The following is a 114,000-nucleotide window of genomic DNA, read 5'->3' as shown; positions in this document are numbered from 1 at the left end:
TTGAATTTCATACGTGGCTTACTTCGCCAAGCCCAAAGACTTCATCACAACGCCCATGTCGGCATCGCCCTTGGCCATGAACTGCTCAAAGCCTTTGCTGTCGGCATAAATCGTTCCGAAGCCGCGTTGTTGCATGAAGCCTTGAAACTCTTGGCCGTCATAAATTTTCTTGAGGGCCGCGCCCAATTTGGCTTGAATGTCTGCGGGTATGCCTTTAGGTGCCGCCAATCCGCGCCAAGCACCAATCGCCCAGTTGCTGCCAGCGGCAGATTTCAAAATTGGCACGTTGGGATACAGGGCCGATGGTTGCGCGGCCATCAAGGCTAGAGGTCGTGCTTTGCCTGCATCGATCAGGGCCCGCGCTTCAGGCAGTGAGCAGGTCACAAACTCAATGCCGCCCGCTGCCAAATCGTTCATGGCCGGTGCTGCTCCGTTGGAGGGCACCCAAGGCACGGCTGTGGTGGGGATTTTCATGTCGTTGAGCATGCCTGCTAAGGCCAAGTGCCAAATGCCGCCTTGACCCGTGCCCGAGGCTTTGAACTTGCCTGGGTTGGCCTTGATGGCGGTGACCAAGTCGCCCAAATTTTTGTAAGGCGCATCAGCGCGCACGGTGACGCCTGCGGGATCGATGTTCATCAAGGCGAGGGGGGTGTAGTCCGCCGGTGAGAGCTGCGTCAGGCCAGCCCAGTGCATCATCGAAATTTCGACGGTGATCATGCCGATGGTGTAGCCATCGGCGGGCGCTGTGGCGATCGCGGAATGTCCCACCACGCCGTTGCCGCCGGTGCGGTTGACCACGTTCACCGGTTGTCCCATTTCTTTTTCAAGCAGCGCAGCCACGATGCGTGCCGTGGCGTCGGTGCCACCGCCTGCGCCCCAAGGCACGATCATGGTCAAAGGGCGGCTTGGATAGCTTTGTGCGATGGCAGTACCGCACAAGGACAGGGCGGCTGCAGCGCAGGCCAATGACGTCATCAGGGTTCGGCGAATCATCATGCATGTCTCCTTGGATTGTTCGAGGGGTGAGAGGCTGCTGCAAAGGGAGCAGCACCTGATGGCATTTAAATTCGGCCGTGGCCGAAACGTTGGTAATGCGTGCGACATTTGCGAATCGGGAATACCCGTGGCGCCTATTGACAGCTGAAAAATTACGAGGTTTGTTCCAGTGCCTGCAGCACTTCCGCGCGGCTGGGGCAGCCCAAGCGACCGCCGAAGCGTGTGCATTTCAACGATGCAGCGGTGCAGGCGAAGCGGGCTGCCGAGGCCGTGTCTTGCCCTTCCAGCATGGCCAATGCGAAGGCACCATGAAACACATCGCCAGCAGCCAAGGTGTCCACCACGTCAACGCGCGGCGCTGGCACATGCGCGATTTGACCGTTTTCGACCCAGTAATACCCGTCTTCTCCGCAGCTCGCACCGACGTGACGGCTGTGTTGTTGTGCCACGGTGAGTAAGGCCTCTTGGACGTTGTGAAGGCCGGTATAAGCCAACAGGCCGGCATCTGAGAACACGGCGTAATCTGCCAGCGGCATCAAACGTTGCAGCACCGCTTGCGGTGCGACATCGCCGTCCACCATGGTGAGCACACCTTTTTCATGTGCGGCGCTTAGCGCGGTTTCGGCACCTTCGGGCCAGCGTACATCGCAATGCAAAAGGTCGACGTTCGACAAATCTTGTAACGGCAGCCAATTTGGCGACGTGTCCACTTGTGGGTCATGAAAGGGCACCACCAAGCGCTGTCCTTGTGCGTCCACGATCACGCTGGCGTGCGATGACTGCGTGCCTTTGACCGTGAACAGTCCGCTTGGATCAATACCTTCGGCGGCGAGGGCGCGTCGCATGGCGTGTGCGTCTGGGTCATCGCCCACGCGCGCCCACACCTGCGCTTGTCCGCCTAGTTTTTGAAAGGCACAGGCGGCAGAGATGGCCATGCCATCGACCACGGTGCAACGCTGTGTGGCCAAAACTTTGGCAGGCGGGCGTGGAATCTCCGGTACCCGAAAAATCGCCGTGGTGCAGATGGCACCCAGAGCCAGCATGCGTTTGGGGGGCGCCATGTTGCGTATGCCTCAGTGTGTTTGAAAACGACTGGCAAGTTGCGCCAAAGCCGTGATGCCCGCCCAGTCGCGGTCATTCAACAAATCGCTGGGCACGATCCAAGAGCCACCGACTGTGCAACAGTTGGGCAAGGCCAAATAATCGGGAATGTGGGGCGGACGTATGCCGCCAGTGGGGCAAAACAGCACGTCCGGAAACACTTGACTCATGTCCTTTAACCAAGCAGCACCCACGGGGCCTTGTGCCGGGAAGTACTTGAGTTCTTTCAACCCAAAGGCGCGTGCTTGCATGACTTCGCTGGCCGTCGCCACACCCGGTAAGAACGCCATGCGGTGCGCTTGAATGGCTTGCGCGAGCTCGTGGGTGAGTCCCGGCGAGACCCCAAATTGAGCGCCCGCTTGATGCGCGCGAACCACGTCTTCGGGTGTCATCAAGGTGCCCATGCCGATGTCTGCTTCCGGCGTCGCTTCCCGCATGGCTTGCACGGCGGCCACAGCTTGCGGTGTTCGCATCACGACTTCAAACACATGGATGCCGCCTTTGACCAAGGCTTGTGCCAAGTCTCCCGCCGTGCTGGCGTCATGGAGGGTCAAGATCGGCATCACCGGTGTGCGTGCCAAGATGGCGCGCATCGTGCGTGGGGATGTGGGCATGAGAACTCCTAAATTTCGGCGCTGATGGCGTCGTAGTTGAAGATCCAGTCGTAGCGGTTGCCAATCGCGGTTTGTTGCCACTCGCGTTCAATGAAGGCCACGCCTTGTACGGCATCGGCGAGGGCGGGGTTGTGAAAGCGTGGGGTGTTGTCGCTGGCGCCACGCACCATGCGGTAAGCGCGTGCCATGCGTGCCGCCTCAAAGCGTTGGAAGGCATGCGGCAAGTCGTGCGCGTCTTGGCGGATGCAGCGTTGCAAGACGACGGCGTCTTCCAAGGTGAAGACCGCGCCTTGTGCCAAAAACGGCAAGGTGGGATGGCAGGCGTCGCCCATCAAGGTGACGCGTCCTTGCGACCAGTGTTCTAAAAAAGGGCGTCCACACAAAGCCCATTTCAAAAATGAAGGGGCATGGCGAATCATGGTTTGGATGTCCTCGTGCCAGCCTTCAAAAGCGGCCAAGGCGGCATCCACGCTGTCGGGACTGTTCCAAGGTGGGCCAGACCATGTGTTGCCTTCGAGCGTGCCCACAAAGTTCATGACCTTGCCTGCATGCAGCGGGTAATGCACCACATGGCCACCGGGGCCTACCCAATTGGTGGCGACGGGCCGCGCCAAGTGCTCGGGCAGCACATCCATGGGAATCAAGGCGCGCCAAGACACCATGCCCGAGAAGTCAGGCGGCGCTGCGCCAAACATGGCTGCACGAACTTTGGAGTGCAAGCCATCTGCGCCAATCAAGGCATCGCCGCTGACCGAGGGGGCGTCTTCAAAGTGCAGGCTGACGCCCGCATCAGATTGCGTAAACCCTTTGCAGCGCGCGTTTAAGTGAATGGCATCGGGTTTGAGGGCTTGCACCGCATCGGCCAACACCTGCAGCAGGTGCGGGCGAAATGCCGTCATGTAGGGGTAGCCGTATTTGTCGATGGCTGCTTTGCCAAGGTCAAACAGGGGCCAGGTTTGACCTGTGTTCCAGAGCCGAATTTCTTTGCCTTGGGTGGGGCTGGAGAGGGCCTTTAAAGATTCAAACACGCCCGTGTGATCCAACACCCGGTTGCCGTTCGGGCTGATTTGGATGCCTGCACCCACTTCACGTAATTCGCTGGCTTGTTCGTAAACGTCGACGTCGATGTTGTTTTGCAGCAAGGTCAACGCCGTCGCCAAGCCGCCAATGCCGCCGCCTGCGATCAAGATTTTGGGGTGTGTCATGCAGACGTGTTTCAAATCAAGCGGGTTGGCCACACACGCGATCAACCCAAGCCACAGGATCAGCGGGCAATGTACGGCCTCGCCACGCCACATGTTGGTCTGGCCGAGACAGCACCAGAGCCTCCTTATAAATCATCTTGGCCTCGTTGCCTGCAATGTCGATCACGCGCATCGGCATGCCACGTTGATGGGCGGCGTGAACCAATGGGCGGACGTCAACGCTTGGGTCGGTACGCAAAAGTGCGTAGTCGTCGCCGAGTGCGTCGTACAACGACGTGCCATCGGAAAGATATACGTGGGGTGTTCGGCACCCGGGTACGGTGGATGGTGTGAATTGGTGCATGGTGTAGTTTGGTGCGGCCTCGTCGTCGTAGGCAATGATGGGCGAGGTGTCGTAAAAATAGCCAAAGTTCAAGCCCGCGCAACAGTATTGCTGCACGTTCAAGTCGTACAGCTTTTGCCCTGTTTTTAGTCGCAGCGCATCGCCTTCTGGGCCCATGGCTTCAAGTCCTTCGGGAATAGCGCTGCGTTCTTTTTGCAGCGCCAATGCATGGTTCATGGCGAAATGTGAGACTTGTTGTGTGATCGGCTTTCGTTCTGCTTCGTAGGCATTCAAGATGTTCGAGTGGCCCCAACCTTGGAGGTGCGCAGCCAAGAGCCACGATAGGTTCATAGCGTCTGCAATGCCCGCGTTCATGCCGTAACCCGCCATGGGAATCCAGAGGTGAGAGGCGTCACCGCAGATAAATACACGTCGATCGCGAAATTTGTCGGCGACCAAACGACGACCAACCCAGTCTTCGTGGCTCAATATGTCGTATTGAAAATCTTGCCCAACGCCCAAAATTTGGCGAATGGCCCAGTCTCTGTCAATGGCGTGAAAGTCAAGTTCGTCGTCTTTGAGGTAGTTGTGAATCAGCCATTTTTCTTTGCCATCGATGGCATACACATTGCCGCAGCGTCGAGTGTTGAGCGAGAAGGTGGCCCAAGCCGGTGCGACTTTGAGGTGTTTTAGCAAGTCTGGCGCATGGATGTAGGTGGATTGCACGCGGCCCACGACATCGGTGCCTTCTAGCTTTGCACCAATTTTCTTTCGCGTGTTCGAATGGCCACCGTCGCAGCCGACCAAATATTGACAACGGATATGGAGCAGCTGGCCACTGTCTAAATCGTGGCCTAGGGCTGTCACGCCGTCTTCGTCTTGCGAAAAATCGTCAATGGATGTGCGATTGAGCAGCGTCACTTGGGGCATTGCCAGCACATGTTCAAACAAGATCGGCTCTAAATAAATTTGATTGATTCGGTGGGGTGGCTCAGGCGTAGGCCAGTGGCCGTCAGGACCTGATGTGACGGTCCAGCGATCTCGACGGCAGGGAATCGGAATGCGAGACAGTTCTGTACCGGTGAATGTTGTACGGTAGGCCACATCATGCGGGTAGTCCTCGGGTAAGCCGCTTTGACGAACCGCATGGGCGACACCTAAGCGTCGAAAAATTTCCATCGTGCGTGCCGACACATGGTTGCATTTGACGTTGGGCGGTTCGCCGCGATGACGCGTTTCTGCGATCACGACCTCAATGCCCCGTTGCGCTAAGTCCATGGCCAAGGTCAGGCCGACCGGACCAGCGCCAATGATCAAGACAGGGCAATTCAGGGGGGGCGTCATTCGTCTTTCCTTCATTGAATCAGATGGCGATATTGAAACGATTGTGTGGGACGGGTGCGCTTGCCCGTCTAGGGAATCCCCTAGCTGACGAGAGGTGTCAATGATTGCTAGCATGCTAACGAATACACAGCGAGCTTGTTTCTTATGCCCCCTCACACCCATCCCACAACCTCTCATTATTTTTGGAAGGGGTTGACAGATTTGGGGGTGGATCATGTGTTCTCTAACTTAGGGACAGACCACGTTTCTTTGATCGAAGAGCTGGCGCGTTGGGACCGTGAGGGTTTGGCGCATCCCAATTTGGTGCTGTGTCCGCATGAAAACGTGGCCATGCACATGGCCGCAGGTTATGCCGCCGTGACAGGCAAAGGGCAAGCGGTGATGGTGCATGTGGATGCGGGCACCGCCAATGCCGCCATGGGCATGCACAATATGTTCAGGGCACGGTTGCCCGTGATGCTGATTGCCGGTAAGGCCCCTTACACCTTGCGCGGCGAATTGCCGGGGTCGCGTGACAACTATGTGCATTTTGTGCAAGACCCGTTTGACATCGCCAGCTTGGTGCGCCCGTATGTGAAATGGGAATACAACTTACCCAGCGGCGTGATCACCCAAGAGGTGTTGCGCCGTGGTCATTCGGTGATGCAAAGTGACCCACCGGGCCCGGTTTATCTCACGCTGCCTCGCGAGGTGTTGGCCGAGACGTGGGCACCAGACCAAGCCCCCTCTTTCAGTGCGGCGCGTTACGGCCCCGTGTTGGCCGGTGGTGTTGAGCCCTCGTGTGCGCGTCGCTTGGCTGAGCAACTGATGGCTGCTGATCGGCCCATCGTCGTCACGTCATATCTGGGGCGTAAAGCCGAAGCGGTGCAGGCCCTGGAAGAGTTGGCCGATTTGTGTGGCATTCGAGTGTTTGAGTTCAGCCCCAGCTACTTGTGTATCTCGCGTGCATCGCCTTGCTTTGCGGGGTTCGATCCAGGGGTGTCTATGTCTAGCACTGACGTGGGGTGGCTGCTCGATGTGGACGTGCCATGGTTGCCTAAATTTCTGCAAGACAACCCGCACACGCACTGGACGCAAGTGGATGTGGATGCCATCAAGAAAGATTTCCCCATGTGGGGCTTTGCCACCGATGTGCGCATGCAGGCCGATTGCGCCACGGTGTTGCGACAAGTCACGGCCGAAGTGCGCGTGCTGGCGGATGCGGCGTTCCATGCGCGTGTCGAACAGCGCATGGCGCTGATGCAGGTGGAGCACCAACAGCGTCAAGCCAACATTGAAAAATTAGCCCACCAGCCTGGCACGCAAGGCGCCATCAGTCCGGCCTACTTGTGTGCCCAACTCGGGCAAGCGTTGGCCCCAGACGATGTGGTGATCAACGAGGCCATCCGCAACACACCTGCGGTGCTCCATCAAATTTCGCGCACAGAACCCCTGACCTTGTTGGGCGGTGCAGGGGGTGGTTTGGGTTACAGCGGCGGCATGGCGCTGGGGGTGAAGTTGGCCAAGCCAGACGTGCGGGTGGTGCACATCGTGGGCGATGGTGGTTTTCATTTCTCAACGCCCACCTCGGTGTATGCCACGGCCCAGCGTTACAACTTGCCCATCTTCACGGTGGTGTTGGACAACGGTGGCTGGCAGGCGGTCAAAGAAGCGGTGTTGCGCGTTTACCCAGACGGCGAAGCGGCCCAAGCCAATGAATTTCAGGCTCGTCTGCAAGGTCCTGAACGGCATTTCGAGCAAGTGGCCCAAGCCTTTGGCGCCTACGGCGAATGCGTGAGCGACCCCGCAGATGTCCCCGACGCGATCGCCCGTTGTTTGCAAGCCTTGCATGATGGGCGCGCTGCTGTGTTGAATGTGCAGATCGGCCTTCAGTGATGCCAGTTTTCAAGGAGCCTTTGACCATGTCCATGTTTTCTCATAAGCATTTTCTCTTGGCGACGCTGGCCGGTTTGGGCGCTTTGGTGGCGCCAATTCTCAGCGGCGCTGCTGACTTTCCGACGCGTCCAATCACCATCGTGGTGGGTTACTCACCCGGGGGTGCCAACGATGTGTTGGCGCGCATCGTGGCCGAAAAATTAACCACCAATTTGGGCCAGCCGGTGATTGTCGAAAACCGCCCGGGCATTGCCTCCATCGTCGGGGCGAGTTATGTGGCCAAAGCCAAGCCCGATGGTTACACCTTGTTGATGGGGGCCAGTGGCCCCATCGTTTTTAACCATGTGCTGTACGCCAAGTTGCCCTACACACCGCAAGACTTCGCCCCCATTTCCTTGGTCGGCACTTTTCCGTTGGTGATGCTCACGCATGCCAATAACCCTGCCAAGTCGGTCACGGAGATGGTGAGCTTTGCCAAGCAAAACCCAGACAAGGTCAATTACAGCGCGCCTTCTGCCTCGTTTCAGTTGATTGCCGAGTTGTTCAATGGCAAAACCGGCACACGCTTTCAGCACATTCCGTACAAAGGAAGCGCTGACGCGATCACGGCCGTCATGACCCAAGATGTGACGATGACTTTGATCGACACCGGTCCGGCCATCACCGCTTTGCAAGGCGGTCGCGTCAAGGCGATGGCGGTGACTTCTGGGGAGCGTTTGAAAGACTTGCCCAATGTGCCCACCATGACAGAGCTGGGCGTTGACATCAACGTGTCGTTTTGGAGTGGTCTACTTGCACCCGCTGGTACACCGCCTGCGATTGTGAAAAGAATTCAAGAGGAAGTGGCGCGTGTGTTGGAATTGCCTGATGTTAAAAAACGCATCACGGGCTTGGCCATCACGCCGGTCAGCAACACCCCTGAGCAGTTTGACAAAATGATCACGCAAGAGATCAACGCTTGGCGTCAAGTGGCGACAGAGAAAAACATCAAAGCCAACTGATCGTGTGTCAGTGGCTTGAACTTCACGGAGATTGAACTTGGTTAATCCCACAAAATTCGGCAGCGGACAAGCTGTTCAGCGTTTGGAAGACACGCAGTTGCTCAAGGGCGCTGGCGTCTACGCCAACGACATCACGCCAGACGGTCAAACCCGTTTGTGCTTTGTGCGCTCGCCTTACGCGCATGCACGCATCGTGTCCATCGACACCTCTGCCGCCGAGGCCATGCCCGGCGTACGCTTGGTGGTCACGGGCGCACAGCTCAAAGCGGCAGGCATGAAGCCAATGCCCAGGCCTGTGAACTTCACCCGTGCAGATGGCACACCCGCCGCATCGCCCGACCGTCGTATTTTGGCGGCTGACCGTGTGCGCTACGTGGGTGAGGCTGTGGCCGCCGTGGTGGCTGACACGGAAGAGCAGGCGCGCAATGCTGCCGAGGCCGTGATGGTGGAGTTTGAAGAGTTGCCTTGCGCGGTGACCTTCGATGACGCACTCAAGCTGGATGCGCCTTTGTTGTGTGATGCGCCCGATAACCGCGTGGCCGAAACGCGCTATGGCGATGCTGCTGCGACAGCCCAAGCCTTTTCGCAAGCCGCGCATGTGGTTCAACTCGACATCACCAACCAACGCTTGGTGGCCTTGACCATCGAGCCCCGCAGCGTATTGGCGTACCCCGAACAAGGTCGCTTGGTGGTGCGCATGAGCACGCAAATGCCGACGGGCGTGCGAACGCTGGTGTGCGATTTGCTCGGCCTGCCTACCTCGCAAGTGCGCGTGGTGGTGGGCGATGTGGGTGGTGGTTTTGGCATGAAAACCGGTGCTTATCCGGAGGACTTGGTGGTGGCCTATGCCGCCCATACCTTGCAGCGTCCCGTCAAATGGATTGCCGATCGCAGCGAAGACTTTTTGAGCAGTGCCCATGGCCGCGATGTGTCCGTCAAAGCAGGCTTGGCTTTGGATGCGCAGGGCAAAATTTTGGCTTTGCGCATTGACACCCTTGCCAACGTGGGTGCTTACCCATCGATGACGGGTGTGGCCATTCAACTGCTGATTGGCCCCTGGGTGCAAAGCAGCGTGTATGACATTCAGCTGATTGATTTCCACTTTGTCGGCGTGTTGAGCAATACGTCGCCAACAGGGGCTTATCGCGGTGCGGGGCGTCCAGAAGCGATTTACAACATGGAGCGTTTGATGGACGAGGCCGCGCGCAAGTCTGGCATCGACCGTATTGAACTGCGCCGTCGCAACATGATTGCGCCTTCGCAAATGCCTTACAAAAACCCCATGGGTCAAACCTATGACACGGGCAACTTTGCGTCCATCATGGACCAAGGTTTGGCGCAAGCTCAGTGGGACAGTTTTGCCCAACGCGCTCAAAAATCAGCCCAACGCGGACTCTGGCGCGGCTTGGGTGTGGCCACGTTCTTGGAGTGGACGGGTGGCAACGCCTTGGAAGAAAACGTGCATGTGCAGGTGCTCCCAGACGGTGTGATTGAAGTGTTCACCGCCGTCAACGCGATGGGGCAGGGTATTGCCACTTCTTTGGCTCAATTGGTCGTGGATGTGTTTGGTGTGCCGCTGTCGCAAGTGCGCATCGTCATGGGTGACACCGATCGCGGCAATGGTTTTGGCAGTGCGGGCTCGCGCTCCTTGTTCACCGGTGGATCGGCTGTGAGCGTGGGCGCCAAGCAAACTTTAGACAAAGCGCAAGATTTGGCTGCACAAGCTTTGGAAGCCTCGTCGCAAGACCTGCGTTATGAGCAAGGGGCCTTCCATGTGGTGGGCACAGACTTGAAAATTGGTTTGGCCGAATTGGCCGCGCGTCAGCCTGAGCAACGCATTGAGCTCAACTCCACCACTGCAGCCACTGGCCCGACTTGGCCCAATGGTTGCCATGTGTGCGAAGTCGAGTTAGATCCGCAAACCGGTGAAGTGCAGGTGGTGTCTTACACCTCCATGAACGACGTGGGGCGTGTGGTCAACCCGATCATTGTGCGAGGCCAACTCGATGGTGGTGCCGTGCAAGGCATTGGCCAAGCCTTGTTGGAGGACGTGGTGTACGACCCCGAAACGGGCCAACTCTTGACCGGCAGTTTGATGGACTATGCCGTGCCGCACGCAGACATCATGCCGGGCTTGTTTGACACCCACACGGACGAAAGCATTCCGTGCAAAAACAACGTGTTGGGCGTGAAAGGCGTGGGCGAACTTGGCACCATTGGGGCCACGCCCGCCGTGGTCAATGCCGTGGCCGATGCCTTGGCACGCCACGGCCGCGCTGACTTATCTCCTCAGCTGCAAATGCCGCTGACCCCTTATCGCCTTTGGCGCTTGATGCAACAGGGCTAAACAATGAATACTTTGATGCCAGTTACTTTGACCGTGAACGGCCAAGCCGTCACCTTACATGCCGCGCCCAACACCTTGCTGGTGCAAGCCTTGCGCGAACATCTCAAACTCACCGGCACCCATGTGGGTTGCGACACAGCCCAGTGTGGTGCTTGCACGGTGTTGATGAATGGCAACGCCATCAAGTCGTGCAACGTGCTGCTCGCGCAAGCGCAGGGCGCAGAAATCACCACCATTGAAGGTTTAGCCAGTGCCGATGGCACGCTGCACCCGATGCAACAAGCGTTCAAAGCGTGTCACGGCTTGCAGTGCGGTTTTTGCACACCAGGCATGGTGATGACAGCGGTGGGCTTTTGCGCAAAGAATGCAGCCGTCGATGCGCAAGATGTGCGTCACGCGTTGGAAGGCAATCTGTGCCGCTGCACCGGTTATCAAAACATTGTGTTGGCTGTGCAGCAAGGCGCTGCGGCCATGAAGGCTTAAGGAGTCCGCGTTATGTATGCATTCACGTACGAGCGTCCAGCGTCTTTAGGCCAAGCCTTGTCGTTGTTGGCTGCGGGTGGTCAAGCTTTTGCGGGCGGACAAACCTTGTTGGCTTCCATGAAGCAGCGATTGTTGAGCCCTGAGCAGTTGGTTGATTTGTCTGCCTTGAGCGAGCTGCAAGGCATTCGCCAAAGTGGCGACGCTTGGGTGGTGGGCGCATTCACGCGCCATCAAGAGCTGGCCGAGCATGCGGGCTTGCGCGCTGCCTTGCCGGGCTTGGCTGCGTTGGCTGGCGGCATTGGCGATCGCCAAGTGCGTGCCATGGGCACCTTAGGCGGTTCTGTGGCCAACAACGATCCCGCGGCTTGTTACCCGAGTGCGGTGCTCGCCTTGGGCGCCACGGTGCACACCGACCGTCGACAGATCGCAGCGGATGATTTTTTCCAAGGCATGTACACCACGGCCTTGGAGCCGAGTGAGGTGATCACCGCGATTGCGTTTCCAGCCGTCTCGCGCTCTGCCTATGCCAAGTTCAAACAACCGGCCTCTCGCTTTGCCTTGGTGGGGGTGTTTGTCGCTCAAACTGCAGCGGGTGTTCGGGTGGCCGTGACGGGCGCAGGCAATGGGGTGTTTCGTCATGCAGGTTTAGAAGCTGCGTTGAGTCAGCGTTTTACGCCAGAGGCTGTGGCCGATGTGGTGATTGACGCCAGCGAGCTCAATGCCGATTTGCATGCCTCTGCCGACTACCGCGCCCATTTGATCAAAGTGCAAACCCAACGCGCGGTGCAGCAGGCCTTGGCATGAGTCCAGCGGGGGCGCTGGCATCGATCGATGCCTTGGTGGCCGCATTGGCCCAAGAAGGGTATTTGGCTGAGCGGCGATTGGCCACGGCTGTTTTTCTGGCACTTCGCTTGGAGCGACCGTTGCTGCTGGAAGGTGCGCCCGGTGTGGGCAAGACCGAGTTGGCCAAAGCCTTGGCGCGTGTGATGCAACGTCAAATGTTGCGCTTGCAATGCTATGACGGCATGGAGCAACGCGAAGCGCTGTACGAATGGAACCATGCGGCGCAGCTGCTCCATTTGCGGGCTATGCCAAGCCCAACTGAGAACGCCACGGACACCGCCGCTGCAACCCCTAATCTGGAGCAAGCGGTGTACCAAGACCGGTTTTTGATTCGCCGTCCGTTGTTGCAAGCCTTGGACATGCCAGCCCCAGGCGCGGTGCTGCTGATCGATGAGGTGGACCGCGCTGACGAACCTTTTGAAGCGTTTCTTTTGGAGTACTTGGGCGAGTACCAAATCAGCATTCCAGAGTGGGGCACCGTCAAAGCGACGGTGACGCCCATCACCATTTTGACCAGCAACCGGACCCGCGATTTGCACGATGCGGTGAAACGGCGCTGTTTGTTTCATTGGATGGATTACCCAGACCAAGCCCGCGAATTGGCCATTGTGCGTGCGCAAGTGCCGCAGGCCAGTGAAGCCTTGGCCCTTCAAGTGGCCGAGTTTGTGGCGAAGGTTCGCAGTGCGGCGTTTGCATCGCACTTTGAGCGTTTGCCAGGCATCGCTGAAAGTGTGGAATGGGCGCGGGCTTTGGTGATGCTGCAAGCGCAAAACCTAGACGCACCGTGTGTGGTGGACACCGCGGGTGTTTTATTCAAGCAACAAGACGATGTGTTGACCTTGCAAAGCCACCTAGACGCTTTGCTGGCTTAGGCGGAGACGGCATGCTGACCGAGCAATTGGTGATGTTGGGCCGTCACTTGCGCAACGCAGGGCTGCCTATGGACAGTGCGCGCATGGCCTTGGCTGTGTCAGCTTTAGACCTCGTGACCGTGGATCGGTGTGATGACGTGCGTGATGCGTTAGAGGCCGTGTTCGTGAGCCGTGAAGAAGATCGCGATGTGTTTCTTCAGGTGTTTGAAGCGCACTGGCGACGATGGGGCCAAACAGGCTCAGCCCAGTCGATACCCCTGACCATGGGCAGCAACGAGAGCCCAAAGCATCGGCGTGCTCAAGTTGCACAAACCGATGCTTTGCTGGCACCCGATGACGAGCCTTGCGCTTCTCCCGCACTCAGCGCCAGTGACTTACAGCGTCTGCGACAGGCCGACTTTTTGAGCTTGAGCGCGGATGAGTTTTTGCAATTGCAACACCACGCGAAAGCCATGCGCTTGGATATTCCGCAAGTTAAAAGCCGGCGTTGGTGTCGCAGTGAGCGAGGTTCGCGTGTGGATTGGTCGCGTCTCATGCGCAGTGCTGCGCGTCATGGCGGTGAAGTGCTGCATGTGCCGCGTCAGCGCAGGCGCAAACAGGTGCTGCCTTTGCTGGTGCTGTTGGATGTCTCGGGATCGATGGCGCCTTATGCGCGCATGTTGTTGGCCTTCTTGCACCAACGCACCTCGCAAGGCCCGCGAGCGGTCTTTACATTTGGCACGGCGTTGACAGATCTGCGTTCAGCGTTTGCACTGCACGATCCTGATGCCATGCTGCAATCCGTCAACCAAGCGGTGTCTGACTTTGGTGGCGGCACGCGTTTGGGTGCCTCACTGGCAACGCTGCGTCAGCGTTATCCCAGTACATTGACGGCGCGACGTTCGGTGGTGTTGCTCATCACGGACGGCTTAGATACCGGTGAGCCCGATGTGTTGAGGTCTGAGATGCAGTGGCTCAAACGCCATGCCCGACGTGTGTTGTGGCTCAACCCCTTGTTGCGTTTTGAGGGCTATGCGCCTTTGGCGCGTGGCCCCAAGGTCTTGTCCGAATGCTGCGACGCGCAAGTGGCGATTCATAATTTGGACCGTTTGTCATCATTTGCCCAAGGGCTTCAACAGCTTTTAAAAACTTGACCCCGTGTCAATTCAAGGAGATCAATCGATATGGAAATGCAAGGCACACGGCAACTGCCGGTCAGTCGCGAACAAGCGTGGGATGCGCTCAATAACCCCGAAGTCCTGAAGCGCTGTATCCCAGGTTGTGACAAGTTTGAACTGGTGGGTGAGCACCGTTACGCCGTAGGTGTCGCCATCAAAATCGGGCCCGTCTCGGCCAAGTTTTCGGGCACGGTCACCTTGCAAGACATCGATCCGCCCAATGGCTACGCCTTGGTCTTTGATGCACAAGGTGGCGTGGCAGGGTTTGGCAAAGGTGAGTCGAATGTCAGCTTGATGCCCAACGACCAAGGCTGTGAATTGCGCTACACCGTTCAGTCACGCATTGGTGGCAAATTGGCGCAATTGGGGCAGCGATTGGTGGATGGCGCGGCCAAGTCGTTGGCCGAAGATTTTTTCAAACGCTTTGAGGCCACGTTTGATGCGCCTGCGGTTACGGACGCTGATTTGGCTGGTTCTGCGACAGGCAAGGGCGTTGCATCTAGCGCGGTGGAGGGTCAACCGGTGCCGATTTGGGCATGGGGCTTGGCGACGTTTGTGTTTACTTTGGCGGTCATCTTCATCGTCTAATTTTCTGAATTTTGGTTGCATGCACAACCATTAGGGTTTCTACTTGGTTGCGCGCGCAACCAATTAGCGCAAAATTCATGCTTCTAAAAAACACAGATGTGTTCAGGGAGAAGACGATGAATAAGTTCACAGGAAAACTCAAGGCTTCGTTGGTCGTGGCCTTGCTGGCGCTTGGTGCCGCGAGTGCTTTGGCCCAAAAATATCCCAACAAAGTGATTGAGTGGGTGGTGCCTTACCCACCTGGCGGCGGTACCGACACGGTGGCGCGTACGTTGGCGCAGGTCATGGGGGAGTCACTGGGCCAGCCCATGGTCATCAACAACAAGCCTGGTGCTGCCACCAACATCGGTGCGGAGTACGTGGCGCGCGCCAAGAACGATGGCTACGTCATCATGTCGGCCGACACGGCCACACTCGCCGCCAATCCGTTCATTTACAGCAAGTTACCTTTCCATGTGGAGAAAGACTTTGCGGCGATCGGTTTGACTGTTCGATTCCCCATGATTTTGGTGGTCAATCCGGCAGTTCCTGCCAGCAACCTCAAAGAGCTGTTGCAGTGGATGAAGACGCAAGACGGCTCCGTCAGTTACGCCACACCCGGCGCTGGCAGTCCGCACCATTTGGCGTCCGAGTTGTTCCGTGAAGTGAGCGGCACCAAGCTGACCCACATTCCCTACAAAGGTGCGGCACCGGCTTTGCAAGATGTGGTCGGCGGACAAGTGCCCATGATGTTTGTGGACACGGCCAGTGGTTACCAATTCATCACGTCAGGTAAGCTGCGTCCGATTGGTATCGCCAGCGCCAAGCGTGTCAAGAATTTTGAAAATATCCCGACCTTGGCCGAGCAGGGTTTGAAAAACTTTGAAGCCTACGCTTGGCAAGGGTTGCTGGCACCTGCAGGCACGCCTGAAGAAGTCATTCAAACCTTGAACAAAGCGCTGATGAATGCCATGAACAACACGCAAGTCAAGGCGAAGTTGCAGGTGTTGGGGTTGGAGGCCACGCCAAGTACACCACAGGCCATGGCGGATTACGCCGCCAAAGAGCGCGCCAAGTGGGGCCCCATCATCAAGGCCACTGGCATCAAAGCAGATTAATTTAAAGCGTAAAGGCATCACACCGTGGTTCTCAAACTCGACCGTTCGTTCACTTACCGATTGCACCTCTTGAACAAAGAGTCTGACTCGGAAAGTCATAAGTCCTATGTGGACAAACTGGGTTTGTCCGTGAGCGAGGCACGGTGCTTGGCCACGGTGGGTTCTTTTGAGCCCATGTCGGTGATGGACTTGTCGTTCAAAGCCAATGTGAACAAAGGACAAGCCAGCCGAGCCGCCCAAATCTTGGTCGACCGAGGGTTCATTCGTAAGGCTGAAAACCCCAACGATGGCCGCGGTGTTGAGTTGACGTTGACAGCCGAGGGGCAAGAACTTTGGGCGAAAACCATGAAGCTGATTGAAGCCCGCAACCAAGAAATATTTGGCTGCCTCAACAAAGAAGAGTTGGCTCAGTTGAGTGGATTTTTAGACCGCTTGGTGGCGCACAACGTCAAAACCTGATTCGATATTTTGAGAGTAAAAAATGCATAACCCGACCACAGAGGCGCGCCCCTCGATTTACTACAACTACCAAGTGAACAAGCCTTGGTTGCCTTCGCAACATGGCCCGCAGGCGCGCCAAAAAGTGGTCATCGCAGGCGCTGGTCCTGCAGGCATGGTGGTCGCCTTGGAGTTGGCGCGTCATGGCGTTGCCAGTGTGATCGTGACGTCTGAGTTGCAAGTCTCTCAAGGCAGTCGGGCGATTGTGTTCACGCGTCGCTCCATGGAAATTTTGCAGCAAGTTGGTGTGGCCGATCGCATGACCGACAACGGCTTGCCTTGGCGGTTTGGCAACTCGTATTACCGAGGCGAGCGCGTGTTTCGCTTAGAAGCGCCGCACGATGCGGACGATCGATTTTTCCCGATGCTCAACATCCAGCAGCAATACATGGAGGAGTACCTGCTGGATGCCTGCAACGCCAGTGATTTGATCGATTTCCGTTGGGGCAATCTCGTGACCCAGGTTGAGCAAATGGATGGTTTTGCCAAGGTGACCTTGGACACGCCTGAAGGCCCCTACACCTTGGAAACCGATTGGTTGGTCGCCGCAGATGGTGGGCGCTCTGGCATTCGCACCGCCATGAATTTGCAAATGGAAGGCGCTTCTTACGAAGGCTTTTTCGTCATTGCGGACATCAAGATTGATCTGCCCTTGCCGACCGAGCGCTTGGCGTATTTCGACCCCGATTGGAACCGTGGCAACACCATCCTCATGCACCGTGAGCCGCATGGCATTTGGCGTGTGGACTACCAGTTGCCCGAAGGGGAGACGCCAGAAGAGGCGTTAAAGCCCGAGTCGTTGAAAGCCCGCATCGATGCACAGCTGGCCATGATCGGCCATGCGGGCGCGACATGGGAGATGGACTGGAACTCGGTCTACTCCGCCCGCACATTGACCTTGCCCGACTATGTGCACGGCAATGTGATCTTCACCGGCGATGCCGCGCATTTGCTGCCTATTTTTGGCGTGCGTGGCGCGAACACTGCGTTTCAAGATGCGCAGTCTTTGGGATGGCAATTGGCGTTTGTGGTCAAAGGCCTGACCAGTCCCCAACTGTTGGCCAACCACAGTGCGGAACGTGTGGGGGCGGCCCGAGAAATCATTCAAGAGGCGGGCAAGAGCACGCGTTTCATGGCACCTCCGAAAGGCGGTTTTCAGTTGCTGCGTGATGCGGTGCTGTCGCTGTCGTTGACGCAGGCGTTTGTGCGCCCGCTGTACCACTGGCGCACCTCGCGTCCGCATGCGTACACGCATTCCATGCTCAACAGCCGTGGTGATGACAACGCCTTGTTCACCGCTGGCCCTGAGCACGGCGCACCGCCACAAAACATTCGTTTGGCACCCGATGACTTTTTGTTAGACCATTTGGGGGGTGGCTTTGACTTGCTGTATTTCACCGAGGCAGAGGCTGTTCCTGCGGCCTTGCTTGATCTGGTGGCAAAGGTGCAAGCCAAGGGGGTGCCGATGCGCGTGATTGCTGTGGGCTCGTGCCCCAAGGTGGCCGGGGCCGATGTGACATTGGCCGATACCCAAGGTCATTTCCGCCGTCGCTACGGGGTACAAGCCAGTGGTGCAGCCTATCTGTTGCGCCCCGATCAACATGTTTGCGCACGCTGGCTCACGTTAGACGCCACACGTTTGCAAGACGCCTTGGCAGCTGCACTGCCGCAATAAAGAGAGCACGTTCATGACACCTCATCCCACTTTGAGCCTGACGGGTTTAGAAACCGTTTATGACGCACTGGCCATGGCAATTGACCAAGCCGGTTCAGACAAAAAAGAACTCTTCCTGGTCAAGTTGGCTTTGCTCAATGCCCAGGCATTGGGCGACGCTGAACTGTTCCAGCAACAGCTGCACATCGCGTTGCAAGATTTGTGAAACGCCAAGGAGCACACCCCATGAAAATAGACCGTATTCACCACGTTGCTTACCGCTGCAAAGACGCCAAAGAAACCGTCGAGTGGTACGTCAAGCACCTGAACATGAACTTCGTGCTCGCCATTGCCGAAGACTTGGTGCCCAGCACCAAAGCGCCAGACCCGTACATGCATGTGTTCTTAGATGCAGGCCATGGCAACGTGCTGGCATTTTTTGAGCTGCCCACCGCACCCGCAATGGGGCGCGACATCAACACGCCAGCTTGGGTGCAGCACATTGCCTTCAAGGTCAACAGCATGACCGAGCTCGAAGCGGCCAAAGCGCAGTTGGAGGCGGGCGGTGTGGAGGTGTTGGGCATCACGGACCACGCCATCTTCAAATCGATTTACTTCTTTGACCCCAACGGCCACCGCTTAGAGCTGGCCTGCGATGTGGGCACGCCCGAGATGTACCAACAACTCGACGACGTGAAGTGGGCGATGCTCGAAGAGTGGAGCCAAACCAAACAAGCGCCCAAGCATGCCGCTTGGATGCACGATCAAGAATTCAAAGCTTTGGACTGAGGTAGCGCCATGACCACACTGAACGAAACCCACGACCCACATTTGCGCAGTTGGGTCGAGACGGCCAACGTCGCTGGCTGCGATTTCCCGATTCAAAACTTGCCGTTCGCCGTCTTTCGCCGCCAAGGCACCGATGAGGCGTACCGATGCGGTGTGGCCATTGGTGATCAGGTGTTAGACCTTGCTGCCTTGGCACAACGCTCGCCGTTCAGTGGCTTGGCATACGACGCCTTGCAGGCCGCTGCGCAAGACAAGCTCAATGCCTTGATGGCCTTGGGTGAGCCTGCATGGGCCGCATTGCGCTTGGCGTTGTCTCGCGCTTTGCGCGCAGGCGCTGCGGCGCAAGCCAGTCTTGCCGCATGTTTGGTGCCAGTGTCGGATGTGGTGTTTGATGTGCCCGCACGCATCGGTGACTACACCGATTTCTACACCTCGGTCCACCACGCCACCAACATTGGCAAGCAATTTCGCCCAGACAACCCGTTGTTGCCTAACTACAAATGGGTGCCCATCGGCTACCACGGTCGCACATCCAGCATTGGCGTGTCAGGGCAGACGTTTGCACGTCCGAAAGGGCAAATCAAAGCACCCGATGCAGAAGTGCCTGTGCTGGCCGCTAGCAAACGCGTGGACATTGAGCTGGAGCTGGGAATTTTCATTGGCTCTGGCAATGACTCTGGTGATGCGATTGCCATCGCCCAAGCCGAGCAGCATGTGTTTGGCATCTGCTTGTTGAACGATTGGTCTGCGCGTGATATCCAAGCTTGGGAATACCAGCCCTTGGGGCCGTTTTTAGCCAAAAATTTTGCCACCACCATTTCTCCTTGGGTGGTCACGATGGAGGCGCTGGCGCCGTACCGCGTGCCCTTTGTCAGACCTTCGGCTGATCCGCAACCTTTGCCATATTTAGACAGCACAGCCAATCGCCAAGCGGGTGCTTTGGACATCCAGCTGCAAGTGGGTTTGCAAACGCCGCGTATGCGCCAAGAAGGCGAAACGGATGCCTCCATTTGCCGCACCAGCTATCGCCACGCTTATTGGACGATTGCTCAAATGGTGACCCATCACACAGTCAACGGTTGCAATCTGCAACCGGGTGATTTGTTGGGCAGTGGCACGCTCTCTGGCCCCACGCTGGATCAAGCAGGCGCCTTGATTGAGTTAACCACAGGTGGTAAGCATCCTTTGACCTTACCCAATGGCGAACGTCGCGTCTTTTTAGAAGATGGCGATGCGGTGGTCATCCGTGGTTGGTGCGAGAAACCGGGTGCGGCACGCATTGGCTTTGGCGCATGCTGGGGCACGGTGCTGCCTGCGAAAACTTGATACACGCGAGCTTCGGGTCTACCCGATAGCTGGCAGAGGCGCAGGCCATTTATATTCATGTGATGAATTCACTGACCTGCTTTTCTCTGTCCATCCACGATCACGTGGCGCATTTGGTGCTCAACCGCCCCGAGGCGCTCAACACCATGCACCCCACGTTTTGGCGTGAATTGGATGGCGTGCTCGACCAACTTCATCGCGACACACAAGCGCGTGTTTTGGTGATCTCCAGCACGGGCAAACATTTCAGCGCAGGCATGGCCTTGGATGCCTTTGGTGGCGAGTTGACCATGCAAGACCAAACGCCAGAAGGGCGCGCCGCTGTGTTTGACCAGTTGATGGATTTGCAGTCCACGTTCACGCGCTTAGAAACGCTGCGCATTCCCGTGGTTGTGGCATTGCACGGCTGCTGCATTGGCGGCGCGGTGGACTTGGTGACCGCTGCATGCATTCGCTATGCGAGTGCGGACACGTTCTTTTGCATTCAAGAAATCAACATTGGCTTGGTAGCCGATGTGGGTACTTTGCAGCGCTTGCCTAAATTGATGCCCATGGCCTTGGTGAAAGAGTTGGCTTACACCGGCCGACGCTTGGGGGCCGAGCAAGCCAAAGTGCATGGTTTGGTGAATGAGGTGTTTGCTGATGCCTCCGCAACTTTAGCCGCCGCCATGCAATGCGCCAATGAGATTGCAGCCAAGCCGCCCGTGGCGATTTGGGGCACCAAACAAGCGCTGAACTATGCGCGAGATCACAGCGTCGAAGATGCCCTCAAACAAATGGGCTGGCTACAAGGCGCCATTTGGAGCAATGCGCATGTGGGTGAGGCGATCGCGGCATTCCAAACCAAGCGCGCTGCAAGCTTTCCGGATTTGCAAGCGTTGAAATCTTTTCGCGATCTGGGTTGAGTCAGGTTCATGCCCGCGATGGGCGGGTGATGGCGTAGCGGTAGAACAGCTGTTTGCCCACTTGAACAATGCACAAATAGGCAACCACCATGACGGCCAAAATGCCGTAAAAGCTGGCGGGTGGCGCGACAAAACCGAAGTACAAACCGAAAGGCGTCAAGGGCAAGACGATGGCGGTCACCACAATGGCGATGGAAGTCAAAGCGAGCAAGGGATGGGGTTTGCTTTTGAATGGATTGCCGCGCGTTCGTATGATAAAAATCACCAACACTTGTGTGCACAGGGATTCGACAAACCAGCCCGTTTGAAAAAGTTTTTCTTCAGCCTTCAAAATTTCGATCAAGACATAAAACGTCAAGAAGTCGAACAGCGAGCTGATGGGGCCAATCACCAGCATGAAGTTACGAATAAAACCCAAGTCCAGCACGCGAGGTTGCGCGGTTTCTTGGGCATCGACCTCGTCGAGTGGAATCGGAATTTCTGAGATGTCGTACAAGATGTTGTTCAGCAAAATTTGCGTGGGCAACATCGGCAAGAAGGGCAAAAACAGCGCAGCGCCTGCCATGCTGAACATATTGCCAAAGTTCGAGCTGGTGCCCATCATGATGTATTTCATGATGTTGCCAAAGGTGCGGCGTCCTTCGAGCACGCCCGCGTGCAACACGTTCAAATCTTGTTTCAGCAAGATGATGTCTGCCGCGGCTTTGGCCACGTCCACCGCGGAGTCCACCGACAAACCCACATCAGCGGCGTGCAGCGAGGGCGCATCGTTGATGCCGTCGCCCATATAACCCACCACATGCTGATTGGCTTTGAGCGCCAAAATCACGCGTTGCTTTTGGCCTGGATTGACGCGACAAAATAAATTCGCCGTTTCAACGCGGCGTTGCAAGCTTTGGTCGTCCAACAGTGCAATTTCTTTGCCTGTTAGAACACCTTGCACCTCAATGTTGAGTTGTTGGCAGACGTGGCGGGTGACCAAATCGCTGTCCCCTGTGACCACTTTGATGGCGACGCCAATTTTTTGAAGTTCAGCCAAGGCCGATGCCGCACTCGCCTTGGGTGGATCAAGAAACGCAGCGAAGCCCGATAGCACCAACCCCGACTCGTCGTTCACCAAAGCCACCGCATGGTCTTGTGGGACCTCTCGCCAAGCGATGCCTAAGACACGCAGGCCATCGTTTTCTAAGGCGTGATAGCGCGCATGAATTGTGGCGTCAGCGGTGTCGTCGAGGTCGGCTTGTGTCACCGATCCTTCGGCTTCAACTTCGTAGTGGGTGCACAAGCGCAGCATGTCTTCGGCAGCGCCTTTCACCACCAACCAACGCTGCGTGCCGTTGTCAACCAACACAGAGACGCAGCGTCGTTCAAAGTCGAAGGGGATTTCGTCGATCTTTTTCCAAGCGCTGACATCGACCGTGTCATGGTTGAGGATGGCATCGTCGAGCGGACTTTTTAAACCTGTTTCAAAAAAACTGTTGAGATAAGCCAACTCTAAAACGCGCAGGCTGGATTGGCCTTGCACATTCACATGGCGCTCTAATCGAATTTTTGCTTCAGTCAGCGTGCCAGTTTTGTCGGTGCAAAAGACATCCATCGATCCCAAGTCTTGGATGGACGTTTGACGTTTGACGATCATTTGCAACTTCGCCAAGCGAATAGCGCCACGCGACAAGGTGACCGACACCACCATCGGCAGCAATTCGGGCGTCAACCCAACGGCCAAGGCCACTGCAAATAAAAATGACTCCAACCAAGGTTTATGAAACCAAGCGTTGACGAGTAGGACAAATAAAACGAGCACCACGGTGAGCCACATGATGAGCATGCCAAAGCGGCGTGTGCCCAACTCGAACGAGCTGGCTTGTGTGGGCTTTTCAATGCTGTCAGCAATTTCGCCGATCGCGGTTTGCATGCCCGTTCTCATCACCAAAATCCGGGCGCTGCCACTGATGACCGAGGTGCCCATGAACACCGCATTGTTGGCTTCTTGCATCTCAGTCGCGTTAGCCAGAAGGGCGCCTGGACGCTTCTCGACAGGAAACGCTTCGCCCGTGAGCAGCGACTGGTTCACGAAAAAATCTTTGGCTTCGAGAATCAACGCATCGGCGGGAATCAAGTCGCCGGCACTGAGTAGGCAGACATCGCCTGGGACGACCTCACTGACCGCGATGTCTTGGGGTTTGCCATCGCGCACAACAGTGGCGCGGACGGAGACAGATTGCCTTAACTTCTCGGCCGCAGCGTTGGCGCGATATTCTTGAACAAAATCGAGTGTCACACTGAGCAAGACGATGCAGCTGATGATGGCGAAGTTGACCACCTCACCGGTCAGCGCTGACACCGAACTCGCGATCAGCAGAACGACCACGAGCGGGTTTTTGAAACGCGATAAAAATTGCCAAATAAGCGCGTTGGCACGCTTGGGGTGCAGCGTGTTGGGCCCGTTGTCTGCCCACAACTTTTGCGCCGCTTCGGTCGATAAACCGGTGAGGCTTTGTTGTGCCGATGTGGTGGTGTCGTCACTGAGCCACCAAGCTTGCAATTTGCGTTGTATCAAGAGATCCCTTTTTAGCCGAGGCCATGGCCAATATAGCGCGCCGCCACGCAGACTTGGGTCGTTGCTGCGGCGTATCATGATTTCATCATGCCTATGCTCATCACTTTGCGCCTCTTTGTCCAACGTTATATGGGTTGGTTGCTGTTAACCGCTGCTGTTTTGGTTGGTGTGTTTTTAGGCGTGCGATACGGATTGCAAGGGCCCGCAACGCCTGTGCTTGCCGTGGTGCAGCGTGATTTTGTGCAAACCGTTGTGGCGAGTGGGCATGTGGAAAGTCCGCATCGCGTTGAGCTGGGTGCTCAAGTGACGGGCACCGTGCTGCGTATTCCTGTGGCCGAAGGGCAAACCGTCACGGCGGGGCAAACCTTGATTGAGCTCGAAAGCACCGAGCTTCAAGCCGCATTGCATCAAGCGCAATTGGCCGTGGCGCAAGCCCAAGCCAAATTGCGTCAAGTTCATGAAGTGCAAGCGCCTGTTGCCGAGCAGGCCGAGCGTCAAGCGCAAGCGAATCAAGACGCTGCCACGCAGGCATTGCAGCGGGCACAAAGTTTGTTCAATCAGGGCTTCATCGGGCAGGCCGCCTTGGATGAGTCCAAGCGTTCCGAGTCTGTCGCGCGTGCGCAGCTGCGCAGTACACAACAACAATTGCGCAGTGCCAGTTCAGGGGGGAGTGATTTGGCTGTCGCTGAGTCGGCGTTGTCCCAAGCGCAAGCCGGTGCTGATGTGGCGCGCGCACGCTTGCGTTATGCCCAAATTCAAGCCCCCGTTGCAGGCACGTTGATTGCACGCAATGTCGAGCCTGGAGATGTGGTGCAACCCGGCAAAGTGCTCATGGTGTTGTCGCCTGCAGGTGAAACGCAGCTGGTGGTGCAAATGGATGAAAAGCATTTGAACCTCTTGAAGTTGGGGCAAGTGGCGCAGGCTTCGGCCGATGCGTATGCCGGGCAACGATTTTCAGCATCGCTGGTATTCATCAATCCGGGGGTCGATGCGCAGCGAGGATCGGTCTTGGTCAAGCTGCAGGTGCCCCAACCGCCTGCGTACTTGACGCAAGACATGACGGTATCGGTCGATATCGAGGTGGGGCATCGTCGCCAAGCGGTGCTGTTGCCCACCGAGGCTGTGCACGACTTAGACGGCGCCTCGCCGTGGGTGCTGCGCGTGGTGGATGGCCGTGCGGTGCACACACCTGTTCAATTGGGTTTGCGTACGCCAACACTGTGTGAGGTGTTGGGTGGTTTGAAGGCGGGTGACTGGGTGGTCCCCATCACCGCAGCTTTGGTGTTAGACAACGCCCGCGTGCGTGCGATGCCTCCGTCTGTGACGAAATGAGCGCCACGTCACGCCCCACTGAACATGCGCACGCGATACCGCGGTGGATGCCCTTTGAGTGGTTGGTCGCATTTCGTTTTCTGCGAGAGGGCCGTGTTCAAACCGGTTTCATCATTGGTGGCGTCGCGATTGGTGTGGGCGTCATCGTGTTCATGTCCGCATTGCTCAGTGGCTTGCAAGCCAATTTCGTCAAGCGTGTTTTGACGGGGCAGGCGCACATTCAGCTGTTGCCGCCTAAAGAGGTCGTGCGTCCGCTTTATCAAAATCAAAAAGACGAAGTGCACGCACACATCGTGCAAGCCCCTTTGCAACGGCTCAAAAGCATTGATCAATGGCAAAGTGTGATGGGGCAGATCCGTGCGTTGCCTGATGTGGCTGTCGTGTCGCCGGCTGTGAGCGGTTCTGCATTTGTGTTGCGAGGGGCGACGAGTCGAGCGATCACCGTGTTGGGGGTTGAACCTGATCTGTACTTTCGCATTGTTCCCATGCCTGAAAAAATAGTGCACGGACATGCTCGCGTGACGGTGAGTGACATCTTGATTGGCACCGAGTTGGCCAGTGATTTGGGCGTAGGCGTCGGCGACAAATTGCGTATTTCTGCGGCCAGTGGCAATTCAAACACGCTGGTGATCAGCGGTATTTTTGATTTAGGCAACAAGGCCGCGAACGCACGCACCACCATCGTTGCATTGCGGTCTGCCCAAAGCTTGCTGGGTTTGGTGGGCGGTGTGTCTGCGCTGGATGTCACTGTGCACGATGTTTACAGCGCTGAATCTGTGGCGCGGCACATCACCGCCTTGACGGGGGTTGAGGCGGACAGTTGGATCAAAACCAACGAGCAATTCTTCACGGCCATCAGCGCTCAAACCACGGCTAACACGGCCATTCGCATCTTTGTCGGCTTGTCGGTGGCCTTTGGTATTGCCAGTGTGTTGGTGGTCTCCGTGGTTCAAAAATCGCGTGAGATTGGCATCTTGCGCGCGATGGGCATCACGCGTGGGCAAATTTTGCGCATCTTTTTATTGCAAGGTGGTTTGCTGGGTTTGGGGGGCGCATTGGCCGGTGCGGTTCTCGGCTTTGGTGGGTTGCTCATTTGGCAGCAAGCTGAAAGAAATGCCGATGGCTCCGTCATGTTCGCCATGCGCTTTGAGCCCAGTTTGTTTGTGATGGCCTTGGTGCTGGCCACAGTGACCGGTTTGTTGGCCTCGTTCGCACCTGCGCTGCGAGCCGCGCGTCTTGACCCTGTGGTGGCTATTCGTGGATAAAGTGAACGCCCTCAAAAACGATGCGCAAGTGGTGGCGCTGCGCGGGGTTTGCAAGTCTTTCAATGTGGGCAAGCCCAATGAGATTGAAATTCTGCACAGCATTGACTTGACCTTGAATCGTGGCGAGTTTTGCGCCGTCATGGGGCCCTCAGGTTCAGGCAAAAGTACCTTGTTGAATTTGATTGGTTTGTTAGATCGGCCCACGCAAGGCCAGTTGGCCATTCGCGGCGAGGAGACCACGCAGTTGAATGACCAAGCACTCACACGTTTGCGTGGACATGCCATTGGCTTCGTGTTTCAGCATCACCATTTGCTGGGTGCGTTCACGGCATTGGAAAACGTGATGATGCCCATGTTGGGGGCGGCTGGTTTTTCTAACGCCGAGATCACGGCAAAAGCGATGGCTTTGCTCGACAGCGTTGGCCTCAGTGCTTTTCGTCACCAAGCGTCGGGCAGTTTGTCGGGCGGGCAGCAGCAACGCGTGGCCGTGGCGCGGGCCTTAGCCATGAGTCCTGCGCTGCTATTGGCCGATGAACCCACCGGAAATTTGGATAGCAAAAGTGCGGATGCCGTGTTTGATCTGCTCCACCGTGTCAGTCGCGACCAAGGCACCACGGTGCTGTTTGTGACCCATAACCCAGAGTTAGCCGCGCGCTGCGAAAAAACGATTCAGGTGGTGGATGGGCGTGTGGTGGGATAAGTGGACCGATCAGAGCGGCAGCGTATCAAAGGTTTCGTAGGTCTTTTTGAGCCAGTTTTTAACGCGCTGGCGTTCGAGCAGGCCCAACCCGTCTGTGCCACTGTGGTGGTTCAGCGCGGCCCAAAAGCTGGCGTTTTGACGGTCAATTTTGCGCATGCTGGTTTCTTGCAGTTGGCCAAGTGTGACCACGCGAGCACCATATTGCATGGCTTTCTTTAAGGCGTCGGATGCCTCCAGTTGCGAGAAATCTGTGCCGCGCCCTTGGTTTTTGACCACCACGTAGTTGGTGTCGTGGCCAAAAGTGTCGATCAAGGTGTCGAGCAAATCAACCGAGTCTTTGCCCGCATCTGCGATGTGCCAAAAATTCACGGTCACGCCCAGGTCCGCCATCACGTTGAACAAGTCGGAATCTTTGATCCAGCGCGTCAGCGGCGCGGCAGTTTGTGCCGCCAGATCGACGATCACACTGGGTGGTGCGCCGTCCACCGTGTCTTCAAAGGCGGCACCAATGGCATCCAGGCCTTCGTAGTTGTCCACGATGATGGGCGATGCGAAATCGGCATAAAAGCGCGTGAAGGAGGTGTGAGAGCGGTCGGTGTCAAAACCTGTGAAGGGCAATCGTTTGTCGATGAAGTATTGGGCCAAAACCCGCGACACCACAGATTTGCCTACGCCGCCTTTTTCGCCGCCGATGAAATTGAGAGAGCTCATGTTTTTATAAAGGTAAGGTTGATTTTTTCGACAACCCGATGGGTTGTGCATCAAGACTTACGCAAGAAACATGCGCGCCCATGGGAACGGGATATGCACAGTGGATGCGTCATTGGAGTGCACCTCGCCCCTCAGTGGTGCATGGCTAAGCGGTGTTCACCTCAGCTTACTTTCCAACTCGGTGTGCGTTTGTCAATGAAGGCTTGCACACCTTCTAAGGCTGCGTCATCCATCATGTTGCATGCCATGGCATTTTCGGCATTGGCATACGCGGCTTGTAGCGGTTGTTCGAGTTGTTCGTAAAACAGTTTTTTGCCAATGGCCACGGCGGTGCGAGGTTTGGCCAAGATGCTGTTGACGTAACGCTCGGTTTCATGGTCCAGCTGATCGGGGCTGACCACTGCGTTGACCAGGCCTTTGGACAGTGCTTGCTCGGCGGTGATGAAGTCGCCAGTGATCAGCATTTCAAATGCCGCTTTGCGTGCCACGTTGCGAGACAAGGCCACACTCGGTGTGGCGCAAAACAAACCCAAGTTGATGCCACTGACGGCGAATTTTGAGGTTGTTGAGCTGACCGCCAAATCGCACATGGCCACCAATTGACAGCCTGCAGCGGTGGCAATGCCGTTGACGACCGCGATGACGGGAACGGGCAAGCGCTGCAAGCGCATCATCATTTCGCTGCACTGATGGAACAAGGCTTGGTAGTACGCCAACGAGGGGCTGGCACGCATTTCACGCAAATCATGTCCTGCACAAAATGCCTTACCTTGCGCGCTCAGCACCACGACACGCGCTTGTGGGTTTTGCGCCACTTGGTCTAAGTGGTTTTGCAGCGCTTGCATCACTTGGCTGGAGAGCGCATTGAACGCATCGGGACGATTGAGCACCAAGCTCACCACACCCCGTTCATCGGCGTGGCAGGTCACGGAATCTGGAGTGGTGGCGGTCATTCGGTTTCCTTAATGGGGCGTGTTGGCACGTTCACGCAGTTGGAATTTTTGAATTTTTCCTGTGGACGTTTTAGGAATCTCTTCAAAGCGAATTTCTTTGGGCGTTTTGTAGCTCGCCAAGAGCGACTTGCAATGTGCGATCAACTCTTGTGCCGTGGTGGTGCTGCCGGGTTTGAGCTCAACGTAGGCCCAAGGTGTTTCGCCCCATTTTTCATCGAGCTTGGCCACGACAGCGCATGCAACGACCGCAGGGTGACGGTAAAGCGCATCTTCCACTTCTAAGGAGCTGATGTTTTCGCCACCCGAGATGATGATGTCTTTGCTGCGGTCTTTGATTTTCACGTAGCGGTCGGGTTCTAAAACAGCCAAATCGCCAGTGTGGAACCAGCCGCCTTTGAAGGCTTCGGCGGTTGCCGCTGGGTTTTTCAAATAGCCTTTCATGACCACGTTGCCGCGGAACATGATTTCACCCATGGTTTCGCCATCGGCGGGGAGGTCGGCCAAGGTGCTGGCGTCTTTCAGTGTCATGCCTTCTTGCATGGGGTAGCGCACACCTTGTCTGCCATTGAGTCGGGTTTGTTCCGACAAGTTTTCCTGTTGCCACGAACTGCGTTTAACAGCCACAGAGGAGGGGCCGTAGACCTCGGTCAGTCCGTAAACGTGGGTGATGTCAAACCCCAATTTCGCCATGCCCTCAATCATCGAGGCCGGTGGTGCTGCACCGGCCACCATGCCTTTGACGGGATGGGTGATTTTTTCACGCAAGGACTCGGGCGCAGCGATCAACAAGTTGTGCACGATGGGGGCTGCGCAGTAGTGGTCAGCCTTGTGTTCGGAGATGGCTTGCAAAATGTGCACGGCGTCCACACGGCGTAAGCAGACGTGCACGCCACCCAACATGGCGACGGTCCAAGGGAAGCACCAGCCATTGCAGTGGAACATGGGCAAGGTCCACAGGTAACGCGGGAAGTTGGGCATGTTCCAAGTGACGGCGTTGCTGACGGAATTCAAATATGCACCGCGGTGGTGGGTGACCACACCTTTGGGGTCGCCCGTGGTGCCCGAGGTGTAGCTGACGGCAATGGCATCCCATTCGTCGGCAGGACCTTCGAGTTGGGCCAGTGGTGCGTGTTGTCCGATCCAAGCTTCGTATTCGTGTGCGCCTAAGCGTTCGCCCGGGCCGTCATATTCCGAATCACACACATCGATCACCAAAAGCTCACGCTGAAACTCGTCCTTCAAAATTTGAAGTGCTTGCCGCGTGGTCGCTGAAAACTCGCGATCGGTGATGAGCACGCTGGCTTCGCAGTGGTTCATTTGCCATGCCAACAAGGAGGCATCGAGGCGGGTGTTCAAGGTGTTGAGTACGGCGTTCAATGCGGGCACGGCATAGTGCGCTTCGACCATCTCGGGTGTGTTGGACAGTATGACGCTGACGGTGGCGCCGCGTTGAACGCCTGCTGCCTGCAGCGCTGCGGCAAGTCGCGCAGATCTGTCGCGCACTTGAGCCCAGTTGTAGCGCCGTTGGCCATGAACGACCGCCATCAAATCGCCAAAAACTTCGGCGCTTCGCTCGACAAAACTGGTCGGTGATAAGGCGACAAAGTTGGCTGGATTCTTTTCCAGATGTTGGTCAAAGATGGCGCTCATGAATGGGTCCTTCTGTGGGTCATTTTGAAAAGTTTAAACCAAGGATTTCGCACCGATGGCGGCGCATTTTGCGCAAATACAGGCGCGGTTTTGGGCAGCTTGGGGCAAGCTGGCTAGCAATTCAGGCGTGAAGGTGGCGTTGACACACCAACACGGTTCTTGCGTTTGGCCTGTCAGTCGCTCAATTTCCATGGCACATTGGTTGGCAGCTCCGCAAAGCGGGCAACGTGTTGGATCAAGGGGTGGTGCGGTGTTCATCTTTGTACCGATCGGCTCAGTGCTTTGACCAAGTCTGTTTGTGTCAGGATGCCGATCAACTTTTTTTCTGTATCGATGACCGGTAGGTGATGGTGCCCAACGGCCGAAAAGAGTGGCAGCAAATCAACGGCGTGTCCTTGGGCGCTGGCAACGCGGACTTTGCGCGTCATGATTTGGCCAACGACTTCGGGTCTCTCTGAATGGCTCAGGCCTGACGGGCGAAGCAGGGTTTGCATACGCTTTGTCAAATCATGGGGCGTCTGAATACCCGCGTGTTTCAAAAAGTCTGTCACCGTCACAATGCCCACCACATGTTTCGCTTGGTCAACGATGGGGAGCGCTTTGATGTGGAACTGACGCATCAGCGCCCATGCCTCTTGCAGCGACGTGCCAAATTGAACGGCAATCGGATCGGTGGTCATGATGTCTTGGCATCGCAGTTCGCCAAGCGTGCGCTGATAAGCGGCAGCTTCGGTGTGTCGCAATAACCCAATCAAATCGTCAGGGTTCACGTCTAGCACTTCGTTGTAGTGGGCGAGTGCAGTGTCTAGATCAGCTTTTGTGAAGCGGCTTGAATCAGCCCATTCATCGCGACCTTGATCGCTCAGGGCGTGGTGAGCGTAAGGATGCCCTGTCGCGCTGTTGTAGAGCATGCCAAAAATGGCCAGCAAAACCGAGTTGGTGAAGACCGGAAAGGCGACAAACGACAAGGTCGTTTCATGCGTGAGGACAAGCAGCAGCGCCATGGCACCACCGGGTGGGTGGATGCACCGAAAAACGAGCATGGTGGCCATCGCGAGGGCGACCGCCAATGCGCCAGCCAGCGGCACTGGCGTCACGTACGTTGCGCAGGCGATGCCGACGAGCGCCGACAAGGTGTTGCCGCCCACAACTGCCCAAGGCTGTGCCAATGGGCTGGACGGGGTGGTGAAGACCAGCACCGCGCTGGCGCCTATGGGCGCGACGAACCAAGGGCTCAGGTGGTGCCCCATGTGTTGAGAAATCAATGCCGTCACGAACAGCCCAATCGCTGCGCCCAGCACGGCGCGCAGCTGTTCTTTGGGGCTCGTCTTGATGGTGTTGGGGACAAGCCGCAAGCACCACTGTTGAGCGCTCAGGCCAAGTGTGTGAACGCGACGCATCAAATCTCGGGGGTGGCATCCAGCATGCGGATGCGGGCTTTTTCAACGTGACTGCGCATGGCGCGACGGGCACCTTCGGCGTCTTGTTGCTTGATCAACTCATAAATCGCGCGGTGCTCATCAATGGCGTCTTGGGTTCTTCGCCAAGGTTTGAGTTGGGCCATGTGGCGCCACAAATTGATGGCGTGGCTGACATCGTGCTCCAACGATTTCAAGATCTGAGTCATGCGCGGGTTAGCCGTGGCTTGGCCAATGGCTTCGTGAAAACCGAAATCAAAGTGGTGAGCCACGTCGCCGTTGGCAGCCGCGTTTTCAAACCCCGTCAGCATTTCTTCCATGCGGGCGAGGTCGGCCGATGTACGGCGCAGCGCTGCGAGGTAGGCGCACTCAGGCTCGATGACGAGGCGCAACTCAAGGCCATGAATCAAGTCGCTCATGTTTGTGCCTACACGCGTGTTCGACACGGCCACGGGTGCATGCTCAGACGCGCGTACGTAGGTGCCCGAACCGCGGATCGATTCAATCAGCTGATCTTGGCGCAACCGATCCAGCGCCTGCCGAACGACAGGGCGAGAGACTTGAAAAAACGAGGCCAGCTGCACTTCGGAGGGCATGCGTGTGTCAGTGGCCAGCTTGCCGGTTTTGATGGCGTGAAACAGACTTTCATACACCCGCTCCGCAAATCGCTCATGGCGCACGGGCTCCAGTCCCAGTTCTAGGGGGGAGTTGAGACTCGCCATGTCTTCGCCTATGTCGGGGAGGGGATGCATGTCTTTTTCCATGGCTGGATTATCGGCAGAGTTGTTTTTGGTCAAAGGTCATAAAAGTAAATTAAGTGAACAAATATTCACTGCATATGGTGAATTTCAGCGAAATAAATGAATTAAAGTAAATGTTGTTTACAACTTATGTGCGTTTTCTTCAAAATTCACGCACTTTCGCTCTGATCTTTACCTTTATGAAACAACACTTTATCAACAACGCTTGGGTCGCCTCCACTTCGGGTGCGTACATCGACGTGCTCGACCCTTCAGATGGCCAAGTTTTTGACAAACTGGCGCGCGGCAACGCACACGACATGGATGTGGCGGTGCGTGCCGCTCGTGCTGCATTTGACGGAGCGTGGGGGCGTTTGACAGCAACGGAGCGTGGTCGTTTGCTGCAAAAACTGTCTCAAAAAATGCTCGATCACATCGATGAGTTGACGCAGCTGGAATCGCGAGACTGCGGCAAGCCGCTCAAGCAAGCACGCGCTGACGTCACGGCCATTGCGCGTTACTTTGAGTTTTATGCGGGGGCTGCAGACAAGTTGATGGGGGAGACCATTCCTTATCAGAACGGCTACACCGTCCTCACCATTCGCGAGCCGCAGGGTGTGACCGGTCACATCATTCCGTGGAATTACCCCTTGCAAATTTTTGGGCGCAGCGTGGGCGGTTCACTGGCGGCAGGTAATGCCTGTGTGGTCAAGCCCGCGGAGGACGCCTGCTTGTCGATTTTGCGGGTCGCGGAATTGGCGGCCGAGGTGGGGTTTCCTGCGGGGGCCATCAACGTGGTCACGGGTTATGGCCATGAAGCGGGTGATGCCTTGGTGCGCCACCCGGGCATCGATCACATCTCGTTCACGGGCTCGCCCAACATTGGCAAGTTGGTGGTGCAAACCGCAGCCGAGCATCACACACCGGTGACCTTGGAGCTGGGCGGCAAATCGCCCCAAGTGGTGTTTGCCGACGCTGATTTGGATGCGATGGTGCCAGTGGTCGTGAACGCCATCGTGCAAAACGCGGGGCAGACGTGTTCGGCGGGCAGCCGCGTGCTGGTCGAACGCAGCGTGTACGAAGCGGTCATTGCGCGACTGGCATTGGCTTTCAATGCCTTGCGCGTGGGGCCTGCTGCGATGGATTTGGATTGCGGCCCGCTGATTCGCCAAACCCAGTTGCAACGCGTGACCGCCTTTTTGGACGAAGCCAAGCGCGATGGGTTGACGGTTGCGGGCGCTGGTCAAGTGGTGGCCGGTGCACCGGAGGGCGGCTTTTACCAAGTGCCCACATTGATTCGTGATGTGCCGCCTAGGCACCGATTGGCGCAAGAAGAAGTGTTTGGCCCCGTCATTGCCATCATGCCTTTTGACGACGAAGCCCATGCCGTTAAGTTGGCCAACGGCACAGACTTTGGTTTGGTCGCCAGCGTTTGGACGCGTGATGGCGCACGCCAAATGCGTTTGGCGCGGCAGATGCGTGCGGGGCAAGTGTTCATCAACAACTACGGCGCGGGCGGGGGCATTGAGTTGCCGTTTGGTGGCGTCAAGGCCAGTGGCCATGGTCGTGAAAAAGGCTTTGAAGCCTTGTACAGCTTCACCGTTTTAAAGACGATTTCTATCAAACACGATTGAGCCACTGCGGCGCATTCGGTTCACACACAACACACAGGATTCGGAGCAAACATGAAAAAAATCGGAATGATCGGCATTGGCATGATGGGCCACGGCATTGCCAGCAACTTACTCAAACATGGTCAAAACCTGTCGGTGCTTGAGCACGCCGGCAACCAGCCGCTGGACGCCTTGGTGGCGGCTGGCGCAGGGACCTTCAAAACGCCCAAAGCCTTAGCGAGTCATTGCGATGTGATCATCTTGTGCGTCACGGGAACGCCGCAAGTCGAGGCTGTGCTTTTGGGCGATGACGGCGTTTTGCAGGGCATGCGCCCAGGCACCATCGTCATCGATTGTTCGACCGCAGTGCCCACGTCGACCGAAAAAGTGTCGCAACTGGTGATGGCGCAGGGTGGGTTCTTTTTAGATTCACCCATGACCCGCACCCCCAAAGAAGCCGCTGAAGGGCGACTGAATTTGCTGGTTGGCGGCGACGCCAAGTTGTTTGAAGAATGCAAGCCCATCTTGTCGTGCTTTGCTGAAAACATCGTGCATGCGGGGCCTGTGGGCGCGGGGCATCGCATGAAACTGCTGCATAACTATGTGTCGCTTGGCACCGTCACCTTGCTGGCCGAAGCTGCGGCTTGTGCGCAATTGTCTGGCGTGAACGCGCAAACCTTTGTGGATGTGTTGGCGATGGGCGGCGGCTGGGGCGCTGCGTTGGAGCGCTTGAAACCTTTCTTGGCCAATGGCGACCCTTCGGGCTTGCGCTTCAGCATGGCCAATGCCTTGAAAGATTTGAGCTATTACAACGAGATGGCGAAAGACACGCACGCGGATCGCACGGTGGCCGAGGCCATCCAGCGTACGCTGGCAACCGCGTGCCAAGACGGCAACCCCCAAGCCTTGCTGCCAGAGATCATTCCGATGATCGCGCAACGTCAATCCCACTGATTTTTGAGAGGTGCGCGCTATGAACTATGACATCGTGACGATAGATGGTGACGGCATCGGCCCAGAGGTGTGCCAGTCCGCCATTCAAGTGCTGCGCGAGGCGTGTGGTGCTGGGGTCTTGAATTTTTTACCCTTCGACGGCGGCGCAGGGCATTACCAGCGCACAGGGCATGTGTTGCCCGACGACACCTATGCGGCTTGCCGCAAGGCGCATGCCATCCTTCATGGCGCGGCTGGCTTGCCCGGTGTGACCTATGCCGATGGCACCGAAGTGGGCAACGACTTGCATTTGCAACTTCGCTTCAAGTTGGATTTGTTTGCCAACGTTCGCCCCATTCGTTTGTACGCCGGTGTGAAGTCGCCCTTGGCCGATTGGTCTGCAGGACAGATTGACTACGTCATCGTGCGTGAAAACACCGAAGGCTTGTACGCCAGCCGCGGTGCGGGTGTGAACCTGCGCGGCGAAGTGGTGACCGACACCTTGGTCATGACCCGCTTAGGCGTCGAGCGTGTGGCCAAGTTTGCGTTTGATTTGTCACGCCGTCGTCAAGGCGCACCGCGCGATCAGCAGCGCCGCGTGACGGTCTGTGACAAGGCCAATATTTTGAAAAGCTATGCCTTCTTCAGAGCGGTGTGTGATGAGGTGGCGCAGTCTTACAGCGATGTTGCGATTGACTATGCCTACGCCGATGCCATCACCGTGCACATGCTCAAGAAGCCAGATTTTTATGACGTCATCGTGGCCGAAAACATGTTTGGCGACATCATTTCTGACTTAGGTGCTGCCACGGTGGGTGGGCTGGGCATGGCCCCTTCCGCCGAGTTGGGACTTCACCATGGCTTGTTTCAAGGCGCCCATGGCTCAGCACCAGACATTGCGGGGCAAGACGTGGCAAGCCCGCTCGCCACCATTTTGTCGGGCGCGCTGATGTTGCGCTGGTTGGCCGATCGACATGGCGATGCCCACTTGCACCAAGCTGCAGATCGGGTTGAAAAAGCCGTGGAAGACGTGTTGTCGCATGGCGATGCCATTCCGCACGACCAAGGTGGCCACGCACGTTGTACCGAAGTGACTCAGGCCGTTTGCCGCCGATTGCGTTGATGGCTGCATGCATTGACTAGGTAGATGTCCTAGTTTTGTAACTGGTGAACTCGTCATACCATCACGCCACTATATGAGTGGAGGCTGTGGATGACAAAATCAATTGCATTGTTTGGGGCTGGCGGAAAGATGGGCGCACGCTTGTCGAAAAACTTGGTGGGCTCGCCTTACCAAGTTCGCCATGTGGAAGTCGGTGAAGTGGGGCGCAAGCGCCTGCAAGACGAGTTGGGCATTGCCTGTTGCTCGGTCGAAGACGCCTTGAAAGATGTGGATGTGGTCATCTTGGCCGTGCCCGACACCTTGATTGGCAAGCTCGCTGCCGAGATTGCCCCCCAACTCAAAGCTGGCACCATGGTGATGACCTTGGATGCGGCAGCGCCCTTTGCGGGCCATTTGCCTAAGCGCCCTGATTTGACGTATTTCGTGGCGCACCCTTGCCACCCCAGCATCTTCAGTTCAGAAGTGCACACCCCGGGATCGCCCGACTACTTTGGCGGTGTCACTGCTGCGCAATCGATCGTGAGTGCCTTGATGCAAGGGCCAGAAGACGCTTTTGACTTGGGCGAGGACATTGCCAAAACCATTTACCAGCCCATCTTGCGCTCTTACCGCGTGACCGTTGAGCAGATGGCGTTGTTGGAGCCCGGTTTGTCTGAAACTGTCTGCGCCACTTTGCTCGATGTGATGCGTGAAGCCATGGACGAAGTGGTCTCGCGCGGCGTGCCTGCCGATGCGGCTCGCGATTTCTTGCTGGGTCACATGACGATTTTGGCGGCCGTGATCTTTAAGCAAATCCCAGGACAGTTCTCGGATGCCTGCAACAAAGCCATCACCTTTGGCAAGCCACGCCTGATGCGCGATGACTGGAAGCAAATTTTTGATCACCAAGAAATTGCCGACAGCATCGAGCGCATCACCTGATTTCTGTGCACCTTTCGCCCTTCCAACGTAGAACCCAAGGAGACCTCATGACATTTCAAAAGACAGTGCGTTTCGCTTCGATTGCCGCCGCCTCGTTGCTGGCGCTGAGCTCGGTCAGTGCCCAAACCATTTTGAAAATTGGCTACACGCCCGCGGCCACCTCGCATTACGGCGTGGGCTCGACGGTGTTGTGTGACGAAATTGAAAAAGGCACGCAAGGCCGCTACAAATGTCAGCAATTCCCCAGCGGTGCGTTGGGTGGAGAGCGCGAAATGATCGAAGCGGTGCAATTGGGCACGCTCGACATTGTGAACACCTCCACAGGGCCCGTCGGCAACTTTGTGCCTGAAGTGAAGATCGTGGACATTCCGTTTTTGTTCCGCGACTACGACCATGCGCGCAAATACTTTGACGGTCCTCAAGGCCAAGAGATGCTCAGCAAATTCCCAGCCAAAGGCTTGGTCGCTTTGGCGTGGACCGAAAACGGTTTTCGCCACATGACCAACAGCAAACGCGCCATCGTGAAGCCCGAAGATGCCGCTGGTTTGAAGATGCGCACCATGGAAAACAAAGTGCACATGGACGGCTACCGCGCGTTTGGCATTCAACCCACGCCCATGGCTTTCCCTGAGGTGTTTGGCGCTTTGCAACAAGGCACGGTGGATGGTCAAGAAAACCCGATTCCTGTGATCTTGGCTTCTAAGTTTTCGCAAGTCCAAAAGCATTTGTCGTTGACGGGCCATGTGTATTCACCCGCTTTATTTTTGACCTCACCACGCGTGATGAACAAGCTCAGCGAGGCAGACAAAAAAGTGTTTTTTGAAGCCGCCAAAAAAGCCAACGTCGCGCAGCGTCAAAAGGTGAATGAAGACGAAGCCAACGGCATTGCCCAACTTGAGAAGGAAGGCATGACCGTGATTCGCAAGGTGGACGGTGTGGCGTTCCGTGATGCATTGCGCACAACCTACGCCAATTACTCGAAAGAGTTTGGTGCTGAGAATATTCGCAAAATTCAAGAATACAAATAAAACGATGCAACTCTGAAAGACGGCCCTCACACCCCTGAGGCCGTCTTTTTTTATGCAAGAAAGTGTGGAGATGAGCGAACGAATTTATGCCCGATATTGGCTAGAAACAGGGGACGACCCGCTGCGTGCCGCCGAGGTGATCGCAGGCGAACAGTCCAGCGGCACGTTTTTAAAGCTCGCCACGGAAACCCCTGCTTTGAAAGAGCGCTCTGGCGCACGGGTGGAGTCTTTGCAGGTCTTAGAAACGGTGGCAGAGCCCAGCTTGCCGGGTGGCATGAAGTCCAACACCTACACGCGCTGTTTGCTGGAACTGTCGTGGCCCTTGGAAAACATGGGGCCTTGTTTGCCCACCTTGATGGCCACGGTGGCTGGCAATTTGTTTGAGTTGGCACAAGTCTCTGGCCTGCGCTTGTTAGATTTAACTTTGCCACCCGCGTTTGCCAAAGCCTATCCAGGTCCAGCCTTTGGCATGGCGGGCACACGACGTTTGAGCGGCGTGGCCAAGGGCCCGCTGATTGGCACCATCATCAAACCCAGCGTGGGCTTGAGCGTGTCTGAAACGGCCCAGCAAGTGCAGCTCTTGGTCGATGGCGGGATTGACTTCATCAAAGACGATGAACTGCAAGCCGATGGCAGCTACTGTCCGTTCGACCAACGCGTAGAAGCCGTGATGCGCGTGGTGAATGACGCTACGCAAAAGATGGGGCGCCAAGTGATGGTGGCCTTCAACATCACCGGCGACCTCGACCAAATGAAGCGTCGCCACGATTGGGTGTTGAAGCACCAAGGCTCGTGTGTGATGGTCTGTTTGAACTCTGTGGGCCTGACCGGCCTGAGCGCCTTCAGGCAGCACAGCACCTTGCCCATCCATGCGCATCGCGCGGGTTGGGGTTATTTGAGCCGCAGTCCGTATGTGGGCTGGGACTTCGCCGCGTGGCAACAAATTTGGCGTTTGGCGGGCGTGGACCATTTGCATGTGAATGGCTTGCGCAACAAATTCAGCGAACCCGACGAGGTGGTCATTGCCGCTGCACGCTCGGTGATCACCCCCATGTTTGAACATGCACCCATGCAAGCCGTGCCCGTGTTCAGTTCGGCCCAAACGGGTCTGCAAGCGCACGACACCTATGCCGCCTTGGGCAATGCTGATTTGATTTGCACCGCAGGCGGCGGTATTTTTGGTCATCCCGATGGCGTGGCGTGTGGCGTGACGGCGTTGCGTCAAGCTTGGGAGGCGGCTGAAGCCGGTGTGGATTTGGCCAGCTACGCCAAAGACCGCCCCGCTTTGCAACGCGCCTTGACTTTTTGGTGACCGCCATGTCTGCCCAAAAATCTGTGTGGCCCGACGGGCTTTTGCTCACCTATTACGGGGACGACTTCACCGGCTCCACCGATGTGATGGAGGCTTTCACTGCAGCGGGCGTGCCCACTGTTTTGTTTTTAGATTTGCCGCGTCTTGAAGACTTGGCGCGTTTCGGGCACATGCGTTGCGTGGGTTTGGCTGGGCAGTCGCGCGGTCAAAGTCCTGAGTGGATGCGGCGTGAACTCCCTGCTGTGTTTGAACGCTTGCATGCGATGGGCGCCCCTGTTTTGCAATACAAGGTGTGCTCCACCTTTGACTCATCGGCCCGAGTGGGCTCGATTGGCCAGGCGATTGATTTGGGGGTGACCACCTCGGCCTCGACGTGGTCGCCCATGGTGGTCGGCGCACCAAGGCTCAAGCGCTACCAAGTGTTTGGGCATTTGTTTGCGGCAGCCAATGGCGCGGTGCATCGCATTGACCGCCACCCCACCATGTCGCGCCATCCCGTCACGCCCATGCAGGAGAGCGATTTGCGCGTGCATTTGGCTCAACAAACGCCTCGACGCATTGAACTGATTGACTTGGTTGAACTCGCCGAAGGCGTGGGTCAAGAACGTTGCGCTGCTTTGCAAGGCAACGATCAACCCGTGGTGATGATTGACGTGGCTGACACCGCCAGTCAAATTGAAGCGGGGCGTTTGGTGTGGGAGAACCGCGGCCAAGGTGTGTTCAGCGCTTCGTCATCGGGGTTGCAATATGCGTTAGCGGCCTATTGGCGTCAGCAGGGGCTGATTCCTGCGACACCAAGCTTGCCTGTGGCCCAAGAGGTGGCATGCATTGCGGTGGTGAGCGGCAGTTGTTCGCCCATGAGTGCGTTACAAATTCAATGGGCGCGTGCAAACGGTTTTGCCACCGAACGCTTGGACATCGCCAAATGTTTGAACCCGCAGCAAGTCGATGCAGAAATCGCACGCTTGGTGAGTGGGGCGCTGGCCGCCATTGCGCAAAACATTTCCTCGCTTGTGTTTTCTGCCGAAGGTCCTGATGACCCGTCTGTACTGAACTTTGACGCCACCGCTGCGGCGGCTCAGATGCGTAAAAGTGATGCAGCCGCGCGCGTGGGGCAGGTGTTGGCCGAAATCATGCGGCAGGTGCTTGACGCTTCGCCCATTCGCCGCATCGTGGTGGCGGGCGGTGACAGTTCGGGGGCGGTGGGCAGTCATTTGGGGATTCGAGCCTTGACCGTGGCGGCGGGCATGGCGCCTGGGGTGCCTTTGTGCCGCGCTTGGTCGGATGACCCCAAACGCGATGGGCTCGAAGTGGCCTTGAAAGGTGGGCAATTGGGTTTGCCCCATTTTTACGGACAAGTGAGGTCTGGCCAATTCGTGTGATGGTAGATTCATGCCATGACTGTTGAACCCATCCAAAGACGAAAGCTCTATCAAGAAGTTCTTGATCGACTCATGCAACGCATTGAATCGGGCGAGATTGGCCCCGGTGACCAACTGCCTTCAGAGCGCGAGTTGATGGAGGTGTATGGCGTGGGCCGCGTGGCTGTGCGCGAAGCGCTGCAAGAGTTGGCGCGTTCGGGCATTGTGGAAATCTCTCATGGCGAGCGGGCGAGGGTGGTGGTGCCTACCGCGCATTTGCTGATCGATCAAATTGCAGGCGGTGCCCGCCATTTGCTGCGCATGCAACCCGAAACGCTGGATCACCTCAAAGAAGCGAGGCTGTTTTTAGAAACCGGCATGGTCAAGCTTGCGGCAGAAAAAGCCACACCCGATGACGTGTTGCGGTTGCAGGCGCGACAAGCGGACCACCGCGCCTCCATGGTCAACTTGGATCAGTTCATGAAACAAGACATGGCCTTTCACCGCGAGATTGCACGAATCAGCGGTAACCCGATTTACCCGGCCATCGTCGAGGCCTTGTTTGGCTGGGCCAGTGCGTATTACCAGTCGATTGTTCGTGCGCCCGGCGCGGAAGAGTTGACCTTGGCGGAGCACCAAAAAATCATCGATGCCATTGCGGCCCATGATGCGCCAGGTGCTGTCAAAGCGATGAGCGATCACCTGACCCGCGCCAGCGATCTGTACCGGCAGGCCGATCTTTAAGTTGGGCTTGCGCCTTCAAGGCGCTTGATCACTCGGCCTTCACATCGGCCGCTTTGATCACCTTGCCCCAGCGCTCGTATTCCGATTTGATGTAGTCCGAAAACTCAGCGGGCGATTTGCTGGAATGCACCGAAGCACCAATGGCTGCAAACTTGTCTTGCACCTCTTTGGTGTTCAAACCCTTGGCAATGGCGGCATGCATTTTTTGAAGAATGTCTGCAGGCACGCCAGCCGGTGCGCCCAAGCCAAACCACGGTGACACCACCAAGCCAGGGTAGCCCGACTCTTTGGCCGTGGCCACGCCGTGTGTGCCATAGGCCAGCTTCTCGGGGTTGGTTTTGGCATACGTGGTCAGCTCTGACAAGTTGTTGAACGGGGCGTTGTTGTTGGCCACGATGATGGGCGTCATCGATACCATGTTGCTGATGGGCGCAAAGTCTTTGAAGGTGTCAAACGGTGCATTGCCCAAGTGCGGCGCAATCGATACCGTGATCACCAGCAAGCCAATGGTGTAGCCATCGGCCGGCGATTTGGCCAACACGCTGTGGCCCAGCACACCGTTGCCGTCCGGGCAGTTTTCGACGATCACCGGTTGCTTGAGTTCTTCGCGCAAGATGTTGGCGGCTTCACGGCCTACGAGCTCGGTCGGGCCGCCTGCTGGAAACGGCACGATCAGCTTGATGGGCTACTCTTGCGCTTGGGAGACTAGTGGGGTAGAGCAAAGGCCAACGATCAGGCTGAGCTGTAGATTTTTCATGGCGTTGGGTTTCTCAAAAAAGAGTTCAAAGCAGATGTCTCGATGGTATGGAATGCCATTCAAATCTCTGTCGTATCTGTGACCATTGAGCCTGCGGTGATCGTGTCCACGTACTTAGCTGCTTATTCAGTAGGGCGTGCGCTTCAGTGCGAAGGGCTGAACAGTTTGTAGATCACTTGCCGAAGCCAAACGTGGGCTTGGTCTTTTTGAAAACGTTGGTGCCAAAACAAATGCACATCAATGACGGGTGACTTCATGGGCGTGTCTACATAGCGCACCTTGCCGTGTTTGACAAAGAAGTCGGCCAAGTCTTTGGGCACGGTGGCGATCAGGTTCGATGTTTCCACAATGGGCAGCAAGCTCATGAAGTGCGACAACTCCACCACCACACGCCGCTCAATGCCTTTGCTTTGTAAAAACTGCTCAAACACATGCTCGCGACCATCGGGTTTGACCACCGCGTGCAGCGACTGGTTGAACTGCGCGAGCGAGAGTTTGTGACCGATCTCGGGATGGTCTTTGCGAACCAAACACACATGCGCACTCGAGATCAGCTTTTGCTGAAAGAAGCCCGCCTTGTGCAAATCAGGGAAATAGCCAATCGCCATTTCTGCCACCCCCGACTCCAAGGCTTGCGCCGCCGCTTGCCTGGGCATGGCCAAGGTTTTGAGGTTGATGTGCGGCGCTTGTTGTGCCAACTCTGTCAACAAGCGGGGAAGAAAGTTGACCTCGGCAATGTCGGGCGTGACCAGGGTGAACGTGCGGTTGCTGCTGGCGGGGTCAAAGCTGGTGGGACGCAAGATGTCGATCTCAATCGTGCGCACCACTTGCCGAATGCTGGGGCTGAGCATTTGCGCCTTGGGTGTGGGCACCATCGCCGCGCCAGATCGCACAAACAACGGGTCGTCAAACAAGCTGCGCAGCCGAGACACCGCAGCGCTCATCGCCGGTTGACTTAAGCGCAAAGCTTCGCCCGCCTTGGTGACGTTGCGGTGTTCCAGCATGGCGTTGAACACCACAAGCAGGTTTAAATCGACTGATCGTATATCCATGGTGTGAATATTATGTATCCATGGAATTGACTAGATGAAGGGGTGGGTGATCCTTAGACTCCTTGACTTAGATCAAATCGCCATGCACCCAGACATGGCAACCACAAAAGGGAGACATTCACATGCAAGCTGCCCAGTCCTGCAGTTGCGGCATTGATGTGCATGCGCATGTCATTCCCGGCGAGTTCCCGAAATACTTGGGCCATGTGGTGCCCTCAGGCTGGCCGTCGATGGCCCCAGCGCATGAGTGCCACCGTCACGTCATGATCGACGGCAAGAACTACCGCACCGTGTCTGACAAGTGTTGGACCACCTCACGGCGTTTGGCTGATTTCCCGGACATGGGCTTGAGCTTGCAAGCTATTTCGCCTATGCCCGAGTTGCTCTCGTATTGGATGCAACCCGCCGACGGCGCACAGCTGGTACGTTTTCTGAACGAACAAATCGCGACCATGGTGCATGAGTCTGGCGGTCAGTTGGTGGGCATGGGGGCGGTGCCCTTGCAAGACGTGGCTTTGGCCATTGACGAGCTGCATTACATGAAGAGCGCTTTGGGGCTGCAGGGTGTGGAGATTGGCAGCAACATCAATGGTGTGGTGATGGGAGACCCGAAATTCGATCCCTTCTTTGAAGCCTGCGTGGCTTTGGACATGCCGGTGTTTGTGCATGCCTTGCGTCCCACCGGTATGGACCGTTTGCTGGGGCCTGCGCCTTTGCAGCAGGTCTTGGCCTATCCCACTGATGTGGGCTTGGCCGCAGCCTCGGTGTTGACGGGCAACTTGTTGACGCGTTACCCCACACTGCGTTTGGCGTTCAGCCACGGAGGCGGCACCTTGGCCATGTTGCTGCCACGTTTGCAACAAGCCATGTCGGTGTTTCCTGCGCTCAAAGACAGCGTGCTGCGCCCGCCCACCGAACAAGCGCGTGAACTCTATTACGACACCTTGGTGTTTGACGCCCCGACGCTTCGCCACTTGGTGCAAACCTTTGGCGCCTCGCAGCTGATGATGGGCACCGACTATCCCTTTAACTTCCACGACCACCAACCCGTCGCGCGTATTCAAGACGCCGGGTTTGACGCCGCCGTGGTGGACCAACTCACTCACGCCAATGCCCGTCGTTTTTTTGGCTTGGCCGCTTAAATTTTTGGAGAACCCATGACCCATGCATCTTCTCGTGTGAGCGCGCTGCGCAGTGTGGCGTTGAATGTGCCAGACCTAGCGACTGCAGAAAGTTTTTACACCACCACATGGCACCTGGATGTGGTTGCTCGCACAGCCGACGCCATTTACCTGCGTGGCACAGGTGCCGATCACCATTTGCTGGCCTTGCACCAAGCGGCGGGCGATGCACAAATTCGGCATGTCACCTTGCGTGCCCGTGATGCCTCGGCGCTTGACGCCGTTGCACAAGCCGCCGTGCAAGCGGGTGGCCAAGTGTTGCAAGCCAAAGCACCTGTGACCGAGCCTGGCGGCGGCGTGGCCGTGACCGTGGCCGATCCGGATGGTCGAATTTTTCAGCTGGTATATGGTGACGCTTTGCATGCCGATGCACATGAGGCCAAAGACAAGCCCATACGTTTGGCGCATGCGGTGCTCAACAGCCACCACGTTGAGGACACGCGTGGTTTCATGGAAGCGGTGTTTGACTTCTCGTTGTCAGACCGCACCCGCATCATGGCGTTCATGCGTTGCAACAGCGACCACCACAGCGTGGCGCTGGGCGACACCGACAACGACGCGCTCAACCACATTGCCTTTTTGATGTCCGATTTGGATTCAGTCATGCGCGGTGCAGGGCGCATGAAAGACGCGGGCTTCGCCACCGAGTGGGGCCCCGGCCGTCATGGCCCAGGCGACAACGCGTTCAACTATTTCGTGGGCCCCTTTGACGTGGTGATTGAGTACACGGCCGAGGTGGAGCAAATCGACGACAGCTACCAAGCGGGTCAACCCACGGACTGGACGTGGCCCCCCGGACGCGTGGACCAATGGGGCATTTCTGCGCCCCCGAGTGCGCGTCTCAAAGAGGCTCAGAAAGCCATTGTGTTTGTTTCTTCTCTCTAACTTTTCAGGATATCCACATGCGTTTCACAACATTCCATCAAGGCGGTCAAGATCGTTTGGGCTTGATCGATGGCGATCAGGTGATTGACTTGAACAAAGCGCAACCGCAGGTCAATGCCGATTTGCGCTTGGCCTTGAAGTCGGGCGTCGATTTGGCGGCTGCCGCCAAAGCTGCGTTGGCTTCTACCGCTGTACGTTTGCCCATGGCCAGCTTGCAGCTCGCGCCCATCATGCCCGAGCCAGGCAAGATCATTTGCTTGGGGTTGAACTACTTTGACCACGCCAAAGAAGGTGGACGCGACAAGCCTGAATACCCATGGTTCTTCTTGCGCTCTGCATCGTCTTTGTTGGCACCCAACGCGCAGGCCATTCGTCCCCAAGTGTCTGAGCGCTTCGACTACGAAGCCGAGTTGGCTGTGGTGATTGGCAAAACCGTCAAGCACGCCACCATGGACAGCGCCTTGGACGCAGTGTTTGGCTACAGCTGTTTCAACGACATCTCGGTGCGCGACTACCAAAAGAAAACACCGCAGTGGACGATTGGCAAAAACTTCGACCAAACCGGTGGCTTTGGCCCCGTGTTGGTCAGCGCCGATGAGCTGCCCCCCGGCGCCACCGACTTGCGCATTCAATCGCGCTTGAACGGCCACATCATGCAAGACGCCAACACCCGCGACATGATTTGGGGCGTGGCAGAAACCATCACCTTGCTCACTGAATGCCTGACCTTAGAGCCCGGTGACTTGATCATCATGGGCACCCCCGCAGGTGTGGGCCAAGCACGCACTCCGCCCGTCTGGATGAAGCATGGCGACACCATCGAGATTGAAATTGAACAGATCGGTCTTTTGCACAACACCATTCAGGATGAGGCGGCTTGACCATGGTCCAGACGGTAGATTCCGACATGTACGACGTGGCCATCGTGGGCTTTGGCCCCACGGGGGCCGTGGCTGCAGGCTTGTTGGGCGCGAAGGGCATTCGTACCTTTGTGTGCGACAAGTCGCACGATGTGTATGACAAGCCACGCGCCATTGCCTTAGACCACGAGATGTCCAGACTGTTTCAACAGATGGGCATTGGCAAAAAAATCAAACCGTACCTAGAGCCGTTCACCGATTCGGTTTACTACGGTGTGGATGGGCAAGTCATCAAACGCATGTCCACCGTGGCTGCGCCTTATCCGCTGAGCCACACGCCCTCGGTGGTGTTCACGCAACCGCCTGTGGAAGGCATTCTGCGCGCGTACGCCGCGTCGCACGACGCCGTGACGATTCAACTCGGGCTCACCCTGACCGCCTTGACGCAAGACAGCACACACGCCACCCTGAGCTTGCAGGCTGAGGATGGCAGCACGTCCCAAGTCAAGGCGCGCTATGTGATGGGCTGTGATGGCGCGAGCAGCACCGTGCGTGAGCAAGCCGGCATCACACTTGATGACTTGGGCTTTGATGAACCTTGGTTGGTGATCGATGTGATGGTCAACGCACAAGGCTTGGCTAAGCTGCCCACCACCAGCGTGCAGTACTGCAACCCCGAGCGTCCATCGACTTACGTCATTGGGCCCGGCATGCACAGACGCTGGGAGATCTCGATCAACGCAGGCGAAGACCCCAAAGCTTTAGCCACACCCGAAGGCGCTTGGCGCTTGCTGGCCCCGTGGTTAACGCCTGCCGATGGCACCTTGTGGCGTCAAGCGAGCTATCGCTTTCATGCCTTGGTGGCCAATACCTGGCGCAATGGCCGCGTCTTTGTGGCGGGCGACTCTGCGCATCAACAGCCGCCGTTCTTGGGGCAGGGTATGTGTCAGGGCGTGCGCGATGCGGTCAACCTGTGCTGGAAACTCGAAGCCGTGTTGCGTCACGGCGGCGCAGATACCTTGCTCGACTCTTATGGTGCCGAGCGCAAAGCCCATGTGACGGACTTGACGACACGCATCAAACACATCGGGCAAATCATCACCGAGCGTGACGTGGCCAAAGCGCGCGCGCGCGATGCGCAGTTGTTGACCGATTGCGGTGGTGTGGTCAAACCCACGCCGCGTCAAGATGTGCAGCCTGCTTTGTCGACCGGTTTGTTGGCCAGCACGCCACACGCAGCGAGAGGCACCATCTTTCCTCAGCCCTTGCTCAACATGGCCAACGGGCAGCAAGCGCGCATGGACGATGTGTTGGGTGCCGGATGGCGCATCATCTTGTCGGCCGATGCGGGGGGCGACTTTGTGCAAGCTACGCACCACCACCATTTGCCCGCCTTGACCACCGCCCAAGTTGGCACGCCCGACTTCAACGAGGCCGAAGGTGTGCTGGCGAATTGGTTTCAAAAATATGGCGTCAAAGCCGCCATCGTTCGCCCCGACCACTACATCTACGGCGTGAGCGCCTCCGCATACGACTTGGCCAGCCAATTGAATGGCTTGACCTTGGCCTGAACAACGACAGCAAACAACATTCACTAGGAGACAACCATGGAACGCAGACAATTTTTACAAGCAGGCCTTGTTTCGGCAGCATCAGGCATGAGCGGTGCAGCATTGGCCCAAGCTTGGCCAGGCCGCCCCATCAAATGGATCTTGTCGCAGCCCGCAGGATCGGGCCCCGACATCTTGGCGCGTTTTGTGGCGGACAACGTCAGCCGCCGAATCGGCCAACCCATCGTGGTAGACAACCGCCCCGGTGGCCAAAACGTCATCGGTGCGCAAGCCGCCATGCGTTCACCTGCAGATGGTTACACGTTTTATTACGCCACCACCGCAGCCATGGTGACCAATGTGTTCACCTTCAAAGCCTTACCCTATGACCCAGAAAAAGACTTTACACCTGTGCGCTTGATTGGCCGCAGCCCCTTTGTCATTGCTGCAGGTTCGTCCTTTGGTGGCGCAAGCTTGGCAGACGCGATTGCCGCAGCCAAGTCGCAGCCCGAAAAATTGGCGATCGCCACAGAGGGCCCCAAAACTTTCTCGGGCATGTTGGCCGATTCATTTGCGGCCATGGCGGGCATCAAGTTCACCCACGTGCCCTACAACAAAGCACCGGATGCGATTCAAGATGTGATCGGTGGCCGCGTGGACTTCATCTGCTTGCCCGAAGCTGCCTTGTTGAGCTACATCCGCTCGGGACAAATCAAAGCCTTGGCGGTGAGCACGGCGCAACGCACAGCCAACTTGCCGTCGGTGCCCACCTTGTCGGAAACTTTTTCGGGTTTTGAATACAGCGGCTGGAATGGTTTGTTTGCCCCCGCAGGCACACCCAAAGACATCGTGGACCACATGAGCCGCGAGCTCGAGGTGGTGCTCAAGCAGCCCGATGTGGTGCAGCGTTTGCAAACCCTGGGCTCGTTGGCCGAGACCAAGATGAGCGTGGCTGAATTTGAAGTCTTCATGCGCAGTGAACGCACACGTTGGGCGGGCATTGTCAAAGCGATTGGCATCAAACCCGAGTGATGGGTTACGCTACTCGCATCAATTCACAAAGAGGACATTGCATTGAATAAGTGGCAATCTGTTGCAATGACGAGTTGTGTTGTTTCAGCGCTGGCTTGGGCCGATGCGGAGGACTACAAAATCAAAGTCGATGTGACGCAACAAGGCAATGTGTTTTACACGCAAGCCAGCTTTCATCTGCCTTGAGTTTGTGTCAGTCGTATCGGTATTTGACCGACTACGACGCGGCCAAAAGCATTCCGGGTGTGGTGGCTTCCTCCTCCACACGTTTGGATGGCGGCAAAGCGCGTGTGCAGCCTTTGCTGCAAGAGCGCATTTTGTTTTTCCCCATCAATATGCGCATGGTGCAGTAAATGACCGAGCAGCCCAACAAGGATACAGACTTTGTGCAAATCAGCGGTGAGGCCAAGTCCTATAAAGGCTCGTGGCGTCTGGAGGAAGAAGGCAATGGCACGGTGTTCAAATACCGCGCCGAGTCAGAGCCCGATTCCGTGTTCCCCAAAGCCATGATTGAGTACTTCATCAAAAACCGCTTGAACAGCAGCTTCGAAGCCATGGCCAACGCGGGGGCGGAGCGCCGTCAGTTCGCTTGCGCGGTGAATTGATTCAAACGCACGCGGTATTTCTGAATCATGTGGCTGGGGTTGTAAGAACGTTTGGTTTGCCGAAAATTTGGCAAACCCAAATCTTGCTCAAAGTTCAGCCATTGCAACGCAGGGCGGTTCACGCAAAAGTTATGGAACATGAACTGGTACACCCCTGTGAAGGCGTCCACCCCTTTGGCAAACCGCATCACAGCCAAGCTGGGGTTGATGGCTTGCGCCAACAAAAAACCAATCGGCTGTTCATCCAGGTAGTACACCGCGCCTTCTAGCTTCAGGTCTTGCATGAGGTGCAAGGCTTCGCGGCAGGCTTGTGCGTCGGCTTGGTCCTCGGTTTTGTGTTTGTCGCACAACCATTGCGCCAACACGGCGTGTGCATGGTCTACACACTCGCCGTTCAAGGGTCGAGACGATACAGGGCCGCGTGCCAGCAGTTGCTGCATTTGGTTTTTCTTTTTGTGCAGCTGTTGGCCACGGTAGTGGCGAAAGTGATCGGCAGGGTAAAGGTAGTCGGCATCGGCCTCGTGGGCCGTGATGTCAAAGGCACGTGCATCCAACTGCGCCACCACCGCGGCGCTGACCGGATAAAAAAAACCGTGTTCAGCGAGCATGTCTTGCAGCTCGGCGAGGCTGGTCTGGTTCAGGTCAAACAACGGCAACACATGACGTTGCCCGTCATAAGTGAGGCCTGAGATGCGAGGCTTGTCACCCGGCCAAAAACGGTAGTCGTGGACGCTGCGAAATAAATACAGGTTGGAGAAAAAGAAATCAGACAAACAGTCCTTGCCCAATTCCGCGCGCCAGGCTTGCAGCGCCGCTTCAATGGTCTGCGCGTGGTGCAACGATAAGGGCAAGCTGTCCATGGGCGCTTGGTTCACTCACAACTTGCGCACACCGGGCGCAGGGCCATCAGACGGTGGGCCCGCAAAGCACTGCGCGCGTGTGAGCCACGCGGTGGCCGTGCCCCTGTGTGTTAGCTGCGTGTCTGACACGTGTCGGCGTTGTGTGACCACCAAACACAAGGCTGTCGCCGTGCCTTGTACGCAGTCGGTAGACGAGGGGTCGTTCCACGTCCATGTGGCACCCTCGGCACCGCTGAGTACCACATGCGGTGCAGGTGTGGGCACTGGCAGGCCGCGGTTTTGAAATGTCCATCCGAAGGTGGTGACGCCTAGATGCGCAATGTGTTGCAAGCGTGGAGTCACAGGCCGCGTCACACGCAGCGCGTCGTACACATCTTGTCCATGTGCCCAGGTTTCCATCAAACGTGCGGTGGCAAACGAGCGTGCGCTCATGCTGGGGCCAAACCAGGGCAAGCGGTCTTTGGGCCCCAAGCGCGCCAGTGCATCGACCAAGCGTGTGTACACCGGCGTCCAATGTTGAATCAGTTGAGGACCGTCCAAGTGTTGGTAGGTCGCGCGTGCAATGGCGCTGATTTCTTCGCCCGCTGCACGGCGTTGGCGCAGCAAGGCGGCTTGTTGTGCAAACGCCGCTGCATCGGTGACGGCCAAGGCGCCCACTTCGTCGATCAAACAGATGTGCGCAATTTCGTCCCAAGCGCTCCAGCCATGAAAGGCGGTGGGCATACGCCATTCCGTGGGTGTGAGCGATTGGCCCAATACGGCCAGCGCCGCATATTCGGCTTGTAGATCGGCACAGAGTTGCATCATCGCTTTGTCATCCCTGGTGCATCAACGCACAGCACCGCTGGCATAGAGGGCGTCCACCTGTTCGGTGCTGCGCCCCAGCTCTTGCAAGATGGTGCGCGTGTGTTCGCCCAAATGACCCGCCAATGGCGCTGGCGTTTCTTGAACCGCAGGAAAAACGGCGGCTGCGCGTGGTGAGCGCACTCTACCGACATCGGGGTAGACGGTGTCGGTCAGGGTGTGGTTGTGCTGAATTTGCGGGTCCATCGCCAGATCTTTTTTCTCATTCACCTTGCCCACTGGCACGCCTGCGGCACCCAGTCGCGCCACCACATCGTGTACCGATTCTTTGAGCACTAGGGGGTCCAAGATGTCGCGCAGCGCGTGGTGATGATCGCGGCGCAGCAAGATGGTTGCAAAGCGCGGATCGTCTTTGAGCTCGGGCTTGCCCAACACGCGGCACATGGCCATGAACTCATCGTCTTGTGGCGTGATCATGGCGAACCACCCATCGTGGCATTGCCACAGGCGCTGGCTGGCTCCGAACTCGGGCACGACAGGCGGCTTGGCATCCAAGAAGCTGTGGTTGTACAGCGCTTCAGGCCACAGAAACGAGACGGCAGCATCGAGCATGGATAGCTCAATCTTTTGTCCTTGTCCGGTGGTGGCACGCGCATGCAGCGCGGCGCAAATGGCCTGTGAGGCGGTGAGGGCGGTGATCTTGTCGCACAGCAAGGTTTGCAGCAGTTTGGGCTCGCCCGTGGCCACATCGGGATGGGCATCGGCAAAGCCAGACACGGCTTGAATCACCGGGTCATACACGCGGTAATTGGCAAAGGGGCCGGATTGGCCAAAGCCCGAAATTGAGAGGTACACCAAGCGTGGGTTGTAGGCGGCCACTGCTTCATAGGAAAAGCCCAAACGAGCCAACGCCCCGGGGCGAAAGTTCTCGACCAACACATCGGCGCTGGCAATCAAGTCCCGCAACACGCGTGCGCCTTCAGCTTGTTTCAAATCCAGCACGATGCAGCGTTTGCCGCGATTGATAGAAATGAACAGCGCGGTTAAGTCGCCCACTGTGGGGCCAATCACGCGGGTCAGGTCGCCGCCTTGGGTTTCAACTTTGATGACGTCGGCACCTTGGTCGGCCAAGATGCCTGCGGCCATGGGGCCGGATACGACCGCCGACAGGTCAACGACCTTGATGCCTTTGAGGGGTGCTTGCATGGAAGTCTCCGTGTGCATCGCGTGGTTACAAGCCGCGCGCGATGATTTCTTTCATGATTTCGTTGCTGCCACCGTAGATGCGGGCAATGCGCGCATCGACCCACGCGCTGCCCACGCCGCTCTCGACCATATAGCCTTGGCCGCCGTGCATTTGTAAAAACTCATCCAGCAGTTTGTTTTGCATTTCCGAAGCATTGAGCTTGGCCATGGCAGCCCGCTCGGCGTTGAGTTGGCCTTGCAGGTGCAATTTCAAACAGTTGTCGACAAACACGCGCAGCATGGTCGACTGCGCTTTGGCTTCGGCCAATCGGAAGCGGGTGTTTTGGTAGGCGAATACGCTTTGACCAAAGGCTTTGCGCTCGCGGGTATAGGCCAGCGTGCGTTCCAAAAACGCCTCAATCGACGCGGCGGCGCGAATGGCAATGATCAAACGCTCTTGCGCCAGTTGATGCATCAAGTAGCCAAAGCCTTTGTTCTCTTCGCCCAACCGGTTCGTGAGGGGCACCCGAACGTCTTGAAAAAACAACTCTGCTGTGTCTTGGCCCTTGAGGCCAATCTTGCGCATGGGCTTGCCCCGCGTGAAGCCGGGCATGCCGTCTTCTACGCACAGCAGCGACATGCCTTTGGCTGCCAGCTCTGGATCGGTTTTTGCGACCACGATCACCAAGCCCGCATTGATGCCGTTGGAGATATAAGTTTTTTGGCCGTTGAGCACGTAATGATCGCCTTCAACGCGTGCGTGGGTGCGCACCGCTTTGACATCGCTGCCGGCATCGGGCTCGGTCATGGCGATGGCGCCAATCAGCTCGCCGCTGGCCATGCGTGGCAGCCAGCGTTGCTTTTGTTCTTCGCTGCCGTAGGCCAAGAGGTAGGGCGCCACAACGTCAGAGTGCAAGCTAAAGCCTACGCCTGTGGCGTTGACTCGGGCCAGCTCTTCAATCACCACTGCCGAGTGGCCAAAGTCGCCACCACCGCCGTAGGGCGGGGGCAGGGTGCAGCACAGCAAGCCCGCCTCACCGGCTTTGAGCCAAACCGAGCGCGGCACTAAACCTTCTTCTTCCCATTGCAGATGAAAGGGCGCGATTTCGCGCTCTACAAAACGGCGAACCTGAATCCGAAATTGTTCGTGGTCTTCACGCAAAACAGTGCGGTGCGTGGCTTGCATCAGTTTTGATCCACCTTGATATTGGAGGCTTTGATGGCGCGGTCAAAAATATCGCCATCGATCTTGATGCCTGCGGCCAGCTCTTCAGGCGTGCTGCCCACGGGTTCTTGGCCAAACTCGGTCATGCGTGTTTTCAAGTCATCCGATTGCAGCGCTCTGGCAATGCCTGCCGAGAGCTTGCGTGTGATCTCTTTGGGTGTATTGGCAGGGGCCAGCACTTGAAAGAAGCCCACGGGCTCAAACCCTTTGTAGCCTTGCTCGGCAAAGGTGGGCACGCTTGGCAATGCGGCCACGCGCTGTGTGCCACTCATGGCGATGAGTTTGATCTTGCCTGCGAGCACCAGCGGGCGCACGGTGCCGGTGTCTAAAAACGCTGCGGTGAGTTGCCCGCCCAACAAATCTGTGACGATGGGCGCTGCACCTTTGAAAGGCACGTGAACCACATCGAGTTTGGCCGTCATGTTCAGCGTTTCACCAAAGATGTGGGCCGAGGTGCCTTGCCCGAACGAGCCATAGCTGCATTTGCCCGGGTTCTTGCGCACGTACTGAATGAACTCCTGCAAGTTGTTAGCCGGAAATTGCGCTGGCACCGTTAGGGCAATGGCCGAGCGCGAAATGATGGACACCGGCTCGAAGTCTGTGGCGATGTCAAACGGCAGTTTGTTGTAGAGCGACTTGGCGTAAATGATGGACGAGATCGTCAAGCCAATCGTGTAGCCATCGGGGGGCGACTTGGCCATGCCGGTGATGCCAATCCAGCCAGCCGCGCCGGGTCGGTTGTCGACCACCACGGGTTGTCCCCAGTACTCGGCCAGTTTTTGTCCGATGCTGCGCGCCAATATATCGGTGGTGCCACCGGGCGTGAAGGGCACGATGATTTTGATCGGCCGATTCGGAAAGTTGTGTTCGGTTTGCGCCCAGGTGTTGGGTGTTGCTAAGGCCATGGCCATCAGGCTCAGGGCTTGGCGGCGTCCCACGCTTGCTTGGGGTTCTTGCATGAATGTCTCCTTGTGCATACTCACTCGGTTGTTTTTCACGGGCGGTGTCTTGCATGCACCCTTCACCGCATGGTGCGGGCAAGGGCACATGCTCACAATGGCAAGAAACTTCATTTTGATTGGCAAAAAAAAGTGGCGTGCCGCATTAGGGAATTCCATAGGGCGTAACGAAATTGCCAACGTTTTTGATGATTTCAGCCATTGAGCAAGGCATGTCTTATTTCTAAGCTGAGGGCTCATCATGTAATTGGGATGCCACTGCTGTGTACTTGACTCAAGGATTGCATCGCGCCGTACAGCGCCAAGCGCAAGAGATTGCGTTGGTTCATCTCGACGATCAGGGAGAGCGTCGTTGGACTTTTGCCCAATTGATGGACGAGGTCGCGCGTCAAGCCGCTGCCTTGCAAGCGCGAGGCGTGCGCGCAGGCGATCGTATGGTCTTGCTGTCGGGTAACTCGGACGTGTTGATCATGGCCATCTTGGCGTGCCCCCCATGGGTTTGGTGACCCCTAAAAACTTAGACCCTAAAATTGCAGCGCGCCTGAGCGCGGCGTTTCAAAAGGCCTCCAACGATCCGGCTTACCTCAACCAACTGCAGCTCTTTGACATGCAACCCAACTGGACCAGTGGCGAGGCTTATGCCGCCTATGCGCGCGCCCAGTACGCCCGCGAAGCGGCCATGTTGACCGAAATTGGTTTTAAACCTGAATAATAGGCAGCTCACAACGTCAATCGATGCCATGACCGACACCACACCGCCGCGAGACCGGCTCGAAAAGCCCACGCTCATCTATCCGTTTGAAAAACTTCCGGAAGTGGGGCAGGTGGTCGAGGTTGCGCCTGGCGTGGTGTGGATGCGCATGCCTCTGCCCATCATGCTCAACCACATCAACGTGTGGGGCATTGAAGACGACACCGGCTGGGCCATCGTGGACACGGGCATGCAGACCGAGGCAAACCTGAGCGCTTGGCGTGAGATCTTTGCCAACGCCACAGAGCAACGTCCGTTGACGCGTATTTTTGTGACCCACATGCACCCCGACCATGTGGGCATTGCGGGGTGGTTGACGCGCAAATTCAAATGCCGTTTGTGGATGACGCGTTTGGAGTATTTGAATTGCCGCGTGCTCACTGCTGATTCTGGACGTCAAGCGCCCGAGGATGCGTTGGCGTTTTATCGGCGCGCGGGTTGGTCGGATGGCGCGATTGAAAACTACCAAGCGCGTTTCGGGAATTTTGGCAAATACATCCATGCCTTGCCTGAAAGTTACCGTCGCATCAAAGACGGCGAGCACATTCAAATTGGGCAACACACCTGGCGTGTGATTGTGGGGACTGGGCATTCGCCCGAGCACGCGTGTTTGTATTGCGAAGATCTCAAGCTCTTGATTTCTGGCGATCAAGTGCTGCCACGCATTTCGTCCAACGTGTCGGTGCATCCCACCGAACCTGATGCCAATCCCATGCAAGAGTGGCTCGAATCGTTGGCCAAGCTCAAGCGGGAAGTGCCCGATGATGTGTTGGTGCTGCCTTCGCACAACGAATGCTTTCGCGGTTTGCATGCGCGACTCGATTACTTGGCCTTGGCCCAAGTACGCACGCTGGAGCGCTTGCGTCAAAGTTTGAAACAGCCCAAACGTGTGGTCGATGTTTTTACCACCTTGTTTGGCCGCAGCATTGATGAGTCCGATGCAGGCTTGCTCAACTTGGCCACGGGCGAGAGTTTGGCTTGCATCAACTACCTGTTGCAGCGCGGTGCGGTGACGCGCACTTTCAATGACGCAGGTGTAGCGATTTATCAAGCGGTTTGAGTGCTTAGTTCATCCTCTATTTTCTCGACAAGGTCATCCATGAATCACGTTCAATCTCAGCTTCCTGTGTATGACTTTCAGCACAAAGTCGCCTTGGTTACAGGTGGGCTCAGCGGTATTGGTGCGGTCATCGCTGCCAGGTTGCAGCAATGCGGTGCACAGGTTGTGGTGTGGGATTTGAATGCGCCTGCCAGCAACCCTGGCCACGCACACACGATGAAGGTCGATGTGACGAGCGAGGCCTCGGTTGCGCAAGCGTTGGCCGATACGGTGTCGCACTTTGGCCGGGTGGATTTCTTGATCAACAGTGCGGGCTGGGCCGGGCCCACCATGCCCTTGGATGAGTTTGCGCTCGAGGTGTGGAACCGTGTGTTGAACGTCAACCTCAACGGTGTGTTCTTGAGCTGTCGTGCGGTGACACCTGTGATGCGCAGCCAAGGCTTTGGCCGCATCGTCAACATCGCTTCGTTGGCAGGCAAAGAGGGTACGCCCAATGCCTCGGCCTACAGTGCCGCGAAAGCGGGGGTGTTGGCCTTGACGAAGTCCTTGGGAAAAGAACTGGCCACGCACGGTGTGCGTGTGAACGCGATCGCACCTGCCGCGATTGACACGCCGCTTCTAGCCCAAATGTCACCCGAGCATGTGCAGATCATGGTCAACAAAAGCCCGCAGCAGCGTTTGGGCACGGTGTCTGAGGTGAGCGAAATGACGATGTGGTTGTGCAGCGATGCCTGCAGCTTTAACTCTGGCGCCGTGTTTGATTTGTCTGGCGGGCGCGCCACGTATTGAGCGTTGGATACCGTCGATGCGTTTTAATTTTTCTGTGAAAGATTTGTATGACCCAACAAACTCGCCGCGTCTTGGTGACGGGGGCCACCAGTGGCATTGGCTACGCCATTGCACATGCTTTTGCGTTAGACGGCGCCACTGTCACCGCCACGGGAGCTACGGCAGCTGAAGTAGCTCGCGCCCGAGAGTCGTCGAAGGCTGCGACGCTTGACTTTCAGTTGCTCGATGTACGTGACGATGTTGGCGTGAAGCAGTTGGTGGCGGCCATGGGGCCGTTGGATGTGGTGGTCAATTGCGCGGGCATTATTCAACGCCAAGTGGAGTTGGAGCCCGAAGCCTTTGCCCGTACCATCGACATCAACCTCAACGGCACCATGCGCGTATGTGCGGCGGCCCGTGAAGGTTTGAAGGCAAGAGGCGGTTGCATTGTGAACACCGCTTCTATGCTGAGCTTTTTCGGCGGCGGCTTGGTGCCCGGCTACAGCGCTAGCAAAGGCGGCGTGGCACAGCTCACCAAATCACTGGCGATTGCTTATGCCGACGATGGCATTCGCGTCAACGCTGTGGCTCCTGGTTGGATTGCCACACCATTGACGCAAGCGCTGCAAGACGACCCGGCCCGTGCCGCGCCCATCTTGGCACGCACCCCCATGAAACGCTGGGGCACGCCAGAAGACATTGCGGGGCCTGTGTTGTTTTTGGCCAGCGCACAAGCCCGCTTCGTGACAGGGATTATCTTGCCTGTTGATGGTGGTTATTTGATTGCCTGATCACGAGTACATATAGCGTTTACGGGCGTGATGCCTTTTTGTGCTTGGCAATATCCCGCAAACATGTCATCAACGTTTGCGTGGTAAGCGATGCTTTTTGACCACGCATCGTGATCATGCCGACTGGGGGTAAATCCATCTTCAGTGCAACGGGTAGAACTTTGAGTAAGCCTTCTTTTTGAAAATGCAGACCCACACCTCGCGCTACGAAACCTACCGCATGGTGGTCATTTACTGCGCACAAAATGGCTAGAAATGAAGCGCTTTCAATCAAATCGCTAGGGAGGCCTAACCCATTTTTGTGGAATATTTGCTCCAGTTTGAGGCGTGACGATGCCCATGGTGGCGGCACTACCCAAGCCTGTCGTGCCAATTGGTCCCAAGTGATTTTCTTTTGTTGTGTGAGTGGGTGGGCTGTGCTGACAACCAAGCACATGGGGTCTTGGTACAGCGGTTCTGTGCTCAGGTCGGGCGCTGCGTAACCGGGCTCTAAGCGACCCACCAACACATCAAGCTCACCTCTTCTAAGGCGTGGCAGCAAGCGCGTGAGGTCGCCTTCTTCCACCATCACGCGCATTTGTGCGGATTTCTTTTTGACTCGTTCAATGGCCGGACTGAGCAAAGTCGGTAGAGCCACCACCATGGCTCCAACGTTGGTTCGACCGGAGGCGCCAGTGGATGCAGAGGCAATGTCTTCTTTTGTGCGTTCAAACTCGCTGAGCACGCTGCGCGCAAAACGCACCACGCTTTCGCCCTGCGGTGTGGGCTCTGTACCGCGTGTGGAGCGTGTGAACAACGTGAGGTCAAACAAGCGCTCTATCTCGGCCAATGTTTTAGACACGGCGGGTTGTGTGATCGCCAAAAATTCCGCAGTTTTACCTAAGTGCCTCAATTGATCCAAGGCGACCAAGAGTTGCAAATGCTTGAGCTTGAGGTTGGAGCGCAGAACGCGGTCAATGCTGTTCATTGGAAATTTTCTTAGATGTCAATTAGGTTATGAACAAAGTCATATTTTTCATTGGAATGTAATGTATCAAATGGTAAAAATGGCGGCATATCTACAGGAGACATTTGTATGCACCACACCCGACGTCAATTCAGCAAGACCATTTTTGGCGTAGCCGCCAGTCCGTTGGTTTTTGCGTTGCCCGGCCAAGCCGCGGCGTACCCTGAAAAGCCCATCACCTTCATTTGTCCATGGCCAGCAGGCGGCACTGCGGACCAAACCATGCGTGCATTGTGTTCCGCTGCTGGCAAAGACTTAGGGCAAGCCGTGGTGGTGGAAAACAAAGTAGGAGCATCGGGCATGATTGGTTTGAAGGCGATGGCAAACGCCAAGCCAGATGGCTACACCATTGGGCAAATCCCTATCTCTGTCACACGCTTCTCTCAGTTGGGTTCGGTAGCGATCGATCCGCTGAAAGATTTGACTTACCTGGCGCGCACGTCAGGTCAAACCTTTGGCATGGCCACTTTGGCGAACGGTCGTTGGAAAACGTTGCAAGAGCTGGTGGCTGAAGCGCGTGCCAACCCTGGAAAAATCACTTATGCCCATGCGGGCGTGGGCGGTGCCACGCATGTGGGCATGGAAGAGTTCGCCATGGCCGCTGGCATCAAGTTCAACCACATTCCCTTCAAAGGTGGTGCAGACGCGCTTCAGGCCGTATTGGGTGGGCATGTCGATGTGTTGGTCGACTCGTCATCTTGGGCGCCGCACGTAGAGGCTGGAAAAATGCGTTTGTTGGCCACTTGGGGTGAGCAGCGCGTCGGTCGATTCAAAGAAGTTCCTACTTTGAAAGATGCGGGCTTCAATGTGGTGGTCGATGCGCCCAACGGTATTGGTGCACCCAAGGGTTTAGATCCCGCTGTGGCCATGCGGTTGCGACAAGCGTTTCGTGTTGCCGTGGCCAGCGATGAATTTAAACAAGCGTGCGACAAAATTGATGCACCCGTGCTGTATTTAGATGGCCCTGATTACGAGAGCTATGTGGCACAGGTCTACAAAAAGGAGACTGTGTTGATTGATAAATTGAAACTCAAAGAACTGGTGAAAAACTAAGTTATGCCATTGATCCGTCTTCACGCCAACGACAGTGTCTTGATTGCCAAACGACCGCTCAGCTTGGGCGAGCACGTCGAGGCGTGGGGCGTCAAAGTCAAAGCGCAAGTGCCAGCGGGCCACAAGATTGCCTTACGTGCCATTGCTGCGGGCGAGCGCATTCTCAAATACAACATCGAAATCGGTGTGGCTACCCGCGACATCGCGGCGGGTGAGCATGTGCATGGACACAACTTGGCCTTGGCTGATTTCTATCACGATCCCGCCTTCGGCGTGGATGTGAAGCCGGTGGCGATGTTGCCTGTGTCAGAGCAAGCGCGTTTCATGGGGTATGTGCGCCCAGATGGTCGTGTGGGCACGCGTAATTTCATTGGCATTTTTTCATCCGTCAATTGCTCTGCCACGGTGATTCACAAAATTGCGGCCTACTTCACGCCCGAGCGCTTGAAGCCGTATCCCAACATTGATGGTGTGGTCGCGTTTGCGCAAACCACAGGTTGCGGCATGGCCTCGCCGAGCCCGCACTTTGATTTGTTGCGCCGCACGATTGCGGGCTATGTGCGCCACCCTAACTTGGCCGGCGCGTTGATTGTGGGCTTGGGGTGTGAGCGCAATCAGGTCGCTGATTTGGTGGCCTCGCAAGCGCTTCGCTCCAGTGTGTTGATGCAAACCTTGGTTATGCAAGAGGTTGGGGGCACACGCGCCACCATTGAAGCAGGCATTGCCGCCGTTGAACGCATGTTGTCGTCGGCCAATGATGTGAAGCGTGAATCTGTCTCTGCCAGCCATTTGTCCATTGGTTTGGAGTGCGGTGGCTCAGATGGTTTCTCGGGCATCACGTGCAACCCTGCATTGGGCGCGGCGATGGACATTTTGGTGCGCCACGGTGGCACCGCTATTTTGTCGGAGACGCCTGAAATTCATGGGGTCGAACACATGCTCACGCGGCGTGCAGTGACGCCCGAGGTTGGCCAAAAACTGTTGGACAAATTGGCTTGGTGGACGGCGTACACCCGAGGCACGAATGTGCAATTTAACGGTGTGGTGGGGCATGGAAACCAGCAGGGCGGTTTGGCCAATATTTTTGAAAAATCTTTGGGCTCAGCCATGAAAGCTGGGTCAACGCCGTTGCAGGCGTTTTACGAATACGCCGAGCCCATCACGCACAAGGGCTTTGTTTTCATGGACTCTCCGGGCTACGACCCTGTGGCAGTCACGGGTCAAATTGCCAGCGGTGCGAATTTGATTTGTTTCACCACAGGACGCGGCTCAATGTTTGGCTCACGTCCTGCGCCCACCATCAAACTTGCCAGCAACACGGAGATGTTTACCCGTCTTGAAGAAGACATGGACATCAACTGCGGTCGTATCTTGGATGGCGAAGCATCGGTGCAGGAAATGGGACAGCTTATTTTTGAAGACCTCCTCAAACACGCATCAGGCGAACCGACCAAGAGCGAACTTTTAGATTTGGGTGATCACGAGTTTGTGCCTTGGCATTTGGGGGTGGTGAGCTGATTTACCAAGTGAGAGCGTGTCAGACAACGAGGCTGCGTCAGTCCGCATACCCTGGGTTGACGCGGTCTAGCACGCGCATCATGGCCTCGAAGTACAGGCGTTCGCGTTCTGATCGAGAGTGACGATCGTCCTTGCTGGGGGTGCGCACATTGTCAATGACGTGCTCTTCCAAGATGTTGATGGGGCGTCCAGTGCTCATGGCTAGAACTTGGGTTTTACATGCCTTTTCAAGTTTGTAGAGCAGGCGATAAGCTTGGGCCACCGTATCGCCAACGGTGATGACCCCGTGGTTTTTCAAAAACATCACCGACTTATTTTGCAGAAGTGATGCCAATCGTTCACCTTCATTGAGCGATGCGGCGAGGCCTGTGTAGGTGTCGTCGTAGGCAATGCGCTCATGAAAAAAAGCTGCTGTTTGCGTGGCTGCGAGCAAGCGGTTGTCTTTCAGCATATTGAGTGCGAGAGCCCAGGGTTGATGGGTGTGCAAGACCACCTTCGCCCCTGTGATTCTGTGCAGCGGCGCATGAATGCTTCGCGCTGAAAGTTCGACCACGCCATCGCCTTCGAGGGTCTCGCCTGCTTCATTGAAAACCATGAGGTTACTGACGCATGCTTCCGACCAATGCAAGCCAAATGGCAACACCATGTACTGGTCTTCTTGTCCGGGCACGCTCACGGTGAAGTGGTTGTCGATGCCTTCATCAAAGCCATCATGCACGGCAAGTCGCAACGCAGCAGCCAAATGTATTTTGGTTTGTTGGATGAGATCTGTGTTGGACGGGGTGTGCAGCGCGTGAACGGTCATGATTTACCTTTCGACAGAGACGACATTACTGTTTTTGGAGGTTAGCGGAAAACGCTTGATGTTCCTTTGCTTTCATGGGATACAGGGTCACCGGCAAGACACATGCGTTCTTGATGCCAAGCACTTGTCCAGCATGGACTTGGTGTTTTCTTGTCGTAGGAAGGAACGCCTTGTCGATTGATGCGCGCAACGTGCGTGTCAAACCCATGGACGCCCGTTTTTTCAAGCTTCAGACGCAGTACCCATCCCACACGTTGTGCGTCGTTGTCGGTTTCTTTCATGATGAAATTTCCAACGCTGTAGATGATGGGCTTGCTTTTGTAAAACTCAAGGTCTTGTGTGACGTGGGGGTGCCCACCGATGACGGCGTCAGCGCCTGCGTCAATCATCTTCTTGGCCAGTTGTCGTTGTCTCAGATTGGCCTTGGGCTCGTTTTCCCAACCCCAATGCATGAACGGTAAGACGATGTCTGCTTGGTACAGGTGACGGGCACGGCGGATGTCATCGACCACTTGCTCATCTTCACTCCATGCCACGCCTGGTGTTTGACTGCCCGCTTCATAGCTTCTGGGCATGAATTCGTTGTAGCTCAAAATTGCGATTCGAATGCCGTTGCGTTCGACGATCCAAGGGGTATGCGCTTCGCCCAAGTTCATGCCGCCACCTGCTTGAGCGATGTTATTTCTGGCGAGCAATGCCAGCATCTCTGAAAACGCCTGACGCCCGTAATCACCGGAATGGTTGTTGGCCAACGTGACACCGTCAACGTGGCGCCGCAGCGTGTGCAAAACCCGTGGTGCAGCTCGGAAGGTGTAGTGTTTGGGGACGGCTTGTCCCGTCGTGGCGACCACGCATTCCAAATTGAGAAGCCGAACATCGGCTGCGGCAAAGAGTGGGCTGAAGCTTTTAAACGGGTCAAGGCCACGTTTGATCAAAGTACCTGGCGTGCTGTCTAGGGTCGTGTCGCCAGCAAAAATAAGCGTCGTTTGGTTTGGCCGGATTTCAGACGTTTGTGCAAAAGCTGCACCTGTGGCGAGCGCAAACATCAAGCCTGTTGACCAGAACGTCATGGCACATTCTTTCCCGCGACGCAGCGATAAATCAGTTCCCTTTCTAATGGGCCCGCATACAAGTGCTGTTCACCCATCAAGTCAATCAGCTCACCCTCTTTGGGGCTTGGAAAGGGTGGACGAATCTGGACATGTTGTATCAAGAGGGACTGTTGCTTGTCTTCAAAATAGACATAGATCCCAATGCGTGGGCTTAAGTTTTCGTCTTTGACATGCACGGCTTTGAACCGGAATCGGTGCCCGATGTTGACGCTTTCATGCCCGTAGGGCTGATGTGTGGGGCAGATGGCAAGGGTCTGTGTTTCTCCTGCATAGGTCACATGACAGGTGAGCGCCATGTCCTGCGCAAAAGTGGAGGGGCAGGACAGGGCGTTGGCTGAAGCCAAGATCAACACGCTTGCTAAAAAAAAACCGCGAAAGAAAGGTCGTCGCATGTTGCCGAGGGTAACGTAAAAATACGGGTTCAAAGCACGGCTTTGATGCAGAGGCCAAGCGCTTTAGATGAGCTGGCGTGTCTTGATTGGCGCTAAGACTTTGAGCCATTTGGTGGCGGGTAAGGGCCAGCGTGCTTGAATTGTTTTTGCCTGTAATTTCAATGTGTGCCTGTCACAAGTGCGAGGGCGACGAAAGGCCAGTACCACGGCATTACCCGCTTGCGTTGGTTTGAATGCCCATACCGCGTCTTCTCCAAAAACAGTGGTGATCTTCTTCAAGCTATCGTCATATCGCGACGCATGGCCAAATAAGTTGACGGTCATGCAGCCATCGGTTGTAAGCATGTTGCGGCAATCATGGTAAAAATCTTCGGTGTCGAGTACAGGACAAGCGGCATCTTGGTCATACAAGTCCACCTGCAGTGTGTCAATTTTTCCTAGCCATCGCTCATCTTGTGCAGTCTCGGCAGCGTCGCCCAACAGCACTTGTAACGTCTTGCTGTCCGCTGGTAAATTGAACCAACGTCTGCAGGTAGCGATGACCTGGGGGTTCAATTCAACGGCGGTGGTTTGCATGCCTAAATGGTGGTGACAAAACTTGGTCAGAGACGCCGCGCCTAATCCCAATTGCATCGCGTGCAAATGGGGCAGTTGATTTAAATCTGTAAACAGCAACCAGCCCATCATGCGTTGCACGTAGTCGAGGTGAATCTCAAACGGCTTGCTGATCTTCATGGACCCTTGTACCGACGGCGTGCCCAGGTGTAAAAATCGCATGTCGCCGTAATCAAAAAAATTCACTGCGGGCAAGATCCCTATGCTTGGCGTGTCTACGTCAACGCCGCCTGACCCTTGACCGCTGAATGTACGCGCTTGTTTTCTGGCCAGTAAAACGCCTATTGATATCGCCAAGACACAGACGATCAAACCATAGACCAAGTCAATGGGCGCAAGGGCGGCCCCAAACTCTGAAGCTAAATTATGAAGCCACATGCATGCGTGCCTGGTGCAGTTTTTTATAGCTGTCGATCAGGCGATGGTGCCGGTCGAGGCCCTCCAGTTTCAGGCTCGTGGGTGTGAGCCCAAAGAAGCGCACGGTGCCATCCACAGAACCGATTGCTGCATCCATCCGCGCCTGGCCAAACATCCGGCGGAAATTGACTTCGTAGTCTTGCAGTTCCAGCTCAGGATCGAGCAACACTTCCAGCACCACATTCAGCGCTTGGTAAAACAATCTGCGCTCGACCGTGTTGTCGTTGTATTGCAGGAACGCTCCGACGAGCTCGTGCGCTTCTTCAAGTTGCTGCAAAGCCAGGTGAATCAGGAGCTTCAACTCCAGCACGGTCAGTTGACCCCAGACCGTGTTCTCGTCAAATTCAATGCCGATCAGGGTGGCGATGTCCAAGTATTCGTCCAGCTCGTTGTTGTCCAGGCGATCCAGCAGTGCCGACAAGCTGGCATCGTCCAGGCGGTGCAAGTTCAAAATATCGGAGCGGAACAACAGCGCCTTGTTGGTGTTGTCCCAAATCAAATCCTCGACAGGGTAAACCTCTGAATAACCCGGCACCAGAATCCGGCAGGCGATGGCACCCAATTGGTCATGGACGGCGGTGTAGACCTCCTTGCCCATGCCTTCAAGAATGCCCAATAAGGTGGCCGCTTCTTCGGCATTGGCGTTGTCACCTTGACCCGAAAAATCCCATTCCACAAAGTCGAAATCGGCTTTGGCGCTGAAAAAGCGCCATGACACGATGCCGCTGGAGTCGATGAAGTGCTCCACAAAGTTGTTCGGCTCGGTGACCGCGTTGCTCTCGAATGTGGGCTGAGGCAAATCGTTCAGGCCTTCAAAACTGCGGCCTTGCAGCAGTTCTGTGAGGCTGCGCTCCAGTGCCACTTCCAGACTGGGGTGCGCGCCGAAAGAGGCAAACACACCGCCTGTTCGCGGGTTCATCAAGGTCACGCACATCACGGGGTAAGTGCCGCCCAGGGACGCGTCTTTCACCAGGACCGGAAAGCCCTGTTCTTCCAGACCTTGAATGCCAGCCAGGATGCCGGGGTATTGGGCCAACACGTCTTGCGGCACATCCGGCAAGCAGATCTCACCTTCGAGGATTTCGCGCTTGACGGCGCGTTCGAAAATTTCAGACAGACACTGCACTTGCGCTTCTGCCAGTGTGTTGCCCGCGCTCATGCCATTGCTGACGAACAGGTTTTCGACCAGGTTGGACGGGAAGTACACCACCTCGCCGTCTGATTGCCGCACAAACGGCAGCGAGCAGATACCGCGCTCTGCATGGCCCGAGTTGGTGTCGATCAGGTGCGAGCCACGCAGCTCGCCATCGGGGTTGTAGATGCTCAGGCAGTGCGCGTCCAGAATTTCTTTGGGCAGCGCGTCTTTTTTGCCGGGCTTGAACCAGCGCTCGTCGGGGTAGTGCACAAACGCCGCGTTGGCCAGGTCTTCGCCCCAAAACGCACCCGCGTAAAAATGGTTGTTGTTCAACCGCTCGATGTATTCGCCCAAGGCCGAGGCCAAAGCGCTTTCCTTGGTCGAACCCTTGCCATTGGTGAAACACATCGGTGAATGCGCATCGCGGATGTGCAGGGACCACACATTCGGGATGATGTTGCGCCACGAGGCGATTTCAATCTTGATGCCCAAGCCCGCCAGGATGCCCGACATGTTGGCGATGGTTTGTTCCAGCGGCAGGTCTTTGCCCTTGATGGTGGTGCGGCTGTCCGCGCTGGGCTTCAGCGTAAGCAAAGACTGCGCATCGGCATCCAAATTAGCGACTTCTTCGATGACAAATTCGGGGCCTGCTTGCACCACTTTTTTGACGGTGCAGCGCTCGATCGAGTTCAGAATGCCACGGCGGTCGACCTCTTGGATGTCTGGTGGCAACTCCACCTGGATTTTGAAAATCTGCTGGTAACGGTTCTCCGGATCAACGATGTTGTTTTGTGAGAGGCGGATGTTGTCGGTCGGGATGTTGCGCGTGTTGCAGTACAGCTTCACGAAGTAGGCCGCGCACAAGGCCGATGAGGCCAAAAAATAATCAAAGGGGCCAGGGGCTGAGCCATCGCCCTTGTAGCGGATGGGCTGGTCGGCGACCACAGTGAAGTCATCGAACTTGGCTTCCAGGCGCAGCTTGTCGAGAAAGTTGACTTTGATTTCCATGGGCGATACTTTTAAAAATTGCTCAAAATGTAAAAGAAAAAGCCCCTGCACGTGAGTGCAGGGGCTTTACTTTTTTTGGCTCCTCGACCTGGGCTCGAACCAGGGACCTACGGATTAACAGGCCAATCACGGACACCACCGAGCGCAAATATACACCAAAACACGCCACTAACTGAGCAAAAAAAGCCGCATCGAAATGCGGCCAAAGTCACCATTCACCGATATTTATTCTGGAATCAATTCACAAAACGGAGCACATGCAGAGGCAAATTCCGAAGGTGATGCGGCCTCAAGTTGTGCCTGGTGCCAATCAAACACTTCTACGACCGCTTGAATCTGCTCCATGGTTGCCTCACCTTTTGCAAATTGAATCGCTCGGATGGCCTTTTGAGCCGCTTCGCAGGCCTCAATCACCTCTGGACCGATACCCATCTTGGCAAGTCTCATGGCCGTTCCGACCAGACCGATCAAAACTTGGAGACTCACCAGAGAAATTTGGCCTGTCTTCAGCTCCTGCAAAGCCGAGTAACTTTCAATCGAAATGATTGTCTTGCTCCCGGTAAACCTCTGTGCAAATACGGCGCTTCGCACGGGGTTAAAAGCTGGGTTCCAGACCTTACGTTTGGGGCCGCGCTTTTTCATTTGCGTATCAAGCCGCCAGCAGGTCTTTGTATGCCGCAAATGCGCCGATTCGCCGTGCCTGAATGCCTACATCTGCATGCGCGACGATCTTGATTTTGTTGTCCTTGCGCAGGGTGTAATCGTCAACAATGAAATCAACGGCAGCGGGCCCCCAGAATCCAATAACGACTTCAGAGAGATCGCCAAACAGCAGTGCTGAACATGCTTCGCCCGATGTGCCTTTGACAAGGTTGTCGGGCATGTTGGCGGCTGTGCGGACCTGATAGCCCAGCAGGTCTCGCCCCTCCATGATGAATTTGTCACCACCGGAAACACGTGCGGTGCCGCGCAGCTTCTTGGTGAGCTTAGGGCTCATGACAAATGTGGGGGAAAGGCTGTCGCCACCGCTGCGAGTAAGCACGTTGTGCTCCAGCTCCAGCAAATGCTGATATGCAGGTGCCGCTCCATTGGCTCCAGCGGAGATGATGTCCAAGTCTGGATGGCGCAAGATGCCAAGCGGCTGATCGTTGCCAGTGCCATTCACGGCGGCTGCATCAATGGCGTAAGAGAAACGAGACACCAATTCGCGGCGCACCAGTGCATCAACATCAACGGATGTACTGTGCAACAGTTTGCGGGAAATCGTGACAGAGACTGTCAGGCGATGGGGGGTCAACACGGAGTTTTTAAACTGAGGTTCAACAGCTGGTGCAGGTGCGCCCTCTGGGACCCATCCGTTAGAAACATCAAGGTTGGGATCGACAACGCTCAAGCCATAGGTCTGGCCACTGAGGCCCGAAATCAGCATTGCACCGCCATTGACCACCGCCGAGTGGGGCAAGAGGCTATTTGTCGGGCTCTTTGATAATTTTCCCGCGACCATTCCAGCACCATTAGACAGGTTCAAATCACGCGACAGCACAGACAGCGGCATCCAGTTGCCCATTGGGATTTGGCCGGATCGCTGGCGACAGCTTTCAGAAACTTCTTGGAACGCATTCAGGACCTTTTCGTCAAGATGACGTGACGGAAATTCAGTCTTGCTCAGAATGAAGTCGCGCAGATGCAGGTGACGTTCAATCTTGGAGGTGTGGCGAGTAATGGCGGACACCTCATCTGCGGTGCGGCGCTGCAAAGTTGAAAACGGGGTTTGGGTGTTGTTCATGTGTTGTCCTTTCGGGTTTTGACAACTTGATCTTTATCCCTCCCCCCTGAAGTGCCAGCAGGAGAACGCTTCAACCTCCATTCAAAATTTGCGCCATGCGTCTGGCGGTTCCAGGCAGCTTGCCGCCACCAGCTTTCATGGCGAGCCAAAGTCGGGCCTCTAGCCTTGTCGCATGGTCTGGGGGGCGCTCCATGTCTATCCAGCAATGCCACCGATGGCCTGCAAATCGCTGAGCTTCGCGGTGCAACGCAAAGGCCAGCCGCCATGGGTGATTTCCGGTTTCTTGCGCCAGTTCAGCAGCGGCCAGTTTGAGCATGGCGTCACGCAGCGCGATTCGGGCTCGCTCTGGATTCGCTGGTAATCCAAGACAGGCATTCAGCGTTGGCCCGTACTGTCGCTTGAGTTGGGGGCTTGTCTTGCTGTCTGCCTTGTGCCCACTCAGGACCCACCGGCGCAGGCCATCAAACATTCTTCGGGTTGCCTCATGGTCCGGTTCACCCCTGAAGATGGCCTCAATGATTTCCATGAGTGACCTCCCCAGCATGCCTGCAATAGACCAGGATGGGTGTGCCCCCCTTCAGCATTCCGCGGGCTCTGTGCAGGAGCTGCATGAGGCTTTCACCGGGAAGTCTGTCAACGCTGGGGAGCCGGTTCGCAACGCCGTGCAGACCGATGATTTCATTGTCCGGTCTCGGGCTTGGAATCAGGATCAATCGGATTGGCTCGCTCATGCCTCGTCCCCCTCTGACTGCCTTGCCATTTGGTCAAACCGGCGCGAGACCTCCGACAGCACCGACTCAACCTCACGGTCTATGGTCAGCTTCACCGTCCTCTCGTCCGTCATTGGGGCCAGCACTGGCGCAAGTCTTGAGCCGATCTGCTCTAGGCTGGTCCGCAGCGTTGTACCTGCATCCCGCATCATCCAAAGCACCTGCTCTGTCTGCATCAATTTGCCGGTTTCTTTTTCCAGAGCGATTCGCGTCAGCTCTGCCTGGTAGTGCTCACGCCTGTCGCGTGATCGCTTGAAGACCTCGATTTCCTGCTCGTCATCGTCCAGTCCGTCAAACAGCTCTGGGTCTGTGTCATCGAATGCTTGCTCGGTGCTTGCGTCCGAGACCGTGGGGGAGGTTGGCAGCGTTTCACGCCTGACACCCTTCATGCGACCGCGCTGGAGGTGCTTCCTGCGCCATCTGTTGGCCCTCTCAACGCTGTCCGTTGGCATACCTCGCTTCGCAAGCTGAGACACTGCCGATGGCGTGATTCCCAAGGCCTCAGCCAGTTCTTTGCCTGTCATTTAATTTACCTATTGATATTTATTAAGCGATTTAAGTAAACATTCAGCTATTGTTTAGCCTGACTGTCTACACACTCATCGAGCAGCGAATGACCCTCCTTGCAACTGCATGGGAAGGACCCAAACCAGGGGGTGTGGCTTCCACCGCTTCTGCGGCTTCTTCTGCTTCCGCATGTTTTTCCACCTCGGTAATTCACAATCTGGCGCACCCATCCTGTCTTTTCATTCCTCTTTAATAAATGTGAGGAAGCAGAGGAAGCGGTGGAAGCTGAGAGGGATACGCAGCTTTTCTGCATCGGAAGCGAAAGGGGAGCGGGGCGGAAGCCATGGAAGCCGCTCATGGCGAAACCTCGCTGAAGGTTTGCCCAAAGCGTGACAGTGGTCCCTCGAACGCTGCAACGGCTTCGGTTGCAAACTCGAAATTGGTTACGCCATTGAGCGGTCCAGTGCCCTCAGGAAGCCAAAGCGTGACTGGCGCACCCGGATTGCCCTTGGATGGCGAGCATTTGAGTTTTGAGAGCTGGTCCCGCGCAAACTTAGAAACCGTGGCCGTAAAACCGTTTTGGTTGACGATGGTTCGCTCGCCCTGTTGCCGGGACCATCGCTGAAACGCCTTGTAAAGCTGTCCGGTGCTGCATGCCCACAAGGGCAGCTCCAGTTGCCTCGCAAGCCAATCTCGGGCAAACCGTTCGGCCGGTTTAAGACCCAGCTCCATAAGGTCTTGCTTGGCGCTCGTCATGGGCGGTAGCGTGTAGGCGTTGAACCCATCCAGATCGCGTTTGAGCAGGAAGTCGTAAAACGCCTCCAGTGCGCCATATTTGATGGAGTGGGCCACTCTGTTGTATAGCCCGTCCGTGCGCTTGGGTGCCACCCAGAACACCGCATGCCGCCTGTCGTCATGCTCAATGGCGAGAGGCCGTGCTTCGTTTGACAGGAAGACCAGATTGCAGCAATTGCGCTCCTTGCGCACCGCCTGAAACTTGCTCTCAATCAGCAGATGCTCGGCGGTCACAAGCGACTTGAGCATGTTCTTGTAATGAATCAGCTCGCCGGTTGCGACTACTTCCTCCATGACAGCAAACAAGGTGCGACTGATCCAGTCGTTGTATTTGCTCTCCAGTTGCTGCTGACCACCGACCTTGCCGTATTCGCCATAAATCTTGAGCACGATTTCCCAGAACATAGATTTGCCCGAGCCTTGTGGACCGTGCATGACAATAGCCGTTGACAGTTTGGTGCCGGGCTTTTGGAATGGCAAAGCAATCCAGTTCAGGGCCCATTCAATGTTGGCTTCTACTTCGTCTTCGTGTTTCGAGGACGCGCTCAACAAGTGCCGCAGCAGCTCAAGAATTTGCGTGCAGTCACCGGCCTTCGCCCTGATCCTGAGCCCCTGATAGAGGTTCACGCAGTGACCCGCGCATTCCTGAGACGGATCGAACACCACATCTTCAGGACGGATGACCGTTTTCAGTGGGTGATTCATGAACTCTTTATGCAACGCCTTGTCAATGACGTTGCGCAGGTCGGCGGGTCGCATTGGTATGCGGTGCAGGCGGTCCCATATCGTTGTACTGGTGCCGTAGACGATGGCGTAACGCTCCAGCATTTCCTCAATCGTGGTGGGCAGATTCAAGCCATTTGAGTCGGCGTCCATTGGGTCATCGTCAAACGGGTCTTGGGCGGCTGCGCTGCGCTTGCCCCGAGTCTTTTTTTCTTTATTCATGACGCTTGCCAAGGCACTCCTGAATGAATGCCTGGACAGCAGATCGCGGATAAAGGGCGGTCCTGCCAAGCATGACAAATGCTGGCCCTTTGCCTTGGTTACGCCATGCGGCCAGGGTGCTGGTTGATAGGTCGGTCAGGACCTCCAGATCGGTAATGGAGTAGCAATCCAACTCACGGATCAACTCATCGCGGCGGTAGGCGCGCTCTTGCTCCAGCAAGTTCATTTTTCACCACCGGCGAGGATGAGAGTTGGCGCATCCAATTCGTCAGCACTCAGCTTTTGCGCAGTGGATTTCAGGTGAGATGGCTGACCATCTAGGCCAGAAAATGCACGATTAAGCCCCTCTGCTGCGGCGCTAAAAACCCGGCGTTTCGCTGAATCGTGCTCATCCTGTACCGACCGCGCAAATTGCTGGACTGCTGTCTTTTCAGCAACGGCGGCAAAGCGTTGGGGGTGAACCATAAGCCGATTGCGGTGCATCGCAACGGCGCTGGCCTCGGCCAATTCGATGCGCATTTTCCGAATGGCCCAGCGAGCGGCAAACTCGCTTGGATAGGGGGCCGCAGGACCGTCCCAGAGGCTTTTGAGCGGAAGAAAATCCGCCATGAATGGGACCGACTGGCCCCCTTTGATTTTGATGCTCGACATGTTCACTCCTTGATTTGCCAGCGTCACGTGGTGTTTAGTCACGGTTCCCAGACGCTGGTTTGTGCGCACACCGTGATTGGTGCGCAGGAGTGAATGTCTAGATTTTGTTGATTTGCGTGGAGGGCGCAAATCCTATTTGTTTGCGTCCCCAGAAGCTGCCGCTCGTTTGCCAGCGGTTCTTATCGCCCGCTCTGTGACCGACGGGGGGGGCGTTTGGCTTGACTCTATTTGATCCTGAAAGTCAAGCAGCGCCTTGGTAAACCGACTGTTTTCTGAAAATCCTGGCTCAAGTTTTAAGACTGCACGCCAACTGGCTGCGCAACATTCAATCCAAGCCTGAACAGCTTCGTCTGCCTCCATGCCTCGACCTCTTGCATGCAGTCTTGCGCTCGCCTCCATTGGCTCCAAAAAATCGCCCAAATTCACAATGGTTTTGAACAGATCAACCTGTGACTTGGTAACGCTCTGCTGAAGTTGCATGAGAAATTGAGAGGTGGAAAATTTGCGGGGCAATTCTTCCCCCTCAAATCCAAGCCCCCTCAGTGCCGCTCGCATAGTCTTGGCAGACTGAGCCAGATCGTTGAAATTTTTCCGGTCTACTTGCTCATGAAAATACGCATCGTCTCCATACACTTCTTGGAGCCAGTTCCATTTGATGCACGCCCGATCAAGAGCCGTCTTCTCATCGGCTGTGAGGTGAAATCCGCTACTTTCAGCCATGGCTCGCCCCCAGCCTGAATTGGGCCTGAATCGGTCTGCACCGAGAGCTAAATTCGTTTCTCATTCGAAAGACTCCTCAGCAAATTTTCGGCGCACTCAGCCCAGTCCGGGCTGACTGGATGCGCCCTCAAAAACTCTGCCATCGCATCCTCACCGCCGGTCTGCAAACATTGCAACATGGATGCCACCCAGCCGTAAAAAGGATCATCCCCAGACTGAGTGGGAGCCTTTGCGCTTGCCCTTGGAAACTGGATAACGGCGCTCATTGAATGCCTCCAAGTGCCATGGCCATGGCGTTGGCCTTGGTTTGTGTGGTCAGGTGGGCATAGCGGCGCGTCATGTCCAGTTTGCGATGCCCCAGTACCTCAGCGACCACGTTTAGGGGAACGCCAGCCTGGGCCATGTAGGAGGCACAACAGTGGCGCAGATCGTGGAATTTGAAATTACGCACCTGGGCGCGTGTCACCGCATCGCGCCATGCCGAATCAATCTGCGCTGGGGTCTGGTATTTGGTGCGGACACTGCCAAAGACATAGCGTGTGGCGTCACTCGATTTGAAGGGCTTCAGGGCCTCGATCACGTCAGGCAGCAGCACCAGAGTGCGGCGGTCTCCGTTTTTCGTTTTCCCGAGATAGGCAAGCCCTGCATCGAGGTCAACATCCTTCCATGTCAGGCTCAGCAGCTCGCCTCGTCTGGCGCCTGTTTTCATGGCGGTGAGGGCCATGGCATAAAGGCGGGGATATTTGGACTCTCGGCATGCCTCAAAAAGGCGGGTGCGCTCATCGGCGCTCAGGTATCGCACCCGTCCATCGGTCTCCTGAAGCCGCTTGATGCCCCTGCAAGGATGCGCAAAGCCCTTGGGGGTCAGGCGTTGCTCCATGGCCCATGTGAAGACCGCTGCAATGGCTTGCGTGTAGCGGTTCAGCGTGGCCCCTGTCTTTTGACGGGCGCGGCCTTTGACCTTGAAGATTTGTCGGCCCTGATGGTCCAGACCGACAAACACAATTGGGGGTTTGGTCGCCAGCTCACTGCGGCCAGCATGGATCAGATCGGCATCGACCTGAGACAGCTCAAAGTCCCCGATCATCTCCAGCCATGCGGACAGGCGCTGCGAGCGACTGCCATCGTTTCCTGCGTATTGGGCCATGTAACGCTCGATCAGCTCACGCACGGTGAGGGATGCTGGGCGTTGGGCGAGGGACCTCAGGCGCAGCGCGATGCCTGCGGGGTCAACTTGAGAGCTTGCGCTGGGAATCGCTTGCTCATCTTTGGCGTCAAATGCTGTCATTCGTTTCTCCTTAAGTGCCGAAAACCGGCGGACTGGTGGAGTCTGGAAAGACGCTGACAAATCAAGAAATACGAAGTGCCACAAACGAGAACCGGATCAACAACTTAGCGTTAACTTTGTCATTGACCCGGTGCGTTTTTGGCTCCTCGACCTGGGCTCGAACCAGGGACCTACGGATTAACAGTCCGGCGCTCTACCGACTGAGCTATCGAGGAATAGAAAAATTATAGCGCATTTTTTGCGACATTTTCAGAGGTGCCATTGAACACTTGCACGAAATGTTCTGGGCGCCCCTGGGTTGAGAAAATATTGACCATATTGTTTGGGTGATTCACGCCAGTAGTGCTTGTTGCCAACGTTCTGAATGCCCCATGTCCATGTAGCCCGATGCAGGGCGATGTGGCTGTCGAAGTGGGTGGTCAAATCTAAGGTAGTCCACGCGGGAAGCACGATTTCGCCGTGTTCGGTCACATGGCGTTTGCCCTCGCGCGATAGGCGAAGGCCGGTGCGCAATCCGGTGATGCTGGCAAAGCGGTATTCGGCCAAGCCGCGCACGATGTAGCTGGGCACGTTGATGGGGCGTTGCCCATTCAAGCTGGGGTCGCTGGTGGCATTTTCTCGGCGAGCCTGCAACCAAGTGGCTGAGCCATCCCATGTCCAGCCTCGTTGCGTGGTCCGTGCGTTGAGTTCAAGCCCGCGGTGATGCGCTAGGCCGTCCATTTGACGGGTGCATGCTCCGCCGTTGCTGCAACCCCATGAATCACCAGACACGGGGCGGGTGATGTCAAACCAAGTGGCCTGCCAGCGCGTCAGAGACGAGGTGCTCTTGATGCCCATTTCGTGTTGATGGCTGCGCAGGGTTGGCAATGCTTGGCCTGCATTGCTGTAACGCGTGGTGTCGTTGGGCGCGACTTCAGACTCAATGCCTTGCCCCGCGCTTGCAAACACCATGGGCCCCGCATCGAGTGCATGGCTCACGGCCAGCCAAGGCGTCATGAAGTTGCGCTGGTCTTGCGTGGCGCCAGAGCCGTCGGTCATCGCGCTTTGGCGGTTGAGTTGCGTGTAGCGCAAGCCCAGCCAAGCGGTGGTGCGGTCCTTGAGTTTGACGCGGTCCTTCACGGCCCATTCGGTGGAGGCATCGCGGGTGTTGCTCATCAAGCCGTTGCGGTCTGACGCTTGGTTGGGCGGCGTGAGTCCACCCGTGATGCTGTTGGTGGTGCCCAGCAGTGGACTGGTTTGCATGTGCGGCATGTCGTCGACCAAACGTTGGCGCATGATGCTGACGGTGAGCCCATGTTCCAGCCCACCTAGGTATGTTTGACCGCTCAAGCTGGTTTGTGCCACCTCGTTGTTGCGCCGTTCGTTGTTGGTGTTGTAGTCGTAAATCTGAAAATCACCATTGGCACAAAAACGGTCTTGCACGGTCGCGTTACAACCCGAGGCGTACACCAAACGATCATCCGCACGCAGTCGCTGCACGCCGTAGTGCGTGGTCCATAACCAGTTCTGGTCGAGCTGGTGCTTGAAGCGCACACTGCCTGTGAGCCCATCAAACACACCCGGGCGCGAGTTGGGCTGGCGTGTGATGTTGCGCGTGCCGTCCACGGGGGCGGGCAGGGCGTTGGGGCCGCTGCCCATCAGGCTGTAAAAGTTCACGCCAATTTGTTCGACGTGACTTTGCTCAAACTCCCATTCCAAACGGTTGCGTGCATCCAAGCGCCAGTCCATGGCCAAGGCCACCAAGTCGCGCTGACCTTGTGTGTCGCGAATGTAAGGATTCAGTTCCGTGTGCGCCACATTCAAGCGGTAGCCCCACGCCGCGTGTTCGCCGAATCGGTTGCCCAAATCGAGCGCGACTGAACGGGTGTCGCTGGGGCCGTAACTCAGCGTCACGTTGCGAATGCTTTGGTCGTCACGCATAGGCGGACGTTTGACCACGTAATTCACCAAGCCCCCCGGCGCGCTGGTACCCGCCTGCATGCCGCTGGTGCCCTTGAGCAGTTCTAAGCGTTCTTTGTTTTCCAGTCCGATGATGGTTTGTGCCGAGATCGGAAGGCCATCGCGGCGGAAGTTGTAGCGGTTGTCCAGCGCGAATCCGCGCACGCTTAAGTGATCCCAATAGGCGGGCAAGTTGTAGCTCTCGCTGACAGAGGCATCCAACAGCAATACATCGCTGATGCGCTGAGCCCCCACGTCGCGCAAGTCCGCTTGCGAGAAGGTGCTCACACTCAGCGGCAGTGCATGGATGGGAACATCGTCAAATCCAGAAATTCCCAAAGGCGGTTGGGCCGTGACGGTGACTTCGTCCAAGGCCGTCTGCGCACGAGCCAAGCCAGACCCCAAGCCTGTGCTCAAAAGCAGGGCCACCGCCACGGCTTTCGCGCTGTGAACGTGGTGGAGGGCGTGGTGTTGTGCGCGGGGGGTCATCGCATCAAGTCTTGCAAAGTGTGTGCAGCGGCTTCTGGGTGGTCTGCACCCGTGATGGCACGTACCACCGCAATCGAGCCCACGCCGCTTTGTAGCACCACAGGAATGCGCGCTTCATCAATGCCGCCGATGGCCACCAAGGGGCTGTGTTGCATGAGTTTGGCGTAGGCATACAAGCGGCCCGTGCCTTGCGGCGCGGTTTGCATGCGTTTGAGGGTGGTGGGGAACACGGCACCCAAAGCGATGTAGCTAGGGCTGACCGCATCGGCGCGCAGCATTTCGGCGTAGCCGTGGGTACTCAGGCCCAAGCGCAAACCGGCGGCGCGAATCTTCTCGATGGGTGCCTCGTCCATGTCTTCTTGGCCAAGGTGCACGCCGTAGGCCCCTTCGTCGATGGCGATTTGCCAGTGGTCGTTGATGAACAGCAGCGCACCTGTGCCTTGCACGGCTTGCACCGCGGCGCGCACTTCTTGGCGAATGGCCGTTGCATCGTCTGACTTGAAACGCAGCTGCACGGTCGGTACTCCGGCACGGGCCATGCGGCCCACCCATTGGGCATCGGGCAGCACGGCGTACAAGCCCAGCGCGTGAGGGCAGGTGGGAAATGCGTTGGCACGGGGCGCGGGTGCAATGCCGAAATCTTGCGGTGTGCAAGGCCAGTCATTCACCGAGAACTGCCTTGTGCGCAGCGTTTGTAGGCCCCAAGCTTGCGCGACGCACTGCGCGTCATGCTCTAAAAAACCGAGCATGCGGCAGCCTTGCAACACGCCAGCGGCCTCTTTGCTGAGCGTGGCATCGTTGGTGTGCACGGCTTGCGCGTAGGGCAAGGCATCGCCCGCCAGCATGGCCGCGTGTCGCGTGGCCAGTGCTTGGGCAACGTCTTGTGGTGTTTTTAAACCGAGGCTCATGCTTGGTGCCAAAAAGGTGTACCGAGCACGGGCGTGCTGGGCTGTGCGCTGTCTTGCGCTTGCATGGCGCCCGAGCGGTAGGCGGCGCGCCCTGCGTTGACCGCATCGGCAAAAGCGCCCGCCATGCTGACGGGGTCTTGCGCCAAGGCCACGGCGGTGTTGAGCAGCACGGCGTCAAAGCCCCATTCCATCACTTGGCAAGCGTGCGAGGGCAGACCCAAACCTGCGTCCACGATCATGGGCACATCCAAGCGGTCACGCAGGGTGCGCAAGGCGTGTGGGTTGATGGGGCCCTTGCCCGTACCGATGGGTGCGGCCCATGGCATCACGGCTTGGCAGCCCACATCGACCAAGCGCTGGCACAGCACCAAATCGTCGGTGGTGTAGGGCAGCACTTTGAAGCCCGCTTGGATCAAGCGGCTGGCCGCCTCGGGCAAGTTCAGCGTGTCGGGTTGCAAGGTGTAGTCGTCGCCAATGAGTTCGAGCTTGATCCAATCGGTCTCAAACACCTCACGCGCCATCTCGGCCGTGGTGATGGCTTCTTGCACGCTGTGGCAACCGGCGGTGTTGGGCAGCACGGGCACCTTGGCTTGGCGCAGCAGGTTCCAAAAGCTTTGCGAGGCTTCACCGCCGCTGCCGGTTTGACGGCGCAGCGAGGCGGTCAGCATGGCGGGTTGCGAGCGTTCGATGGCTTGCAACAGCACGCTGGGCGAGGGATAGCGCGAGGTGCCCAGCATCAAACGGCTTTGAAATTTTTCACCGTACAGCGTGAGCGGATCGGCGTGAAGTGTGTGTGTGGTCATGGTGTGCTCATGGGTTGATCGTGTGCTGATCAGCCGCCGGTGATGGGCGAAATCAGTTCGATTTTGTCGTGGTCGGCCAACGCGTGCCCTGCGTATTGGCCGCGTGGCACAAACTGCAAATTCACAGCGGCCGCAAAGGGGGGCTGAATGCCCGAGGCTGCCACGGCATCGGCCAAGGTGGCGCCTTGCGGCAGGGAGTGGGGTGCTTGGTTGATCAGCACTTGAAGGGGCGTGTCAGACATGTTCAAACTTCAGTTGGAATTGTGTTGCCAAGTGGGTGGTGTGGTGTTGCACCCATTCCACCACCACGTCGAGCATGGCGGGCGAGATCAAAAAGCCGTGGCGGTACAGGCCGTTGATCTGCAAAGTGCGGTCGCCCAAACAACGGATGGCAGGCAAATTGTCGGTCAAAGTGGGGCGGGCCTGGGTGGTGACCTCCAAGATGCGCGCTTCGGCAAAGCCGCTGTGCACCGTGTAGGCCGCGCTGAGCAACTCCAGCGTCGAGCGCACGCTGGCGGGCGAGAGGTCTTCGGTCTCAATCTCGGTCGCGCCGATGACGAACACATGGTCTTCTTTGGGCGCGATGTAAATCGGGTAGCGCGGGTGGATCAAGCGGGTGGGCCGCTGCAGCGTGACTTCGGGGGCATGCAGGCGAATCACCTCGCCGCGCACACCGCGCAGTTGCGGCCACTCGGTGCGCGCGCCCAAGCCGCGGCAGTCGAATACCCAATCAGGTTGGCCGGTTTTGCCTGGCTGAAAGTCTTCTGGCGCGCGCGGGCTGTGCCAGTGCAGGGCGACGTTTTGTTGTTCTAGGCTTTTGAGCAACGCAGCCAGCAATTGACGGTTGTCGAGCTGGCCTTCACCGGGCAAGTACAGGGCTTGGGCAAAGCGGTTTTCCAGCGCGGGCTCGTGTTGCAGCAAACCTTCTGCGTTCAGGGTTTGTGCCGCAGGCAAGCTGGGCAATTGTTGTTGTGTGCGGTGCATCAGCTGCTCAAAGCGTTTGGCCTCGGCCGCATCTTGGCGGTGCCACAGCACCAGCGTGCCGTTTTGCTGAAAGAACACCGGTTCAGACAAAGGGGCGATCAACTCGGGCCAACGCTTGAGCGCGTGCTGGCCCATCTGCACCACGGGCAGTTCGGTGATGGCCGATTCGGCCAGCGGTGCCAACATGGCCGCCGCCACACGCGCCGCTGCACCTTGAGCGTCAGGGCCTTGGGCTTCGTACACCGTCACGTGGTGGCCGAGTTGCGCCAAGGTGTGGGCCAGCAAACGGCCCATCAGGCCCGCGCCTAGCACCACGCTTGAAAGTTGTGCGCTCATTGAATGAGGTCCTTTGTGATTTGCGGATAATGCCGCCCATGAACAATTCTTACCGCTACGCACGCGTGCTCACCATTGCTGGCTCTGACAGTGGCGGTGGTGCCGGCATTCAAGCCGACTTGAAAACTTTTGCGGCCTTGGGCTGCTACGGCATGAGCGCCATCACCGCCTTGACTGCGCAAAACACCGTCGGCGTGCAAGGCATTCACGCCGTGCCCGCCGAGTTTTTGAAAGCGCAAATTCAGGCCGTGGTGGAAGACATTGGTGTCGACGCCATCAAGATCGGCATGCTGCATGCGCCCGGTATTGTGGAGGTGGTGGCATGGGCCATCGACCATTACCAGCTGAAGAATGTCGTGCTCGACCCCGTGATGGTGGCCACCAGCGGTGACCGCTTGATTGCCAACGAAACCGTGCAGGTGTTGGTGCGCGAGTTGTTCCCGCGTGTCAGCGTGATCACGCCGAACTTGGACGAAGCTGCCTTGCTCTTGGGCCGCGACATTCCCAATGCCCAAGCCTTGGACACCGCCGCGCAAGATTTGCTCGCCATGGGCGCCAAAGCCGTGTTGCTCAAAGGCGGGCACTTGGCGGGCGATGAGGTGGTCGATTTGTTGGTGCAGGCCAACGGCCCTTCGCAACGCTTGGCGTCCACGCGCATTGCCAGCCGCAATGTGCACGGCACAGGCTGCACCTTGTCGTCGGCCATCGCGGCGCACTTGGCTTTGGGGCATGGCTTGAGCGATGCCGTGCGCTTGGCGCGCACCTTCATCTTGGGCGCGATTGCGCAAGGCGCAGACGTGACCACGGGCCACGGTCATGGTCCGTTGAATCATGGTTTCGCGCCCGTGCCGCTTCATCGCATCACCAACCCGCCGTCGACCGTCAACACCTGACCGGTCATAAAGCGGCTCCAGTCAGAAGCCAAAAACAGCACTGGCCCTGCCACATCGTCGGGTGTGGCCAAGCGGCCCAGCGGGGTTTGAGCGATGAGTGCGTCTTTCACCGATTCTTTGGTGGCGCGGCTGGAGTCGGTGGGGCTCACCAAGCCCGGTGCTACGCAATTCACACGAATGCCCAAGGGCCCTAACTCAGCGGCCAGGTTGCGGCTGAACCCCACGAGTGCGGCCTTGGCCGTTGTGTAGTCGTGGTAGGCGATGCTGGGTCGGTCCACCAAGTCGCTGGTCAGATTGATGATGCTGCCTTGCCCGCGTTGTTTGAAGTGCGGCAGCACGGCTTGGCACACGTTGTAGGCCGCATGCACCGCGCCATCAAACTGCGTTTGGTAAGCCTGCCAAGACACATCGCCAAAACGTTGGCGGTGGTCGGGGTCGAAGGTGTAGGGGCTGAAGGCGTTGTTCACCACCGCATCGATGCGGCCTGTTTCGCGCAAGGCCTGCGCCACCATGTCGTTCACCGCTTCGGGCGAACGCACATCGGCTGACAGTGCCCACGCATCGCCGCCGAGTTGCTGGCATTGGGCCACCACGTCTTGGGCGGCGGCGTGGCTGCTGAGGTAGTTCACGAGCACCATCGCGCCTTCGCGTGCAAACGCTTTGGCAATAGCCGCGCCAATGCCGCGGCTGGCGCCTGTGACCAAGATCACTTGGCCTGCGAAGTTGCGGGGTGTGGCGTTCATTGCTGGTTGGCCGATTTGGCGCTGGGTTGAGACGTGACTTTGGGTTTTGCGGCTTTGTTCGCGCTGGCCGCCACAGGTTGGGTGTGGCTCGGCAACAAGTCTTGACTGACCACATCGCTCACTTGGATGTCGCGCTGAATCACGCCAAAGGCTTTGTAGGCCTTCGCGCCTTTTTGCAGGCCAGCCATGTCGAAAGCGCCCAAGCCGCGTTGGTCGGTGATGGCCGACACGCTGGACTCGTTGCGCAGCCGAATGATGTCCAAGTTCATGCTGGCGTTTTGGCCGTCGATGGCGTACTTCACGGCGAGCTTGGCCGCTTCTTCGGGGGACTGCATCATCCACTTAGCGCTGTCTTGGTAGGCATGCAAGAAGCGCTTGAGCACGTCTTTTTTCTGCTGGTACGTATCTTCACGCACCACGAAGAAGTCGCTGGAAATATTGAGGTGGTTTTTGACTTCCATCACGTTCACACCACCCAAGCCCTTTTGGCGGCCCACCAAAAGGCCCGTGTCCGTGGCGGCTGTGGCGTCCACTTGGCCTTGCATCAGCGGCGCAAAATTCAATAAGCCCGTGACGACCACGGTCACATCGGCCTCCGTCAAACCGGCTTGGTTCAACAGCACTTGCAAGTTTTGGCGGGTGCCGCTGGACAGGCTGTACACGCCAATGCGCTTGCCTTTGAGGTCGGCGGGTTTGAGGATGTTTTGCGATTTCAGTGACACCACGTTGAAGACGTTTTGCGGGTAGATGTCGTAGATGGCGCGCAGCTTCTCGCCCTTGTCCAAGGCGGTGAAGAACGAGCCGGGGTCGGTGAAGGCTACGTCGGCCTGACCGCTGAGCAAGTTGCGCAGAGCGTCGCCACCGCCCGCACCCGGCACGTAGCCCAGTTCAATGCCGCGGGCTTTGAAAAAGCCTTTGTCTTCTTCCACCAGCAAGTTGGTGATTTCGGTGATCGGTTTGCTCCAGCCGGCCACCACCACTTTGTCGAGTTTGGGGGCGGCTTGAGCCCAGCCAGCGGTGGGTGTGGCCACAGACAAAGCCAAGGCGCAAGTGACGCCCAGGGCGCGTGCTTGGGAGCTTAAATGGGCGCTGAGTTGGGTGCTTACGCAGGCCGTGAGGCGACGCAGCCAACGGCTAGAAGTGCGCGAGGTTGTGTGACAAGTCATGACGAGGTCCTTGTGGAAAGTTCTGAAGCGGTACCGAGCAAACGGCGTTCCAGCCATTCACATATTTTGTAAAACGTGAGCCCGAGCACCGTGATGACGGTGAGCACCGCAAACATCAGCGGCGTGTCCATCGAGCCTTGCGCGGCAATGATCAAGGCACCCAGCCCACGGCTGGCACCAATGAATTCGCCCACCACCGCACCGACCCAAGCCAGCACCACGGCCACGCGCAAGCCCGCCATGATGTTGGGCAAACCGGCGGGCAGCTTCAAGCGCCACAAGGTTTGCCACGGGCTGGCGCGCAGCATGCGAAACAGCTCCAGCTTGTTCGCATCGACTTGCTGCATGCAGGTGGCGGTGTTTTCTAAAAGCGGAAAAAAACAAATCAAAGCGGTCATCACCACCGTGGGCAAGGTGCCAAACCCAAACCACACGATGAACAGCGGGGCCAGCGCGAGCTTGGGCACCACTTGGCTGATCACCACGTAAGGCATGAGCACGCCACGCAAACGCGCCGACTCGCCCAACACCACGCCGCCCACAAAACCCATGGAGGCACCCAGCAACAGGCCCAACACCACCTCGGTCAGCGTGTGTGCGATGTGCGGCCACAAGTAGCCGCTGTTCAGTCCTTGCCACAGCGATTGCGCCACCACCGAGGGGGCGGGCAGCACCAAGGGCGAGGTGTGGCCCACGCGCACAGCTGCTTCCCATGCGGCCAAGCAAGCCAAGCCCAGGAGTGTGGAGAGGAGGGCGTCGCGTTTCATCACAGCGTGGCGTCCATGGCGTGTCGCAGCTGTTCGCACAGCGTGTTGAAGGCGGGGGTGTAGCGCATGGCAATTTGGCGCGGGCGCGGCAAGTCGATCTGCAAGGGCGTTTGCATGCGGCCTTGGTGCATGAGGCTGACGCGATCGGCCAAGTACACCGCCTCGCTGATGTCGTGCGTGACAAACAGCACGGCGGTGCCGTGCGCTTGGCACAGCGCCAAAAAGTCACGCTGCAAGTCTTCGCGCGTGATGGCGTCGAGCGCAGCAAATGGCTCGTCCATGAACAAGACCGACGGGCGGGTGATCAAGGCGCGGGCAATCGCCACGCGGCTTTGTTGACCGCCCGAGAGTTGATGGGGTTTGTCATCGCGCAGCGCGGTCAGGCCCATTTGCGCCAGCAGTTGTTCGCCGTGGACGCGGTGGTCGTTCGTGACGGTGCCGTGCAAGCTGATCGGCAGCAACACGTTGTCGAGCACGCTGAGCCAATGGAGCAGCGTGGGGGACTGAAACACAAAGCCCATGTCTGACGTGGGCTGCTGCACGGTCTGGCCTTTGAGCTGGACCTGGCCTTGTTGGGGCGTGAGCAAACCCGCCGCGAGTTTGAGCACCGTGGTTTTGCCGCAGCCGCTGCGGCCAATCAGGCAATGAATCTCGCCAGGCGCGAGTTGCAAGCACACGTCACGCACCACCTCGCCCCGTTCGGGGTAGGCAAAGTGCAGGGCGTTGAGTTGCAAAAAGGGCATGGGTGAAGTGGTCATCGCTAAAAAGTTCACTGCGTTAAACCTCGTAGGACGTGAAGCGCTCGGCCTCACGTTCGGTAGAGGCCTCGATGTCCACCATGCGCACCAAGTCGAGCAAGCTGAAACGCCCATCGTGATGCCAGCCAGCTTCGGGAGAGGTCATGGCGCCTAAGGCGCAAATGCGTGTCACACCCGCTTGGCCCAAGATGCTGCCCAGATGCAGCAACTCTTCGGGGGCAGCGACCAAGCCCACGGTTTGCAAGTAGTCGCGTTGCGGGGCGATCAAGGGCAGCACGTCATCTAACGTGTCCACGGCGACCACCAACACATGTCGATTCAGCGGGCCTGCGGTGAGCGGCAGAGGGCGGTCGCTGAACACCACGGTGCTGTGGCCCGTGCTGCTACCCAGCACGGTATGCAGGGGCGTGTGCTGTGCGCTGTCGTTCAATGGTGTGTCGCTGAAGTCGGTGCTGCTGTTTTCAGTGCCGCGTTGCGCGTCGTCCTGCAGTGACGCGAACTCATGGGCCTCACGCCAAGCGCCCACTTGCGCAGCTTCTTCGAGCGAGAGCGCACGACGCGGCAGCTTGTGTTGCAGACCAGCCAGCGCGTTGGCCAGGTGTTGGGCAAAGTCTTGCGGGCTGACTGGCGCACCGCGTTGCACGTAAAACACATGGGGCGAATAGCAGCCTTGTTGGTCGTAGCGCGCCACATCCAACGCCGCTTGACGCGCCACGCTTGGGGCCTTGTGCACCGACAGCGCGGCAGCCGACACCATGCCAAAACTCAGCTTGTGGCCATGTGGCAAAAAGCGGGTGGTCACGGGGACGTGGGCTTGCATGGCGCTCAAGGCTTCGTTGCCGCCATAGGCCAGCACGACGTCGGCCAAGGCGAAAGTTGTTTGATCGGAGGCGAATTCTTCGGCGTTTAGGCCTGTGTTTTCCGCGTTGCTGTGGGCTTGACGGAGGGGGTTGTTTTGGTCGTGTCCGGCGGCACTGCTGGGCCACCACACCACCGCAAAACAATCTGCCCAGCGCGGTTCGACTTCGGCCAGCAGGCGGGCGAACAGCGTGGCAAACACCGGCTCAGCACTGGCCACTTTGCCAATGGAACCCGCCTTGACCAAGAGACCCGAGACAAAGCTCCACATGGGTAAGGCCGGCACATTGCCGGCCCACACATGCACCAACAACTCCGGCCCAAAGGCACGGGTCCAGCCGCCTTGGGTGCGGGGTTGAAACTCGTCCAGCACTTTAGGGTTGGCGAAGTCTTCGGCCACAAAACGTTGCAACTGCAAGCCGCGGAAGGTTTGCAAATAGGCGTTCAAATTCAAGCGCACCATCTCGGCGTCAAAGCCCGTGGCTTGAGGCAACAGGTGTTCGAGTTGTTGTCGATAGACATCGCGTGGGTCAAGCAAGCGGGCCGTGGCCATGTCCAGCACGCGCACGATGTCAGAGACGTGCATGGTTTTCAAATGCGTGCGGCTGGCGTGTTGCACGCGCTGCGCCAGGGCCGTCATTTGCGCGATGGTGAGTTGGGGCACATCGACTTGCCATGGCGCTTGCTGTGGACCCAAGTTGATGTCTAGGCTTGTGCCCGTGCCCGTGCGCGCAGGGATGCCCGTGCCCATGCTCAAGCGATGCCACGTCACGTCGGCATCGTTCAAGCCTGGCAGGTAACCCGCTTTGAAAACCGAGGCGCTCATGCTTGCGCCGCTTTCAAAAAGTTGTCCACGGCCATTGAGCAGCCTTTGGCTTGTGCGCCTTGGGCGCGGCCCAGCAACACAAAGCCATCGGCAGTGGCTTGGCCCACGTCTTCCGTCAAGATGGTGACCACCGAATTGAAGTTAGCCAAATCGGTGTGCGCCAAGATGCCGCGCTCACTGGCCGCCACGTCTAGGCCTGTCAACGGGTCGACCAAGCGCGAGCGAATCCAGTGCGGGCCGCGTTTGACCGAAGGCACTTGCCGGTTGCCCGCGTCGTAAAACTGGGTGCTCAACTCGGTCATGCCGTACATGTTGAGGCACTGGTCACGGCTCACGCCAAAGGTCGCGCTGAGTTGCTCGTAAAACGCATCCATCGGCACTTCGCGCGATTGGCCTTTGAAGCCGCCGGTGTCGAGCAAGCGGCTGCCTGCGGGCAGTTGAAACGTTTGCCCACGCGCTTGCAGGGCGTCCATCAGGTGCACAAAGCTGTAGCTGGCGCCTAGCAGTGCAAAGGGCTCGCCCGAGTCTTGGGCGTGTTGCAGTGCCTCGCACAGGGCGTCGGTGCGCAGACCGTTTTCGTCCAAGTAATACGCGCTGTCTGGCGTGCCAAAGTGGGCTATGGCCAGCGCCAAGTAATGGGCCAGCGAGGAGTTGGGCATCAGCACCTCGTTGGGAAACAAAATGCCCATGCGCAGTTTGGCGTCGCTTGGCATGACGTGTTGCGCAAAGTTACGCAGCATGGAGGCGTCGTACACCGCCATGGTGGGGTGAAAGTGTCGGCCTTTCACATCGCCGCGTGTGGTGCCGCTGGTCATGAAGGTGCGTGCACAGATCTCGGGCGGCACGCAGCTGAGCGTCAAGTCTTTGAATGCATTGATCGGCACGGCCGGAATGTCTTGCCAGCGTTTCACCACGCGCGGGGTTTTGCCGCGGCGTTGGCAAAATTTTTGAAACGGGCGGTTGTGTTCAAACTGGTGGGCGAAGAGTTTCAGCGCGAGCGCGTTGAAGTCGTCGTCGCTCACCGTGGGGCGTGCGATGAATTCAAGCAATTCTGAGACGAGGGCGTTCATGTTGAAACCTTGGGTGCGTGTTTGAGTGCAGCGGTCACTGGCTTGCGCCACGCGTCGTGGCCCCATGCGTGGCGTTGTGGGTGAGGCGAGCGAGGGTGAAGGTCAGCAAGAGGCTGGGCAAGGCCGAGCCGTATTGCGGTGCCCAAGTGGCGGCGGCATGAAACACCGCCACGCCCAGCAGCCACAGCGCGGCAGCGATCAGGTCAACTTTGGGGGGGAGCGCATCGTCCGGCGTGCGCATGACCGTGGCCCAACGGCCCAAGATCACGCCATACAGCGGCACAAACACCGAACTGAGCATCAGCAAGAAAGGCTCCAAGCTGTGCATGGGCAGCACCAAGGCCAGTGCCGTGCACAACACCGCCAAGGCCAAGCCCCAGCGGCGAGTCGACCAAGTGGGTTTGAGGCTGTTGGCGGACACCGCGCCCGAGTACACATCGCCATAAGCGTTGTCGAGTTCATCAAGCAAGATCAAACCGAGGGCGAGCAAACCGCCTTGTGCGAGCAACAAGGCCATCACCAAATCGGTGCCGGGTTCGGACACGCTGGCCACCAAAAAGCCCAAGGCGTAACACCACGCATTGGCGATGGCATAGCCCACCCATGTGCCCGCGAGTGTGCTGCGCCCGCTGCGGCCATGACGGGCGTAGTCGGCCACCAATGGCAACCACGACACAGGCATGGCCATGACCAAATCGATGGCCGAGAGCATGCCCATGCTGCCGTCGCTGGGGCGTGCCATGAAGGCGGTCAAACCTTGTGCGCTCGCCACGCCGATGAAGTGCCAACTCAACCAAAGGAGTGAGCCGATGACCAGAGGCAAGCCAATGCGGCTGACAAACTGGCGCACCAGAGTGAGCATGGAGCCCGTCATCAACAGGGTGAGCACGCCGCCCCACAGCAAGGTGGGCCAAACGATGTGGAATTGGGCACCCAATGCCCGTTGACCAATGGCTGCCGTGCCATCGCGCATGACCACCAGTTCAAAGGTGGTCCAACCGATCAATTGCACGATGTTGAGCAGCACAGGCAGGCGGGCAAAGGCGCTGCCGTACACGCGGTGCATCAGCCCTGCGCTGGACAGGCCGCTGTCGCAACCCAGCTTGGCCGTGGACGCCAACAAGGCCGAGCCCACGATGGAGCCGATCACGATGGCGATGAGCGCATCGCGCGTGCCCATGGCGGGCACCAAATACGCACCCACTTGCATGACCAGCAGGCCAACCCCAAGGCTGAACCACAGCGAGGCGTGAGAAAACCCAGTGAAGACGCGCGCGTCTTCACCCACGGGGGTGAGTGATGTGTTGTGTGTATTTGCCATTGCTTGTCTCAAGTAAATGGCAGTTCGGCGAGGCCTGGGGCAACCCATTCAAAGTGGTTGCTCTGTGAAGGCTAGCTTCCCTGCGCGAGGATTACCTCAATCAGGTTCAAAGGGACTTTCTCAGTCGAAGTCGGTGACGGCTTCAACACCCCTAGCGAATGCGCCATTGCTGACGCGGTGCGAATTTTAAGCGATACCCAACAAACGGTGAAGTTCTGTAGAGGTGGTGGTGTATTGCAGCAAGGTTTTGCGGGTTGGGTGCACGATGGCTGCCGCGCCAAAGGCGGCAAGGGTGGCTTCGTGAAAGCCACACAAGATGAGTTTTTTCTTACCCGGATAAGTGTTGATGTCACCCACGGCGAAGATGCCCGTCCTATCGGTGGCAAAGGTTTCGGTGTTGACCACCAGTTGCTTGCGTTCCATGGCCAAGCCCCATTGGGCGATGGGGCCAAGTTTGGGCGAGAGGCCCAAGAAGGCGATCAAGTGCTGCACGGGACGCTCTAAGGCGCTGCCGTCGGGTGTTGCAATGTGCAGCGTGTGAAGGTGACCGTCGGTGGCGAGCAAGCCCGTGGGCTGGCCAATTTGCAATTGCAAGGCGCCGCTGGCGATGGCGTCACGCATGGCTTGCAGCAGCACAGGCTCAGCCGTGAACACATCGCGGCGGTGCATCAGCGTGACGCTGCGGGGGGGCTTGGCTTCGAGGGTGAGTTTGAGTGCACCCGCCACGGCGGATTCTTCACCGCCCAGCACCAACACGTCTTGGCCCGCAAAGCGCGACGCATCACCCAAACGGTAATGCACATGCGTGCCTTCTAGGGCGGGTGCGCCCTCGACAGCCAGTTTGCGGGCTTGAAATGCACCCACCCCAGCCGCGATGACCAACACTTTGCACATGAAATGCTGTTGCGCAGAGGTACGCACCGAGAGGCTGCCATCCTCCAAGTGCGTCACCTCAGTCACCTCTTGGTTGAGGTGAAACGTGGGAGCGAAGGGCTTAATTTGGGTTTGCAGCTGCGCCACCAATTCACGGCCCGTGCAGACAGGAATGCCGGGAATGTCGTAAATCGGTTTGTCGGCGTACAGCTCGACGCACTGGCCGCCTACGTGGGGCAGTGCATCCACGACATGACAGCGAATGTCTTGCAGGCCCAGCTGAAAGGCCTGAAACAGGCCCACAGGACCTGCGCCTACGATGACGGCATCGGTGTGAATCGTCTGTGCCGTCATGGGGCGGGTGCGCGCTCGGGCGCGGTTTAACGCTGCAGTTCGGCGAGTTTGCCGGACTTGTCTTTCCACACCTCGGCGTCGGCCATGGGGGCTTTGCGCTTGGTGATGCTGGGCCAGCCGATCAAGGACAACTCGGCGTTGAGCTTGGTCATGTGTTGTTGACCGTCTGGCACGTCTTCTTCGGCGTAGATCGCGTTGACGGGGCACTCGGGAATGCACACGGCGCAGTCGATGCACTCATCGGGGTCGATGGTGAGGAAGTTGGGGCCTTCGCGGAAACAGTCGACGGGACAAACGTCCACACAGTCGGTGTACTTACATTGGATACAGGCTTCGGTGACAACGTGCGTCATGACAATTCAATCAGTAAGAAAAGGGGGCGTCAGAGCAAACCTCTGACCGCTAAACCCTTGATTTTAAACGGCTCTGCTCGGGGACTGGGCTGGCGCTCAGTTCACCAACACGGCGCCTGAGGTTTTGTGGGTGGCTGTGTCGACCAACACCAGTGCGCCCAAGATGCGCGACTGCTTGAACGGCAGCGTCACCAAAGGCTCTTGCAGCGCCAAAGTGACGTGGCCAATGGCGTTGGGGGCCAGTTCGGTGGCTTCTTCCTCGGCCAAGGTGTTGACGTTCAGGCGGTGCACCACGCGTTGCACTTTGGCTTTCACCCAGCGGTGGCCGTGCAAAGCCCAGTACACACGCCCAGCGACCAAGGGCTCATCGTCCATCCACGCGACGGTGGTGTTGAGCTGGCGCTGGCCTTCGGGGCTTCCCTCAGCGGCCAGCAGCCAGTCGCCACGTGACACGTCGACTTCACGGTCCAGCACGATGCCCGCGCTGTGGCCTGCGGCTTTGTTTTGTGGCTCGCGTGTGGCCGACAGCACTTGCGACACCACCGCGGTTTGGCCGCTTGGGAAGACTTTGATGGTTTGGCCTGGCTCGATGGTGCCTGTGGCCACACGACCCCAGAACACGCGGCGGCCTTGGGTGGTCACGCCAGAGTCGTGGAATTTTTCGACCCATTGCACGGGGAAGCTGAAAGCCACCTCGGTTTCAGCGGGCGTGTTGGGCAACTCTTCCAAGATGCTCAACAGGCTGGGGCCGGTGTAGCCGCACCAAGCGGCTTGATCGGCGTTGGTGGTGTCCACCACGTTCCAGCCTTTGAGGGCGGACACGGGGACCATGGCTGTGATGCGGATGCCCGCCTCAGTGGCAAATTTGCGCAACGCAGCTTCGATGTTTTGGTAGGCCAATGCAGGGTCGTCCACCGCGTCGAGTTTGTTGATGGCAAACACGATGGAGGGCACGCGCAGCAGGTTGACCAACAGCGAATGGCGACGCGTTTGAGGCAGCAGCTCTAGGCTTGGGTTTTTCCAATCCAGCTTGATGGCATCGACCAACACCACGGCGGCATCGGCGCTAGACGCCGCGGTCACCATGTTGCGGGTGTATTGCTCATGGCCGGGGGCGTCGCCGATGATGAACTTGCGTGCTTCGGTGTTGAAGTAGCGGTAGGCCACGTCGATGGTGATGCCTTGTTCTCGCTCGGCGGAGAGGCCGTCGGTCAACAACGCAAGGTCGGTTTCGCCTGAGCGTTGCACGCCGGCCAAGTGGTCTTGCAGCACGGCTTTGGTGTCTACAAGCAAGCGGCCAATCAAGGTGCTTTTGCCGTCGTCCACCGAGCCACAGGTGATGAATTTAAGAGCGTTTTGGGTAGTTGTATTTGTTGTTGTCATCAAATTCACCGTCTTAGAAATAGCCGTCTTTTTTGCGCTTCTCCATCGAAGCCTCGGAGGTTTTATCGTCCATGCGTGTGGCCCCGCGCTCGCTGACATCAGCGGCCAAGGTTTCGATCACGATTTGTTCAGGCGTGGCCGCGTCGCTCTCCACCGGGCATGTGCAGGTGATGTCGCCCACGGTGCGGAAACGCACGTCACGAATTTCCACTGTCTCGCCGTCTTTGGGGGGGGTGAGCTCGGTCACGGGCACCAACAGGCCGCGGCGGTCTACCACTTCGCGCTTGTGCGTGTAGTAGATCGAAGGCAGCGCGATTTTTTCGCGGGCGATGTATTGCCACACGTCCAGCTCGGTCCAGTTGGAGATGGGGAACACGCGAAAGTGCTCGCCGGGCTGCAACTTGTGGTTGAACAGGGTCCACAACTCAGGGCGCTGGGCCTTGGGTTGCCATTGGCCAAAGCTGTCGCGGTGGCTAAAGATGCGTTCTTTGGCACGGGCTTTTTCTTCGTCACGGCGGGCGCCGCCGATGAGGGCGTCAAAGCGGAATTCTTCGATGGCTTCGAGCAAGGTGACCGATTGGTGCACGTTGCGGCTTTCGCCGGGATGCGCCAAACGCACGGTGCCTTTTTTCATCGAGTCTTCCACGCTGCGCACGATCAGCTCAGCGCCGAGTTCTTTGGCGCGTGAGTCACGGAAGTCCGTCACTTCTTTGAAGTTGTGGCCCGTGTCGATCATCAACAGTGGGTAAGGAATGCGGCCAGCGCCAAAGGCTTTTTCCGCGCACTTGAGCATGACCAGCGAATCTTTGCCGCCCGAGAACAACAGGGTGGGGCGCTCAAAAGCAGCGGCGACTTCGCGCAAGATGAAGATGGTTTCTTCTTCCAGCGCATCGAGGTGGGTGTTGCTTAAGTGGTGCAACTCGTTTTGGGTGGTAGCGTTCATGACGTTTCTCTGTATCTAACTTTTATTTCTTCACGTGCAAGCCGCACTCTTTGGCGGCTTCGTCTTCCCACCACCATCGACCCGCGCGAAACTCTTCGCCTAGGCTGATCGCACGGGTGCATGGTGCGCAGCCCACGCTGGGGAAAAACTGGTCGTGCAGCGGGTTGTAGTCCACGTCGTTCGTGGCGATGTAGTGCCACACATCGCCCCATGTCCACTTGGCCAAGGGGTTGAACTTGCTCAAATTTTTGGTGACCACTTCGCTGTCGTCTTGCAAGGGCACATCGGCGCGGGCGCTCGATTGCTCTTGGCGCAAGCCGGTGATCCAAGCGCGTTGGCCTTGGAGGGCGCGTGCGAGTGGTTCCATTTTGCGAATGCCACAGCATTCTTTGCGCAGCTCAATGCTTTTGTACATCGCATCTTGGCCTTGGTGGCGCACAAACTGGATGACCGATTCATGCACAGGGCGATACACGTTGATCGTGGCGCGTGAGGTGGCCTCGGTGCGCTCCAGCAAAGCCAAAGTCTCAGTGTGCAGCGCACCGGTTTCGAGCACGAACACGGGAATGTCGAGCTTCAAGCTGTTGATGAGGTGGGTGATGACCACGTCTTCTGCACCCAAGCTAGAGGCTTGCGTGACGGGCGAAAACTCAGCCGCTGCGCGTTGCAGCAAGGCTTGTGTTTCGGCCAGCTTGGCGGCGAAGTCGTCGCTGGCGCGGGCGTTCAGCGTGGTGGCTTTGGAGGCACCGTTGGGGTTGAAAGAAGAGGTTTGGCTCATAAAAGTTTCAAGTGGCGACTCAGCGGTTGAGGGCGCTTCGTACGCTGCGGGCCTCAACGCTGGGTGCGTGAAATTTGAAAGAATGGCAGTGCTTACGACGCGTCCGCAAAGAGGGGCGTGGCGTGTACCGCGTCGCCTTGGTAGAAGCGCGTGTACAAGCCGAGCAGCTTTTCACCGTGGGCGGCGTCTTGGTCGTCACGCAGCACCGCGCTAGAAAAACCGCTGCGCTGCATTTGCAGCAGCTGGTCGATCAGCACATCGCCGTGGGCGCGAATGTCGCCCGTGAAGCCACGGCGGCGCAGCACAAAAGCTTGACTGAAAGCACGGCCATCGGTGAACTTCGGGAAGTTCAGGTCGATGCGCTCCAAGCCTTCGAGGTCCAAGGTTTGCACGTCTACGTCGTTGGCCAAAGCGCGGGCGTTGGCACCTTCAGAAGTGTGTTGGGTGATGATTTGCAACGTCATATTTCTTCTCGATCTGGTTCAGGCTTAGGCCGCACGCGCGGTGGTGTTGCGGGCGGCGTTGGCGGCGGCTTTGAAGTCGTCGATGCCGACGCGGTTCAAGGTGCGGGCGAAGGTTTCGGCGCTTTCGCGTTTGTCGCGGTACACGTCCAAAATGGCTTCCACCACATCCACCACTTCGGCGGCGGCAAACGAAGGGCCCACCACTTTGCCGGCTTTGGAGGGGCCGCTCAAGAACGAACCGTCCGAGCCGCCGAGCGTCACTTGGTACCACTCTTGGCCGTCTTTATCGACACCCAAGATGCCAATGTGGCCGCTGTGGTGGTGACCGCAGGAGTTGATGCAACCGCTGATGTGCAAGTCAATCTCGCCCAAGTCAAACAACTCGTCGAGGTCTTGGTAACGCTCGGTGATGGCGGCGGCGATGGGCAGCGAACGGGCGTTGGCCAAAGCGCAGTAGTCGCCGCCGGGGCAGGCAATCATGTCGGTCAGCAAGTGCACGTTGGCGCGGGCAAAACCAGCGGCTCGTGCCGCTTGGTACAGCTCGGCCAACTGGTCGATGCGCACCCAAGGCAGCACCAAGTTTTGGTCGTGGTTCACACGCACTTCGCCGGCGCTGAATTGGTCAGCCAAGTCGGCCGCGATGCCCAATTGGTCAGCCGTCGCGTCGCCTGGGGCTTGGCCCAAACGCTTGAACGACAAGGTGACCACGCGCAGACCTGGGTTTTGGTGGCTGGTCACGTTTTGTTGCAACCAACGGGTGAACTCTTTGTCGGCGCGTGCCTGGGCCAGCAAGGCTTGCTCAGCCTTTTCTTGGGCTTCATCCGACACCACGTCGACTGGGGGCGAGACGAAGCAGGCGGTCACGCGGTCGAGCTCGGTTTGTGGGATGGTGTGGTGGGCGCCGCTTTCCAAGATGCGCTCGTATTCGGCTTCCACTTCGTCAAAGTAACGTTGGCCTTCGGCCTTCACCAAAATTTTGATACGGGCTTTGTAGATGTTGTCGCGACGACCCCAGCCGTTGTACACGCGCACCACGGCTTCGAGGTAGTTGATGATTTGGTTCCAAGGCAAGAACTCGCGAATCACGGTGCCAGTGATGGGCGTGCGGCCCATGCCGCCACCGACCAACACTTGGAAGCCCACTTCGCCGTCGTCGTTGCGCAACACGCGCAAGCCCACGTCGTGCCACGCAATCGCGGCACGGTCTTCGTTGGAGCCGGTGATGGCGATTTTGAATTTGCGGGGCAAGTAAGCGAACTCGGGGTGCAAGGTGCTCCACTGGCGCAGCACTTCAGCGTAGGGGCGTGGATCGACTTCTTCGTCCACCGCAATGCCAGCGCGCTCGTCGCTGGTGATGTTGCGAATGCAGTTGCCGCTGGTTTGAATGCCGTGCAGATTGACGCTGGCCAGCAGCTCCATCACGTCGGCGCTTTTGTCCAAGGGAATCCAGTTGAACTGCACGTTTTGACGGGTGGTGAAGTGGCCATAGTTGACCGTGAGTTTGGGGGCGTCAATGCCGCCAATTTTGTCTTGCGTGCTTTGTGCGCGGGCCAGCAACTCAGCCGAAGGTGTGTCGTAGTCACGGGCGATTTGGGACAACACGCGCAACTGGGCGCTGTTGAGTTCGCCGTAAGGCACGGCCACGCGCAACATGGGCGCGTAGCGTTGCACATACCAGCCGTTTTGCAAACGCAAGGGGCGGAATTCGTCGTCGGCCAATTTGCCTGCGAGGTTGCGGGTCAGTTGGTCGCGGTACTGCGCGGCGCGGGCTTGAATGAACTGCTGATCAAAGTCGGTGTATTGGTACATCTGAAACTCAGGCAAAAAAATTAAGCGAAAACCAGTTTGCTACCAGCCCAAGCCAGCAACACAGAAAGGATGGAGCGAATCACCCGCTCGGGGGTTTTGTGCATCAGCCGTGAACCCACCCAAATGCCGGGCAAAGAGCCCGCCAACAAGAGCGACAACAACGGCCAATCCACCGAGCCCAACGAGGCATGGCCCAAACCAGCGACCAAAGTCAGTGGCACGGCGTAAGCAATGTCAGCGGCCACGATACGGGACAAAGGCAATTGCGGGTAGAGGATCATAAGCACCGTCACGCCAATGGCACCTGCGCCCACGGAGGTCAGGGTCACCAAGGTGCCGATCACGGCACCAAACAACACGGGCAGGGCCCAATGACGGGGCTGGGTGGCGGCGTTCAGGTTCTCTTCGGCCAGCACCACAGGGGTTTGTTTGCCACGAATCACCTTGAACAGCATGGCGCTGGCGGTCAGCAACAGGGCCAGTCCGAGGGTGAAGGTCATCACTTTTTGCACGGCGGGGTCGGAGGGGCCGACGTTGTGCAACACCCACAGCGTCACGGCTGAGGCGGGCAGGCTGCCTGCGCACAAGGACATCACCACACGCCAAGGCACCAAGCGTTGGCGGGCAAAGCTGAACGTGCCGCCTGCTTTGGTGAAAGCGGCGAATAACAAATCGGTGCCCACCGCCATGTAAGGCTTGATGCCAAAGAAGAAAATCAAAATCGGCGTCATCAGCGAGCCACCGCCCACGCCTGTTAAGCCAACAATGAGGCCGACAAAGAAGCCGGCAAAAACAAATCCAAAATCTTGCATGGCACGGACTGTAGGTGCTCTTTATGCCAAAACCAACGATTTCTTAGTTGTACATATATGCTTTATTGGAATAAGGCAGGTTTTGCGGTGCGCCAAGCCCGTTCTCAAATCATGGAAAATCACCCGCTATGACTGAACCTACCACCCGCCCCGAATTGCCCGACCGCCTGTCTGTTGACCCGCGCAGCCCCCACCACATCGCCGCCGTGTTTGAGCACGACATTGGCATCCGCTTCAATGACAAAGAGCGCTTTGACGTGGAGGAATACAGCATCAGCGAAGGCTGGGTCCGCGTGCCCGTGGCCAAAACCCGTGATCGCAAGGGCAACCCGCTGGTCATCAAGATCAAAGGCAAAGTGGAAGCGTTTTACAAGTAAACCGCCTGCGGCATGTTCAAAAGGGGCTGACACCGTACGGTGTCAGCCCCTTTTTTCGTGCAATGAATCGTTGGCTCAATACTGCTTGTAAGGCAAAAACTTTCCCGACAGCACCACATTCACGCGGTCGCCTTTGGGGTCGGGTTGACGCTCAATGTCCATCGAGAAGTCGATGGCGCTCATGATGCCGTCGCCGAATTCTTCGTGAATCAGCTCTTTGATGGTGGTGCCGTACACGCTGACGATTTCGTACCAGCGGTAGATCAAGGGGTCGGTGGGCACGGGCGTGGGCAGCGAGCCTTTGTAGGGCACGACTTGCAGCCACTTTTGCTCTTCGGCGTTGAGGCCAAAGATCTTGCCAATCACTTTGGCTTGTTTGGCGTCTAGGGTCATTTGGCCCAAGCAGGCGGCGGTGGTCCATTCTTTGGAGAGGCCCACTTTGTTGGCCACGTCCTCCCACTTGATGCCTTTGGACACTTTGGTGCCAATGATTTTTTCGGTCACGTCGTTGCGGTTCATGGGGGTCGTCCTTGTGGTTAGCGGTGTTTCAAACCATTTAGCAAGGGCTGGGCCATGCACAGGGTGCGACGGTGGTGGGTTTTTGCCTCAGTTTGGTGCGCAGGCTTGGGCAGGCGTGTCTTAGGCGGCCACAAGTTGGGCCAAGGTGTGCGTGATCTGCACAAACAAAGGGCGTTGCACGGGCGAAGCCTGCATGCAGGCGGTTTGCAGGGCTTGCAAGCTTTGCTGTTGCCGTGCGTGTGCCGAGTGTGTGTTTGGATGGGCCAAGTCGGTGCGGGCCAGTAACTCTTCCAGCAAACAACCAAAGGCACGCACTTCCAGCCGCTGCAGGGCTTGGGCCATCTCGTGTTGATTCGGGTCTAAGAATGCGGCCGCACCAAAGTCGCCCAACAACGCGTGTCCATCGGGGGTGCACAAGATGTTGTGCGCGTACAGATCGCCGTGGTGAAGGCCGCGTTCGTGCAAATGCTGCGCGGCAGAGGCGATGCTGTGCGCCAGTCGCAGCAGCGCGTCCCAAGTGAAGCGCGTGTCTGGCGCGTACACGTCGCGTGTGCACGAGGCCAAGCTGGGCGGGCCTGCCAAGTTTTGGAAATGAGGCACCACCAAAGGCATGGCCAAGGCTTGTTTGCCGTCAGGATGGCCTGTCACGGGCGCATGCACCGCCACGAGGTGGGCGTGTGCTCCCGCATGCAAGCTGGCCGCCATCTCGCTCAAGGGCAAGCCGTCGCTGGTGAGGTCACCTTTGAACACTTTGACGGCGATGGGTGTGGCGGCTAGGCGCCAGTTCGCGCGGTAAATCAGGCCCGATGCGCCTTCGCCCAGCAAGGCTTGAACCTCTAAGTCGGCCCAGTCGATGGCATGGGTGGTTGCATGGGCCAGCGCTGCCGCTTCGAGAGGGGCGCAAAACGGGTTGCCCGCAAACGCCAGCCAGCTCAGGCGCGGCAGGTCCAGCAGCCATTCGGGCAGCGCGGTGAATTGGTTGGCCGAGATGCGCAGCAACGCCAGCTTGTGCAAACCCGCCATGGATTGGGGGAGCGTGCGCAAGCGGTTGCCTGCCAGCATGAGTTTTTGCAGCTCGGTGCAGTGGCCTAGCTCGGTGGGGAGTGTGTCAATTTGGTTGTCCGTCAAGATCAACCAGCGCAGGCGTGGTGGCAGCGCCTTTGCCGAGACGTGGCGAATCCGGTTGGCTTTGAAGCCCACCATGGTGAGCTGCGTGCATTGGCCCAGCACCTCGGGCAATTCGGTGAACGGGTTGTCTGAACAGAAGATCACTTGCAGCTTGTGCAAGCGCGGCAAGTCGTCGGGCAGGGCGGTGAGTTGGTTGCCTGACAAATCCAAAATTTCCAGCGTGTCGGCCAGCTCAAAAATCTCACGCGGGAACGTGGTCAAACCCTCGCGCAATTGCAGACGCGTGATGCCTTGAAGTTCTCCGGCGCGGAGTTGCGTGAGGGTGTGCACGGTCAAAGCGGCAGGGTTTTGATGGCGATGCCGATCAAGGCGCACACGCCAATCACCTGCATCACGCTGCGTTTGTATTTGAAAAGAGCCACGGCTGCGCCCATGGCGATCAAGGCGGAGCGCCAGTCAAACCCCATGCACAGCGGGTCTTGCCAGTTGCAACTGCTGAGCGCTTGGGCTTGTGCGCTGCCAAAGCCTTGGGGCCACAGCAAGTGGTAGCCAAAGAACAGCGCCAAGTTCAGCACCACGCCCACCACGGCAGCCGTGATGGCGGTGAGGGGCGCGGTGAATTTGAGGTTGCGGTGCGTGCTCTCGACCAGCGGGCCGCCCGCCATGATGAAGATGAAGGAGGGCAAAAAGGTGAACCACGTCACCAAGCACGCCGCCAAAGCGCCTGCCGCAAACAGGTGGTCCGGCCCCAGCAGCGCTTTCAGGTAAGCACCCACAAACGCCACAAAGGCCACCACCATGATCAGCGGGCCGGGCGTGGTTTCGCCCAAGGCCAAGCCGTCCATCATGTGCGTGGGCGTGACCCAACCAAAGCGGTCTACCGCGCCTTGGTACACATAGGGCAACACGGCGTAGGCGCCACCAAAGGTCAGCAAGGCCGCTTTGGTGAAAAACCAGCCCATTTGCGTGAAAGTGTGGTCCCAGCCAAACACGGCACACAACACGCCCATGGGCACGCTCCACAACACGGCACCCGCCACCAGCACTTGCATCAAGCCTGACCAGCTGAAATGGGCGTGGTCGGGCGTCGGCGTGTGGTCGTCAATCAACGCGGCGCCGTACGATGCGTGGCTCGCCCCGTGGCCGCCGCCCACTTGAAACGTTTGGGGTGACAGCCGTCCGCCCACATAACCCACCAACGCGGCGCCACCCACGATCAACGGGAACGGCACGTTGAGCGCAAAGATCGCCACAAACGATGCGGCTGCGATGGCCCACAGCACCTGATTTTTCAAAGCCTTAGAGCCAATGCGATGCGCCGCCTGCACCACGATGGCCGTCACCGCAGGCTTGATGCCGTAGAACAAACCAGCCACCACGCTCACCTCACCAAATGCGATGTACACCCAAGACAGCGCGATCAAGATGAACAGCGAGGGCAACACAAACAAGGCACCCGCCACCACGCCGCCCCAGCGTTTGTGCATGAGCCAGCCGATGTAGGTCACCAGCTGCTGCGCCTCCGGCCCGGGCAACACCATGCAGTAGTTCAGCGCGTGCAGAAAGCGTCGCTCAGAAATCCAGCGACGTTCCTCCACCAACTCTTGGTGCAAAACAGCAATTTGCCCCGCAGGCCCGCCAAAGCTGATGAAGCCCAGCTTGAGCCAAAACCAAAAGGCTTGGGCCAAGCTCACGGGGGCTGGCGCTGTGTGGGGCGAGGGGTTGGGGTGTGCGGAATCGGTCATGTCAGAAGTATTGCGCGGTGAGGGCGTGAATGTGCGTGAAGCGGGTTAGTGCTTGTTCGTGAAACGTGCGGCGTCTAGGGCCTTGGCTAATTTGGCTTCCACCGGCAGCGGCTCTCCCTGCCAGCGGGCGGCCAAGATCTCGCCACACAACAGGGCCAAAGTCAGGCCGCGCGAGCCCATGGCCGCGTTGATCCACAAACCCTCTGGCGCGTTTGGCACGGCGCCCACAACTGGAAACCGGTCGGGCGTGCCACAGCGAATGCCAGCCCAACCACGCACGCTGGCGTGGGTGTCCAGCTGGGTGTTGAGTGCCGCAGACGTGGCGTGCATAGACTCGCCTTGTGCCGTGTTGGGCACACCAAAAAGTGGCGCCAGCACTTGCGCCGTGTCGGGCAGCAAGGCGGCGAGGCGGCTGTGGTTTTCGCGGTGATCGGCGTCCAACACCTCGGGCTGGTCGTTGAGTCGGTCGAAGGTCGAGCCCACAAACCACGCGGGCCCTGCTTCGGTGGGCACGCTGTGTACAAAAGCGCCATTGCCGTTCACGGGCGTGGCGGGCATGGGCGCATCGGGAATATCGGCCATCAAGCCCCACGAGATTTGGCCGCGCAAGGGGTTGATGCGCGGGCTGCTGCCATCCGCGGTGGCTGTGGCGACCAAGGCGGCAGAGCCGGGGCCAGCGGCGATCACCACGCGGCTTGATTCAGCCAAAACGGTGTGGCCTTGCAGCACTTGCCACGTTGCAGAGTTTGGCGTTTCGTCGCCTGTCGCGATGCTTTGTGAAGGGCGGTCCACGTACTTCAACGCATCCGCTTGGGTGTGACCTTGCCAGCGGATGTTCGGGTGGTTGAGCAGGGCGCGCACCAGTGGGGCGGGCTTGATCCAAGCGCCTTTGGCGTGCCAATAGGCATCGTCTGGGGCGGGAGGTGGTGCTTTGTGGGTCCAGTCTTGGGCCCATTCGGCGTGTTCATTCAGCCAACTCAAAGGCACGCCACCGCGCCGTGTTTTGCCGGGCAAGCGACGCTCCAGCACACCGGTGGGCGACCAGTCGGTGCCTTCGGTGAGCCACGTTTGCAGGGTGTGGCGCATCAAGCGCACGCCAGCACGGGTGAGGCGCGAGACCGCGCTGTCGTCGTGCGAGGTGTGCGGTGCGATCACGCCCACGGGCAAGCCCGAAGCGCCTGCGGCAGGCGCGCTGCCAGCATCTAAAACGGTGACTTGCCAGCCCCGTTCGGCCAAGGCCCGTGCCGTGCCCGCGCCAGAAATGCCTGAGCCAATGACGGTGACCGTGCGTGCGCCGTGAGGCCCTAAATGGGCGGGCGGTAGGCAAGGCCCCGTGGGGTGCTGGCGCAGCAGTTCGGCAAATTCCGGCGAATCGCCGATGCACAAAGTGAGCGAGATGTGGCCTTGCGCAAAGCGCAGCCGGTGCATGCCGGGCAGCAGGCCCCAGCATTGCTCCGCCACTTGGTGGGCGAAGTCAGCGGGGAGGCTAGAAACGTCGCGGCACGCGGCGTGTACAGATTCAGCGTTGTGGCTGAGCGCCAAGACGTGCAAATGCGTGGGCCGCTGTGGGTCCAGCGTCCAAGCGTGCCAAATGGCTAAAAAAGCGGGGAGGTCGAGGTTGGCTTGCGCCACGCACCAGCTGGCGTGGCCTTGCCAAGCGTGTGGCTGCGATGGCGTCACGCCCAATCAGGGGCTGGGGGGAACGTAGCCTTGCACGGCGTCAGCGCCGTCGCCGAAGAAATGGTTTTCCATTTGGCGCTTGAGGTAGTCGCGGGCGCGTTGGTCGGCCAAGTTGAGGCGGTTTTCGTTGACCAACATGGTTTGCTGCTTCATCCATTCAGCCCACGCTTGTTTGCTGACCGATTGCCACAGGCGTTTGCCCAACTCGCCGGGATAGGGCGGAAAGTCGAGGCCTTCAGCTTCGGTGCCGAGTTTGATGCATTGAACAGTGCGTGCCATGGTGATTTTTCTTTGAAATAAACGTTGCGATTGGGGACGGACTGTAGCAATTTTTCAGTGCCCGTTAGACGGGCAGGGGCTCACAGCACGTTGAAATGGTGGGTGCCGTCACGGCCCAGTTGTTCGACCAAGCCGAACTCCCAGTCCAAATAGCCTTGCATGGCCGCCACGGGGTTGTCGGTGCCCTCATACGGGCGGCGGTAGCGGTCAATGCGTTCTGCGCCGAGCTGGTGTTCGCCGGTTTGCAGCTTGTTGCCTGCGTAGCCCCACGCTTGGTTGCCGCCTTGCAGCAGCAACACGTCCACGCTGGGTTTGACCAAAGCCTTGAGTTCGGCCACCGCATAACGGCACAAGCTGCCATCGGTACAGGTCAACACGTAGCGGTTGCCTTTGTAGGCGCGCTTCAAGCTTTCAGCCAGTTCCGAGCGCAAGGCCCACCAGGCACTGTGGATGTGACCTTTGACAAACTGCGCGCTGGTACTGAAGTCCAGCACCACGGTGTGGCTGTTGCGGTCGGCCAGCCATTCTTTGAGTTGCTCAGGGGTAACGTAAGGGGCTGTTTCCAAAGGCTCGGGTCGTGTGGTTTTGAGCATGCGTTGGTTGAAGTCTTCAGGCGCGGCACCTTGCAGCACGGCCACTTCCCAGCCCATTTGAGCCAACCACGAGGCCGACATGTTGGCGCGCACGCCGTCGGTGTCGCACAACACCAAACGTGCGCCGCGCACGGCAGCTTGGTGGTCGGTTTCTTGCACCAATTGGCCGCCCGGGGCGCTGCGGGCACCGGCGATGTGGCCTGCTGAAAATTCTTCGGGCGTGCGCACGTCAAAGAAATAGGTGGTGCGCGTGTTGTCGGCCAGCCAAGTGCGCAGCTCGTCCATGCGCACGCGTTTGACACCCGCGCGAATGGCAACAGATTGCGCGATGGCGGCTGCCTTTTGGCGGTTTTCTTCGCTCACTTCGGGAAAGCGTTGGTTGGCGCCTTGCACCAGTTCTTGGCCTGCCAGCGTCCAGCCGATGGTGCCGTTGCGCAAGGCGGTGACGGGGTTGGGAATGCCCGCATTGATGAGCGACTGCGTGCCAATGATGCTGCGGGTACGGCCCGCGCAGTTCACCACAATGCGCGTGGCCGGATTGGGGGCCAGCGTGCGCGCACGCAACACCAACTCAGCACCGGGCACGCTGATGCCTGTGGGAATACTCATGGTTTGGTACTCGTCAAAACGGCGCGCATCCATCACCACCAAATCGGCGTTGGCTTCGATCAGCGCTTTGACTTGCTGCGCCGACAGCGAAGGCGTGTGGCGTTTGGATTCGACCAACTCGCCAAACGATTTGCTGGGCACGTTGACGTCGCGGAACAGTTCACCGCCTGCGTTGTGCCAACCTTGCAAGCCACCGGCCAGCAGCGTGACGTGCGTGTAACCCAAGCGGCGCAGCATGCGGGCGGCAGGCAAGGCCAAGTCGTCCCCCGCAGGCGAGATGCCGTACACCACGATGGGCGTGTTGCGCCTTGGGATGCGTGCCCACGCTTCCAGCTCAATGCGACCCAAGGGCATGTTGGCGGCAAACAGCGGGTGGGCTTGCGCGAAAGGGTCTTCTTCGCGCACGTCCAGAATGGCAATTTCTTCGCGGTTCAGCAGCGTTTGGCGAATGTCGGCAAAGGTGCGTTCCGCAAACTCGGTTGCCACAGACTGTGCTTGTGCGACTTCGCTGAGTGTGGCGTTGCTGTAGCCCGAGATGAAGCTCTTTTCAGTGCCATCTTCCAAAAACACATGGCGGCTGACTTTGCCGATGTTGGCGCCATACACATGGATGCTGATGGAGGGCTGATCGGCCAAGGCGTTCCAAACGCGGTGCACGTCACCGATGGTCGGCGACACGGCTTCAACCTGTCCCGCTTCAATGCGCGTTTGCGGGCCGCTGGCCACCCATTGGCCTTGCTCGTTTTTGGCAAAAGCTTGTGCCAATTCAGCGCCGCGCAACACGCCGACCAAGCCCCATACCGTGTGGTCATGGATGGGGGTGGATTGGCCGGGGCCCCACACAAAACTCACCACTGAAAAGCGGTCTTCTGGATCGGCATATAACAGGTACTGTTGGTAACGCTCGGGGTTGGGCTGGGCGTAGGCGTCGGGCAGCCAATCGTCTTTTTTGAGCAAATCTTCGAGCAGCGCTTGGCCGTGCTTCAAGCGCGTGGCTTCGTCTGTGTGCATCGCGAGCAGCGCATGCAACTGCGTGACGAAGTACTGCAAATCGGGTATTTGTGCGAGAGAGGGCAAGCTGAGCGTCATGGGGTAATTGTTTCACAGCGACAATGTGCAACTTGTCATTGAGGAGTTGCAAATGACCTTAGAACTTTTGAATCAACCGCGTCGCGTTTGGTGGTTTATTTTTGCCAGCTGCGTGGGCTTGCTGTCGTTCGGCTTGTACCTGCAACACGTCGTGGGCTTGGAGCCTTGCCCCATGTGCATCGTGCAGCGCTACGCCATGGTGTTGGTGGCTTTGCTGGCGCTGGTGGGGGCTTGTCTGTCAGGACGCAAGACCAGTTTGATCATTGGCAGCTGGCTGGTGCTGCTGTCGGTGGGCGGCGCTTATGTGGCCGCACGTCAAAGCTGGTTGCAGTGGTACCCGCCCGAGGTGGTGTCGTGTGGCCGCGACTTCTACGGCATGATCGAAACCTTCCCCCTCAAGCGCGCCATTCCCATGATTTTCAAAGGTGGCGGCGACTGCGCCAAGGTCGACTGGACGTTTTTGGGCGGCTCGATCGCCAACTGGTCGTTTGTGGCGTTCAGTGGCATGGCCTTGCTGGCGCTGCTGACCACTTGGCGTGCCTTGCGTGCTGAGCCCGATTCGGGCGACGATGACTTGTCAGACGCCAGCGCAGACACAGACGCCGACGGCCAAAAAGAAGAAGTGCCGTTTATAGGTGCTTGACCAGCACCAAGCTCTTGCGGTCCCAGTTGTACTTGCGCTTGCGCGCTTCGGGCAACCACTCGGGATCGACCTGCACAAAACCGCGCTTCAAGAACCAATGCTTGGTGCGCGTGGTCAGCACAAACAAACTCTTGAGGCCCTTGTTGCGTGCGCGTTGCTCCATGCGCTTCAAGATCTTCTCGCCATCGCCTTGGCCCTGCGACTGCGGTGACACGGTGAGTGCCGCCATCTCGGCCGTTTTGGCTTCGGGGTAAGGGTAGAGCGCCGCGCAGGCGAAGATCACGCCGTCATGCTCGATGACGGTGTATTGGCCCACATCGCGCTCAATCTCGTTGCGGTCGCGCTTGACCAAGGTGCCGTCTTTTTCAAACGGCTCAATCAATTGCAAGATGCCGCCCACGTCTTCGTGCGTGGCTTCGCGCAGTTCTTCGAGCTTTTCGTCCACCACCATGGTGCCGATGCCGTCATGCATGTACACCTCCAACAGCAGCGCGCCATCCACCGCAAACGGCAAGATGTGGCTACGTTCCACGCCGGTTTCGCAGGCTTTCACGCAATGCTGCAGGTAGAAAGCAATGTCGGAGGGATTGGAGGTGGCGGGCAGGGTGGCCAGCAGTTTTTTGGCGGCATCCAAAGGCAACTCGGTGTCGATGGGGTTGTCTTCGCCTTCGGGGTCCGATGGGTGGATGCGAATGCCCGGGGTCTCGGTCACAAAAATCAGCTTGTCGGCTTGCAAGGCGGTGGCGACCGAGGTGGCCACTTCTTCCATGGTCAAGTTGAACGCTTCGCCGGTGGGTGAGAAACCAAACGGCGAGAGCAACACCATCGAGCCCGCGCTGAGTGTTTGGGCAATGCCCCCCACATCCACCTTGCGCACCAAGCCCGAGTGCTGAAAATCTACGCCGTCCAAGATGCCCACGGGGCGAGCGGTGATGAAGTTGCCCGAAATCACCCGCACCGTGGCGCCCGCCATGGGGGTGTTGGGCAGGGCTTGGCTGAACGCGGCTTCAATTTCGTAGCGCAGTTGGCCTGCGGCTTCTTGTGCGCAGTCGAGGGCCACGCTGTCGGTGATGCGCATGCCGTGCGAGTACTGCGGCACATGGCCCTTGGCGGCCAGTTGTTCGTTCACCTGTGGGCGAAAGCCGTGTACCAACACAATGCGCACGCCCATGCTTTGGATGAGCGCCAAATCTTGCGCCAAATTCGGCAGCTTGCCCGCGGCAATCGCTTCGCCGGCAATGCCCACCACAAACGTCTTGCCACGGTGCATGTGGATGTAGGGTGCCACCGAGCGAAACCAAGGCACAAACGTGAAATCAAAAACAGCGGACATGGCGTGTGGGGGTAAAGAGAGTGCCAGCTGAGTCGGGCTGGGATAATTGCGGATTGTCACCCAAGTTATCGCCTGTTTTGTCCAACCCCTTAACTCCGAACGCATTGCCGAATTCACCTTTGAATTCCTCGCCGAATTCGCTGCCGCTTCACGCCACCCCGTCTTTGTCGCCTGCGGCTGAGCCCGCTCGCGTGGCCAAGCCGCTGAAGATCGAGTTTCCTGAGGGCCTGCCTGTCTCGGCGCGGCGCGATGAAATCATGGCCGCCATGCAGGCGCACCAAGTCATCATCGTCTGTGGTGAAACGGGGTCGGGCAAGACCACGCAGCTGCCCAAGATGGCGCTGATGCTGGGCAGAGGGCAGGGCCGCGAGTTGGGCCCACACCCCAAGCCAGGCCAACGCAAACAAATCATTGGCCACACCCAGCCGCGCCGCATTGCCGCCAGCTCGGTGGCCAAGCGCATTGCCGAAGAGCTCAACACCCCCTTGGGCGATGTGGTGGGTTTCAAGGTGCGTTTTCAAGACCGGCTGAGCAAAGACGCCTCGGTCAAGTTGATGACCGACGGTATTTTGTTGGCCGAGACGCAAAACGACCCGCTGCTCAAGGCCTACGACACCATCATCATCGACGAGGCCCACGAGCGCAGCCTGAACATTGACTTTCTGTTGGGCTATTTGCGCGAAATTTTGCCGCGCAGGCCTGATCTGAAAATCATCGTCACCTCGGCCACGATTGATGCGGACCGGTTTGCCCAACACTTTGCCTCGGCCAAAGGCCCAGCCCCAGTGTTGATGGTCTCGGGCCGCACCTTCCCCGTGGAAATGCGTTACCGCCCGTTTGAAGAAAGCCGTGACTACGACCTGAACAACGCCATCGCCGACGGCGTGGACGAGCTGTGGAGCAACCCGTCGCAGCAAGGCGACATCTTGGTGTTCTTACCCGGTGAGCGCGAGATTCGCGAAGCGGCCGACCACCTGCGCGCGCACCTGAGCCACTCGCCCGTGATGCGCAGCGCCGAGGTGCTGCCGCTGTTCGCCCGACTGTCCAGCGCCGAGCAAGACCGTGTGTTTGACACCCGTGGCGGGCGCCGCATTGTGTTGGCCACCAACGTGGCCGAAACCTCGCTGACGGTGCCCGGCATTCGCTACGTGATTGATGCGGGCAACGCCCGCGTCAAGCGCTACAGCTGGCGCAGCAAGGTGGAGCAGTTGATGGTGGAGCCCATCAGTCAAGCCGCAGCCAACCAACGCGCAGGCCGTTGCGGCCGTGTGGCCAACGGCATTTGCATTCGCTTGTATGACGAGGTGGATTTCAACGGCCGCTCGCGCTTCACCGACCCCGAAATTTTGCGTTCATCGCTGGCCGGCGTGATCTTGCGCATGAAGGCGCTGCACTTGGGCAACGTGGAGCAGTTCCCGTTCTTGGAGGCCCCACGCCCCAAAGCCATTGCCGACGGCTACCAACTCTTGAGCGAACTCGGTGCGGTCGATGACGACAACGAACTCACGCCCATGGGCCGCGAGTTGTCCAAACTGCCTCTCGACCCCCGCGTGGGCCGCATGATTTTGGAAGCGCGTGACCGCAACGCCTTAGACGAAGTGTTGGTCATCGCCTCGGCCTTGAGCGTGCAAGACGTGCGCGACCGCCCGATGGAAGCGCAAGCCGCTGCCGATCAAGCCCACGCCAAGTTTGACGACGACCGCAGCGAATTCAGCGGCTACCTCAATCTGTGGAAATGGCTAGAAAACTCACGCGGTGGCAAAAATAACGAGCACAAGCTGAGCAACCGCCAATACGAAGCGCTGCTGCGCCAAAACTTCATCAACGTGCGCCGCGTGCGCGAGTGGCGCGACACCCACACCCAGCTGCTGACCGTGGTGACGGAGCACAAGTGGCGCCTGAACACCTTGCCCGCCAGCTACGAGCAATTGCATTTGTCCATGCTGGCAGGCCTGCTGGGCAACGTGGGCTGCAAGCTCGAACCCGCTGCGGGACAAACCAGCAGCAACGAATATCTGGGCGCACGCAGCATCAAGTTTTACCCGCACCCTGGCGCGCATTTGCGCAAGAAGCCTGGGCGCTGGGTGGTGGTGGCCGAGTTGGTCGAGACCACGCGTTTGTTTGGCCGTGGCATTGCCGCCATCGAGCCGCAGTGGTTGGAGCAAGTGGGCAGCCATTTGCTGAAAAAGCAATTGCTCGACCCGCATTGGGAAAAGAAAGCGGGCGAAGTCAAAGCGCTAGAACGCGCCACCTTGTACGGCTTGGTGGTCTACAACGGCCGCCGCGTCAGCTACAGCAAAGTGGACTTGGCGGGTGCCCGCGAAATCTTCATTCGCGAAGCCTTGGTGGCGGGCGAGCTCGACACCAAGCTGCCGTTCTTGGCGGCCAATCAAAAGCTCATTGCGCAAGTGGAAGAGCTGGAACACAAGTCGCGACGCCAAGACGTGTTGGTCGACGACGCGCTGATTTACGCCTTTTACGACCAACAGTTGCCCGCCGAGGTCTGCGGCTTGGTGACGCTGGAAACTTGGTACCGCGACGAGGTGAAACGCCAGCCCAAACTGCTGCACCTCACCCGCGAAGAGCTGATGCGCCACCAAGCCGCAGGCATCACCACGCAGGCGTTTCCAAAGACGCTGCGCCTTGGCGGTGTGGACTGCGCGGCCGACTATTTGCACGAACCCGGCGACGCCAAAGATGGCCTGACCGTGACCGTGCCGTTGTTTGTGCTGAACCAAGTGAGCGAAGAGCGCGCCGAGTGGCTGGTGCCGGGCATGCTGAACCAAAAAATTCATGCCTTGCTCAAAACCCTGCACCAACGGCCCCGCTCGCGTTTGGTGCCTTTGCCTGACAGCGCCGCCCGCTTGACGGAGGCTTTGTCGACAGACGTGTCGTTTGGCGCTGGCCCGTTGGTGGACGCCTTGCTCAAGCTGGTGCGCGACGCCACCCAAGTGGACATCAAGCGTGCCGACTTCAAACTCGACATGCTGGCCCCGCACCTGTTCATGAACTTTCGGGTGGTGGACGAGCACGGGCGCCAGTTGGGCCACGGCCGCAACTTGGGCGCGTTGAAAGCCGAATTGGGCAGCCAAGCCCGTGGCGCGTTTCAAGCGCTGGCAGCGCTCAAAGGCGTGGGCACGCTGTCGCCAACCGCTGATGCAACGGCTGCAAGCCAAGGTGGGCCGCAGGCTTCGGGCGCGCAGGGGCAGGGCGCTGCTGCGTCTGTGCGTGGCACGACTAACGCGTCGCGGGGCGGTGCCAATGCCCCGCGTGATGCGGTTGGCGCGGGCGGTACCCGTGCATCAGGCGCTGGCCAAAAAGGTGCCCCCGCCGAGCAGCGTTACACCACATGGAGCTTTGGCGAACTGCCTGAGTTGATGGAAATCACCAAAGGCAACCAAACCCTCATTGGCTTTCCGGCCTTGGTGGATGTGGGCGACGCCGTGTGCATCGAGGTGTTTGACGAGCCTGAGGTTGCGGCCACCAAACACCGCGCGGGTTTGCGCCGCTTGTTTGCCATGCAGATCAAAGACGCGCTCAAGTACTTAGAGAAAAACTTGCCCGACCTGCAAAAAATGTCGGTCGCGTACATGTTGGTCGGCAAATCGCCTGATGGCTCGGGCGGTGGCACGGCCGAAGAACTGAAACAGCAAATCTTGGACGTGGCCTTGGACCGTGCGTTCTTGCTCGATCCCTTACCCGCCAACGAAGCCGATTTCAAACGCCGCCTTGACGAAGGCCGTGGCCGATTGACCTTGATTGCCAACGAAGTCGCCCGCTTGGCCGCGACCGTGCTGACCGAGTTTGCCGCTGCCAACCGCAAAGTCAAAGACACCAAAACCAGCCCCGACAGCGTGGCCGACGCTGCCCAGCAACTGCAACGCTTGGTGGGCAAACGCTTCATCACCGACACGCCGTTCAGCCAGCTGCAACACTTTGCCCGCTACCTCAAAGCCGTCGTGCTGCGCCTCGATAAACTGCGTGCCGACCCCGCACGCGACGCCGCCAAACTGGCCGAACTCAAACCGCTGGATCAAAAATATTGGCGCTTGGTGGCTGAGCGCAAAGGCGTGACCGATGCGCGCATGCAAGAGTTCAGGTGGTTGCTGGAAGAGCTGCGCGTGAGCTTCTTCGCGCAAGAGCTGCGCACACCCCAGCCGGTGAGTGTGAAGCGGCTGGATAAGGCTTGGGGGCAGTTGAGTTACTAGCGTTTAATTAGCTTGGGCGATACCCATGATTTCGAAATTACGGATTTCATGGCGGTGATGTCCCTGACTATTTTTGTGCACGATCAGGGTAAACGTGGACTGTTTTTTTCTTGAATCGTCTAAAATGAAAGCGCTTTCATTTTGGGGTTGTATGAAAAAAATATCGTTGTCCATCCTTGCCATGCTGCTGGTTTTTAGCGCACATGCTGAGAGAAAAACCTTGACCGTTGCGGCCTACCCAGCGGTGGATGAAATCGTGAAGGCAGCGCTAGTGACGTGGCAAAAAAGCCACCCGGATGTCGATGTCAAAGTGGTGGGGCGTGAGTACGCGGACCATCACACGGCGATGACCACGGCGTTGGCAACCGCCACAGGATTGCCGGATGTGATGACGATTGAATATGGTTACTTGGGGCGTTTCGCGCAAAGCGGAGCCTTGGAGGATTTGAGTCAGCAGCCTTATCGCGCCATAGATGCGTCTAAAAAAGTCGTATCTTTCGCGATGGCGCAAGGGCATACAGACAGCCAAGGTCAAACGGCCATGCCCACTGATATTGGTCCCGGTGCCATGTTTTTTAGACACGATCTCGCCCAAAAAGCCAAGGTGAAAGATACCGATCTGACCGAGTCATGGGACAGCTTTATTGAGAGTGGCAAAAAGATCAAGTCAGCCACAGGTGCTTATTTGGTGGCGCATGCTCGTGATGTCAAAGATATCGTCATTCGCACGGGTATTTCAGCGGATGAAGGTGTTTACTTTGATGCGAAGGGGCAGTCAGTGGTTGGGTCATCTCCGCGCTTCAAAAAAGGTTTTGAGTTGGCTAAAAAAATCAGGGCCGAGGGCTTGGATGCCAAGGTGAATGCTTGGTCTGGCGAATGGGGCGAGTCACTCAAGCGTGGCACGGTATCAGTGCAAATGATGGGTGCGTGGTTGGGTGGGCATTTAGCCAACTGGCTGGCACCTAACACGGCTGGCATGTGGCGCTCTACGGTGCTGCCCGAGCGGGCGGCCACTTCATGGGGGGGGACCTTTTATGCCATTCCAAAGAAAGCACAAAACAAAGAGTTGGCTTGGGATTTGATTGCTTATCTCACGCTAAATCGTCAGCAGCAGCAGTTGGCTTTTGAAAAGTTCAACGCATTTCCTGCATTACTTGACGCGCAATCTGGCGCATTTTTTGAGCAACCTGTTGCGTTTTTAGGCGGACAAAAGGCGCGCATGGAGTGGCGCAGTACCGCGGCGCAAATCAAGCCAACACGCGTTTTTAAGAACGACACGATTGCAGAAGAAATCGTCAACGCTGAGTTGGATTTGGTGCTGACCAAAGGCAAAGCTGTGGAGCAGGCGATCAAAGATGCAGACAGCCAAATTCAACGCCGTGCGAGACGCTGATGAAGCCCATCGTTAAACCTACTGTTGCACCTTATGTGCTGATCAGCCCATTCATCATTTTGTTTTTGGTGTTTGGCTTGTTCCCCATTTTGTTTTCCTTTGTGCTGATGTTTCACAGTTGGGACCCGGTCAAAGGTTTGGCATCGATGGAGTTTGTGGGGCTTGAGAATGTGTCTTTTGCTCTGGAAGATCCTTTGGTGTGGACCTCGCTGGGCAACACCCTTTGGCTCGCGGTTGTCTCGGGTTTGCCGCAGCACCTTGTTGCGATCCCGTTGGCTTATCTGATCAACGAAAAGCTAGGTCGATGGCGCAACGCGGTGATGGGTGCGTATTTCTTGCCCTACATCACCTCAACGGTGGCGATTGCCATGATGTTCAGCACCTTGTTCTCTACGGATTACGGCATGGTGAATGCCATGCTCACATCTCTGGCTAAGTCACAGGTTTTTGAACATCTCTTGCCCAGCGCGAATGTGGATTGGTTGGGCGATCCGCAAACCATCAAACCGATTGTTGCGTTTGTCGTGTTTTGGCGGTATCTCGGGTTCAACGTGATTTTGTATGTGGCTGCGATGCAAGCCATTTCACGCGACCAATACGAGGCAGCACGCATGGATGGTGCGAAAAGTTTGCAGCAGTTTTGGTACATCACATTGCCTCAACTCAAGCCCATCATGTTTTTTGGGGTCACGCTCACCATCATTGGTGGCTTGCAGTTATTTGAAGAGCCGTTCATCTTGACGGGAGGCAAGGGCGGCATGGAGTACTCAGGCATGACCACCGCGATGTACATGTTCAGAACGGCGTTTGATTACAACGACTATGGACTAGCGAGCGCTATTTCTTGGATGCTGTTCATCATCATTCTTGCCATGACCGTCTTGACGAACCGAGCATTCAAAAGCAAAGAGGGGCAGTCATGAGTCAGGTGCAACAAAGCGATGACAGCACATTGGGGTGGGGCGGGTGGATTGCGCTTTTGCTGGGTGCGGCATTAATGCTTGGTCCGTTTTATTTCATGTTTGTGTTTGCCACCCTGCCAAGAAGTGAGATTTTCAGCGTGCCGCCGCCGCTGTTTTTTGGCGACCATTTCTTCGCGAATATGGGGATCTTGATGAAGAAGATCCCTTTTTGGACCAACCTAGGCTGGTCGCTTTATGTGGGCATCATGAGCACGGGCTTGACGTTGCTGTTTTGTTCGATGGCGGGTTTCGCGTTTGCTGTTTATGAATTTCGGTTCAAAAACGCCTTGTTTTCTTTGGTGATGGGCACGATGTTGGTGCCTGCCTTTTTGGGCATGATCCCCACGTTTTTGATCATGGATGCGCTCCACTGGATCGACCAACCACGAGCGCTTTACTTGCCGGGCGCCGCACCCGCGATGGGTATCTTCTTGATGCGCCAATACATCTCTTCAGCGATTCCTAAAGAGTTGATCGAAGCCGCACGGATGGACGGTTGTGGCGAGTTGCGCATCTATTGGAGTGTGGTTGTTCCCTTGCTTGGCCCAGCCTTTGGCACGTTAGGTTTGATTGCTTTCATTGCCTCTTGGAACAACTTTATTGGCCCGCTGGTGGTGATGCGTTCCCCTGAGATGTACACCTTTCCTCTCGCCTTGCGCAGCGTGCAAAGCCCCGTCGATACGGAGTGGGGCGCGTTGATGGCGGGCTCTGCCATTGCGGTGATCCCGCTGCTCATCATCTTTGTTTTTTCATCGCGCAGACTGATCGACGGATTGACGTCTGGCGCAATTCGCGGTTGAACCTTAGTCATTTCAAAATGTATAAAAACACCATTCATCGCCGTCAGTTTCCAGCTGAATTTAAATGGGGGGTTGCGACCTCGTCTTTTCAAATTGAAGGTGCCCACCAAGCGGATGGCAAGGGCAAGTCGATTTGGGACACGTTTTGTGAAGACCCCAAAAATATTGCCGATCAATCGAACGGTGACATCGCGTGCGACCACTATCACCTATGGCCACAAGATGTGGACATGATCGCTTCATTGGGGGTGAACGCCTATCGGTTTTCAATGTCTTGGCCTCGTGTTCAACCCGACGGTGAGGGCGAGTGGAACGAGGCTGGATTTAAGTTTTATGAAAACTTGATGACCGCACTCAAAAGCCGCGGTGTTGAGTTACACCTCACCCTCAATCACTGGGATTTGCCGCAAGCCTTGCAAGACAAGGGCGGTTGGGCCAATCGTGCGATTTGCGAAAAATTTGTTCGCTTTGCCACAGAAGTTGCGCGTCGTTTTTCGCATCTGGTCGACAGTATCTGTACGCACAACGAGCCTTGGGTGGTGGCCATCTTGGGGCACGAACATGGCATCTTTGCGCCGGGCATTAAATCGCGTGCCGTTGCGATGATGGCCACACACTATTTGTTGCTCAGCCACGGCATGGCTTTGAAAGCGATGCGCGAAATGGGCATTCAAACCCCCTTGGGGATTGTGCTCAATCTATCGCCGATTTACCCAGCCAGTACTGATCCTGCCGATGTTGCGAAAGCACATCTGGATGACGGACTGAATTTGCGTTGGTACAT

At 57.6% G+C, this 114,000-nt stretch carries 111 protein-coding genes, 2 tRNA genes, 2 pseudogenes and 1 riboswitch (2 of these 116 running past the window's edge); of the genes and pseudogenes, 51 read left to right on the top strand and 64 right to left on the bottom strand.

Translation table 11 applies throughout. The features are described 5' to 3' along the window. The 6 genes from C5F52_RS10645 to C5F52_RS10620 form a co-directional block, all read right to left on the bottom strand. On the bottom strand, nt 1–11 hold the 5' portion of the coding sequence (locus C5F52_RS10645) for a tripartite tricarboxylate transporter TctB family protein (RefSeq protein WP_104798336.1). 463 nt of this gene lie to the left of the window's left edge; the window shows 11 of its 474 coding nt (coding positions 1–11); the start codon lies at nt 9–11; the stop codon falls past the left edge of the window. Between the two features lie 7 nt (nt 12–18). Then, on the bottom strand, nt 19–996 hold the full coding sequence (locus tag C5F52_RS10640; protein ID WP_369952020.1) for a tripartite tricarboxylate transporter substrate binding protein: 978 nt from the start codon (nt 994–996) through the stop codon (nt 19–21). A 152-nt stretch (nt 997–1,148) separates the two neighbouring features. After that, entirely contained in the window at nt 1,149–2,057 is a 909-nt protein-coding gene (locus C5F52_RS10635) for a PfkB family carbohydrate kinase (RefSeq protein ID WP_104798334.1), read from the bottom strand. Nucleotides 2,058–2,069: 12 nt separating this feature from the next. Then, nucleotides 2,070–2,711, bottom strand: coding sequence for a bifunctional 4-hydroxy-2-oxoglutarate aldolase/2-dehydro-3-deoxy-phosphogluconate aldolase (locus C5F52_RS10630; protein WP_236657826.1), 642 nt, complete (start codon nt 2,709–2,711; stop codon nt 2,070–2,072). Nucleotides 2,712–2,719: 8 nt separating this feature from the next. Beyond that, a complete protein-coding gene (locus C5F52_RS10625; protein WP_104798332.1) occupies nt 2,720–3,916 on the bottom strand; it encodes an FAD-dependent monooxygenase in 1,197 nt (398 codons plus the stop codon). Between the two features lie 16 nt (nt 3,917–3,932). After that, nucleotides 3,933–5,582 carry an FAD-dependent oxidoreductase gene (locus C5F52_RS10620; RefSeq protein ID WP_104798331.1) on the bottom strand — a complete coding sequence of 550 codons (1,650 nt, stop codon included), beginning with the start codon at nt 5,580–5,582 and terminating at the stop codon, nt 3,933–3,935. Between the two features lie 144 nt (nt 5,583–5,726). Between C5F52_RS10620 and C5F52_RS10615 the strand changes: the two genes are divergently transcribed. From C5F52_RS10615 to C5F52_RS10545, 15 genes are all read left to right on the top strand, one after another. Then, nucleotides 5,727–7,457 (top strand): thiamine pyrophosphate-requiring protein, encoded by a 1,731-nt coding sequence (locus tag C5F52_RS10615; protein ID WP_104798330.1) that lies wholly within the window; start codon nt 5,727–5,729, stop codon nt 7,455–7,457. 26 nt (nt 7,458–7,483) lie between these two features. Continuing rightward, on the top strand, nt 7,484–8,458 hold the full coding sequence (locus tag C5F52_RS10610; RefSeq protein WP_161499689.1) for a tripartite tricarboxylate transporter substrate binding protein: 975 nt from the start codon (nt 7,484–7,486) through the stop codon (nt 8,456–8,458). 37 nt (nt 8,459–8,495) lie between these two features. After that, on the top strand, nt 8,496–10,805 hold the full coding sequence (locus C5F52_RS10605; protein WP_236657824.1) for a xanthine dehydrogenase family protein molybdopterin-binding subunit: 2,310 nt from the start codon (nt 8,496–8,498) through the stop codon (nt 10,803–10,805). Nucleotides 10,806–10,820: 15 nt separating this feature from the next. Further along, entirely contained in the window at nt 10,821–11,288 is a 468-nt protein-coding gene (locus tag C5F52_RS10600; protein ID WP_104798560.1) for a (2Fe-2S)-binding protein, read from the top strand. Between the two features lie 12 nt (nt 11,289–11,300). Beyond that, the gene (locus C5F52_RS10595) at nt 11,301–12,092 is read left to right on the top strand and encodes a xanthine dehydrogenase family protein subunit M (protein ID WP_104798327.1); all 792 of its coding nucleotides are present in this window, start codon (nt 11,301–11,303) and stop codon (nt 12,090–12,092) included. After that, complete coding sequence (locus C5F52_RS10590; protein ID WP_104798326.1) at nt 12,089–13,003, top strand: MoxR family ATPase; 915 nt, start codon at nt 12,089–12,091, stop codon at nt 13,001–13,003. The genes C5F52_RS10595 and C5F52_RS10590 overlap by 4 nt, the downstream gene beginning before the upstream one ends. An 11-nt stretch (nt 13,004–13,014) precedes the next feature. Next, nucleotides 13,015–14,136 carry a VWA domain-containing protein gene (locus C5F52_RS10585; RefSeq protein ID WP_104798325.1) on the top strand — a complete coding sequence of 374 codons (1,122 nt, stop codon included), beginning with the start codon at nt 13,015–13,017 and terminating at the stop codon, nt 14,134–14,136. 30 nt (nt 14,137–14,166) lie between these two features. Continuing rightward, a complete protein-coding gene (locus C5F52_RS10580) occupies nt 14,167–14,748 on the top strand; it encodes a CoxG family protein (protein WP_104798324.1) in 582 nt (193 codons plus the stop codon). A 116-nt stretch (nt 14,749–14,864) separates the two neighbouring features. Further along, a complete protein-coding gene (locus tag C5F52_RS10575) occupies nt 14,865–15,845 on the top strand; it encodes a tripartite tricarboxylate transporter substrate binding protein (RefSeq protein ID WP_104798323.1) in 981 nt (326 codons plus the stop codon). A 24-nt stretch (nt 15,846–15,869) separates the two neighbouring features. Next, nucleotides 15,870–16,304: a MarR family winged helix-turn-helix transcriptional regulator gene (locus C5F52_RS10570; protein WP_236657823.1), complete on the top strand. Its 435-nt coding sequence runs from the start codon at nt 15,870–15,872 to the stop codon at nt 16,302–16,304. A gap of 22 nt (nt 16,305–16,326) precedes the next feature. Further along, entirely contained in the window at nt 16,327–18,018 is a 1,692-nt protein-coding gene (locus C5F52_RS10565) for an FAD-dependent monooxygenase (protein ID WP_104798322.1), read from the top strand. Nucleotides 18,019–18,031: 13 nt separating this feature from the next. Continuing rightward, on the top strand, nt 18,032–18,223 hold the full coding sequence (locus C5F52_RS10560) for a DUF2783 domain-containing protein (RefSeq protein WP_104798321.1): 192 nt from the start codon (nt 18,032–18,034) through the stop codon (nt 18,221–18,223). A 20-nt stretch (nt 18,224–18,243) separates the two neighbouring features. Continuing rightward, on the top strand, nt 18,244–18,786 hold the full coding sequence (locus tag C5F52_RS10555) for a VOC family protein (protein ID WP_104798320.1): 543 nt from the start codon (nt 18,244–18,246) through the stop codon (nt 18,784–18,786). Nucleotides 18,787–18,795: 9 nt separating this feature from the next. After that, nucleotides 18,796–20,112 carry a fumarylacetoacetase gene (gene fahA / locus C5F52_RS10550; RefSeq protein WP_104798319.1) on the top strand — a complete coding sequence of 439 codons (1,317 nt, stop codon included), beginning with the start codon at nt 18,796–18,798 and terminating at the stop codon, nt 20,110–20,112. 62 nt (nt 20,113–20,174) lie between these two features. Then, nucleotides 20,175–21,017 carry an enoyl-CoA hydratase-related protein gene (locus tag C5F52_RS10545; protein WP_104798318.1) on the top strand — a complete coding sequence of 281 codons (843 nt, stop codon included), beginning with the start codon at nt 20,175–20,177 and terminating at the stop codon, nt 21,015–21,017. A 7-nt stretch (nt 21,018–21,024) separates the two neighbouring features. On the opposite strand, the gene mgtA is transcribed toward C5F52_RS10545, so the two are convergent. After that, the gene (mgtA, locus tag C5F52_RS10540) at nt 21,025–23,577 is read right to left on the bottom strand and encodes a magnesium-translocating P-type ATPase (RefSeq protein ID WP_236657822.1); all 2,553 of its coding nucleotides are present in this window, start codon (nt 23,575–23,577) and stop codon (nt 21,025–21,027) included. A gap of 87 nt (nt 23,578–23,664) precedes the next feature. Between mgtA and C5F52_RS10535 the strand changes: the two genes are divergently transcribed. From C5F52_RS10535 to C5F52_RS10525, 3 genes are read left to right on the top strand one after another with little or no spacing between them, the layout of a single operon-like run. Beyond that, on the top strand, nt 23,665–24,909 hold the full coding sequence (locus tag C5F52_RS10535; RefSeq protein WP_104798316.1) for an efflux RND transporter periplasmic adaptor subunit: 1,245 nt from the start codon (nt 23,665–23,667) through the stop codon (nt 24,907–24,909). Then, entirely contained in the window at nt 24,906–26,174 is a 1,269-nt protein-coding gene (locus C5F52_RS10530) for an FtsX-like permease family protein (protein ID WP_201746997.1), read from the top strand. The genes C5F52_RS10535 and C5F52_RS10530 overlap by 4 nt, the downstream gene beginning before the upstream one ends. Next, on the top strand, nt 26,167–26,874 hold the full coding sequence (locus C5F52_RS10525; RefSeq protein ID WP_236657821.1) for an ABC transporter ATP-binding protein: 708 nt from the start codon (nt 26,167–26,169) through the stop codon (nt 26,872–26,874). Before C5F52_RS10530 ends, C5F52_RS10525 begins: the two co-directional genes overlap by 8 nt. A gap of 9 nt (nt 26,875–26,883) precedes the next feature. Here C5F52_RS10525 and C5F52_RS10520 read toward each other — a convergent pair whose 3' ends face one another. From C5F52_RS10520 to C5F52_RS10495, 6 genes are all read right to left on the bottom strand, one after another. Beyond that, nucleotides 26,884–27,585 carry a mobilization protein gene (locus C5F52_RS10520; protein WP_104798314.1) on the bottom strand — a complete coding sequence of 234 codons (702 nt, stop codon included), beginning with the start codon at nt 27,583–27,585 and terminating at the stop codon, nt 26,884–26,886. A gap of 161 nt (nt 27,586–27,746) precedes the next feature. Beyond that, entirely contained in the window at nt 27,747–28,538 is a 792-nt protein-coding gene (locus C5F52_RS10515) for an enoyl-CoA hydratase (protein WP_104798313.1), read from the bottom strand. 9 nt (nt 28,539–28,547) lie between these two features. Beyond that, nucleotides 28,548–30,188: an acyl-CoA synthetase gene (locus C5F52_RS10510; RefSeq protein ID WP_104798312.1), complete on the bottom strand. Its 1,641-nt coding sequence runs from the start codon at nt 30,186–30,188 to the stop codon at nt 28,548–28,550. Nucleotides 30,189–30,221: 33 nt separating this feature from the next. Further along, nucleotides 30,222–30,446: a cysteine-rich CWC family protein gene (locus C5F52_RS10505; RefSeq protein WP_104798311.1), complete on the bottom strand. Its 225-nt coding sequence runs from the start codon at nt 30,444–30,446 to the stop codon at nt 30,222–30,224. Next, entirely contained in the window at nt 30,443–31,588 is a 1,146-nt protein-coding gene (locus C5F52_RS10500) for an HPP family protein (RefSeq protein WP_104798310.1), read from the bottom strand. The genes C5F52_RS10505 and C5F52_RS10500 overlap by 4 nt, the downstream gene beginning before the upstream one ends. Continuing rightward, entirely contained in the window at nt 31,588–32,358 is a 771-nt protein-coding gene (locus tag C5F52_RS10495) for a FadR/GntR family transcriptional regulator (RefSeq protein WP_104798557.1), read from the bottom strand. Before C5F52_RS10495 ends, C5F52_RS10500 begins: the two co-directional genes overlap by 1 nt. A gap of 188 nt (nt 32,359–32,546) precedes the next feature. On the opposite strand from C5F52_RS10495, the gene C5F52_RS10490 reads away from it, so the two are divergent. From C5F52_RS10490 to C5F52_RS10455, 8 genes are all read left to right on the top strand, one after another. After that, complete coding sequence (locus C5F52_RS10490; protein WP_104798309.1) at nt 32,547–33,980, top strand: aldehyde dehydrogenase family protein; 1,434 nt, start codon at nt 32,547–32,549, stop codon at nt 33,978–33,980. 51 nt (nt 33,981–34,031) lie between these two features. Continuing rightward, complete coding sequence (locus C5F52_RS10485; RefSeq protein WP_104798308.1) at nt 34,032–34,913, top strand: NAD(P)-dependent oxidoreductase; 882 nt, start codon at nt 34,032–34,034, stop codon at nt 34,911–34,913. Between the two features lie 19 nt (nt 34,914–34,932). Further along, nucleotides 34,933–36,015, top strand: coding sequence for an isocitrate/isopropylmalate dehydrogenase family protein (locus C5F52_RS10480; protein WP_104798307.1), 1,083 nt, complete (start codon nt 34,933–34,935; stop codon nt 36,013–36,015). Between the two features lie 90 nt (nt 36,016–36,105). Further along, nucleotides 36,106–36,936 (top strand): phosphogluconate dehydrogenase C-terminal domain-containing protein, encoded by an 831-nt coding sequence (locus C5F52_RS10475; protein ID WP_104798306.1) that lies wholly within the window; start codon nt 36,106–36,108, stop codon nt 36,934–36,936. Between the two features lie 47 nt (nt 36,937–36,983). Beyond that, nucleotides 36,984–37,964 carry a TRAP transporter substrate-binding protein gene (locus C5F52_RS10470; RefSeq protein WP_201746996.1) on the top strand — a complete coding sequence of 327 codons (981 nt, stop codon included), beginning with the start codon at nt 36,984–36,986 and terminating at the stop codon, nt 37,962–37,964. Between the two features lie 70 nt (nt 37,965–38,034). Further along, nucleotides 38,035–39,276: a ribulose-bisphosphate carboxylase large subunit family protein gene (locus tag C5F52_RS10465; protein ID WP_104798555.1), complete on the top strand. Its 1,242-nt coding sequence runs from the start codon at nt 38,035–38,037 to the stop codon at nt 39,274–39,276. A gap of 5 nt (nt 39,277–39,281) precedes the next feature. Continuing rightward, on the top strand, nt 39,282–40,658 hold the full coding sequence (gene oiaK / locus C5F52_RS10460; RefSeq protein ID WP_104798554.1) for a 3-oxo-isoapionate kinase OiaK: 1,377 nt from the start codon (nt 39,282–39,284) through the stop codon (nt 40,656–40,658). A 15-nt stretch (nt 40,659–40,673) separates the two neighbouring features. Further along, nucleotides 40,674–41,381: a transcriptional regulator NanR gene (locus tag C5F52_RS10455; protein WP_104798305.1), complete on the top strand. Its 708-nt coding sequence runs from the start codon at nt 40,674–40,676 to the stop codon at nt 41,379–41,381. Nucleotides 41,382–41,409: 28 nt separating this feature from the next. On the opposite strand, the gene C5F52_RS10450 is transcribed toward C5F52_RS10455, so the two are convergent. Further along, nucleotides 41,410–42,051 carry a tripartite tricarboxylate transporter substrate binding protein gene (locus C5F52_RS10450; protein WP_161499688.1) on the bottom strand — a complete coding sequence of 214 codons (642 nt, stop codon included), beginning with the start codon at nt 42,049–42,051 and terminating at the stop codon, nt 41,410–41,412. A 230-nt stretch (nt 42,052–42,281) separates the two neighbouring features. After that, nucleotides 42,282–43,190: a LysR family transcriptional regulator gene (locus C5F52_RS10445; protein ID WP_104798303.1), complete on the bottom strand. Its 909-nt coding sequence runs from the start codon at nt 43,188–43,190 to the stop codon at nt 42,282–42,284. Nucleotides 43,191–43,312: 122 nt separating this feature from the next. Here C5F52_RS10445 and C5F52_RS10440 point away from each other — a divergent pair, with 122 nt between their 5' ends. The 8 genes from C5F52_RS10440 to C5F52_RS10415 are packed head-to-tail and all read left to right on the top strand — an operon-like array spanning nt 43,313 to nt 49,303. Beyond that, nucleotides 43,313–44,332, top strand: coding sequence for an amidohydrolase family protein (locus C5F52_RS10440; RefSeq protein ID WP_104798302.1), 1,020 nt, complete (start codon nt 43,313–43,315; stop codon nt 44,330–44,332). 15 nt (nt 44,333–44,347) lie between these two features. Beyond that, a complete protein-coding gene (locus C5F52_RS10435; RefSeq protein ID WP_104798301.1) occupies nt 44,348–45,256 on the top strand; it encodes a VOC family protein in 909 nt (302 codons plus the stop codon). Nucleotides 45,257–45,273: 17 nt separating this feature from the next. After that, nucleotides 45,274–46,137: a fumarylacetoacetate hydrolase family protein gene (locus C5F52_RS10430; protein WP_104798300.1), complete on the top strand. Its 864-nt coding sequence runs from the start codon at nt 45,274–45,276 to the stop codon at nt 46,135–46,137. A gap of 2 nt (nt 46,138–46,139) precedes the next feature. Beyond that, nucleotides 46,140–47,687: a bifunctional 3-(3-hydroxy-phenyl)propionate/3-hydroxycinnamic acid hydroxylase gene (locus C5F52_RS10425; protein WP_236657820.1), complete on the top strand. Its 1,548-nt coding sequence runs from the start codon at nt 46,140–46,142 to the stop codon at nt 47,685–47,687. Between the two features lie 36 nt (nt 47,688–47,723). After that, entirely contained in the window at nt 47,724–48,698 is a 975-nt protein-coding gene (locus C5F52_RS10420) for a tripartite tricarboxylate transporter substrate binding protein (RefSeq protein ID WP_104798299.1), read from the top strand. A 42-nt stretch (nt 48,699–48,740) separates the two neighbouring features. Next, nucleotides 48,741–48,884, top strand: a complete 144-nt coding sequence (locus C5F52_RS29885; protein ID WP_161499687.1) for a hypothetical protein — start codon at nt 48,741–48,743, stop codon at nt 48,882–48,884. Further along, on the top strand, nt 48,881–49,051 hold the full coding sequence (locus C5F52_RS29880) for a hypothetical protein (RefSeq protein ID WP_161499686.1): 171 nt from the start codon (nt 48,881–48,883) through the stop codon (nt 49,049–49,051). The genes C5F52_RS29885 and C5F52_RS29880 overlap by 4 nt, the downstream gene beginning before the upstream one ends. Beyond that, the gene (locus tag C5F52_RS10415; RefSeq protein ID WP_104798298.1) at nt 49,052–49,303 is read left to right on the top strand and encodes an SRPBCC family protein; all 252 of its coding nucleotides are present in this window, start codon (nt 49,052–49,054) and stop codon (nt 49,301–49,303) included. It begins immediately after the preceding gene. On the opposite strand, the gene C5F52_RS10410 is transcribed toward C5F52_RS10415, so the two are convergent. The 5 genes from C5F52_RS10410 to C5F52_RS10390 are packed head-to-tail and all read right to left on the bottom strand — an operon-like array spanning nt 49,279 to nt 54,336. Further along, the gene (locus C5F52_RS10410; RefSeq protein ID WP_146100069.1) at nt 49,279–50,163 is read right to left on the bottom strand and encodes a phosphatidylglycerol lysyltransferase domain-containing protein; all 885 of its coding nucleotides are present in this window, start codon (nt 50,161–50,163) and stop codon (nt 49,279–49,281) included. The genes C5F52_RS10415 and C5F52_RS10410 overlap by 25 nt on opposite strands. 15 nt (nt 50,164–50,178) lie before the next feature. Beyond that, nucleotides 50,179–50,970 (bottom strand): TIGR03084 family metal-binding protein, encoded by a 792-nt coding sequence (locus C5F52_RS10405; RefSeq protein WP_104798296.1) that lies wholly within the window; start codon nt 50,968–50,970, stop codon nt 50,179–50,181. A 21-nt stretch (nt 50,971–50,991) separates the two neighbouring features. After that, entirely contained in the window at nt 50,992–52,173 is a 1,182-nt protein-coding gene (locus C5F52_RS10400; protein WP_161499685.1) for a CaiB/BaiF CoA-transferase family protein, read from the bottom strand. A gap of 25 nt (nt 52,174–52,198) precedes the next feature. After that, nucleotides 52,199–53,338, bottom strand: coding sequence for an acyl-CoA dehydrogenase family protein (locus C5F52_RS10395; protein WP_104798294.1), 1,140 nt, complete (start codon nt 53,336–53,338; stop codon nt 52,199–52,201). Beyond that, nucleotides 53,338–54,336 carry a tripartite tricarboxylate transporter substrate binding protein gene (locus tag C5F52_RS10390; RefSeq protein ID WP_161499684.1) on the bottom strand — a complete coding sequence of 333 codons (999 nt, stop codon included), beginning with the start codon at nt 54,334–54,336 and terminating at the stop codon, nt 53,338–53,340. The genes C5F52_RS10395 and C5F52_RS10390 overlap by 1 nt, the downstream gene beginning before the upstream one ends. Here C5F52_RS10390 and C5F52_RS29875 point away from each other — a divergent pair. From C5F52_RS29875 to C5F52_RS10365, 6 genes are all read left to right on the top strand, one after another. Beyond that, nucleotides 54,335–54,541: a hypothetical protein gene (locus tag C5F52_RS29875; protein ID WP_161499683.1), complete on the top strand. Its 207-nt coding sequence runs from the start codon at nt 54,335–54,337 to the stop codon at nt 54,539–54,541. The genes C5F52_RS10390 and C5F52_RS29875 overlap by 2 nt on opposite strands. A 64-nt stretch (nt 54,542–54,605) precedes the next feature. Further along, nucleotides 54,606–54,842 (top strand): AMP-binding protein, encoded by a 237-nt coding sequence (locus C5F52_RS10385; RefSeq protein ID WP_236657819.1) that lies wholly within the window; start codon nt 54,606–54,608, stop codon nt 54,840–54,842. Further along, nucleotides 54,830–55,048: a tripartite tricarboxylate transporter substrate-binding protein gene (locus C5F52_RS10380; RefSeq protein ID WP_104798291.1), complete on the top strand. Its 219-nt coding sequence runs from the start codon at nt 54,830–54,832 to the stop codon at nt 55,046–55,048. Before C5F52_RS10385 ends, C5F52_RS10380 begins: the two co-directional genes overlap by 13 nt. Nucleotides 55,049–55,076: 28 nt before the next feature. Beyond that, complete coding sequence (locus C5F52_RS10375) at nt 55,077–56,147, top strand: MBL fold metallo-hydrolase (RefSeq protein WP_104798290.1); 1,071 nt, start codon at nt 55,077–55,079, stop codon at nt 56,145–56,147. Between the two features lie 39 nt (nt 56,148–56,186). After that, the gene (locus C5F52_RS10370; RefSeq protein ID WP_104798289.1) at nt 56,187–56,936 is read left to right on the top strand and encodes an SDR family NAD(P)-dependent oxidoreductase; all 750 of its coding nucleotides are present in this window, start codon (nt 56,187–56,189) and stop codon (nt 56,934–56,936) included. A 47-nt stretch (nt 56,937–56,983) separates the two neighbouring features. After that, nucleotides 56,984–57,706 carry an SDR family NAD(P)-dependent oxidoreductase gene (locus C5F52_RS10365; protein ID WP_104798288.1) on the top strand — a complete coding sequence of 241 codons (723 nt, stop codon included), beginning with the start codon at nt 56,984–56,986 and terminating at the stop codon, nt 57,704–57,706. A gap of 19 nt (nt 57,707–57,725) precedes the next feature. On the opposite strand, the gene C5F52_RS10360 is transcribed toward C5F52_RS10365, so the two are convergent. Further along, nucleotides 57,726–58,673 (bottom strand): LysR substrate-binding domain-containing protein, encoded by a 948-nt coding sequence (locus C5F52_RS10360; protein WP_104798287.1) that lies wholly within the window; start codon nt 58,671–58,673, stop codon nt 57,726–57,728. Between the two features lie 108 nt (nt 58,674–58,781). On the opposite strand from C5F52_RS10360, the gene C5F52_RS10355 reads away from it, so the two are divergent. Together C5F52_RS10355 and C5F52_RS10350 are read left to right on the top strand one after the other, a co-directional pair. After that, nucleotides 58,782–59,765 carry a tripartite tricarboxylate transporter substrate binding protein gene (locus C5F52_RS10355; RefSeq protein WP_104798286.1) on the top strand — a complete coding sequence of 328 codons (984 nt, stop codon included), beginning with the start codon at nt 58,782–58,784 and terminating at the stop codon, nt 59,763–59,765. A 3-nt stretch (nt 59,766–59,768) separates the two neighbouring features. Then, on the top strand, nt 59,769–61,283 hold the full coding sequence (locus tag C5F52_RS10350) for a UxaA family hydrolase (protein WP_104798285.1): 1,515 nt from the start codon (nt 59,769–59,771) through the stop codon (nt 61,281–61,283). A gap of 37 nt (nt 61,284–61,320) precedes the next feature. Here C5F52_RS10350 and C5F52_RS10345 read toward each other — a convergent pair whose 3' ends face one another. From C5F52_RS10345 to C5F52_RS10315, 8 genes are all read right to left on the bottom strand, one after another. After that, nucleotides 61,321–62,088 (bottom strand): class II aldolase/adducin family protein, encoded by a 768-nt coding sequence (locus C5F52_RS10345; protein WP_104798284.1) that lies wholly within the window; start codon nt 62,086–62,088, stop codon nt 61,321–61,323. A 41-nt stretch (nt 62,089–62,129) separates the two neighbouring features. Further along, complete coding sequence (locus C5F52_RS10340; RefSeq protein WP_104798283.1) at nt 62,130–63,158, bottom strand: CapA family protein; 1,029 nt, start codon at nt 63,156–63,158, stop codon at nt 62,130–62,132. Continuing rightward, nucleotides 63,155–63,592, bottom strand: a complete 438-nt coding sequence (locus C5F52_RS10335) for a hypothetical protein (RefSeq protein WP_104798282.1) — start codon at nt 63,590–63,592, stop codon at nt 63,155–63,157. Before C5F52_RS10335 ends, C5F52_RS10340 begins: the two co-directional genes overlap by 4 nt. Nucleotides 63,593–63,655: 63 nt before the next feature. Further along, a complete protein-coding gene (locus C5F52_RS10330) occupies nt 63,656–64,585 on the bottom strand; it encodes a spermidine synthase (protein ID WP_369952015.1) in 930 nt (309 codons plus the stop codon). Next, entirely contained in the window at nt 64,572–66,767 is a 2,196-nt protein-coding gene (locus C5F52_RS10325) for an OsmC domain/YcaO domain-containing protein (RefSeq protein WP_104798280.1), read from the bottom strand. Before C5F52_RS10325 ends, C5F52_RS10330 begins: the two co-directional genes overlap by 14 nt. A 76-nt stretch (nt 66,768–66,843) precedes the next feature. Beyond that, nucleotides 66,844–66,912: transfer RNA gene (locus C5F52_RS29845), tRNA-OTHER, on the bottom strand. Nucleotides 66,913–66,992: 80 nt separating this feature from the next. Then, nucleotides 66,993–67,409, bottom strand: a complete 417-nt coding sequence (locus C5F52_RS10320) for a hypothetical protein (RefSeq protein WP_104798279.1) — start codon at nt 67,407–67,409, stop codon at nt 66,993–66,995. Nucleotides 67,410–67,416: 7 nt separating this feature from the next. Beyond that, nucleotides 67,417–68,553: a phage major capsid protein gene (locus tag C5F52_RS10315; RefSeq protein WP_104798278.1), complete on the bottom strand. Its 1,137-nt coding sequence runs from the start codon at nt 68,551–68,553 to the stop codon at nt 67,417–67,419. 214 nt (nt 68,554–68,767) lie between these two features. On the opposite strand from C5F52_RS10315, the gene C5F52_RS29870 reads away from it, so the two are divergent. Then, entirely contained in the window at nt 68,768–68,914 is a 147-nt protein-coding gene (locus tag C5F52_RS29870) for a hypothetical protein (protein ID WP_161499682.1), read from the top strand. A gap of 366 nt (nt 68,915–69,280) precedes the next feature. Here C5F52_RS29870 and C5F52_RS10305 read toward each other — a convergent pair whose 3' ends face one another. From C5F52_RS10305 to C5F52_RS10245, 12 genes are all read right to left on the bottom strand, one after another. Further along, nucleotides 69,281–69,847, bottom strand: a complete 567-nt coding sequence (locus C5F52_RS10305) for a hypothetical protein (protein WP_104798276.1) — start codon at nt 69,845–69,847, stop codon at nt 69,281–69,283. A gap of 337 nt (nt 69,848–70,184) precedes the next feature. Continuing rightward, nucleotides 70,185–71,570, bottom strand: a complete 1,386-nt coding sequence (locus tag C5F52_RS10300) for a primase-helicase family protein (RefSeq protein ID WP_104798275.1) — start codon at nt 71,568–71,570, stop codon at nt 70,185–70,187. Next, nucleotides 71,563–71,796, bottom strand: coding sequence for a helix-turn-helix domain-containing protein (locus tag C5F52_RS10295; protein WP_104798274.1), 234 nt, complete (start codon nt 71,794–71,796; stop codon nt 71,563–71,565). Before C5F52_RS10295 ends, C5F52_RS10300 begins: the two co-directional genes overlap by 8 nt. Then, on the bottom strand, nt 71,793–72,221 hold the full coding sequence (locus tag C5F52_RS10290; RefSeq protein WP_146100068.1) for a hypothetical protein: 429 nt from the start codon (nt 72,219–72,221) through the stop codon (nt 71,793–71,795). The genes C5F52_RS10295 and C5F52_RS10290 overlap by 4 nt, the downstream gene beginning before the upstream one ends. A gap of 132 nt (nt 72,222–72,353) precedes the next feature. Continuing rightward, complete coding sequence (locus C5F52_RS10285; protein WP_104798272.1) at nt 72,354–72,941, bottom strand: hypothetical protein; 588 nt, start codon at nt 72,939–72,941, stop codon at nt 72,354–72,356. A gap of 262 nt (nt 72,942–73,203) precedes the next feature. Then, nucleotides 73,204–74,229 carry a site-specific integrase gene (locus tag C5F52_RS10275; RefSeq protein ID WP_104798270.1) on the bottom strand — a complete coding sequence of 342 codons (1,026 nt, stop codon included), beginning with the start codon at nt 74,227–74,229 and terminating at the stop codon, nt 73,204–73,206. Between the two features lie 139 nt (nt 74,230–74,368). Continuing rightward, nucleotides 74,369–74,444, bottom strand: a tRNA-Asn gene (locus C5F52_RS10270). Nucleotides 74,445–74,478: 34 nt separating this feature from the next. Next, nucleotides 74,479–76,656: a TonB-dependent siderophore receptor gene (locus C5F52_RS10265; RefSeq protein ID WP_104798269.1), complete on the bottom strand. Its 2,178-nt coding sequence runs from the start codon at nt 76,654–76,656 to the stop codon at nt 74,479–74,481. Beyond that, complete coding sequence (gene thiE / locus C5F52_RS10260) at nt 76,653–77,564, bottom strand: thiamine phosphate synthase (RefSeq protein WP_104798268.1); 912 nt, start codon at nt 77,562–77,564, stop codon at nt 76,653–76,655. Before thiE ends, C5F52_RS10265 begins: the two co-directional genes overlap by 4 nt. After that, nucleotides 77,561–78,367, bottom strand: coding sequence for a thiazole synthase (locus tag C5F52_RS10255; protein WP_104798267.1), 807 nt, complete (start codon nt 78,365–78,367; stop codon nt 77,561–77,563). The genes thiE and C5F52_RS10255 overlap by 4 nt, the downstream gene beginning before the upstream one ends. 29 nt (nt 78,368–78,396) lie before the next feature. Continuing rightward, on the bottom strand, nt 78,397–78,609 hold the full coding sequence (thiS, locus tag C5F52_RS10250) for a sulfur carrier protein ThiS (RefSeq protein ID WP_104798266.1): 213 nt from the start codon (nt 78,607–78,609) through the stop codon (nt 78,397–78,399). Continuing rightward, nucleotides 78,602–79,687, bottom strand: coding sequence for an FAD-dependent oxidoreductase (locus C5F52_RS10245; RefSeq protein WP_104798265.1), 1,086 nt, complete (start codon nt 79,685–79,687; stop codon nt 78,602–78,604). The genes thiS and C5F52_RS10245 overlap by 8 nt, the downstream gene beginning before the upstream one ends. A 29-nt stretch (nt 79,688–79,716) precedes the next feature. Here C5F52_RS10245 and thiD point away from each other — a divergent pair, with 29 nt between their 5' ends. Beyond that, a complete protein-coding gene (gene thiD, locus C5F52_RS10240) occupies nt 79,717–80,580 on the top strand; it encodes a bifunctional hydroxymethylpyrimidine kinase/phosphomethylpyrimidine kinase (protein WP_104798264.1) in 864 nt (287 codons plus the stop codon). On the opposite strand, the gene C5F52_RS10235 is transcribed toward thiD, so the two are convergent. The 15 genes from C5F52_RS10235 to C5F52_RS10165 all read right to left on the bottom strand — a co-directional run bounded on the left by C5F52_RS10235 (nt 80,541) and on the right by C5F52_RS10165 (nt 95,858). Then, nucleotides 80,541–81,323, bottom strand: a complete 783-nt coding sequence (locus tag C5F52_RS10235; RefSeq protein WP_104798263.1) for a 3-oxoacyl-ACP reductase — start codon at nt 81,321–81,323, stop codon at nt 80,541–80,543. The genes thiD and C5F52_RS10235 overlap by 40 nt on opposite strands. Further along, nucleotides 81,320–82,489, bottom strand: a complete 1,170-nt coding sequence (locus C5F52_RS10230) for an ABC transporter substrate-binding protein (protein ID WP_236657818.1) — start codon at nt 82,487–82,489, stop codon at nt 81,320–81,322. The genes C5F52_RS10235 and C5F52_RS10230 overlap by 4 nt, the downstream gene beginning before the upstream one ends. Further along, entirely contained in the window at nt 82,486–83,256 is a 771-nt protein-coding gene (locus C5F52_RS10225; RefSeq protein ID WP_104798262.1) for an ABC transporter permease, read from the bottom strand. The genes C5F52_RS10230 and C5F52_RS10225 overlap by 4 nt, the downstream gene beginning before the upstream one ends. Further along, nucleotides 83,256–84,014: an ABC transporter ATP-binding protein gene (locus C5F52_RS10220; protein ID WP_236657817.1), complete on the bottom strand. Its 759-nt coding sequence runs from the start codon at nt 84,012–84,014 to the stop codon at nt 83,256–83,258. Before C5F52_RS10220 ends, C5F52_RS10225 begins: the two co-directional genes overlap by 1 nt. 19 nt (nt 84,015–84,033) lie before the next feature. Further along, complete coding sequence (locus tag C5F52_RS10215) at nt 84,034–85,698, bottom strand: acyl-CoA reductase (protein WP_104798261.1); 1,665 nt, start codon at nt 85,696–85,698, stop codon at nt 84,034–84,036. Next, complete coding sequence (locus C5F52_RS10210; RefSeq protein ID WP_104798551.1) at nt 85,695–86,768, bottom strand: long-chain fatty acid--CoA ligase; 1,074 nt, start codon at nt 86,766–86,768, stop codon at nt 85,695–85,697. The genes C5F52_RS10215 and C5F52_RS10210 overlap by 4 nt, the downstream gene beginning before the upstream one ends. A 34-nt stretch (nt 86,769–86,802) precedes the next feature. Further along, the gene (locus C5F52_RS10205) at nt 86,803–88,089 is read right to left on the bottom strand and encodes a cytosine permease (RefSeq protein ID WP_104798260.1); all 1,287 of its coding nucleotides are present in this window, start codon (nt 88,087–88,089) and stop codon (nt 86,803–86,805) included. A gap of 60 nt (nt 88,090–88,149) precedes the next feature. Next, nucleotides 88,150–88,252: riboswitch (TPP riboswitch) on the bottom strand. Between the two features lie 23 nt (nt 88,253–88,275). After that, nucleotides 88,276–89,316 carry an NAD(P)/FAD-dependent oxidoreductase gene (locus tag C5F52_RS10200; RefSeq protein ID WP_104798259.1) on the bottom strand — a complete coding sequence of 347 codons (1,041 nt, stop codon included), beginning with the start codon at nt 89,314–89,316 and terminating at the stop codon, nt 88,276–88,278. A 26-nt stretch (nt 89,317–89,342) separates the two neighbouring features. Further along, entirely contained in the window at nt 89,343–89,669 is a 327-nt protein-coding gene (fdxA, locus tag C5F52_RS10195; RefSeq protein ID WP_104798258.1) for a ferredoxin FdxA, read from the bottom strand. 96 nt (nt 89,670–89,765) lie between these two features. Then, nucleotides 89,766–91,052 (bottom strand): sulfate adenylyltransferase subunit 1, encoded by a 1,287-nt coding sequence (locus C5F52_RS10190; protein ID WP_104798257.1) that lies wholly within the window; start codon nt 91,050–91,052, stop codon nt 89,766–89,768. Nucleotides 91,053–91,065: 13 nt separating this feature from the next. Next, the gene (gene cysD / locus C5F52_RS10185; protein ID WP_104798256.1) at nt 91,066–91,995 is read right to left on the bottom strand and encodes a sulfate adenylyltransferase subunit CysD; all 930 of its coding nucleotides are present in this window, start codon (nt 91,993–91,995) and stop codon (nt 91,066–91,068) included. Between the two features lie 22 nt (nt 91,996–92,017). Beyond that, nucleotides 92,018–92,773, bottom strand: a complete 756-nt coding sequence (locus C5F52_RS10180; RefSeq protein WP_104798255.1) for a phosphoadenylyl-sulfate reductase — start codon at nt 92,771–92,773, stop codon at nt 92,018–92,020. Between the two features lie 92 nt (nt 92,774–92,865). After that, nucleotides 92,866–93,237, bottom strand: a complete 372-nt coding sequence (locus tag C5F52_RS10175; protein ID WP_104798254.1) for a DUF934 domain-containing protein — start codon at nt 93,235–93,237, stop codon at nt 92,866–92,868. Nucleotides 93,238–93,261: 24 nt separating this feature from the next. Beyond that, entirely contained in the window at nt 93,262–95,046 is a 1,785-nt protein-coding gene (locus C5F52_RS10170; protein WP_104798253.1) for a nitrite/sulfite reductase, read from the bottom strand. A gap of 20 nt (nt 95,047–95,066) precedes the next feature. Further along, nucleotides 95,067–95,858: a sulfite exporter TauE/SafE family protein gene (locus tag C5F52_RS10165; RefSeq protein ID WP_104798252.1), complete on the bottom strand. Its 792-nt coding sequence runs from the start codon at nt 95,856–95,858 to the stop codon at nt 95,067–95,069. A 128-nt stretch (nt 95,859–95,986) separates the two neighbouring features. Between C5F52_RS10165 and C5F52_RS10160 the strand changes: the two genes are divergently transcribed. Then, the gene (locus C5F52_RS10160) at nt 95,987–96,235 is read left to right on the top strand and encodes a DUF3297 family protein (RefSeq protein WP_100133337.1); all 249 of its coding nucleotides are present in this window, start codon (nt 95,987–95,989) and stop codon (nt 96,233–96,235) included. 75 nt (nt 96,236–96,310) lie between these two features. On the opposite strand, the gene cynS is transcribed toward C5F52_RS10160, so the two are convergent. The 7 genes and pseudogenes from cynS to C5F52_RS30215 form a co-directional block, all read right to left on the bottom strand. Further along, entirely contained in the window at nt 96,311–96,754 is a 444-nt protein-coding gene (gene cynS / locus C5F52_RS10155; protein ID WP_104798251.1) for a cyanase, read from the bottom strand. Between the two features lie 120 nt (nt 96,755–96,874). Continuing rightward, nucleotides 96,875–98,212: a leucine-rich repeat-containing protein kinase family protein gene (locus tag C5F52_RS10150; protein WP_104798550.1), complete on the bottom strand. Its 1,338-nt coding sequence runs from the start codon at nt 98,210–98,212 to the stop codon at nt 96,875–96,877. A 2-nt stretch (nt 98,213–98,214) separates the two neighbouring features. Further along, complete coding sequence (gene chrA / locus C5F52_RS10145) at nt 98,215–99,627, bottom strand: chromate efflux transporter (protein WP_104798250.1); 1,413 nt, start codon at nt 99,625–99,627, stop codon at nt 98,215–98,217. A 45-nt stretch (nt 99,628–99,672) separates the two neighbouring features. Next, nucleotides 99,673–101,307 (bottom strand): FAD-dependent oxidoreductase, encoded by a 1,635-nt coding sequence (locus C5F52_RS10140; RefSeq protein WP_146100067.1) that lies wholly within the window; start codon nt 101,305–101,307, stop codon nt 99,673–99,675. A 6-nt stretch (nt 101,308–101,313) separates the two neighbouring features. Next, nucleotides 101,314–101,586: an oxidative damage protection protein gene (locus C5F52_RS10135; protein WP_104798248.1), complete on the bottom strand. Its 273-nt coding sequence runs from the start codon at nt 101,584–101,586 to the stop codon at nt 101,314–101,316. Between the two features lie 80 nt (nt 101,587–101,666). Further along, a complete protein-coding gene (locus C5F52_RS10130; RefSeq protein ID WP_236657839.1) occupies nt 101,667–103,274 on the bottom strand; it encodes a rhodanese-like domain-containing protein in 1,608 nt (535 codons plus the stop codon). 120 nt (nt 103,275–103,394) lie between these two features. Further along, nucleotides 103,395–103,799: pseudogene (locus C5F52_RS30215) on the bottom strand (cysteine dioxygenase); the annotation flags it as partial. 130 nt (nt 103,800–103,929) lie between these two features. Between C5F52_RS30215 and C5F52_RS10125 the strand changes: the two are divergent. Continuing rightward, nucleotides 103,930–104,424: pseudogene (locus C5F52_RS10125) on the top strand (disulfide bond formation protein B); the annotation flags it as partial. Nucleotides 104,425–104,506: 82 nt separating this feature from the next. Here the strand turns inward: C5F52_RS10125 and argA are convergent. Continuing rightward, complete coding sequence (argA, locus tag C5F52_RS10120) at nt 104,507–105,853, bottom strand: amino-acid N-acetyltransferase (protein ID WP_104798246.1); 1,347 nt, start codon at nt 105,851–105,853, stop codon at nt 104,507–104,509. 191 nt (nt 105,854–106,044) lie between these two features. Between argA and hrpA the strand changes: the two genes are divergently transcribed. From hrpA to C5F52_RS10095, 5 genes are all read left to right on the top strand, one after another. Then, nucleotides 106,045–110,061: an ATP-dependent RNA helicase HrpA gene (hrpA, locus tag C5F52_RS10115; RefSeq protein WP_369952028.1), complete on the top strand. Its 4,017-nt coding sequence runs from the start codon at nt 106,045–106,047 to the stop codon at nt 110,059–110,061. 151 nt (nt 110,062–110,212) lie between these two features. Further along, nucleotides 110,213–111,454: an ABC transporter substrate-binding protein gene (locus tag C5F52_RS10110; RefSeq protein WP_104798245.1), complete on the top strand. Its 1,242-nt coding sequence runs from the start codon at nt 110,213–110,215 to the stop codon at nt 111,452–111,454. After that, a complete protein-coding gene (locus tag C5F52_RS10105) occupies nt 111,454–112,377 on the top strand; it encodes a carbohydrate ABC transporter permease (RefSeq protein WP_104798244.1) in 924 nt (307 codons plus the stop codon). Before C5F52_RS10110 ends, C5F52_RS10105 begins: the two co-directional genes overlap by 1 nt. Nucleotides 112,378–112,568: 191 nt before the next feature. Then, nucleotides 112,569–113,216: a carbohydrate ABC transporter permease gene (locus C5F52_RS10100; RefSeq protein WP_236657816.1), complete on the top strand. Its 648-nt coding sequence runs from the start codon at nt 112,569–112,571 to the stop codon at nt 113,214–113,216. 17 nt (nt 113,217–113,233) lie between these two features. Then, nucleotides 113,234–114,000, top strand: partial view of a GH1 family beta-glucosidase gene (locus C5F52_RS10095; RefSeq protein ID WP_104798242.1) — the 5' portion only. Its footprint extends 559 nt past the window's final position; 767 of the gene's 1,326 nt are visible here — the first part of the coding sequence; the start codon lies at nt 113,234–113,236; the stop codon falls past the right edge of the window.

It is taken from the genome of Limnohabitans sp. TS-CS-82 (genome assembly GCF_002943475.1).
This window is presented reverse-complemented; position numbering and strand designations above follow the sequence as displayed.

Coding starts and splice junctions, on each gene's coding strand:
- C5F52_RS10590 (WP_104798326.1), top strand. CDS start 12,089: ATGAGTCCAGCGGGGGCGCTGGCATCGATCGATGCCTTGGTGGCCGCA.
- C5F52_RS10635 (WP_104798334.1), bottom strand. CDS start 2,057: ATGGCGCCCCCCAAACGCATGCTGGCTCTGGGTGCCATCTGCACCACG.
- C5F52_RS10320 (WP_104798279.1), bottom strand. CDS start 67,409: ATGAAAAAGCGCGGCCCCAAACGTAAGGTCTGGAACCCAGCTTTTAAC.
- C5F52_RS10445 (WP_104798303.1), bottom strand. CDS start 43,190: ATGGATATACGATCAGTCGATTTAAACCTGCTTGTGGTGTTCAACGCC.
- C5F52_RS10335 (WP_104798282.1), bottom strand. CDS start 63,592: ATGCGACGACCTTTCTTTCGCGGTTTTTTTTTAGCAAGCGTGTTGATC.
- C5F52_RS10455 (WP_104798305.1), top strand. CDS start 40,674: ATGACTGTTGAACCCATCCAAAGACGAAAGCTCTATCAAGAAGTTCTT.
- C5F52_RS10295 (WP_104798274.1), bottom strand. CDS start 71,796: ATGAACTTGCTGGAGCAAGAGCGCGCCTACCGCCGCGATGAGTTGATC.
- C5F52_RS10420 (WP_104798299.1), top strand. CDS start 47,724: ATGGAACGCAGACAATTTTTACAAGCAGGCCTTGTTTCGGCAGCATCA.
- C5F52_RS10430 (WP_104798300.1), top strand. CDS start 45,274: ATGCGTTTCACAACATTCCATCAAGGCGGTCAAGATCGTTTGGGCTTG.
- C5F52_RS10465 (WP_104798555.1), top strand. CDS start 38,035: ATGAGCGAACGAATTTATGCCCGATATTGGCTAGAAACAGGGGACGAC.
- C5F52_RS10620 (WP_104798331.1), bottom strand. CDS start 5,582: ATGACGCCCCCCCTGAATTGCCCTGTCTTGATCATTGGCGCTGGTCCG.
- C5F52_RS10380 (WP_104798291.1), top strand. CDS start 54,830: ATGGGTTTGGTGACCCCTAAAAACTTAGACCCTAAAATTGCAGCGCGC.
- chrA (WP_104798250.1), bottom strand. CDS start 99,627: ATGACCGATTCCGCACACCCCAACCCCTCGCCCCACACAGCGCCAGCC.
- argA (WP_104798246.1), bottom strand. CDS start 105,853: ATGTCCGCTGTTTTTGATTTCACGTTTGTGCCTTGGTTTCGCTCGGTG.
- C5F52_RS10275 (WP_104798270.1), bottom strand. CDS start 74,229: ATGACAGCATTTGACGCCAAAGATGAGCAAGCGATTCCCAGCGCAAGC.
- cynS (WP_104798251.1), bottom strand. CDS start 96,754: ATGAACCGCAACGACGTGACCGAAAAAATCATTGGCACCAAAGTGTCC.
- C5F52_RS10495 (WP_104798557.1), bottom strand. CDS start 32,358: ATGCATCCCCTCCCCGACATAGGCGAAGACATGGCGAGTCTCAACTCC.
- C5F52_RS10485 (WP_104798308.1), top strand. CDS start 34,032: ATGAAAAAAATCGGAATGATCGGCATTGGCATGATGGGCCACGGCATT.
- C5F52_RS10560 (WP_104798321.1), top strand. CDS start 18,032: ATGACACCTCATCCCACTTTGAGCCTGACGGGTTTAGAAACCGTTTAT.
- C5F52_RS10470 (WP_201746996.1), top strand. CDS start 36,984: ATGACATTTCAAAAGACAGTGCGTTTCGCTTCGATTGCCGCCGCCTCG.
- C5F52_RS10480 (WP_104798307.1), top strand. CDS start 34,933: ATGAACTATGACATCGTGACGATAGATGGTGACGGCATCGGCCCAGAG.
- C5F52_RS10405 (WP_104798296.1), bottom strand. CDS start 50,970: ATGATGCAACTCTGTGCCGATCTACAAGCCGAATATGCGGCGCTGGCC.
- C5F52_RS10210 (WP_104798551.1), bottom strand. CDS start 86,768: ATGAACGCCCTCGTCTCAGAATTGCTTGAATTCATCGCACGCCCCACG.
- C5F52_RS10610 (WP_161499689.1), top strand. CDS start 7,484: ATGTCCATGTTTTCTCATAAGCATTTTCTCTTGGCGACGCTGGCCGGT.
- C5F52_RS10370 (WP_104798289.1), top strand. CDS start 56,187: ATGAATCACGTTCAATCTCAGCTTCCTGTGTATGACTTTCAGCACAAA.
- C5F52_RS10245 (WP_104798265.1), bottom strand. CDS start 79,687: ATGAGCGCACAACTTTCAAGCGTGGTGCTAGGCGCGGGCCTGATGGGC.
- C5F52_RS10225 (WP_104798262.1), bottom strand. CDS start 83,256: ATGAAACGCGACGCCCTCCTCTCCACACTCCTGGGCTTGGCTTGCTTG.
- C5F52_RS10400 (WP_161499685.1), bottom strand. CDS start 52,173: ATGCAAGCACCCCTCAAAGGCATCAAGGTCGTTGACCTGTCGGCGGTC.
- C5F52_RS10200 (WP_104798259.1), bottom strand. CDS start 89,316: ATGACGGCACAGACGATTCACACCGATGCCGTCATCGTAGGCGCAGGT.
- C5F52_RS10490 (WP_104798309.1), top strand. CDS start 32,547: ATGAAACAACACTTTATCAACAACGCTTGGGTCGCCTCCACTTCGGGT.
- C5F52_RS10325 (WP_104798280.1), bottom strand. CDS start 66,767: ATGGAAATCAAAGTCAACTTTCTCGACAAGCTGCGCCTGGAAGCCAAG.
- C5F52_RS10615 (WP_104798330.1), top strand. CDS start 5,727: ATGCCCCCTCACACCCATCCCACAACCTCTCATTATTTTTGGAAGGGG.
- thiD (WP_104798264.1), top strand. CDS start 79,717: ATGCCGCCCATGAACAATTCTTACCGCTACGCACGCGTGCTCACCATT.
- C5F52_RS10585 (WP_104798325.1), top strand. CDS start 13,015: ATGCTGACCGAGCAATTGGTGATGTTGGGCCGTCACTTGCGCAACGCA.
- C5F52_RS10625 (WP_104798332.1), bottom strand. CDS start 3,916: ATGACACACCCCAAAATCTTGATCGCAGGCGGCGGCATTGGCGGCTTG.
- C5F52_RS10565 (WP_104798322.1), top strand. CDS start 16,327: ATGCATAACCCGACCACAGAGGCGCGCCCCTCGATTTACTACAACTAC.
- C5F52_RS10600 (WP_104798560.1), top strand. CDS start 10,821: ATGCCAGTTACTTTGACCGTGAACGGCCAAGCCGTCACCTTACATGCC.
- thiS (WP_104798266.1), bottom strand. CDS start 78,609: ATGTCTGACACGCCCCTTCAAGTGCTGATCAACCAAGCACCCCACTCC.
- C5F52_RS10595 (WP_104798327.1), top strand. CDS start 11,301: ATGTATGCATTCACGTACGAGCGTCCAGCGTCTTTAGGCCAAGCCTTG.
- C5F52_RS10360 (WP_104798287.1), bottom strand. CDS start 58,673: ATGAACAGCATTGACCGCGTTCTGCGCTCCAACCTCAAGCTCAAGCAT.
- C5F52_RS10165 (WP_104798252.1), bottom strand. CDS start 95,858: ATGCAAGATTTTGGATTTGTTTTTGCCGGCTTCTTTGTCGGCCTCATT.
- C5F52_RS10365 (WP_104798288.1), top strand. CDS start 56,984: ATGACCCAACAAACTCGCCGCGTCTTGGTGACGGGGGCCACCAGTGGC.
- C5F52_RS10475 (WP_104798306.1), top strand. CDS start 36,106: ATGACAAAATCAATTGCATTGTTTGGGGCTGGCGGAAAGATGGGCGCA.
- C5F52_RS10520 (WP_104798314.1), bottom strand. CDS start 27,585: ATGAGCTCTCTCAATTTCATCGGCGGCGAAAAAGGCGGCGTAGGCAAA.
- C5F52_RS10135 (WP_104798248.1), bottom strand. CDS start 101,586: ATGGCACGCACTGTTCAATGCATCAAACTCGGCACCGAAGCTGAAGGC.
- C5F52_RS10235 (WP_104798263.1), bottom strand. CDS start 81,323: ATGAACGCCACACCCCGCAACTTCGCAGGCCAAGTGATCTTGGTCACA.
- C5F52_RS10355 (WP_104798286.1), top strand. CDS start 58,782: ATGCACCACACCCGACGTCAATTCAGCAAGACCATTTTTGGCGTAGCC.
- C5F52_RS10220 (WP_236657817.1), bottom strand. CDS start 84,014: ATGACCACTTCACCCATGCCCTTTTTGCAACTCAACGCCCTGCACTTT.
- C5F52_RS10190 (WP_104798257.1), bottom strand. CDS start 91,052: ATGACAACAACAAATACAACTACCCAAAACGCTCTTAAATTCATCACC.
- C5F52_RS10340 (WP_104798283.1), bottom strand. CDS start 63,158: ATGACGTTCTGGTCAACAGGCTTGATGTTTGCGCTCGCCACAGGTGCA.
- thiE (WP_104798268.1), bottom strand. CDS start 77,564: ATGAGCCTCGGTTTAAAAACACCACAAGACGTTGCCCAAGCACTGGCC.
- C5F52_RS10205 (WP_104798260.1), bottom strand. CDS start 88,089: ATGGCAAATACACACAACACATCACTCACCCCCGTGGGTGAAGACGCG.
- C5F52_RS10580 (WP_104798324.1), top strand. CDS start 14,167: ATGGAAATGCAAGGCACACGGCAACTGCCGGTCAGTCGCGAACAAGCG.
- C5F52_RS29870 (WP_161499682.1), top strand. CDS start 68,768: ATGGCCTGCAAATCGCTGAGCTTCGCGGTGCAACGCAAAGGCCAGCCG.
- C5F52_RS10230 (WP_236657818.1), bottom strand. CDS start 82,489: ATGACTTGTCACACAACCTCGCGCACTTCTAGCCGTTGGCTGCGTCGC.
- C5F52_RS10530 (WP_201746997.1), top strand. CDS start 24,906: ATGAGCGCCACGTCACGCCCCACTGAACATGCGCACGCGATACCGCGG.
- C5F52_RS10345 (WP_104798284.1), bottom strand. CDS start 62,088: ATGACCGTTCACGCGCTGCACACCCCGTCCAACACAGATCTCATCCAA.
- C5F52_RS10110 (WP_104798245.1), top strand. CDS start 110,213: ATGAAAAAAATATCGTTGTCCATCCTTGCCATGCTGCTGGTTTTTAGC.
- cysD (WP_104798256.1), bottom strand. CDS start 91,995: ATGAACGCTACCACCCAAAACGAGTTGCACCACTTAAGCAACACCCAC.
- C5F52_RS10100 (WP_236657816.1), top strand. CDS start 112,569: ATGAAGAAGATCCCTTTTTGGACCAACCTAGGCTGGTCGCTTTATGTG.
- oiaK (WP_104798554.1), top strand. CDS start 39,282: ATGTCTGCCCAAAAATCTGTGTGGCCCGACGGGCTTTTGCTCACCTAT.
- C5F52_RS10510 (WP_104798312.1), bottom strand. CDS start 30,188: ATGAGCGCCATCTTTGACCAACATCTGGAAAAGAATCCAGCCAACTTT.
- C5F52_RS10545 (WP_104798318.1), top strand. CDS start 20,175: ATGAATTCACTGACCTGCTTTTCTCTGTCCATCCACGATCACGTGGCG.
- C5F52_RS10315 (WP_104798278.1), bottom strand. CDS start 68,553: ATGAACAACACCCAAACCCCGTTTTCAACTTTGCAGCGCCGCACCGCA.
- C5F52_RS10255 (WP_104798267.1), bottom strand. CDS start 78,367: ATGACCACACACACACTTCACGCCGATCCGCTCACGCTGTACGGTGAA.
- C5F52_RS10410 (WP_146100069.1), bottom strand. CDS start 50,163: ATGGACAGCTTGCCCTTATCGTTGCACCACGCGCAGACCATTGAAGCG.
- C5F52_RS10395 (WP_104798294.1), bottom strand. CDS start 53,338: ATGCAAGCCACGCACCGCACTGTTTTGCGTGAAGACCACGAACAATTT.
- C5F52_RS10555 (WP_104798320.1), top strand. CDS start 18,244: ATGAAAATAGACCGTATTCACCACGTTGCTTACCGCTGCAAAGACGCC.
- fahA (WP_104798319.1), top strand. CDS start 18,796: ATGACCACACTGAACGAAACCCACGACCCACATTTGCGCAGTTGGGTC.
- C5F52_RS10350 (WP_104798285.1), top strand. CDS start 59,769: ATGCCATTGATCCGTCTTCACGCCAACGACAGTGTCTTGATTGCCAAA.
- C5F52_RS10300 (WP_104798275.1), bottom strand. CDS start 71,570: ATGAATAAAGAAAAAAAGACTCGGGGCAAGCGCAGCGCAGCCGCCCAA.
- fdxA (WP_104798258.1), bottom strand. CDS start 89,669: ATGACGCACGTTGTCACCGAAGCCTGTATCCAATGTAAGTACACCGAC.
- C5F52_RS10285 (WP_104798272.1), bottom strand. CDS start 72,941: ATGGCTGAAAGTAGCGGATTTCACCTCACAGCCGATGAGAAGACGGCT.
- C5F52_RS10575 (WP_104798323.1), top strand. CDS start 14,865: ATGAATAAGTTCACAGGAAAACTCAAGGCTTCGTTGGTCGTGGCCTTG.
- C5F52_RS29875 (WP_161499683.1), top strand. CDS start 54,335: ATGAATGTCTCCTTGTGCATACTCACTCGGTTGTTTTTCACGGGCGGT.
- C5F52_RS10290 (WP_146100068.1), bottom strand. CDS start 72,221: ATGTCGAGCATCAAAATCAAAGGGGGCCAGTCGGTCCCATTCATGGCG.
- C5F52_RS10180 (WP_104798255.1), bottom strand. CDS start 92,773: ATGAGCCAAACCTCTTCTTTCAACCCCAACGGTGCCTCCAAAGCCACC.
- C5F52_RS10265 (WP_104798269.1), bottom strand. CDS start 76,656: ATGACCCCCCGCGCACAACACCACGCCCTCCACCACGTTCACAGCGCG.
- C5F52_RS10515 (WP_104798313.1), bottom strand. CDS start 28,538: ATGACCGCCACCACTCCAGATTCCGTGACCTGCCACGCCGATGAACGG.
- C5F52_RS10415 (WP_104798298.1), top strand. CDS start 49,052: ATGACCGAGCAGCCCAACAAGGATACAGACTTTGTGCAAATCAGCGGT.
- C5F52_RS10630 (WP_236657826.1), bottom strand. CDS start 2,711: ATGCCCACATCCCCACGCACGATGCGCGCCATCTTGGCACGCACACCG.
- C5F52_RS10160 (WP_100133337.1), top strand. CDS start 95,987: ATGACTGAACCTACCACCCGCCCCGAATTGCCCGACCGCCTGTCTGTT.
- C5F52_RS10330 (WP_369952015.1), bottom strand. CDS start 64,585: ATGTGGCTTCATAATTTAGCTTCAGAGTTTGGGGCCGCCCTTGCGCCC.
- C5F52_RS10170 (WP_104798253.1), bottom strand. CDS start 95,046: ATGTACCAATACACCGACTTTGATCAGCAGTTCATTCAAGCCCGCGCC.
- C5F52_RS10535 (WP_104798316.1), top strand. CDS start 23,665: ATGCCTATGCTCATCACTTTGCGCCTCTTTGTCCAACGTTATATGGGT.
- C5F52_RS10500 (WP_104798310.1), bottom strand. CDS start 31,588: ATGCGTCGCGTTCACACACTTGGCCTGAGCGCTCAACAGTGGTGCTTG.
- C5F52_RS10435 (WP_104798301.1), top strand. CDS start 44,348: ATGACCCATGCATCTTCTCGTGTGAGCGCGCTGCGCAGTGTGGCGTTG.
- C5F52_RS10425 (WP_236657820.1), top strand. CDS start 46,140: ATGGTCCAGACGGTAGATTCCGACATGTACGACGTGGCCATCGTGGGC.
- C5F52_RS10505 (WP_104798311.1), bottom strand. CDS start 30,446: ATGAACACCGCACCACCCCTTGATCCAACACGTTGCCCGCTTTGCGGA.
- C5F52_RS10375 (WP_104798290.1), top strand. CDS start 55,077: ATGACCGACACCACACCGCCGCGAGACCGGCTCGAAAAGCCCACGCTC.
- C5F52_RS10215 (WP_104798261.1), bottom strand. CDS start 85,698: ATGAGCGCCTCGGTTTTCAAAGCGGGTTACCTGCCAGGCTTGAACGAT.
- C5F52_RS10175 (WP_104798254.1), bottom strand. CDS start 93,237: ATGACGTTGCAAATCATCACCCAACACACTTCTGAAGGTGCCAACGCC.
- C5F52_RS10105 (WP_104798244.1), top strand. CDS start 111,454: ATGAAGCCCATCGTTAAACCTACTGTTGCACCTTATGTGCTGATCAGC.
- C5F52_RS10305 (WP_104798276.1), bottom strand. CDS start 69,847: ATGACAGGCAAAGAACTGGCTGAGGCCTTGGGAATCACGCCATCGGCA.
- C5F52_RS10640 (WP_369952020.1), bottom strand. CDS start 996: ATGATGATTCGCCGAACCCTGATGACGTCATTGGCCTGCGCTGCAGCC.
- C5F52_RS10440 (WP_104798302.1), top strand. CDS start 43,313: ATGCAAGCTGCCCAGTCCTGCAGTTGCGGCATTGATGTGCATGCGCAT.
- C5F52_RS10390 (WP_161499684.1), bottom strand. CDS start 54,336: ATGCAAGAACCCCAAGCAAGCGTGGGACGCCGCCAAGCCCTGAGCCTG.